This is a genomic window from Stenotrophomonas sp. YJH_SMC_122, from assembly GCF_059369535.1.
This window is the reverse complement of sequence record NZ_JCAFST010000003.1, coordinates 228,752-341,947: the sequence shown is the minus strand read 5'-3', so window position 1 is coordinate 341,947 and position 113,196 is coordinate 228,752. Positions and strand designations below refer to the sequence as shown.

The 113,196-nt window shown below is 67.3% G+C and carries 95 protein-coding genes and 2 riboswitches; of the genes, 39 read left to right on the top strand and 56 right to left on the bottom strand.

What is annotated here, in order from left to right:
• Positions 1-262 precede the first annotated feature (262 nt).
• From AC5P66_RS06860 to AC5P66_RS06850, 3 genes are all read right to left on the bottom strand, one after another.
• The gene (locus AC5P66_RS06860) at positions 263-655 is read right to left on the bottom strand and encodes a hypothetical protein (RefSeq protein ID WP_049411811.1); all 393 of its coding nucleotides are present in this window, start codon (positions 653-655) and stop codon (positions 263-265) included.
• A 68-nt stretch (positions 656-723) separates the two neighbouring features.
• Positions 724-1,620, bottom strand: coding sequence for a siderophore-interacting protein (locus AC5P66_RS06855; RefSeq protein ID WP_099494758.1), 897 nt, complete (start codon positions 1,618-1,620; stop codon positions 724-726).
• 141 nt (positions 1,621-1,761) lie between these two features.
• Complete coding sequence (locus tag AC5P66_RS06850) at positions 1,762-2,988, bottom strand: multidrug effflux MFS transporter (RefSeq protein WP_099487555.1); 1,227 nt, start codon at positions 2,986-2,988, stop codon at positions 1,762-1,764.
• 299 nt (positions 2,989-3,287) lie between these two features.
• Positions 3,288-3,391: riboswitch (glycine riboswitch) on the top strand.
• A 62-nt stretch (positions 3,392-3,453) separates the two neighbouring features.
• Between AC5P66_RS06850 and gcvP the strand changes: the two genes are divergently transcribed.
• On the top strand, positions 3,454-6,321 hold the full coding sequence (gene gcvP, locus AC5P66_RS06845) for an aminomethyl-transferring glycine dehydrogenase (RefSeq protein ID WP_049411804.1): 2,868 nt from the start codon (positions 3,454-3,456) through the stop codon (positions 6,319-6,321).
• Positions 6,322-6,413: 92 nt separating this feature from the next.
• On the opposite strand, the gene AC5P66_RS06840 is transcribed toward gcvP, so the two are convergent.
• The 3 genes from AC5P66_RS06840 to AC5P66_RS06830 form a co-directional block, all read right to left on the bottom strand.
• Positions 6,414-6,824 (bottom strand): VOC family protein, encoded by a 411-nt coding sequence (locus AC5P66_RS06840; protein ID WP_005418291.1) that lies wholly within the window; start codon positions 6,822-6,824, stop codon positions 6,414-6,416.
• A 186-nt stretch (positions 6,825-7,010) separates the two neighbouring features.
• Complete coding sequence (locus tag AC5P66_RS06835) at positions 7,011-8,378, bottom strand: amino acid permease (protein ID WP_049411799.1); 1,368 nt, start codon at positions 8,376-8,378, stop codon at positions 7,011-7,013.
• Positions 8,379-8,460: 82 nt separating this feature from the next.
• Positions 8,461-9,183: an AraC family transcriptional regulator gene (locus AC5P66_RS06830; RefSeq protein ID WP_049411796.1), complete on the bottom strand. Its 723-nt coding sequence runs from the start codon at positions 9,181-9,183 to the stop codon at positions 8,461-8,463.
• Positions 9,184-9,293: 110 nt separating this feature from the next.
• Between AC5P66_RS06830 and AC5P66_RS06825 the strand changes: the two genes are divergently transcribed.
• Entirely contained in the window at positions 9,294-11,375 is a 2,082-nt protein-coding gene (locus AC5P66_RS06825) for a catalase (RefSeq protein ID WP_495216146.1), read from the top strand.
• A gap of 23 nt (positions 11,376-11,398) precedes the next feature.
• Entirely contained in the window at positions 11,399-11,887 is a 489-nt protein-coding gene (locus AC5P66_RS06820; protein ID WP_495216145.1) for a hypothetical protein, read from the top strand.
• Between the two features lie 8 nt (positions 11,888-11,895).
• Here the strand turns inward: AC5P66_RS06820 and AC5P66_RS06815 are convergent, their stop codons facing one another.
• Positions 11,896-12,636: an alpha/beta fold hydrolase gene (locus tag AC5P66_RS06815; protein WP_099494755.1), complete on the bottom strand. Its 741-nt coding sequence runs from the start codon at positions 12,634-12,636 to the stop codon at positions 11,896-11,898.
• 140 nt (positions 12,637-12,776) lie between these two features.
• Here AC5P66_RS06815 and AC5P66_RS06810 point away from each other — a divergent pair, with 140 nt between their 5' ends.
• Both AC5P66_RS06810 and AC5P66_RS06805 read left to right on the top strand, forming a co-directional pair.
• A complete protein-coding gene (locus AC5P66_RS06810) occupies positions 12,777-13,316 on the top strand; it encodes a hypothetical protein (RefSeq protein ID WP_495216144.1) in 540 nt (179 codons plus the stop codon).
• A gap of 8 nt (positions 13,317-13,324) precedes the next feature.
• The gene (locus tag AC5P66_RS06805) at positions 13,325-13,621 is read left to right on the top strand and encodes a hypothetical protein (RefSeq protein WP_414485260.1); all 297 of its coding nucleotides are present in this window, start codon (positions 13,325-13,327) and stop codon (positions 13,619-13,621) included.
• Positions 13,622-13,709: 88 nt separating this feature from the next.
• On the opposite strand, the gene AC5P66_RS06800 is transcribed toward AC5P66_RS06805, so the two are convergent.
• A complete protein-coding gene (locus AC5P66_RS06800) occupies positions 13,710-15,836 on the bottom strand; it encodes a methyl-accepting chemotaxis protein (RefSeq protein WP_495216143.1) in 2,127 nt (708 codons plus the stop codon).
• A gap of 232 nt (positions 15,837-16,068) precedes the next feature.
• Between AC5P66_RS06800 and AC5P66_RS06795 the strand changes: the two genes are divergently transcribed.
• Positions 16,069-17,031: a L,D-transpeptidase family protein gene (locus AC5P66_RS06795; protein WP_495216142.1), complete on the top strand. Its 963-nt coding sequence runs from the start codon at positions 16,069-16,071 to the stop codon at positions 17,029-17,031.
• Between the two features lie 4 nt (positions 17,032-17,035).
• A complete protein-coding gene (locus AC5P66_RS06790) occupies positions 17,036-17,716 on the top strand; it encodes a M23 family metallopeptidase (protein WP_134709677.1) in 681 nt (226 codons plus the stop codon).
• Here the strand turns inward: AC5P66_RS06790 and AC5P66_RS06785 are convergent.
• The 5 genes from AC5P66_RS06785 to hflK form a co-directional block, all read right to left on the bottom strand.
• Entirely contained in the window at positions 17,679-17,954 is a 276-nt protein-coding gene (locus AC5P66_RS06785) for a hypothetical protein (protein ID WP_495216141.1), read from the bottom strand. The two genes, AC5P66_RS06790 and AC5P66_RS06785, sit on opposite strands and share 38 nt — an antisense overlap.
• A gap of 219 nt (positions 17,955-18,173) precedes the next feature.
• Positions 18,174-19,466: an adenylosuccinate synthase gene (locus AC5P66_RS06780; protein ID WP_014648029.1), complete on the bottom strand. Its 1,293-nt coding sequence runs from the start codon at positions 19,464-19,466 to the stop codon at positions 18,174-18,176.
• Between the two features lie 321 nt (positions 19,467-19,787).
• On the bottom strand, positions 19,788-19,973 hold the full coding sequence (locus tag AC5P66_RS06775) for a DUF2065 domain-containing protein (RefSeq protein WP_495216140.1): 186 nt from the start codon (positions 19,971-19,973) through the stop codon (positions 19,788-19,790).
• A gap of 67 nt (positions 19,974-20,040) precedes the next feature.
• Positions 20,041-20,904 carry a protease modulator HflC gene (gene hflC / locus AC5P66_RS06770; protein ID WP_019660037.1) on the bottom strand — a complete coding sequence of 288 codons (864 nt, stop codon included), beginning with the start codon at positions 20,902-20,904 and terminating at the stop codon, positions 20,041-20,043.
• Positions 20,901-22,034, bottom strand: a complete 1,134-nt coding sequence (gene hflK, locus AC5P66_RS06765; RefSeq protein WP_049413452.1) for an FtsH protease activity modulator HflK — start codon at positions 22,032-22,034, stop codon at positions 20,901-20,903. The genes hflC and hflK overlap by 4 nt, the downstream gene beginning before the upstream one ends.
• Positions 22,035-22,187: 153 nt before the next feature.
• Between hflK and AC5P66_RS06760 the strand changes: the two genes are divergently transcribed.
• A complete protein-coding gene (locus AC5P66_RS06760) occupies positions 22,188-23,183 on the top strand; it encodes a YhdH/YhfP family quinone oxidoreductase (protein WP_495216139.1) in 996 nt (331 codons plus the stop codon).
• Between the two features lie 88 nt (positions 23,184-23,271).
• Positions 23,272-23,643 carry a twitching motility response regulator PilH gene (gene pilH, locus AC5P66_RS06755; protein ID WP_005410644.1) on the top strand — a complete coding sequence of 124 codons (372 nt, stop codon included), beginning with the start codon at positions 23,272-23,274 and terminating at the stop codon, positions 23,641-23,643.
• A gap of 80 nt (positions 23,644-23,723) precedes the next feature.
• On the opposite strand, the gene AC5P66_RS06750 is transcribed toward pilH, so the two are convergent.
• Positions 23,724-24,611, bottom strand: coding sequence for a DnaJ C-terminal domain-containing protein (locus AC5P66_RS06750; protein ID WP_111097238.1), 888 nt, complete (start codon positions 24,609-24,611; stop codon positions 23,724-23,726).
• 262 nt (positions 24,612-24,873) lie between these two features.
• On the opposite strand from AC5P66_RS06750, the gene AC5P66_RS06745 reads away from it, so the two are divergent.
• Positions 24,874-25,356 carry a peroxiredoxin gene (locus AC5P66_RS06745; protein WP_049413449.1) on the top strand — a complete coding sequence of 161 codons (483 nt, stop codon included), beginning with the start codon at positions 24,874-24,876 and terminating at the stop codon, positions 25,354-25,356.
• A gap of 29 nt (positions 25,357-25,385) precedes the next feature.
• Complete coding sequence (locus tag AC5P66_RS06740; RefSeq protein ID WP_049437970.1) at positions 25,386-25,961, top strand: ferritin-like domain-containing protein; 576 nt, start codon at positions 25,386-25,388, stop codon at positions 25,959-25,961.
• Between the two features lie 120 nt (positions 25,962-26,081).
• Here AC5P66_RS06740 and pbpC read toward each other — a convergent pair whose 3' ends face one another.
• Positions 26,082-28,463 carry a penicillin-binding protein 1C gene (gene pbpC, locus AC5P66_RS06735; RefSeq protein WP_312549973.1) on the bottom strand — a complete coding sequence of 794 codons (2,382 nt, stop codon included), beginning with the start codon at positions 28,461-28,463 and terminating at the stop codon, positions 26,082-26,084.
• 49 nt (positions 28,464-28,512) lie between these two features.
• Positions 28,513-33,420: an alpha-2-macroglobulin family protein gene (locus tag AC5P66_RS06730; protein WP_495216138.1), complete on the bottom strand. Its 4,908-nt coding sequence runs from the start codon at positions 33,418-33,420 to the stop codon at positions 28,513-28,515.
• A 503-nt stretch (positions 33,421-33,923) separates the two neighbouring features.
• Here AC5P66_RS06730 and AC5P66_RS06725 point away from each other — a divergent pair.
• Positions 33,924-34,946 carry a WD40 repeat domain-containing protein gene (locus AC5P66_RS06725; RefSeq protein WP_143566441.1) on the top strand — a complete coding sequence of 341 codons (1,023 nt, stop codon included), beginning with the start codon at positions 33,924-33,926 and terminating at the stop codon, positions 34,944-34,946.
• Between the two features lie 78 nt (positions 34,947-35,024).
• On the opposite strand, the gene AC5P66_RS06720 is transcribed toward AC5P66_RS06725, so the two are convergent.
• The 5 genes from AC5P66_RS06720 to prpB form a co-directional block, all read right to left on the bottom strand.
• Positions 35,025-36,485 carry a bifunctional 2-methylcitrate dehydratase/aconitate hydratase gene (locus tag AC5P66_RS06720; protein ID WP_495216137.1) on the bottom strand — a complete coding sequence of 487 codons (1,461 nt, stop codon included), beginning with the start codon at positions 36,483-36,485 and terminating at the stop codon, positions 35,025-35,027.
• Positions 36,486-36,587: 102 nt separating this feature from the next.
• The gene (gene prpF, locus AC5P66_RS06715) at positions 36,588-37,766 is read right to left on the bottom strand and encodes a 2-methylaconitate cis-trans isomerase PrpF (protein WP_049413439.1); all 1,179 of its coding nucleotides are present in this window, start codon (positions 37,764-37,766) and stop codon (positions 36,588-36,590) included.
• Between the two features lie 51 nt (positions 37,767-37,817).
• Positions 37,818-40,436, bottom strand: a complete 2,619-nt coding sequence (gene acnD, locus AC5P66_RS06710) for a Fe/S-dependent 2-methylisocitrate dehydratase AcnD (RefSeq protein WP_495216136.1) — start codon at positions 40,434-40,436, stop codon at positions 37,818-37,820.
• A 97-nt stretch (positions 40,437-40,533) separates the two neighbouring features.
• On the bottom strand, positions 40,534-41,691 hold the full coding sequence (gene prpC, locus AC5P66_RS06705; RefSeq protein WP_049413436.1) for a bifunctional 2-methylcitrate synthase/citrate synthase: 1,158 nt from the start codon (positions 41,689-41,691) through the stop codon (positions 40,534-40,536).
• Between the two features lie 35 nt (positions 41,692-41,726).
• Positions 41,727-42,620, bottom strand: a complete 894-nt coding sequence (gene prpB / locus AC5P66_RS06700; protein WP_099494743.1) for a methylisocitrate lyase — start codon at positions 42,618-42,620, stop codon at positions 41,727-41,729.
• Positions 42,621-42,774: 154 nt separating this feature from the next.
• On the opposite strand from prpB, the gene prpR reads away from it, so the two are divergent.
• A complete protein-coding gene (gene prpR / locus AC5P66_RS06695) occupies positions 42,775-44,358 on the top strand; it encodes a propionate catabolism operon regulatory protein PrpR (protein ID WP_099494742.1) in 1,584 nt (527 codons plus the stop codon).
• Positions 44,359-44,384: 26 nt separating this feature from the next.
• On the opposite strand, the gene AC5P66_RS06690 is transcribed toward prpR, so the two are convergent.
• From AC5P66_RS06690 to pdxH, 6 genes are all read right to left on the bottom strand, one after another.
• Positions 44,385-44,696: an SMI1/KNR4 family protein gene (locus AC5P66_RS06690; protein WP_241896238.1), complete on the bottom strand. Its 312-nt coding sequence runs from the start codon at positions 44,694-44,696 to the stop codon at positions 44,385-44,387.
• Positions 44,697-44,853: 157 nt separating this feature from the next.
• Complete coding sequence (locus AC5P66_RS06685) at positions 44,854-45,315, bottom strand: DoxX family protein (RefSeq protein ID WP_099494741.1); 462 nt, start codon at positions 45,313-45,315, stop codon at positions 44,854-44,856.
• Positions 45,316-45,467: 152 nt separating this feature from the next.
• Positions 45,468-45,668, bottom strand: a complete 201-nt coding sequence (locus AC5P66_RS06680; protein WP_241896237.1) for a hypothetical protein — start codon at positions 45,666-45,668, stop codon at positions 45,468-45,470.
• Positions 45,669-45,704: 36 nt separating this feature from the next.
• Positions 45,705-45,827: a hypothetical protein gene (locus AC5P66_RS06675; protein WP_275086426.1), complete on the bottom strand. Its 123-nt coding sequence runs from the start codon at positions 45,825-45,827 to the stop codon at positions 45,705-45,707.
• Positions 45,824-46,285, bottom strand: coding sequence for an aminoglycoside N-acetyltransferase AAC(6')-Iz (gene aac(6')-Iz / locus AC5P66_RS06670; protein ID WP_099494740.1), 462 nt, complete (start codon positions 46,283-46,285; stop codon positions 45,824-45,826). Before aac(6')-Iz ends, AC5P66_RS06675 begins: the two co-directional genes overlap by 4 nt.
• Positions 46,282-46,881, bottom strand: coding sequence for a pyridoxamine 5'-phosphate oxidase (pdxH, locus tag AC5P66_RS06665; protein WP_099494739.1), 600 nt, complete (start codon positions 46,879-46,881; stop codon positions 46,282-46,284). The genes aac(6')-Iz and pdxH overlap by 4 nt, the downstream gene beginning before the upstream one ends.
• Before the next feature lie 40 nt (positions 46,882-46,921).
• On the opposite strand from pdxH, the gene AC5P66_RS06660 reads away from it, so the two are divergent.
• The gene (locus AC5P66_RS06660; protein ID WP_099494738.1) at positions 46,922-47,749 is read left to right on the top strand and encodes a kinase; all 828 of its coding nucleotides are present in this window, start codon (positions 46,922-46,924) and stop codon (positions 47,747-47,749) included.
• Between the two features lie 6 nt (positions 47,750-47,755).
• Here the strand turns inward: AC5P66_RS06660 and AC5P66_RS06655 are convergent, their stop codons facing one another.
• Positions 47,756-47,959: a dodecin family protein gene (locus AC5P66_RS06655; RefSeq protein WP_005410663.1), complete on the bottom strand. Its 204-nt coding sequence runs from the start codon at positions 47,957-47,959 to the stop codon at positions 47,756-47,758.
• Between the two features lie 98 nt (positions 47,960-48,057).
• On the opposite strand from AC5P66_RS06655, the gene AC5P66_RS06650 reads away from it, so the two are divergent.
• From AC5P66_RS06650 to mdtD, 5 genes are all read left to right on the top strand, one after another.
• Positions 48,058-48,600: a shikimate kinase gene (locus tag AC5P66_RS06650; protein WP_049413424.1), complete on the top strand. Its 543-nt coding sequence runs from the start codon at positions 48,058-48,060 to the stop codon at positions 48,598-48,600.
• Positions 48,597-49,709 carry a 3-dehydroquinate synthase gene (aroB, locus tag AC5P66_RS06645; RefSeq protein ID WP_099494737.1) on the top strand — a complete coding sequence of 371 codons (1,113 nt, stop codon included), beginning with the start codon at positions 48,597-48,599 and terminating at the stop codon, positions 49,707-49,709. Before AC5P66_RS06650 ends, aroB begins: the two co-directional genes overlap by 4 nt.
• A gap of 143 nt (positions 49,710-49,852) precedes the next feature.
• Complete coding sequence (locus AC5P66_RS06640) at positions 49,853-50,092, top strand: WGR domain-containing protein (RefSeq protein WP_049413420.1); 240 nt, start codon at positions 49,853-49,855, stop codon at positions 50,090-50,092.
• A gap of 25 nt (positions 50,093-50,117) precedes the next feature.
• On the top strand, positions 50,118-51,200 hold the full coding sequence (hemE, locus tag AC5P66_RS06635) for a uroporphyrinogen decarboxylase (protein WP_049440605.1): 1,083 nt from the start codon (positions 50,118-50,120) through the stop codon (positions 51,198-51,200).
• Between the two features lie 92 nt (positions 51,201-51,292).
• Positions 51,293-52,702, top strand: a complete 1,410-nt coding sequence (gene mdtD / locus AC5P66_RS06630; RefSeq protein ID WP_005418383.1) for a multidrug transporter subunit MdtD — start codon at positions 51,293-51,295, stop codon at positions 52,700-52,702.
• A 516-nt stretch (positions 52,703-53,218) separates the two neighbouring features.
• Here the strand turns inward: mdtD and AC5P66_RS06625 are convergent.
• A complete protein-coding gene (locus AC5P66_RS06625) occupies positions 53,219-56,746 on the bottom strand; it encodes a hybrid sensor histidine kinase/response regulator (RefSeq protein ID WP_049415875.1) in 3,528 nt (1,175 codons plus the stop codon).
• A gap of 96 nt (positions 56,747-56,842) precedes the next feature.
• The gene (locus AC5P66_RS06620) at positions 56,843-60,385 is read right to left on the bottom strand and encodes a hybrid sensor histidine kinase/response regulator (RefSeq protein WP_099494735.1); all 3,543 of its coding nucleotides are present in this window, start codon (positions 60,383-60,385) and stop codon (positions 56,843-56,845) included.
• A 164-nt stretch (positions 60,386-60,549) separates the two neighbouring features.
• Between AC5P66_RS06620 and AC5P66_RS06615 the strand changes: the two genes are divergently transcribed.
• From AC5P66_RS06615 to AC5P66_RS06605, 3 genes are read left to right on the top strand one after another with little or no spacing between them, the layout of a single operon-like run.
• Positions 60,550-61,182 (top strand): YceI family protein, encoded by a 633-nt coding sequence (locus tag AC5P66_RS06615; protein ID WP_049415878.1) that lies wholly within the window; start codon positions 60,550-60,552, stop codon positions 61,180-61,182.
• A 10-nt stretch (positions 61,183-61,192) separates the two neighbouring features.
• Positions 61,193-61,765 (top strand): cytochrome b, encoded by a 573-nt coding sequence (locus AC5P66_RS06610; RefSeq protein ID WP_005410672.1) that lies wholly within the window; start codon positions 61,193-61,195, stop codon positions 61,763-61,765.
• 3 nt (positions 61,766-61,768) lie between these two features.
• Positions 61,769-62,341, top strand: a complete 573-nt coding sequence (locus AC5P66_RS06605) for a YceI family protein (RefSeq protein WP_111097204.1) — start codon at positions 61,769-61,771, stop codon at positions 62,339-62,341.
• 71 nt (positions 62,342-62,412) lie between these two features.
• Here AC5P66_RS06605 and AC5P66_RS06600 read toward each other — a convergent pair whose 3' ends face one another.
• Positions 62,413-62,643, bottom strand: coding sequence for a glutaredoxin family protein (locus AC5P66_RS06600; protein WP_032954410.1), 231 nt, complete (start codon positions 62,641-62,643; stop codon positions 62,413-62,415).
• Between the two features lie 100 nt (positions 62,644-62,743).
• Between AC5P66_RS06600 and AC5P66_RS06595 the strand changes: the two genes are divergently transcribed.
• Together AC5P66_RS06595 and AC5P66_RS06590 are read left to right on the top strand one after the other, a co-directional pair.
• Positions 62,744-64,126 (top strand): L-serine ammonia-lyase, encoded by a 1,383-nt coding sequence (locus AC5P66_RS06595; RefSeq protein ID WP_049415888.1) that lies wholly within the window; start codon positions 62,744-62,746, stop codon positions 64,124-64,126.
• A 127-nt stretch (positions 64,127-64,253) separates the two neighbouring features.
• A complete protein-coding gene (locus AC5P66_RS06590) occupies positions 64,254-65,249 on the top strand; it encodes an alpha/beta fold hydrolase (protein ID WP_049438721.1) in 996 nt (331 codons plus the stop codon).
• 107 nt (positions 65,250-65,356) lie between these two features.
• Here the strand turns inward: AC5P66_RS06590 and AC5P66_RS06585 are convergent, their stop codons facing one another.
• From AC5P66_RS06585 to metX, 3 genes are read right to left on the bottom strand one after another with little or no spacing between them, the layout of a single operon-like run.
• Positions 65,357-66,424: a homoserine dehydrogenase family protein gene (locus tag AC5P66_RS06585; RefSeq protein ID WP_099494734.1), complete on the bottom strand. Its 1,068-nt coding sequence runs from the start codon at positions 66,422-66,424 to the stop codon at positions 65,357-65,359.
• Positions 66,421-67,656, bottom strand: coding sequence for an O-succinylhomoserine (thiol)-lyase (locus AC5P66_RS06580; protein ID WP_099494733.1), 1,236 nt, complete (start codon positions 67,654-67,656; stop codon positions 66,421-66,423). Before AC5P66_RS06580 ends, AC5P66_RS06585 begins: the two co-directional genes overlap by 4 nt.
• The gene (gene metX, locus AC5P66_RS06575) at positions 67,653-68,684 is read right to left on the bottom strand and encodes a homoserine O-succinyltransferase MetX (RefSeq protein ID WP_049415906.1); all 1,032 of its coding nucleotides are present in this window, start codon (positions 68,682-68,684) and stop codon (positions 67,653-67,655) included. The genes AC5P66_RS06580 and metX overlap by 4 nt, the downstream gene beginning before the upstream one ends.
• A gap of 76 nt (positions 68,685-68,760) precedes the next feature.
• Positions 68,761-68,879: riboswitch (SAM riboswitch) on the bottom strand.
• A gap of 147 nt (positions 68,880-69,026) precedes the next feature.
• Here metX and AC5P66_RS06570 point away from each other — a divergent pair.
• The 4 genes from AC5P66_RS06570 (at position 69,027) to AC5P66_RS06555 (ending at position 74,437) form a co-directional block, all read left to right on the top strand.
• Positions 69,027-69,911 (top strand): M23 family metallopeptidase, encoded by an 885-nt coding sequence (locus tag AC5P66_RS06570; RefSeq protein ID WP_049415909.1) that lies wholly within the window; start codon positions 69,027-69,029, stop codon positions 69,909-69,911.
• Positions 69,912-69,977: 66 nt separating this feature from the next.
• Positions 69,978-71,582, top strand: coding sequence for a peptide chain release factor 3 (locus tag AC5P66_RS06565; protein WP_099494732.1), 1,605 nt, complete (start codon positions 69,978-69,980; stop codon positions 71,580-71,582).
• Positions 71,583-71,741: 159 nt separating this feature from the next.
• Positions 71,742-72,380, top strand: coding sequence for a PAQR family membrane homeostasis protein TrhA (gene trhA / locus AC5P66_RS06560; RefSeq protein ID WP_049439695.1), 639 nt, complete (start codon positions 71,742-71,744; stop codon positions 72,378-72,380).
• Positions 72,381-72,463: 83 nt separating this feature from the next.
• Complete coding sequence (locus AC5P66_RS06555; protein ID WP_049415916.1) at positions 72,464-74,437, top strand: AsmA family protein; 1,974 nt, start codon at positions 72,464-72,466, stop codon at positions 74,435-74,437.
• A gap of 264 nt (positions 74,438-74,701) precedes the next feature.
• Here the strand turns inward: AC5P66_RS06555 and AC5P66_RS06550 are convergent, their stop codons facing one another.
• From AC5P66_RS06550 to mtgA, 3 genes are all read right to left on the bottom strand, one after another.
• Positions 74,702-75,133 carry a CBS domain-containing protein gene (locus AC5P66_RS06550; protein WP_005418405.1) on the bottom strand — a complete coding sequence of 144 codons (432 nt, stop codon included), beginning with the start codon at positions 75,131-75,133 and terminating at the stop codon, positions 74,702-74,704.
• Positions 75,093-76,112, bottom strand: a complete 1,020-nt coding sequence (locus AC5P66_RS06545; RefSeq protein WP_049412233.1) for a glycosyltransferase family 2 protein — start codon at positions 76,110-76,112, stop codon at positions 75,093-75,095. The genes AC5P66_RS06550 and AC5P66_RS06545 overlap by 41 nt, the downstream gene beginning before the upstream one ends.
• A 61-nt stretch (positions 76,113-76,173) precedes the next feature.
• The gene (mtgA, locus tag AC5P66_RS06540; RefSeq protein WP_005418407.1) at positions 76,174-76,923 is read right to left on the bottom strand and encodes a monofunctional biosynthetic peptidoglycan transglycosylase; all 750 of its coding nucleotides are present in this window, start codon (positions 76,921-76,923) and stop codon (positions 76,174-76,176) included.
• A gap of 77 nt (positions 76,924-77,000) precedes the next feature.
• Here mtgA and hslO point away from each other — a divergent pair, with 77 nt between their 5' ends.
• From hslO to AC5P66_RS06525, 3 genes are all read left to right on the top strand, one after another.
• Positions 77,001-77,894, top strand: coding sequence for an Hsp33 family molecular chaperone HslO (gene hslO / locus AC5P66_RS06535; protein ID WP_099494731.1), 894 nt, complete (start codon positions 77,001-77,003; stop codon positions 77,892-77,894).
• 116 nt (positions 77,895-78,010) lie between these two features.
• Complete coding sequence (locus AC5P66_RS06530) at positions 78,011-78,859, top strand: XOO1806 family protein (protein ID WP_014648071.1); 849 nt, start codon at positions 78,011-78,013, stop codon at positions 78,857-78,859.
• Positions 78,860-79,232: 373 nt separating this feature from the next.
• Positions 79,233-82,115: a TonB-dependent receptor domain-containing protein gene (locus AC5P66_RS06525; RefSeq protein WP_049412226.1), complete on the top strand. Its 2,883-nt coding sequence runs from the start codon at positions 79,233-79,235 to the stop codon at positions 82,113-82,115.
• A gap of 140 nt (positions 82,116-82,255) precedes the next feature.
• Here AC5P66_RS06525 and AC5P66_RS06520 read toward each other — a convergent pair whose 3' ends face one another.
• On the bottom strand, positions 82,256-82,858 hold the full coding sequence (locus AC5P66_RS06520) for a TetR/AcrR family transcriptional regulator (RefSeq protein WP_005418411.1): 603 nt from the start codon (positions 82,856-82,858) through the stop codon (positions 82,256-82,258).
• 153 nt (positions 82,859-83,011) lie between these two features.
• Here AC5P66_RS06520 and AC5P66_RS06515 point away from each other — a divergent pair, with 153 nt between their 5' ends.
• The 3 genes from AC5P66_RS06515 (at position 83,012) to AC5P66_RS06505 (ending at position 86,947) form a co-directional block, all read left to right on the top strand.
• Positions 83,012-83,929 carry an alpha/beta fold hydrolase gene (locus tag AC5P66_RS06515; RefSeq protein WP_049412221.1) on the top strand — a complete coding sequence of 306 codons (918 nt, stop codon included), beginning with the start codon at positions 83,012-83,014 and terminating at the stop codon, positions 83,927-83,929.
• Entirely contained in the window at positions 83,926-86,403 is a 2,478-nt protein-coding gene (locus AC5P66_RS06510; RefSeq protein ID WP_049439014.1) for an acyl-CoA dehydrogenase, read from the top strand. Before AC5P66_RS06515 ends, AC5P66_RS06510 begins: the two co-directional genes overlap by 4 nt.
• A gap of 76 nt (positions 86,404-86,479) precedes the next feature.
• Positions 86,480-86,947, top strand: a complete 468-nt coding sequence (locus AC5P66_RS06505; protein WP_049412216.1) for a hotdog fold domain-containing protein — start codon at positions 86,480-86,482, stop codon at positions 86,945-86,947.
• A gap of 500 nt (positions 86,948-87,447) precedes the next feature.
• Here AC5P66_RS06505 and AC5P66_RS06500 read toward each other — a convergent pair whose 3' ends face one another.
• Positions 87,448-87,798 (bottom strand): DUF1304 domain-containing protein, encoded by a 351-nt coding sequence (locus AC5P66_RS06500; protein WP_049415604.1) that lies wholly within the window; start codon positions 87,796-87,798, stop codon positions 87,448-87,450.
• A gap of 42 nt (positions 87,799-87,840) precedes the next feature.
• Positions 87,841-89,169, bottom strand: a complete 1,329-nt coding sequence (locus AC5P66_RS06495) for an NTP/NDP exchange transporter (protein WP_099495367.1) — start codon at positions 89,167-89,169, stop codon at positions 87,841-87,843.
• 284 nt (positions 89,170-89,453) lie between these two features.
• On the opposite strand from AC5P66_RS06495, the gene AC5P66_RS06490 reads away from it, so the two are divergent.
• On the top strand, positions 89,454-90,854 hold the full coding sequence (locus AC5P66_RS06490; protein ID WP_099495366.1) for a serine hydrolase domain-containing protein: 1,401 nt from the start codon (positions 89,454-89,456) through the stop codon (positions 90,852-90,854).
• A gap of 93 nt (positions 90,855-90,947) precedes the next feature.
• On the opposite strand, the gene AC5P66_RS06485 is transcribed toward AC5P66_RS06490, so the two are convergent.
• Positions 90,948-91,706, bottom strand: a complete 759-nt coding sequence (locus tag AC5P66_RS06485) for an SDR family NAD(P)-dependent oxidoreductase (RefSeq protein WP_049415599.1) — start codon at positions 91,704-91,706, stop codon at positions 90,948-90,950.
• Between the two features lie 114 nt (positions 91,707-91,820).
• Here AC5P66_RS06485 and AC5P66_RS06480 point away from each other — a divergent pair, with 114 nt between their 5' ends.
• Positions 91,821-92,735, top strand: coding sequence for a LysR family transcriptional regulator (locus AC5P66_RS06480; RefSeq protein ID WP_099495365.1), 915 nt, complete (start codon positions 91,821-91,823; stop codon positions 92,733-92,735).
• 64 nt (positions 92,736-92,799) lie between these two features.
• On the opposite strand, the gene AC5P66_RS06475 is transcribed toward AC5P66_RS06480, so the two are convergent.
• A complete protein-coding gene (locus tag AC5P66_RS06475) occupies positions 92,800-93,306 on the bottom strand; it encodes a hypothetical protein (RefSeq protein ID WP_049415591.1) in 507 nt (168 codons plus the stop codon).
• A 111-nt stretch (positions 93,307-93,417) separates the two neighbouring features.
• On the opposite strand from AC5P66_RS06475, the gene AC5P66_RS06470 reads away from it, so the two are divergent.
• Positions 93,418-93,789 (top strand): hypothetical protein, encoded by a 372-nt coding sequence (locus AC5P66_RS06470; protein ID WP_134709580.1) that lies wholly within the window; start codon positions 93,418-93,420, stop codon positions 93,787-93,789.
• Between the two features lie 292 nt (positions 93,790-94,081).
• Here AC5P66_RS06470 and gcvH read toward each other — a convergent pair whose 3' ends face one another.
• The 7 genes from gcvH to nudE form a co-directional block, all read right to left on the bottom strand.
• Positions 94,082-94,477, bottom strand: coding sequence for a glycine cleavage system protein GcvH (gene gcvH, locus AC5P66_RS06465; protein ID WP_005418426.1), 396 nt, complete (start codon positions 94,475-94,477; stop codon positions 94,082-94,084).
• Between the two features lie 94 nt (positions 94,478-94,571).
• A complete protein-coding gene (gcvT, locus tag AC5P66_RS06460) occupies positions 94,572-95,684 on the bottom strand; it encodes a glycine cleavage system aminomethyltransferase GcvT (RefSeq protein WP_049415587.1) in 1,113 nt (370 codons plus the stop codon).
• 159 nt (positions 95,685-95,843) lie between these two features.
• Complete coding sequence (locus tag AC5P66_RS06455; RefSeq protein ID WP_049415586.1) at positions 95,844-96,146, bottom strand: Mpo1-like protein; 303 nt, start codon at positions 96,144-96,146, stop codon at positions 95,844-95,846.
• A 75-nt stretch (positions 96,147-96,221) separates the two neighbouring features.
• A complete protein-coding gene (locus AC5P66_RS06450) occupies positions 96,222-96,551 on the bottom strand; it encodes a YnfA family protein (protein WP_099495364.1) in 330 nt (109 codons plus the stop codon).
• Entirely contained in the window at positions 96,548-97,387 is an 840-nt protein-coding gene (gene mazG / locus AC5P66_RS06445; protein WP_099495363.1) for a nucleoside triphosphate pyrophosphohydrolase, read from the bottom strand. The genes AC5P66_RS06450 and mazG overlap by 4 nt, the downstream gene beginning before the upstream one ends.
• Before the next feature lie 13 nt (positions 97,388-97,400).
• Positions 97,401-98,204, bottom strand: coding sequence for a 3'(2'),5'-bisphosphate nucleotidase CysQ (gene cysQ, locus AC5P66_RS06440; protein WP_049415579.1), 804 nt, complete (start codon positions 98,202-98,204; stop codon positions 97,401-97,403).
• Positions 98,201-98,764, bottom strand: coding sequence for an ADP compounds hydrolase NudE (gene nudE, locus AC5P66_RS06435; protein WP_005418435.1), 564 nt, complete (start codon positions 98,762-98,764; stop codon positions 98,201-98,203). Before nudE ends, cysQ begins: the two co-directional genes overlap by 4 nt.
• Positions 98,765-98,841: 77 nt before the next feature.
• Between nudE and bioA the strand changes: the two genes are divergently transcribed.
• Positions 98,842-100,233, top strand: a complete 1,392-nt coding sequence (bioA, locus tag AC5P66_RS06430) for an adenosylmethionine--8-amino-7-oxononanoate transaminase (RefSeq protein WP_220075464.1) — start codon at positions 98,842-98,844, stop codon at positions 100,231-100,233.
• Complete coding sequence (locus tag AC5P66_RS06425; protein ID WP_099495361.1) at positions 100,224-100,961, top strand: 16S rRNA (uracil(1498)-N(3))-methyltransferase; 738 nt, start codon at positions 100,224-100,226, stop codon at positions 100,959-100,961. The genes bioA and AC5P66_RS06425 overlap by 10 nt, the downstream gene beginning before the upstream one ends.
• A gap of 101 nt (positions 100,962-101,062) precedes the next feature.
• On the opposite strand, the gene AC5P66_RS06420 is transcribed toward AC5P66_RS06425, so the two are convergent.
• The 7 genes from AC5P66_RS06420 to pilG form a co-directional block, all read right to left on the bottom strand.
• The gene (locus AC5P66_RS06420) at positions 101,063-101,527 is read right to left on the bottom strand and encodes a chemotaxis protein CheW (protein ID WP_005418442.1); all 465 of its coding nucleotides are present in this window, start codon (positions 101,525-101,527) and stop codon (positions 101,063-101,065) included.
• On the bottom strand, positions 101,524-102,861 hold the full coding sequence (locus AC5P66_RS06415) for a chemotaxis protein CheB (protein ID WP_099495360.1): 1,338 nt from the start codon (positions 102,859-102,861) through the stop codon (positions 101,524-101,526). Before AC5P66_RS06415 ends, AC5P66_RS06420 begins: the two co-directional genes overlap by 4 nt.
• A complete protein-coding gene (locus AC5P66_RS06410; protein WP_263467909.1) occupies positions 102,848-109,573 on the bottom strand; it encodes an Hpt domain-containing protein in 6,726 nt (2,241 codons plus the stop codon). The genes AC5P66_RS06415 and AC5P66_RS06410 overlap by 14 nt, the downstream gene beginning before the upstream one ends.
• A 100-nt stretch (positions 109,574-109,673) precedes the next feature.
• Positions 109,674-111,710 (bottom strand): methyl-accepting chemotaxis protein, encoded by a 2,037-nt coding sequence (locus AC5P66_RS06405; protein ID WP_049415562.1) that lies wholly within the window; start codon positions 111,708-111,710, stop codon positions 109,674-109,676.
• 41 nt (positions 111,711-111,751) lie between these two features.
• Positions 111,752-112,282 carry a chemotaxis protein CheW gene (locus tag AC5P66_RS06400; protein ID WP_049415560.1) on the bottom strand — a complete coding sequence of 177 codons (531 nt, stop codon included), beginning with the start codon at positions 112,280-112,282 and terminating at the stop codon, positions 111,752-111,754.
• Positions 112,282-112,644, bottom strand: coding sequence for a response regulator (locus AC5P66_RS06395; protein ID WP_005410717.1), 363 nt, complete (start codon positions 112,642-112,644; stop codon positions 112,282-112,284). Before AC5P66_RS06395 ends, AC5P66_RS06400 begins: the two co-directional genes overlap by 1 nt.
• Positions 112,645-112,662: 18 nt before the next feature.
• Positions 112,663-113,064 carry a twitching motility response regulator PilG gene (gene pilG, locus AC5P66_RS06390; protein ID WP_005418455.1) on the bottom strand — a complete coding sequence of 134 codons (402 nt, stop codon included), beginning with the start codon at positions 113,062-113,064 and terminating at the stop codon, positions 112,663-112,665.
• Between the last annotated feature and the right edge of the window lie 132 nt (positions 113,065-113,196).

The following is a 113,196-nucleotide window of genomic DNA, read 5'->3' as shown; positions in this document are numbered from 1 at the left end:
CCTGGTAGTGCCGGCCGCTGGCCGGCAACTACGCGATGAAGACCCCGCAGGCAGCCGGCCAGCGGCCGGCTCTACCGGAACAGCAATCAAGCAAAGGCCAGATGTGTGGCTGGCAGGCCAACGCCGCCCCGGCGGCGAAATGAAAAAAGGGGCGGGTCCGCAAGGATCCGCCCCTTCCTGGTAGTGCCGGCCGCTGGCCGGCAACCACGCGATGAAGACCCAGCGCGCAGCCGGCCAACGGCCGGCTCTACCGGAATGCCTGTCAGCTGTCCTTTTTCGCCGCCATCGCCGCGGCCAGTTCCGCCTTGAATTCCTCGAAGGTCTGGCCCTTCTCTTTCGCTTCGGCGCGCGCGGCGTCGCGCAGCGCATCGGAGTACATCAGGCGCACCGGCGTACCGTTGCGCTCGTGCAGTTCACCGGCCTGCATGATCAGCGCCAGTACCTGTGCGGCGGAGTCACTGTGGCCGGCGATACGGCCGTCCATGCCCAGCACCCATTCGCCGTCGCGGCGCACGACACCGGCCAGCAGGGTGCGCTGCGCGTCGCGCAGTTCGGCATGCGGCTCCACCGGCGAGGCCTGGGCAGCGGCCTTGTTGGCGGCCTGCTTTTCCTGGCGACGGCGCTGGTCGCGGCGGGTCTTGGAGCTGGTGGACATGGTGCAATACCGCTGCGAGGGGGGCGCAAGGATAACGCACCCCACCCGCCACGCCGCTTCACACCCGCTCAATCCAGCACTTTGCCGTGCCGCCAATAGCCCATGAAGGTGATCGCGCGGCGGTCCAGCCCGCAGTCGCGGACCAGATGGCGACGGATCGCCATCACCGCCCCCGCCTCGCCTGCCACCCAGGCATACAGCGGCCCGGCCACGCTGGCATCGGCCTGTTCCCAGAGGATCTGCGTATCGACGTCGATCTCCTCCGGCGCATCGCCGGCAGCCACGCCCGAGGCGGCTGCCAGCCGCGCCTGCACCGCCTGCAACAGAGGCGCCCCGTACGCCGCGCGCCCGCGCGGCAGCCAGACCAGCTCGGCGGTAGCCGGTGCCTTCAGCGGCACCGCGTCGCCGGCCTGCGCCACTTCCAGCAGGGCCAGCGTACGCGGCGGATCCACCATGGCCGCCAGTTCCTCAAGAATGCCAGCCACCGCCGGTAGCGCGGTTTCATCGGCCACCAGCAGCACCTGGCCGACGCCGGCCGGCGGCCTCCATTCCCAACCTTCGCTGCTGTCGGCGCAGTCGGCATCGGGAGCCAGCAACAACACGCGGTCGCCGGGGCGTGCATGGATGGCCCAGCGCGAGGCCGGCCCGGTCTCGCCATGCAGCACGAAATCAACATCGACCTCGCCCAGCTCTGCACGCAGCTGGCGGATGGTGTAGGTGCGCATCGGCGGGCGCTGATCGTCCGGCAGCGCCCGGTAGCGCGGATACCAGTCCTCGCCGCACGGCACCTGCGGCAGGTCCTGGCCAGGCAAGGGGAAAAACACCTTGATGCGCTGGTCCGGGCCTCCGGTCTTCATCCGTGCCACGTCGGCACCGGTGAACACCATGCGGTCCAGCGAAGGGGAAAGCACGCGGCGCTCCTTCAGCGCCACCTCGAACAGGCGGTAGGTCTGCTGCGCAGCCATGGGGGAACCTCATGCGACGACATCGGATCGGCTGGCTGTCGTGCATCCACGCACCGGCTGGCTGGAAGGCCCAGCCTAGTCCGGTCGTCCCCTGTCGCAAGCATTTCGGGCATCGCGGCCTGCCCTACCCCTGCACGCTGCTCAATGGCCCGTGCAGGCCGCCTGCGCCGCGCGTTCACGCCGGTGTTCCCAGTACCAGAACACGAAGCCGGCGCCGAAGAACGCCGCCTGGCCCAGCGCCAGGTGCAGTGGGCTGCCGCTCAGCAGTGGTGACACCACGCCGGCCACCACGGTGCTGATCATCAGCTGCACGAAGGCCTGCAGCGACGAGGCCAGGCCGCGCTGATGCGGGTACATGTCCAGCACCGCCAGCGCCAGGATCGGGAAGATCAGTGCCATGCCCATGCCACCCAGGAAGATCGGCAGTACCGCCCATGGCAGCACGAACTGTGGCGACAGCACCACGTAGCCGACGTTCAGCAGCACCGACAGCGCGCACAGGCCGAAACCAATGGAGACCTGGCGGGTGGGCGTGGTGTGCCCGGCCATGCGCCCGGACAGGAACGAGCCGGTGGTCATGCCGCCGATGGTGGGGATGAACAGCCACGCAAAGCCGCCCTCGCCCAGGTGCAGGTGCTGCATCACGAACACCGGCGCCGAGGAGATGTACAGGAAGATTCCACCAAAGCCGATGCTGCCGGCCAGCGCCAGGCGCAGGAAGCGCGGGTTGAAGCCGATGCGCACGTAATCACGCATCAGCACGCGCGGCGACAACGGCACGCGCGCTTCGACCGGATGGGTCTCGGGCAGGTAGCGTGCAGTGGCCGCCAGCAGGACCAGCGCGAACACCACCAGGAACCAGAAGATCAGCGGCCACCCCGCGCCGCTGAGCAGGATCCAGCCACCGATGATCGGCGCGATGGCCGGGGCGATGCCGAACAGCATCGACACCTGGCTCATCAGCCGCTGCGCGTCATGGCCGTGGTACAGGTCGCGGATCACCGCGCGGCCGACGATCATGCCGACACCCGCCGACAGGCCCTGCAGCGCACGGAACGCCAGCAGCGTGGTCAGGTCGGTGGACAGTGCGCAGCCCACCGAGGCGCCGACGAACACCACCAGGCCACCGAGGATCACCCGCTTGCGGCCCCAGGCGTCGGACAGCGGACCGTGCGCCAGGCTCATCAGGCCGTAGAACAGCAGGTAGACGCTGATGGTCTGCTGCACCGCCACCTCGTCCACCGCCAGGCGCCGGGCCAGCTGCGGGAAGGCCGGGAAGATGGTGTCGATCGAGAACGGGCCGAACATGGCCAGGCCGGCAAGCAGCAGGGCCATGCGGCGGGTGGAGGGAGCAACAGCGGCGGTCATGGGAAAGGCGTCCGGCAGGGCCATGCGTCGCACGCACGGCGGGCGCCGGTCCCCGTCTGCAGGGAGGGCGCCAGATGAATTCGGGTATCCGGCCATCATAGGTGGGGATTGCGCCCGATGCCATGCAGCGGTGCACAAAACGCATGGCCGGGCCATCGGCCATTCAGGCGCGGCGGCCGGCGCCGGGGGCGGCCGGCGGGCCCGCAACGGGCTATAATCGGCGGGCAACACGGTGGGAGAAGCGGAACACCGCTGCCGAAGGCGCAACGCCCGTAATCGCTCAGGCCCGATACCACCCGTAACAGAACTCTGGAGAGACCGGTTCGATCCGGCGCCGAAGGGGCACGAAGCCGCGGTTTTTCCGCGCTTCCAAACTCTCAGGCAAAAGGACAGAGGGGCGCCCCGCAGACCGCCGACCGGCGGCTTGTGCCCGTGCGTGTGCCCTTTCCTGACGGATCCTTCGCCATGTCCCAGAACACCCCTTCCCTGCGTGAGCTCGAGCACCACAATGCGTTCGTCGAGCGCCACATCGGCCCCAACGATGCCGAGATCGCGCAGATGCTCGACGTCGTCGGCCACGCGTCGCTGGATGCGATGACCGATGCCATCGTGCCGGCCAAGATCAAGTCGCCGGCACCGCTGGCGCTGCCGGAGTCGATGACCGAAGTGCAGGCACTGGCGAAGATCCGCGCGATCGCCGACAAGAACACCGTGCTGCGCAGCTTCATCGGCCAGGGCTACTACGGTACCCATACCCCGAACGTGATCCTGCGCAACATCCTGGAAAACCCGGCCTGGTACACCGCCTACACCCCGTACCAGGCCGAGATCTCGCAGGGCCGCATGGAAGCGCTGATCAACTTCCAGACCCTGTGCGCCGACCTCACCGGCATGGAAATCGCCAACGCCTCGCTGCTGGACGAAGCCACTGCCGCCGCCGAAGCGATGACGCTGGCCAAGCGTTCGGCCAAGTCGAAGTCGGACACCTTCTTCGTGCATGACGCCGTGCACCCGCAGACCCTGGAACTGCTGCGCACGCGCGCAGAACCGATGGGCATCGTGCTGCGCGTCGGCACCCCGGCCGAAGCACTGGAAGCGGAAGCCTTCGGCCTGCTGCTGCAGTACCCGGACACCTTCGGCCAGGTCGGCGACTACAAGGCGCTGGTTGATGCCGTGCACGCGCGCGGCGGCCTGGTGGCCGTGGCCACCGACCTGCTGGCACTGACCCTGCTGGCCGCCCCGGGCGAATGGGGCGCGGACATCGTGGTCGGCAACAGCCAGCGTTTCGGCGTGCCGTTCGGTTTCGGTGGCCCGCACGCCGCGTTCATGGCCTGCCGTGACGCCTACAAGCGCTCGATGCCGGGCCGCCTGATCGGTGTCTCCATCGATGCCCAGGGCAACCCGGCCTATCGCCTGACCCTGCAGACCCGCGAGCAGCACATCCGCCGCGAGAAGGCGACTTCGAACATCTGTACCGCACAGGTGCTGCTGGCGGTGATGGCCTCGATGTATGCGGTCTACCACGGTCCGGAAGGCCTGACCCGCATCGCCCGGCGCACCCACCGTCTGGCCTCGATCCTGGCTGCGGCACTGCGCAACGCCGGCGTGCAGGTCGGTGGCGACTTCTTCGACACCCTGCACATCACCGGCGTGCATGCCGATGAGATCCACGCCAAGGCACGCGCCGCCGGTTACAACCTGCGCGCGATCGACAGCGACTCGGTCGGCATCAGCCTGGACGAGACCGCCACCCGCGCCGACGTGGTCGCACTGGCCGCCGTGTTCGGCGCGCAGGCCGACGTCGACGCACTGGATGCCAGCACCGCCGACGCACTGCCGGCCGGCCTGCTGCGCCAGTCCGCGTTCCTGACCCATCCGGTGTTCAACACCCACCACAGCGAGCACGAACTGCTGCGCTACCTGCGTTCGCTGGCCGACAAGGATCTGGCGATGGACCGCACGATGATCCCGCTGGGCTCGTGCACCATGAAGCTCAACGCCACCGCCGAGATGATCCCGGTGACCTGGCCGGAGTTCTCGCAGATCCACCCGCTGGTGCCGGCCGACCAGGCGCTGGGCTACAAGGAACTGATCGACACGCTGGAAGCGATGCTGGTCGAATGCACCGGCTACGACGCGGTCAGCCTGCAGCCGAACTCCGGCGCGCAGGGCGAGTACGCCGGCCTGCTGGCGATCCGTGCCTACCACCGCTCGCGCGGCGAGGGCCATCGCGACATCTGCCTGATCCCGGATTCGGCGCACGGCACCAACCCGGCCTCGGCGCAGATGTGCGGCATGAAGGTCGTGGTGACCAAGACCGATGCCAACGGCAACGTCGACGTCGAGGACATCCGCCTCAACGCCGAGAAGTACAGCGACCGCCTGGCCGCGATCATGATGACCTACCCGTCCACGCACGGCGTGTTCGAGGAAGAGGTGGTCGAGATCTGCGAGATCATCCACAAGCACGGCGGCCAGGTGTACACCGACGGCGCCAACATGAACGCGCTGGTCGGCGTGGCCAAGCCGGGCAAGTGGGGTTCGGACGTATCGCACCTGAACCTGCACAAGACCTTCTGCATCCCGCACGGCGGTGGCGGCCCGGGCGTCGGCCCGTGCGCGGTCAAGGAGCACCTGGCGCCGTTCCTGCCGGGCAAGCTGGGTGACAACGGCCCGGTCGGCATGGTCAGCGCGGCCAGCTTCGGCAGCGCCTCGATCCTGCCGATCAGCTGGATGTACATCGCGATGATGGGCCGCGAAGGCCTGCGCAAGGCCACCCAGGTCGCGCAGCTCAACGCCAACTACATCGCCAAGCGCCTGGCCCCGCACTTCAAGACCCTGTACACCGGCCGCAACGGCCTGGTGGCGCACGAGTGCATCCTCGACGTGCGCCCGCTGGAGAAGACCAGCGGCATCGGCGCCGAGGACGTCGCCAAGCGCCTGATCGACTTCGGCTTCCACGCCCCGACCCTGAGCTTCCCGGTGGCCGGCACGCTGATGGTCGAGCCGACCGAGAGCGAGTCGCTGCACGAGCTGGACCGCTTCATCAACGCGATGATCCAGATCCGCGAGGAAATCAGCGCGATCGAAGACGGCCGCCTGGACCGCGAGGACAACCCGCTGAAGAACGCGCCGCACACCGCCACCGCGGTGACCGCCAGCGAGTGGACCCACGCCTACCCGCGTGAACTGGCCGCCTTCCCGCTGGCCAGCCTGAAGCAGAGCAAGTACTGGCCGCCGGTGGCGCGCGTGGACAACGTGTACGGCGACAAGAACGTGATGTGCGCCTGCATCCCGGTCGATGCCTACAAGGATGATGAAGTCGAGGCGTAAGCCTTCGATCCATCGAAAGTGAGAACGGCCCGCGCAAGCGGGCCGTTTTTTCAAGGGCGCGTGGACCAGGGTCCACACCCACGACAATCCGATCATGGGTCCGGCATCTGCCCCAGGCTCAGCTGCCACGACACCCCGAAGCGGTCCTGCACCCAGCCATAGCGGTTGCTGAAGTCGTAGTCGCCCACCGGCATCAACCAATGGCCCCCCTCGCCCAGCACGCGTGCCGCACGCTCGAACTGCTCGGCACCGGAACACTCGACGAACAGCGAGATCGACGGGCTGAAGGTGAAGTCGTGCACATCCAGGCTGTCGAAGCACAGGTAGTGGGTGCCACCGAGCAGGAAGATCGCCTGGCGGACCTGGCCGGGCACGCCGGCGCCGGCCCCCTCGGGGTGGCGTTGCAGGGCCAGCAGGCGGAAATCGGCGAAGGCTTCGGCGTACAGGGCCAGCGCGGCCTCGGCCTGGCCGGTGAACATCAGGAAGGGACGGCTGCGCAGCATGCGGTACTCCTGGTCGACGGGCCGCTGGCGGCCCACACGATCAAGATGGCACGGCGGATGTATGCCTGCTGTAGAGCCGAGCCCGCGCTCGGCTGGCGGCCACGCGAACAGCAGCCGACCGTCGGGTCGGCTCTACAGAACATTCGGCGACCGCAGCCGACCGTGGGGTCGGCTCTACAGCAGCAATCAGGCCTCGCGCATGCGCCGGGCGATGGCGCTGCCGGCAGCGATGGTGGCGGTCAGCGCCACCATCGACAGGAACTGCAGGCGGGTATGCGATTCACTCAGCAGCAGGCCGAAGATCAACGCGAGGATCGCCAGTGCGCAGCAGGTCAGCCACGGGAAACCGGCCATGCGGAACGGCAGCCGGGTACCCAGGCGATCGGCGCGGCGGCGCAGTACCAGCTGCGACACCAGCGACAGCGTCCACACCAGCAGGCAGGTGGAACCGACGATGTTCAGCAGCACCGGCAGCACCCGGTCCGGGAACAGCAGTTCCATCACCGTGGCCGCAAAGCCGAACAGCACGCTGGCCAGCACGGCGATGACCGGCACCTGCCGTGGATCGGTCCAGCCCAACACGGCCGGTGCTTCGCGGCGCTGCGCCAGCGAGTACATCATGCGCGAGGCGCCGTAGAGGTTGGCATTGAGCGCCGACAGCAGCGCGATCACCGCGATCAGGGTGATGGCGGTGCCGGCGCCCGGAATGCGCGCGATGTCCAGCACGGCGGCGAACGGCGACTTCAGTGCTTCGCTGGTCCACGGCACCACGGCGATGATCACGCTCAGCGAGCCGATGTAGAACACCAGGATGCGCCAGGCCACGGTACGGATGGCACGGGCGATGCTGCGTTCGGGATCTTCGGTTTCGGCCGCCGCAACGGCAACGATTTCGGTGCCACCGAAGGCAAAAACGACAACCAGCAGCGCCGCACCGATCCCGGCCAGGCCCTTCGGTGCGAAACCACCGTGTCCGGTGAAGTTGCTCAGGCCAGGTGAGGTCACCTGCGGCAGCCAGCCCATCAACAGTGCCACGCCGATGGCAATGAAGGCCAGGATCGCCGCCACTTTCAGGATGGCGAACCAGAATTCGAACTCGCCGAAGTTCTTCACCCCGAGCAGGTTGATCGCAGTGAAGAACAGCATGAAGGCCAATGCAGCCATCGGCACCGGCACCGCCGGCCAGACCGTCGCCAGCAGCCCGGCCGCACCCACCGCTTCGGCGGCGATCACGATCACCAGCTGCACCCACCACAACCAGCCGACCGTGGCGCCAGCGGTGGCGCCCATGGCATCGGCGGCGTACACCGAAAACGCGCCGCTGGTCGGTTTGGCCGCCGCCATCTCGCCCAGTGCGTTCATCACGATGATCACCAGCGCGCCAGCGACCAGATACGAGACCAGAACCGCCGGGCCGGCCGCCTGCACGCCCACGCCCGAACCGAGGAACAGGCCGGCGCCGATGGCACTGCCCAGGCCCATCATGATCAGCTGGCGGGGCTTGAGCGAATGTCCGAGGCGGGACGGCGAAGCGGTCGGAATCGAATTGGGCATCGGCGGGGCTGGCGGCGGGCTACAGGGGCGACACATTACCCTGTCCCATGCCCGCGGGGATAGGCACAGCGCAGCAGGCGGCTCAGGCCAGCGCCGGCTCGCCGACACTGCCACCAATGCGGGCACGGTAGGCGCGCGGCGAGAAACCGGTTTCAGCCTTGAACTTGCGGGTGAAGGCACTCTGGTCGCTGAAACCGCAGGCCTGGCCGATGCAGGCAATGCTGTCGTCGCCATGCAACAGGTGCATGGCCATCTGGATCCGCAGCCGGGTCAGCACCTGCTGCGGGGTCATCTGGAACACCTTGCGGAAACTGCGCTCCAGCTTGGACAGCGAAAAGCCGGTGATGTCCAGCAGGGTCTGCATGCGCACGTTCTCGGCGTAGTGCGCGTTGAGGTGGGCCAGGGCCAGCCGCAGCTGCTCGTACTGGGCGCCCAGGCTGTCCTTCTGGCCCAGGTCGCGGGAAATGCCGATCAGGCCCTCGATGGCGCCATCGACCAGCAGCGGGCGCTTGCAGGTCAGGCACCAGCCCGGTTCGCGGTTGGCGAACAGGTGCAGCTCCATCAGGTTCTCGATCACCTCGCCGGACAGCACGCGGGCGTCCTGGTCGACATAGTCCGCGCTGAGGCCGGTCGGGTAGATCTCGGCCGCCGTGCGCCCGATCACGTCCTTGCGCGCGCGCAGGCCCAGCCTTCGCAGCATGGTCTGGTTGACGTGGGTGTACCGCCCCTGGCGGTCCTTGATGAAGAACAGCACGTCCGGGATGGCGTCGAACAGGGCTTCGATGTCGGCGGGCTCGACTCGCATGGGGCAAGCATACCCGAGCCTGCTTTTGCCCGTGCGTTCACCTTTGCCGGACCTGGGTTTAACGGGTTCGGTTCCAGTGTCGTGGTTCCCTTGATGATCCGGAGCCCCTCATGGCCGCCAGCAAGCCGACCGGCAAGCGCGCAACCGAAAACCACCACCGCGGCAATGGCGATGAACTGCACCAGCGCGCCGACGGCAGCCACCCGGCGATGACCACCGATCAGGGCATCCCGGTGGCAGACAACCAGAACTCCCTGCGGCAGGGACCTCGAGGACCCACGCTGCTGGAAGACTTCATCCTCCGCGAGAAGATCACCCACTTCGATCACGAACGCATTCCCGAGCGCATCGTGCACGCACGTGGCAGCGCGGCACATGGCTACTTCGAGTTGACCCGGTCTCTGGCCGCCCATACCCGGGCGCGCATCCTGACCGAGGTAGGCGTGAAGACGCCCGTGTTCACCCGCTTCTCGACCGTGGCCGGTGGCGCAGGCTCGGTGGATACCCCACGCGACGTGCGCGGCTTTGCGGTCAAGTTCTATACCAAGGAGGGCAACTGGGATCTGGTCGGCAACAACATCCCGGTGTTCTTCATCCAGGACGCCATGAAATTCCCGGACCTGGTGCATGCGGTGAAGATGGAACCAGACCGTGCGTTCCCGCAGGCCGCCACGGCCCATGACACCTTCTGGGACTTCATTTCGCTGATGCCCGAATCGATGCACATGATCATGTGGGCGATGAGCGACCGCGCCATCCCGCGGTCGCTGCGGATGATCGAAGGCTTCGGTGTGCACAGCTTCCGCCTGCTGAACGAGGCGGGCGAGTCGACCTTCGTCAAATTCCACTGGCGACCGAAGCTGGGCATCCAGTCAACGGTCTGGGACGAAGCGTTGAAACTGCAATCGGCTGACAATGACTTCCATCGCCGCGACCTGTTCGAGGCCATCCAGCGCGGCGACTTTCCCGAATGGGAGCTGGCGGTGCAGCTGTTCACCGAAGAAGAAGCGGACGCATTTCCGTTCGATCATCTGGATCCGACCAAGATCATCCCTGAATCGCTGGTACCGCTGCAGGTGATCGGGCGCATGGTACTGGACCGCTGGCCCGACAACTTCTTCGCCGAGACCGAGCAGGTGGCGTTCTGCCCGGCCAACGTGCCGCCGGGCATCGACTTCAGCAACGATCCGCTGCTGCAGGGCCGCCTGTTCTCCTATCTGGACACCCAGCTGCTGCGGCTTGGCGGCCCGAACTTCCACCAGATCCCGGTTAATGCCCCGAAGTGCCCGTTCGCCAATCACCACCGCGACGGCCACATGCAGATGCAGGTGCCCAAGGGTCGCGTCGCCTATGATCCCAGCTCGCTGCAGGCGGACTCCCCGCGCGAGACGCCTGCCGGATTCCGCAGCCACGCCAGCGCGGACGATGGCCGCAAGGGCCGCACCCGCGCCGAGAGCTTCGCCGATCACTACAGCCAGGCGCGCATGTTCTTCCGCAGCCTGGAAAAGCCGGAGCAGGCGCACCTGGCATCGGCGCTGGTCTTCGAGTTGTCCAAGGTGGAAACGCTGAAGGTGCGGGTGCGCACGGTCAGCCACCTGCGCAATATCGACGAGTCACTGGCGCAGCGCGTAGCCGATGGGCTCGCGCTGCCGGCACTGCCCGACCCCGCGCCGACCGCCACGCCGGTGCGGGACATGCCTGCCGCTCCCGAGGTGCGCGTGATCGGGCGCAACAAGCCCACCCTGCAGGGTCGCTGCATCGGCATCCTGTTCGACGAAGGCTCCGACGCGCGCGTGATTGCCAACCTGAGCAAGGCCGCCCGGAAGGCAGGTGCAGACGTGAAGCTGGTCGCACCAAAAGTGGGAGGCGCCACGCTCAGTGACGGCAGCGTACAGGCCGCCGATGGGCAACTGGCCGGCACGCCATCGGCTGTATTCGATGCGGTAGCCGTGGTGCTGAGCGTAGAGGCATCAAAGGCGTTGTCGAAAGAGAGCGCCGCCCTTGAGTTCGTCAGCCAGGCGTGGGCACACCTGAAGGCCATTGCCAGCGACGCGGGCGGCCAGGCGCTGCTGAAGGCGGCGCGGGTCGGCAACGACCCCGGCATCGTCGAAGCAGAAGACGCCAAGGCATTCCTGGCGGCGGCCGCCACCCGCCAATGGGCGCGTGAACCCAAACTGCGACTGCTGGCCTGACCACAACGAAGAGGAGAACCGTCATGCCCCGTGGTGACAAATCCGCATATACCGAGAAGCAGAAGCGCCAGGCCGAGCACATCGAGGAAAGCGAACGTGATCGCGGCGCGAGTGAAGGCACCGCCGAGCGCATTGCCTGGGCCACCGTGAACAAGCAGGACGGCGGCGGCAAGCGCGCCGGCAGTGCCCGCAAGGGCGCGAAGAAGGCGACCAGCAAGAAGGCTGCCAAGAAGGCGCCTGCCAGGAAGTCGGCCACAAAGAAGGCCGCAACCAAGACGACGGCGGCGAAGAAGGCACCTGCGAAGAAGGCGGTGGCGAAGAAGGCACCGGCTCGCAAGACCGCGACAAAGAACGCCACAAAGAAGACGACGAAGAAGGCTGCGGCCAAGAAGGCGGGTACGGCCGCCTCGCGGAGCGCCGCCGCAAAGAAGGCGGCCAGAACGCGGGCCGCGAAGAAGACCGTGCGCAAGGCGGCGGCGAAGAAAGCTGCGCGTACGCGTGCGCGCGGCTGAAGCGTCGGTCAGGAGGGGAGCGTCCTCATCCATGCGGCAACTTCGGCTGCGGCTGCGTCAGCACGGGCCTGCAGCAGCAGATGGGGCCCTTCCAACGACACATGGCGGGCCTCGGGCAACAGGGCCTGCAGTTCGGCCACGCTGGGCGGCCACAGCAGGCGGTCGTGGCACGCGTGCAGGCACAGCGTTGGCACCTGGATTGCCGGCAGCAATGCACGCACGTCGACCCGCAGGGTCGCTGCGGCGCGTTGCCGCAACGTGCTCGTCGGAGCCCGGGCCAACGCATCGCGCAGCATCGACGTGTGCCCGCGGGTGCGCCACCGCCCCAGCAACAGGCGCGCCAGCAATGCCACGGGAGGCAGCGGCCATGCCGGCGACAGCAGGGCTGCGCTGGCTGCAGGCAGTGGCACCGGCCGACGCGCAAAGGTCGCGGCAAGCACCAGTCCGCGCAGCCCGGTGGGTTGGCGCGTGGCCAGTTCAACAGCCAACGGGCCCGAGAAAGACTCGGCGAGCAGGATGAAGGGACGGCTGGGCAGCTGCGGCCACAGCTGTTGGGCAAGCATGGCGTGATCCTGTGGTCCCTGCGCGGGCAGCGTGATCGCCTGCGTCGTCAGACCGTGGGCCTGGAGTGCCGACAGGAACGGGGGCGACAGCCTGCCGGAGCCATCCAGACCGGGCAGCATCAGCACGTGCTGCGGCGCGGCCGACGCAGGGAAACAGATCGGCGTTTCCTCGCTCCCGATTCCCATGCCACCTCCTTTGCTGGCAAGCATCACCCACATCGGCAGGCAACGGAACCTCTGCTCCGGCTGTCCTGCTGCTTTGCCGGCCAAGGTTGGGCAATACTACCCGCTCTGCCGCGGGACGCGGCTACCCGGGAGAGCCGTTGATGCGAGGGACCTGCGCGCTGGTCATGATGGCCCTGATGCTGCCACTGGACAGCTCCGCCAGCGATGGTTGGACAAACGGGGATGGCAAGGCGTTGGCGGAGACCGATGCCATGAAATCCAGCGACGGCTTCGCGGCATCGCTGCTGGTCACTTCCGATGCCGACTGGCGGGCCAAGTGGGCGACCCCGCCGGAGACCACTCCCCGCTTCAACGAGGCCGACGAAGTCCACCCGGGCGGCGAGTTGTTCCTGCTGACATTCCTCTCCAACCCGCAACTGGACGAGAACCGCGTACCCAAGGTGCACTGCGACCTGCGCATGCTGCGCCCGGACGGCAGTGCCAGTATCGACGAACGCGATGTTCCCTGTTTCACCGCCGCCCTGACCGGCCCGCCAAACCTGCTGTACATGACCAACGTGCACCTGAAGTTCGTCGCCGAGGCCGGTGATCCGAAAGGCACGTGGACTGCGCAGGTGGTGGTCCGGGATCTGCTGCGGAAGGTGAGCCTGCCGCTGCAGGCCCGCTTCGACGTCCGTTGAACCGGGGCATGCGGATGAAGATGCGGCGACTCCTGAGCTGGACCGGTCTTGCGCTTTGCGTGGTCTACCTGCTGTTGACTGCATGGCTGGTTCACGGCGCGCAGTCGGAAGCGGACCCGAAGGGCACCTATATCCTGATGGCGCTCCCCATCACCCTGCAGTCTGCCGCACTCGATGCCATCGGCGCAGGCGGCCTGCTGCATGGCAAACCCTGGTCGACCGCATATGCAGTGCTGGTTCCGCCAACACTGCTGTTGCTGTACGCAGCCGGCTGGCTGATCGAACGATCCGCGCAAAGGCGCTAGCCCGCGGCATCGATCCGGTGGGTGCATCGACGCCCTGCATGCGGGACATCGCAGGCAGGGCGCCATCCAGCATCCAGTTACAGGTCGCTTACGCCGCCCGCGCCGGCATGACCGGCATGCGCGGCCCCTGCTCCAGCTGGAACACCGCCACCGACGTGGTCAGCGCATGCGCCTGTTCTTCCAGCGCGCGGCTCGCCGCAGTGGCTTCTTCCACCAGGGCCGCGTTCTGCTGGGTCACCTGATCCATCTGCACCACCACTTGGTTGACCTGCTCGATGCCGGCGGCCTGCTCCTTGCTGGCCGCTGCGATGTCGCTCATCAGCTGGGTGGTACGCGAACTCGCCTGGGCCACGCGTGCGATCGCGGCTTCGGATTCAACAGTCACCGCCAGGCCACTCTTCACCTTGGCAGCAGCGTCTTCGATCAGTTCCTTGATCTCCTTGGCGGCGACACCGGCACGCTGCGCGAGCGTGCGCACTTCGCTGGCGACCACGGCGAAGCCACGACCCTGTTCGCCTGCACGCGCGGCTTCCACTGCAGCATTCAGCGCCAGGATGTTGGTCTGGAACGCGATGCCGTCGATCACCGTGGAGATTTCCGAGATGCGTGCCGAGGACTGATCGATCTCGCCCATCACCGAGGCCATCTGCGCCATCGCCTGCTCGGTCTCGCGTACGGCGGCACCGGCGGCATGCGCTTCGCTGTCAGCCTGACGCGCCAGTTCGGCGTTCTGGCGTACGGTGGAGGTCAGCTCCTCCATCGACGCGGCCGCTTCTTCCAGATTCGCGGCCTGCTGCTCGGTGCGGCGCGACAGATCATTGTTGCCGGCGGCCAGTTCCTGGGCCGCGTTGTTGATGCTGTCGGCAGCCACCTGGATGCCGCGGACAATGCCGGTCAGCTGCGCGGTGGTGGTGTTGGCATCGTCGCGCATGCGCGCAAACACGCCTTCGTACTCGCCATCCATGCGTGCGGTCAGGTCGCCATGCGAGATCGCGCGCAGCACGTCGGAAACATCGGCGATGCTGGCCTGCGAACTGGCCATCATGCCGTTGAGGTGCTCGACCATCGTCTTGAACTGGTACTGGAACGCAGCGGCATCGCCACGCATGCTGAAATCGCCGGCGCGTGCGGCGCGGGCCAGTTCATCGATCTGCGCGTTGATTGCCATCAGGCTCTGCTTCACCGCCGCCAGGGTGCGGGTCAGCGTGCCCTTCTCGCCCGGGTAGTCCGGCAGGTCGCGGCTGAGGTCACCCATGGCGTAGCGCTGCATCACCTCGGCCATCAGCAGTTCCACCTGCACGTGCGATTCGACCAGGCTGTTGGTGGCCTGCACCATGCGACCGAAATCACCGGGGAACGCGCTGGCGTCCATGCGATAGCGGATCGCACCGGCCTCGTGCTGCTCGGCCATCTGCAGCTGCGCGCCGATCGCCGCCTGCACACTCTGGCGGACACTGGCCATCGCCTCACCCAGCTGGGTCAGCTCGTCGCGGCCACCGAGGCGGAACTCCTGGTCCAGCTGTCCCTTGGACAGGCGCTCGGCCAGGTTCACCGCGCGCGCCAGCGGACCGGTCAGGCTGCGGCCGATCATCACCGAGGCACCGATGCCGACCAGCAGTGCAACGCCGCCCAGCACCAGCAGCTGCAGCAGGCTGCGCTCGCCCAGGCGGATGGCCTCGGCGGCAGCCTCACGGCTTTCCTTCTCCTCGAAGTCCACGCCATCGGACAGTGCCTTGTTCCAGCCGTTGGCCGCTTCCTGCACCGGGCCCAGGGTCAGCGCCACGGCACCCGGGTAGTCGCCCTGCTCCATCAGTTCGCTGGTCTGCTTGTTGAGCGGGCGCGCGATGGCACGCTTGGCCGCGATGGTTTCCGCGATGGCCTTGCCCTCCGCATCGCCTGGCAGTGCCTGGTAGGCGGTCCAGCTGGCCTCATAGCGCTTGACCAGATCGGCAATACGCGTCTCATCGCTGCCGCGGTCTTCGCCCTGGCGGATCAGCATCTCGCGCCGCACCACCATCATCTGGTTGTTGGCGTCGAGCATCTGCGACAACAGGCGCACCTTGGCCACGCTGACGTCGACCACCTGCTGCATCGCGCGCTTCTGCACGACACTGGCGGTGGCGCCGGTGGCCACCACGGCGGCAACCAGCAGCAGCAACAGGCCAAAGCCCAGCCCAAGACGCCAGGCAACCCTGACGTTCCTCAAGTAGTTCATGGGGGTATCCAAAACGGGGGGATGTGGCCTTATCGGCGGCACGCCAGGCAATCTTGATCGCCACCGGCCGATGCCGTGGGGCACCATTCACCTTGGCGAGCCCCCGGCCGACGGCACCCGCGCCTGGACGGTGGCGCAACGCCTTGACTGCTCATGCCGGCGTCAGATCGCTTTCACGGCGGCTCGGCGCGGGCTGCAGGCAAGGTAGTGGCGTTATCTGCTGGAGTTCCCAATGCCCTTGCCCGTGTACCGATCCGCCCTGCTCGCTCTCTCGCTGCTGGCATCGCCGGCGTTCGCGCAGGCGCCGCCCCCTGGACTGCCCGCCCCCATTGCCGAGAAGGCCGGGCCGGACACCGCAGCACGCTCCGCCCTGCACGCCCAGGTGCTGCTGGATCGAGCAAATTTCTCGCCCGGACAGATCGACGGCGAAGTGGGCAGCAACCAGCGGCGCGCGGTGTCGGGTTTCCAAGCGGCGCACGGCCTGACCGTCACCGGTGAACTGGACGACGCGACCTGGAAGGCCCTGCAGGCTGATACGGTCCCCCCTCTGGCCAGCTACACGCTGACTGCCGAGGATGTTGCCGGTCCGTTCCAGGCGGTGCCGAAGGGCCCCGCCGCACAGGCCAAACTGAAATCGCTGGGCTTCAACAACGTCGAAGAGTCGCTGGGCGAACGCTTCCACACATCCCCTGAGCTGTTGAAGCTGCTCAATCCGGGCGTGGATCTGAGCAAGGCCGGCAACCGCATCCAGGTGCCCAACATCGCACCATCGGCGCTACCGAAGGCAGCCAAGGTGGTCGTCGACAAATCCGATTCCACCCTGCAACTGCTGGATGCCCAGGGCAAGGTGACCGCGCAGGTGCCTGTCTCATCCGGCAGCCAGCATGATCCACTGCCGATCGGCGAATGGAAGATCCTGGGCGTTTACCGCGACCCGTCGTTCCACTACAACCCCAAGCTGTTCTGGGATGCGCGCAAGGGCGAAAAGAAGGCGACGCTGCCGCCGGGCCCGAACAATCCGGTCGGCCGGGTCTGGATCGACCTGTCCAAGCCACACTACGGCCTGCATGGCACGCCCGAGCCCGGGCATGTCGGCAAGACCGAGTCACATGGCTGCGTACGCATGACCAACTGGGATGCACTGCGCGTGGCTGATGCGGTGGATGAGTCGGTGCCCGTGGTGATGCAGGAGTGAGCCGATGCGTCTTTCGCAGCTGATCGTGCTGGGTGTTCTGCTGGGACTGGGGGCCGGCTGGTGGCTGCACCGCGATGCAGGCGAGCCGGTAGCCGCCTCGCTGCCGGAAGCGCCATCGACGGTGGCCGCCGCGCCGGTGACGGAACCGGTAGCGCCGGGCGCAACAGCCCCACCCGCTTCCAACGCGCCGCCGGCCGCGCAGGCTCCGGATGCACCGCCCGGGTTACTGCTGCCGGTGCAGGGCATCCTGCCCTCGCAGCTGCGCGATACCTTCACCGATGCACGCAGCGAGGGCCGCGTACACGATGCCATCGACATCATGGCCGATGCCGGTACGCCGGTGCTGGCGGCGGCCGATGGCACGGTGGAGAAACTGTTCGACAGTGAGCGCGGCGGGCTGACGATCTACCAGTTCGAGCCCAGCGGGCGCTGGTGCTACTACTACGCGCACCTGCAACGCTACGCCGATGGCCTGGCCGAGAAGCAGGTGATCAGGCGCGGGGATGTGATCGGCTACGTCGGCAGCACCGGCAATGCCAGCGCCGAGGCCCCACACCTGCACTTCGAGGTGCATGTGCTGGGGCCGGAAAAGCAGTGGTGGAAGGGACAGTCGATCAATCCCTATCCGCTGCTGAAGTCGGCGGCACCTATGCCCGGCGCTGCCAGCGCCGCAACGCCAAAGTAATGACAGCCAACGCAGCCCCTGGAATTAGCAGGAACAGGGCCGCCATCTTCCAGAAGAAGAACGGCCACAGCCAGAGGTAATCCAGGTCGGTCAGCTTCAGCAGATCCAGCGGTGGCTGCAGCTCGATGTCTGCCGGATGCCCCGCCAGCGCCGGGCCCACCTTCAGCACGGTTACCCGCAACCATGAGCGGCCGCGTGGCAATGCGTCGCTGCGGCCATAGCCGAAGCAGGACGCCATTCTGCGTCCGCGAGGCAGGGCCAGCACAAGTACCAGGCAGGCGATGCACCACAGGCTCCACGACATACACAGGGTGACCCGCATTACCGTCTCGCCTTTCACGCTGACATCCTGGTCATCGCGTCGCTTCCCCGCTGGCCCTGCCCACACGGCAACGAAAAAGCCCCGCTTTCGCGGGGCCCTTCCTGTCACCTACGCCGGGCAGCGCCCGGCGCTACCTCAGGCAAACGGATCCTGCAGCACCATGGTGTGGTCGCGGTCCGGGCCGGTGGAGACGATGCTGATCGGGCAGCCGGCCAGCTCTTCCAGCGAACGCAGGTAGGCGCGTGCGGCCGGCGGCAGGTCGTCCCACTGGGTGATGCCGTGGGTGTTCTCGCTCCAGCCCGGGAACTCCAGGTATACCGGGGTGCACTCTTCCCAGCCCTGCGCATCCAGCGGCGCATACTCGGTGCGCTTGCCGTTGTATTCGTAGGCGATGCAGACCTTCAGCTTTTCCATGCCATCGAGCACGTCCAGCTTGGTGATGCACAGGCCGCTGATGCCGTTGATGGCCACGGCGCGCTTCAGCGCGACGATGTCCATCCAGCCGCAACGACGCGGACGGCCGGTCGATGCGCCGTATTCGGCGCCGCGGTCACGGATGCCCTGGCCGACTTCGTCGTCCAGTTCGGTCGGGAACGGGCCGCCGCCGACGCGGGTGGCGTAGGCCTTGGCGATGCCCAGCACGTAGTCGATCGAATCGGCGCCGACGCCGGAACCGGCCAGCGCACCACCGACGGTGGTGTTGGAGCTGGTGACATACGGGTAGGTACCATGGTCGATGTCCAGCAACGCACCCTGCGCGCCTTCAAACAGCACGCGCTTACCCTGCTTGCGCAGGTCGTGCAGGATGCCGGCCACGTCGGACTTCATCGGCTGCACGTATTCGCCGAACGCCAGCGCTTCGTCGAAGGTCTTCTGGAAGTCGACCGCATCGGTGTTCAGATACTTGGTCAGTACGAAGTTGTGGTAATCCAGCGCGGTGCGCAGCAGTTCTTCCAGCTGTTTCGGGTAATGCAGGTCGGCGATGCGGATGCCGCGACGCGCCACCTTGTCTTCGTAGGCCGGGCCGATGCCACGACCGGTGGTGCCGATCGCCTTGCCACCGGCAGCGCGCTCGCGCGCCTGGTCCAGGGCGATGTGGTACGGCATGATCAGCGGCGCGGCCGGGGAGATCTTCAGGCGCGAACGCACTTCCACGCCGGAGGCTTCCAGCTCGGCGATTTCCTTCTGCAGCGCGGCCGGCGAGATCACCACGCCGTTGCCGATCAGGCACAGCGCGTCGTCACGCAGGATGCCCGACGGGATCAGGTGCAGGACGGTCTTCTTGCCGTTGATGACCAGGGTGTGGCCGGCGTTGTGGCCGCCCTGGAAGCGCACGACAGCGCCGATTTCCTCAGTGAGCAGATCGACGATCTTGCCCTTGCCTTCATCGCCCCACTGGGCACCCAACACTACGACAGACTGACCCATGACGGGCTCCTCGATTTGTTGCGGCCATCGGGGCCGCGGACGGGTAAACCGTGGCGGGGCTGGCCAGCACCTGGAGGGCGGCTCCAAACGGGGAGCGGCCGGCGATGGAAGGCCCAGACACGGAAAAAGCCGAACGGGGAGGCCCGTCCGGCTTTTGTGCATTATCCGGGTTTCCGGGGTCCGGTGCCACCTTTTCGACCGGCGGCTTCACCGGCCGGTCAGCCGCCTCGCCCGGTGGTGCCGGCCGGTCAGGCCCCGCCCGGTAGTGCCGGCCGCTGGCCGGCAATCCCAGGATGCCGGCCAGCGGCCGGCACTACCCTGCTAGTGGCGGGCCCACCACAGCAGGCTCAGGCCGGCCAGCAGCACCAGCCCGCCGAAGCTGCGCAGGACCGGGCTGGGCAGGTCCAGCAGGCGCTCGGCCATGCGCTTCCAGGCGAACGGCGCCACGAACAGGAACAGGCCTTCCAGCACCGCGACCAGGCAGACGGCGGCGAACAGATCTCTCATGGGGGACTCCGGAAAAAGCACGGGGCCCGGCGTCTGGCCGGGCCCCGTGGGGTAGTGCCCTGCGACCTCAGCGGTCGTTCTTCAGGTACTGCAGGAACGGGTCGTTCTTGTCGAGCACGATCACGCCATTGCCGTCGGTCATGGAGCCACGGTAGGCCTCCAGGCTGCGGTAGAAGGCGTAGAACGACGGATCAGCCGAGCCGGCCTTGCCGTAGATGCGGGCCGCCTCGGCATCGCCTTCACCGCGCAGGCGCTGTGCATCACGCTCGGCCTCGGCGATCAGCACGGTGCTGTCGCGGTCGGCCTGGGCACGGATGGTCAGCGACTGCTCCTCGCCCTCTGCACGCAGCTTGGCCGCTTCCTGCTTGCGCTGGGCGCGCATGCGCTCGTACACATCGTTGATCACCTGGCTGTCGGTCGGCAGGTCCACCTGCTTGATGCGCAGGTCGATCATCTGCATGCCGAGGCCGGCCACCGCCTCGTTGATCCCCTTCAGCTGCTCGGCGATCAGCTCGCTGCGGTCGCCGGACACCAGCTGCTGCAGGGTGCGCGAGTTGATCTGGTTGCGCAGCGAGTCGGTGATGATCGGCGCCAGGCGGGCGTTGGCCACACGCGGGTCGCCGCCGGTGGCACGGAAGTAGTCACCTACGTTGGAGATGTAGCCGATGGCGAAGAAGTCGACGCTGACGTCCTTCTGCTCGGCGGTGAAGTAGCGCGCAGGCGCGGTGTCGAGCACCTGGAAGCGGCGGTCGAAGACCTTCACCGTTTCCACCACCGGCACCTTGAAGTGCAGGCCCGGCTTGATGTCCGAACGCACCACCTTGCCCAGATTCAGCACCATGGCGGTCTGGTCCTCACGGACCACGTACACCGAGCCGAGCAGGCCCAGCACCACCGCCACGATCACGGCGATCCAGATAGGACTCTTCATCGGCTGCCCTCCTCACGGCCGCTCGGTCGCCCGGTCGGGCGGCCCACCGGCCGGCCCGGATCACGGGAAGCTTCCACCGCTGCACCCGGCAGCGATGGCATCACCACGTCCGGGTTGGCCACTGCGGCCGGGGCCGAGGTGGTGGGACGGGTATCGCCGGTCATCGGCACGTAGATCAGCTGGCGGCCATCGCCGCCGATCACCTTGCGGTTCTCGCTCAGCACCTGCTGCACGGTTTCCAGCCACAGGCGCTTGCGGGTCACTTCCGGGGCGTCCTTGTACTGGGCCTGCAACAGGCTGAAGCGCTGCGCGTCACCCTCGGCCTTGGACACCGCGGCCTGCTTGTAGCCTTCGGCGGTGGTACGGGCGCGCGAGGCCTGGCCTCGGGCTTCCGGCACGACCTTGGCAGCGTAGGCCTGGGCTTCGTTGATCAGGCGCTCCTTGACCTGCTGGGCACCGTTGACCTCGTCGAAGGCCGGCTTCACTTCTTCCGGCGGACGGGCGTCCTGCAGGGTCAGGCCGGTCACGGTCAGGCCGGTCTTGAACGCCTTCAGCAGCGCCTGCAGGCGCTCCTCGGCCGCCACGGCCAGCGGGCCACGATTGTTCAGTACAGCGTTGAGGTCGGCACGGCCGACTTCCTCGCGCACCGCGCTCTGCGCCGACTGCTCCAGCACCTGGTCGGCATCGACAGTGCCGAACAGGTACTGCTGCGGGTCGTCGATGCGGTACTGGACGTTCAGCGAGACGTTGACGATGTTCTCGTCGCGGGTCAGCACCGGCACCTGGATCGAGAACGTCTTGATCTCGGTGGCGTTGACCTTGGTGACCGATTCGATCGGCCACGGCAGCTTGAAATTCGGACCGGGCTGCAGGATGCGCGAGAACTGGCCGAAGCGCAGGACCACGCCACGCTGCTGTTCGCCGATCAGCTGGAAGCTGGAGAACAGCACCAGCAGCACCACGGCCGCCACCACCCAACGCACGATGCCGCCGTCGAACAGGTCCTTCAGCGGCCCGGGCAAACCGCCCCAGCCACCACCATTGCCACCGCCGCGCGACCCGAACGGCCCGCGTCGATTGTCCTCGGGGCCTTGTCCGCCCTTGTTGCCGCCGGGTGTATTCCAGGCCATGCACGCTCCATCAAGATGTGGGCTGCGGCGCGGGCCCTTCCCGCGGCGCCAGCCGTGAAACCATTACCGATCATACAAGATGGGGCGGATCGGCAGGATCGAAAGGGGGGCAACGGGGTAAGGTGGCGTTTTCCTCGAAGTCAGGCAATGCCGATGGCCCCCACCACCCCGTTCACCGCCTTCCGCATCGAAAACGACGACGCCGGTTACCGCAGCGGCCTGGCCCAGCTCAAGGTCGAAGACCTCAGCCCCGGCCAGGTTCTGATCCGCGCCAACTGGTCCTCGGTCAACTACAAGGACGCCCTGGCCGGCACCGGCAAGGGAAAGATCCTGCGCCGCTTCCCGCTGGTCGGCGGCATCGACGTGGCCGGCACCGTGGTCGCCAGCACCGATCCGGAATGGCGTGAAGGCGACGCGGTGCTGGCCACCGGCTGCGGCCTCAGCGAGACCCGCGACGGCGGCTACAGCCAGTATGTGCGGCTGGAATCGCGTGCGGTGATCGCCCAGCCGGCCGGGCTGAGCCCACGCGAGGCGATGGTGCTGGGCACCGCCGGATTCACCGCGGCGCTGGCGCTGCTGCGCATGCAGGACAACCGGCAGAGCCCGGAGCTTGGACCGCTGGCGGTCACCGGCGCCAGTGGCGGCGTCGGCGCGCTGGCACTGTCGATCTTCAGCCGCGCCGGCTATACGGTGCATGCGATCAGCGGCAAACCCGACCAGACCGGTTTCCTGCACGCCATCGGCGCCACCGAGGTGCTGCCGCGTGAGGCCCTGGCCGACACCGGCCCACTGCAATCGGCGCGTTTCGGTGGGGGCCTGGACAATGCCGGCGGCGCCATGCTCGCCAGCCTGCTGGCGCAGACCGCGCCCTACGGCAGCGTGGTCAGTGCCGGCCTGGCGGCCAGCCCGACGCTGGACATGACGGTGATGCCGTTCATCCTGCGTGGTGTGTCGCTGCTGGGCGTGTCCTCGGCCAATGCGCCACGCGGGCTGCGCGAGGAAGTCTGGGCGCGGCTGGGCAACGAATGGAAACCACAGCACCTGGACCGCATCTGTACCGCCGAGGTCGGCCTTGATGGCCTGCTGGCCGTGTTCGAGCAGATGCTGGCGGGCGGATCGCTGGGTCGCACCGTGGTGCGGATCGACTGAACGTCGCAGGCAGGCGACGGACGGCAGATGCGCCCCTCCCGCCGGTAATGAGCCCGCACTACACTGCGGGCATTACATGGGGAACAACATGGCACGCATTCTGATCGTCGACGACTCACCGTCGCAGCTGTTGGGGATACAGCGCATCGTCGAGAAGCTCGGGCACCAGATCCTGACCGCCACCGATGGCGCGGCCGGGGTCGAAACCGCCAAGGCCGAGCTGCCCGACCTGGTCCTGATGGACGTGGTGATGCCCAATCTCAACGGCTTCCAGGCCACCCGCACCCTCGCCCGCGACGAGGCAACCCGGCATATTCCAGTGATCCTGGTGACCACCAAGGACCAGGACACCGACCGCATGTGGGGCATGCGCCAGGGCGCCAAGGCCTACATCACCAAGCCGTTCTCGGAAGACGAGCTGTCCGAAGTGCTGGAGCGGGTGTTTGCCGGACAGGGCTGAGACGCACGCGGTAGTGCCGGGCGCTGGCCGGCAATCACAGCTCATTGCCGGCCAGCGGCCGGCACTACCGGAAGGCGTGCTCAGATCGTCTCGCCAAACGCCTTGGCCAGGTTCCGATAGGCCTTCTTCTGCGCCTCGTCGGTCGCGGTCGGGGCCACGATCTCGATCTCGACGATCTGGTCGCCATCCGGATTGCCCGGCAGGCCACGGCCGCGCAGGCGCAGCTTGCGCCCGGCATCGGAGTCGGCCGGGATCTTCAGTTCCACCGCGCCGCCCAGGGTCGGCACGCTGATGCTGGTACCCAGCGCGGCCTGCCACGGCGTGACCGGCAAGGTGTAGAGGATGTTGCGGCCATCGACCTCGAACTGCGGGTGTGCGGCGTACTCCACTTCCAGCAGCAGGTTGCCGCCATGGTTGCCCTGCCCCGCCAGGCGGATCACCTGGCCCGGACGGATGCCCTTGGGCACGCGCACGTCCAGCTGCTTGCCGTTGACGGTGATGCGCAGGCTGTCGCCGCTGTAGGCCGCTTCCAGCGGGACCGACAGCTTGGCGCGGGTGTCGCGGTTGGGGGCATGGCCCTGGCTGCTGAACCCCGGGCCAGGGCCGGCACCGCCGCGCTGGCGCGCGAACAGGCTTTCGAAGAAGTCGCTGAAGCCGCCGTTGGCGCCACCACCGCCGAACACTTCCTCGAAATTGAAACCACCGGCGCCGCCGTAGTTCGGCGGCACGTTGAATTCCTCGCCCGGGCGATAGCCCTGCGCGCGCAGCTGGTCGTAGGCCGCGCGCTTTTCCGGGTCGCGCAGCGCCTCGTAGGCCTCGTTGACCGCCTTGAACTTGTCTTCCGCCCCGGCCTCCTTGCTGACGTCCGGGTGGTACTTGCGTGCCAGCCGGCGGTAGGCGGTCTTGATCTCCGCCTCGCCCGCGCTCGGTTCCACCCCCAGGGTGGCGTAGTAATCCTTGAATTCCATCCAGCTACCTCGATCTGCTTCGGCCGCGCCGGTGGCGCCGCCCCGGGTTCATTCTACGCGCCGGCGATGCTACGCCGCCCCTCGTGCGGCCCCGGTGAGGCCGACTGATCCTGCGCAATGCGGTTGCCATCGCCCTGCCCCAGGCTATGGCTGGAAGCCCGCTCCGCAAAGCCTGAAGATGGGGCCTGCACGCCGGTTTTCCAATGTCTTGACGTCCCTGTCCCATCCGGCCCACTACGCTGCCCCAGCAAGGAGTTCCACCATGACCATCCATGTCGGCGACCGCATTCCGGAAGTGACCCTCAAGCGCATCCGCGAGGGCATTGAAACGCTCGATACGCATTCGCTGTTCGACGCGCGCAAGGTGGTGCTGTTCGCCGTGCCCGGCGCGTTCACGCCGACGTGCTCGGCGCGCCACCTGCCCGGCTACGTCGAGAAATTCGAGGCCTTCCGCCAGCGCGGCATCGATGTCTACTGCATGGCCGTCAACGACCCGTTCGTGATGAAGGCCTGGGCCGCCGACCAGCACGTGCCCGACGGCCTGCTGATGCTGTCCGACGGCAATGCCGAACTGACCCGCGCGCTCGGCCTGGAGCTCGACGCCAGTGCCTCGGGCATGGGCATCCGCTCGCGCCGTTTCGCCCTGTACGTGGTCGACGGCGTGGTCCGCGCCGCCTGGGTTGAACAGCCTGGTCAATTCGAAGTGTCTTCGGCCGACTACGTGCTGGAGCACCTGCCCACCTGATCTCCCACCGCAAGAGGAAACGGCCAGCCATGTCCAGCAAGCCAGCCAATGCCCCCAAGCCCGCCGCGCAGATTCCCGGCATCAGCGAGCGCACGGCCCTGCGCGAGCGCGCCCGGCGCAACATCGAGGATGGTGCGATCACCGACAGCTACAGCGCCGACCGCAAGGTGGTGATCAAGCTGCTCAACGACGCACTGGCCACCGAGTACGTGTGCGTGCTGCGCTACTACCGGCACTACTTCATGGCCAAGGGCATGCTGGCCGACGCGGTGAAAGCCGAATTCCTTGAACATGCACAGCAGGAACAGGCGCATGCCGGCAAGCTGGCCGAGCGCATCGTGCAGCTCGGCGGCGAGCCCGACCTCAACCCGGATACGCTGACCGCGCGCTCGCATGCCGAATACAAGGAAGGCAGCGATCTGCGCGACATGGTCCGCGAGAACCTGGTGGCCGAACGCATCGCCATCGACAGCTACCGCGAGATGATCAACTTCATCGGCGACCGCGATACCACCACCAAGCGCATCCTCGAAGAGATCCTGGCACAGGAAGAGGAACACGCCGACGAGTTCGCCGATCTGCTGGATGGATGGATCGGGGAGTGATTGCGCTGCGGATGCTCCGGTAGATGCCCACCTTGGTGGGCAATCCTTCCTGCCTGTGCCAACCAAGGTTGGCACCCGCCGAAGCGGAGCGATGTCATCCCGCCGCGCATGGCCCGGTACCTACCGGAGGACAGTGAACCGTACCTGCGTCCACGCGCCGTCCGCGGCCAAGGCGGTCAGGGTATGCGCCCCGGGATCAGCGAACTCGCGCTGCATCAACTGCGCGCCGTGGGTCTGCGCGATCCAGCGGCCGTCCAGCAACCAGTCCACCGCCTGCTCGCTGCCCAGCGCGCGCAGCTGCAGGCGCACGCCGTGTTCCGAATTCGGCGCGCGCGCCAGCGTGGCGCCGTCATTGAGCCCATCCACATGCAGCGCGACGCTGGCCTCGCGCCCGTCGTCGCGGCAGTCCGGCGAAAGACCCGGCAACTGCGAGGCCTCGCGCGTGGCCTTGGGCAGCCACGGTGACAGCAACGCCGGCCAGCGCGCGATCTCGCGGGCGACTTCCTCATGCGGCAGGCGGCAGTCGGCAGACACGCGCAGTCCGCTGCGGGCATCGGCCAGGTAACGTTGACGCCCCGGCTGCCAGCGCCGCGCCTCGCGCTCCGGGAAGGTCGGCGGTGCAGCGCCATCGAGCAGGTAGGCTGGCATCCTGCGCTGGCACAGTGCCGCCGGCAGCCCCTCGGCACGTTCGCCAGTGGGCCAGCAGATGTCTTCCTGGCTGACACCGGCCGGCATCGGCGCAGCCGCCGAATCACCACGCTGGCGCGGCAGGCTGTCCACCACTTCGAACATCAGCGGCAGCGCGGTGACCGCGCCGTACTGGCCCGGCAACGGCGTACCGTCCGGCCGGCCCACCCACACGCCCACCGTGTAGTGGCGGGTACTGCCGATCGCCCACGCATCGCGGTACCCGTAACTGGTGCCGGTCTTCCACGCCACGCGCGGGCGGCCACCGACATCGAACGTCCCGGCGCTGTATCCCGGTCGCGGGTTTGATTCGAGCATCTCGCGCACGATCCAGCTGGCGCCCGGCGAGGCCAGGCGCCGCTCGATCATGGGCTCGTCGTCGGTGTAACGCACGCGGCCGGCGATACCGCTCCGGTTGAGCGCGGCGAAGGCGCCGACCAGGTCTTCCAGGCGCGCGCCGGTGCCGCCCAGGATCAGCGACAGGTTGGGCGTACTGCCCGGCGGGAAGCGCAGCTGGATCCCGGCGTGCGACAGCCGGGCAGCGAAGCGCGCGGCGCCGACCCGCTGCAGCAGGTCCACCGACGGTACGTTGAGCGACAGCCGCAATGCGCTGGAGGCACCGATGGGCCCATTGAAGGCCATGTCGAAGTTGCCCGGGCGGTAGCTGCCGAAACTCTGCGGTGCATCGACCAGCAGGCTTTCCGAATGGATCAGGCCATCGTCCAGCGCCATCGCATACAGGAACGGCTTGAGCGTGGAGCCTGGCGAACGCCAGGCCTGCACCATGTCCACGTGACCCAGCCGCTGGCGGTCGCCGAAGGACAATGTGCCGACATAGGCGCGTGCCTGCAGGGTCCGGTTGTCGACCACCAGCAGGGCCGCCGAGGTACGCTCGGGCAGCGTCGAGAAATAGCTGGCCACGCGCTCTTCCAGCGTGCGCTGCAGGCCGATGTCGATGCTGCTCTGGATGCGTGCCTGGCCCGGATGCGCCGCGTGCAGGCGCTGCGCCAGCAGCGCGGCATGCAGGGGCGGCCGCAGCGAGCGCGCCACCACGTTCTCGATGCGCGCATCCTCCACTTCCTCCGGTGTCCACGCGCCCAGCTCGGCCATGCGTGACAGCACCTTGTCGCGCGCCTTCTGCGCAGCTTCCGGATGGCGGTCCGGGCGCAGCCGGCTCGGTGCCTGTGGCAGCACCGCCAGCAGCGCAGCCTCGGCATGCGACAGCTGCGCCGCCGGCTTGCCCAGATAGGCCCAGCTGGCCGCTTCCACGCCTTCGATGGTGCCGCCGTAGGGTGCACGCTCCAGGTACAGGGACAGGATCTGCTGCTTGCTCAGGTGCACCTCAAGCTGCACCGCACGCAGCATCTGTTTCAGCTTGCCCCACGGGGTGCGTGAGTGCGGATCGAGAATGCGCGCGACCTGCATGGTCAGGGTCGAGCCACCGGACACGATGCGGCCGCCGCGCAGCAGCTGGCCGCTGGCACGCAGGATCGCCAGCGGGTTGATGCCCGGGTGGCGCCAGAACCAGCGGTCTTCATAAGTCAGCAACGCCTGCAGGTACAGCGGCGAGACGCTGTCGATCGAGGCCGGATACCGCCACACGCCTTCGGCATCGGCGAACGCACGCAACGGCGTACCGTCGGCAGCCACCACCAGGGTGCTGGTATCACGCTGCTCCGGCAGCGGCGGCGGGAAGGCGAGATCCAGCACCAGCAGCAGCGCCAGCGTAGCGGCCATGCCCCAGCGCAGCCACGGCCACAGCGGCCGCCACCGGCGGCGCAGGGCCGCCAGCCGGGTCGTCATCGTGTTCTTCATCGCAGGTTGCCAGCAGGACGGGCCGCGCCGTCGCGGCCCGTCCGCGCGGTCACGGCTGTACCACCGTGATCGTGGTCGGGCTGCTGCGGCCGACACCGCGCAGCTGCGGCCGGTACATGTCCTCCACCAGCGGCGGCGGCACCGAGTAGGTGCCCGGGGTCACCGCGCGCACCAGGTAGAACACGTTGGCCTTGCTGCCACGCGAGAGCTTCAGCGCGGCCACGTAGCGGTCGTCGCGGAACTCCTCGTGCTTGGTATCGGCGGCCTCGCCCCGGTCGCTGATGGTGATGCCATCGACCACCACGTCGGCCCACTGCTTGGCATCGCCCAGGTTGAAGTTCTCGATCTCCAGGCCCGCCGGCAGCAGGTCGGTCAGCAGTGCATCGGGCATCGTGGTGTCGGCGGTGACGGTGACGCGCACGATCAGTGCTTCGCCTTCCTTCAGCGGGCGCGGCGACCACGGTTTGCCATCGGTACCGAAGTAGCTCCGTTCAATACCCAGCACGCTGTTGTCCGGCGCCGGTGCACTGCGCGGGATGCCGGCCACGTCGATGCTGGCGAACATCGGTGGCTGGCCCTGCGGGGTGAAGCGCACGCCGCTGGCCAGTTCACTGGCGCTGAAGTTGCGTCCGAACAGCTTGCGCTCGCCGATGGCTTCGGTGTTGCCACCGATCACCAGTTCACCGGCCACCAGCGCCTTCTGGTTGGCGGCGAGCGCCTTGCCGAGGCGGGCAATCGCCACCTGTTCCTGCGTGCTCAGCCACATCCAGCCGGCATTGCGGCGCGCATCCAGGCCACGACCGAGGTCGACCGCGCGGGCGTCCCAGGCCGGCTTGGCCAGCTTGTTCTCGTGGGTCAGCGCGATCATCAGCGCGTCATCGCGGATCGCGCTGCCGTAGTCGCCGAAGTACGACGGGCGCTCGCTGCTGGACTTGGCGAAGGCCGCCGCCAGCGCGGCCTGGCCACGCTTGGCATCGCCCTGCAGTGACAGCGCCACGCCCAGGTGGACCAGCGACAGGCCGCCCACCGCCTTGCTGCGCTCGTTGTCGTACAGCGTGCGCAGGGTACCGAGCGGTGCACGGTTGACCCGGGCCAGCACGTAGCCCGAATAGGCCTGGTTGGCGAACTTCAGCTTCTCGCGGTCGTCCTGGCCGTAGAACTGGTTGCCGCCGGACAGCAGATCCTCGCTGAGCCGGTTGAGCGCCTTCTGCAGCACGTTGTCGGGCACCGCAAAACCGGCATCCTTGGCGTCGAGCAGGAACTCGGTGATGTACGGGGTCAGCCACGGGTTCACGTAGCCGTCGTCACCCCACATCGAGAAGTTGCCGTTGGCCACCTGCATCGACGCCAGGCGACCGAACGCACCTTCCATGCGCTCGCGACGGGTCTTGGCATCCAGGCCGTCGGCACCGAGCATCGACGACGTCGCCTGGTCCAGGATCAGCGCCGCGTAACCCTTGCTGGTGGTCTGCTCGGCACAGCCATATGGATAGTTCAGCGCGCCCTGCAGTGCACTGGCGAACGGAATCGGCGGCAGCGGGCTGACCAGCAGGCGGGCATTGACCGACTCGGCCATCAGGCCATCGGTCAGGCTGTTGTCGAGGCTGACCGCCGCCAGTGGATCGAGCGTACGCACCTGCGAACGCAGCACCTGCGGCCACGCCGCACGCACCGGCAGGTCGTAGCGGCGATCGGCCTTGAAGCCGTTGCCGTCCACCCGCACCCTCACCTTGGCCACGCTGTGGCCTTCGCGTGCCGACAACGGGAAGCTCAGCGTGGTCTTGGCGTCGGCATTCAACTGCACGCTGCGGCTGCCCTCGCCCAGGTTCAGCGGGCCTTCGCTCTCCACCTTCACGTTGAACTGCCCCGGCTTGCCGGTGAAGTTCTGCACGTCCAGAGTCACCGTGCTGCGGTCGCCCGGGGCCAGCACGCGCGGCATGCTGGCTTCGGCCAGGATCGGGGCGCGCACAATGGTTTCCACGTCACGCTTGCCGTACTGGTCATCGCTGTAGACCAGCGCCGACACGCGCAGGGTGCCGTTGAAGTCCGGCACCTTCAGGCGGATGCGGGCATTGCCCTTGGCATCGAGCTGCACCGGGCCGGAGAACAGGTCCACGGTCTGCACGCGCGCGGTCGGGCGCTTGGCCTGCGGCAATGCCTGCAGCGCCATGTCGCCGCCGAACTTCAGCTTGCCGCTGCCGCCATCGAAGCTCTCGATCACCCGGCTGTAGATGTCGTAGGCATCGATACCGAGGCGACGCTGGGCGAAGAAGTGTGCACCGGCGTCGGGCACCGGGAAACGGGTGATGTTGAGGATGCCCACGTCCACCGCCGAAACGGTGACGTGCGCGGTCTTGCCGGCCAGCTGCGGCGCACTGACGGTTACCGGCAGGTCCTGCTCGGGCCGCATCTGCTTGGCCGCGACCAGGCCGACGGCCACGGTGCGGCCCTTGCGGTCCATCGGCACATGCACCACGCCCACGGCACGGGCCGGGGTGATCTTGCTCGGCGCACTGCCGCCACGGAACACCAGCGCGGTGATATAGACGTCGTGGCGTTCCCAGTCGGCGGTGACCGGAATCTTGAAGGTCGAACCCGGCTTGGCGTCGATGTCCTGCACGTACAGCATGCGGTCGGTCTCGACCATCAGGATGCCCTTGCCGGCGTGCGGCGGGGTCACCGTCACTTCCAGGGTGTCACCGGCCTTGTAGCCGGTCTTGTCCAGGCCCAGCTTGACCTTGTCCGGGCGTGCATCCAGGCCACGGTTGTCATCGCCCCAGCTCCAGCCGGCACGGAACGGGTAGCGGCTGGTCAGGCCGGTGGACGGATCGAACACGTCCACCCGGTACTCGCCCCACTCCACCGGGAAATCGAAGGCAACCGCACTGCTGCCGGCATCGACGGTGCGGGTTTCCTTGTTCTCGAAACGGCGGGTGAAATCGTAATCCCAGCGGTTGTCGTTGAAGGTCCAGTGGTAGTCGCGCAGTTCGCGCACCAGGGTGATCTTCAGGCCCTTGGCCGGCTGCGACGTGCCCGCGGCGTCCACGCGCATCAGCTCGAAGCGCGCGTTGCCGTTGGCATCGGCACCATCGTCCGGGTTGAACAGCGGGCGCACGCCGACCAGCGCGTTGGCCGGCCACATCACCCGCTTCAGGGTACGGGTGACCGTGCGGCCACCGGTTTCATACAGGCTGCCGGACAGTACCACGGCGATCGGCGCCTTGGCCTTGGCCGCCTCTTCCGGCAGCGCCACATCCTCACGCAGCTGGCCATTGGCCGGCAGCGTGGTATCGATCACGTCCTTGGCCTCGCGCGGCAGCTGCAGGGTCGGGTCACCGAAGAAATAGCCCGGCAGGCCTTCCACGGGCTTCTGTTCGGCGGCAACCCCCATGCGTGCGGTGAAGCGGTTGCCATCGGCCGGTGCGCCATACAGGTAGGCACCATTGGCCTGCAGGCGCAGGTCCTCACCCGGCTTCAGCGTCTTCTGCGCGCTGTCCAGGTCCAGCTTCATGCGTTCGGGCAGGAACTCCTCGATGCGCAGGGTCATGCCCTGGATCGCTTCCTTGCTGGCCGGGTCGGTGCGGAACTCGACCTGCCAGCGGCCGGTCGGCGCCTCGGCGGGGATCACCTGCTCGAAATTGATGTAGCCCTGGTCGCCCGGCTGCAGGCGGGTCTCGCGGAAGGTCTTGCCGTCGGGCTGCTTCAGGCGCAGGAACACCGGTTGTGCCTTGACCGGCTTGCCGTCGTTGTCGCGCAGCAGCGCGGACAGGCGCACGGTCTCGCCCGGGCGGTACAGGTCGCGCCCGGACCAGGCGTAGACGTCGAACCACGCGTTGTCGCGGCCGGCCACAGCGAACTCGCTCAGGTCCAGCGCCGGCTGGTTGAACGGCAGGAAGCTGGTGTCCTTGCCACTGCTGGCGACCAGCACGTGGGTGGCATCCAGGGTGTAGTTCAGCAGCGCGTTGCCGTTGCCGTCGGTGCTGCCCTTCAGCACCACCTCACCCTTGGCGTCGAGCACGCGCAGGTCGATGCCCTTCAGTGGCGCGCCATCCTTGAGGCCGGCGGTATGGACGAACAGCTTGTCCTTGTAGGCGCGGGTATGCAGGCCGATGTCGCTGACCGAGAAGAACGCGGTATCGAACTCGCCTTCGTAGTCACCGGTGCGCTTGAGCAGGGCGAAGTACAGGCCCGGCTCCTGCAGTTCCTTGATGTCCTGGGTCGGCAGGTAGGTCAGCACCCGCTCGTTCTGCTTGCCCCCCAGGATGAAACGGTTGACGTACACCGGCTCGGCCAGCTTGTTGATCGGGCTGCGCTCGTAGTCGCTGCTCAGCTCCCAGCTGCCACGGCGGCCGCCGCGCTGGTACTGGCTGAAGAAGGTCGGCAGGTCCTTCTCGCGCACGCGCAGGAATTCGACGTCGACTTCGGGCACGTTCACCGAGACCACCGGCAGGCCACGGCTGTCCTTGGCAGGCAGCACGCTGCCCTGCGAGGCGAAGCCAACCACCGGCTTCAGCTCGCCGCTGAACACCTTCTGCTTCAGTTCCTTGCCCAGGCGGCTGCCATCGGCGGCCAGCAGGTCCGGCGAGACCACCAGGCTGAACTCCTTGCCGGCCTCGACGAACGGGTAGCGCAGGGTCAGGCCGTCATCGGACAGCGTCCAGCTGCTGTCCTCGGTGCCGACCTTCTCCTCGAAGCGCACCAGCGTGTCGAAATCCTGGGTGCCGACCAGCGGGCGCGAGAACTCCAGCGCCAGCGACAGGCCGTCATTCTTCTGGTCCGGGTAGGCGCGCAGCAGGGTGAATTCCTTCACCTGCTCGGCCTTGGTGGTGATCGCCTCGCCACTGGCCTTGGGCAGCTGCCCGCTGTCGTTGCGGCAGCCGGCCAGGCCCAGCAACAGGCCTCCTGCCAGTACCGCCGCCGCCCATCCCCACCGCTTCCGCCGTGCCGGACCGCTCATGTCGTCACTCCTTGATCGAGGTGGCCATTATAGGCAGGCCGCGTCAAGGCGTTGGCGCAAATCCGGCAATTGCCCGGGGCGGGTAGTGCCGGCCGCTGGCCGGCAGGATCGGTAACCGCCAACCTCGGTTGGCGTCGGCCGTGCCAACCAGGGTTGGCACCTACCTAAGCGCCCCTCCCCCGCCGCGCCAGGCACCGGCCGATGCCGGCAACCTGTCTGGCTTGGGATCGGGCGCTCCCCCAATCGTGGTGCGTAATGTCCCGGCGGAGAGAAGACCGAAGCCGCCCCAAAGTGACGGGTTCAACCCTCGATTGAGCGACTTCCCAATCGGCCTTCAGTCGCCGCTGTAGCATCGGCATCAGGCCTTCTGAACAGCAGTGAACATTGCAATGACACGAGTACGCATGATTCAGGATCCAGCGACCGGTAAGGTCTGGGGTACGCGGTGTGACCGAGGTACTGTCGAAGTCACCTCCGGAAGCCCCGGGAAGCTGAAGTCACAGTTGAAAGACTTCCCGAGTCCCGACGAGGCACTGAAATGGGCCATCAAACAGGAGTGGTCGCGGCTGAAAAAGGGCTTCGTACTGGTAAACCCTGTCGCCGAGGCTGGGCAACCGAGCATGCACAGGTACATCGGCGGTGGCTATACGGGGGCACTGACGATTGCCGGGTGCCATGGCAGGATGGTGACCAACCGTTATCAGGATGAGGATGCGTCTGGTGCAGCGACCGACATGCTGCTGCTCGTTGGGGACGACGCCGGGATCCTCCATGATTGGCGACCCGGCAAAACGGACCTTGCATGGTCGGCACTCCCTGCAGATGACGGCAAAGGGTTCCTGATCCGACTCGACTCCGGCATTTACCTTTGGCCATCCGATGGCCGTACTCCCCAGCGGATCAGCGATGCAACGGTGATGTCATCGCCGTTCCTGACAACCTCAAACGGATACGTCGCGTGGCATGACGGTGATCATGTAACGGTAATGAGACTCACCGATGGACAGCGCTTCCTGCAGTTGGCACGTACCCCAGCGATGGTGGGTGGGCATTCGAGGCAGATGATGGGCGCGCTCTCTCCGGATGCCACGACGCTTGCCTGCTGCGCCACGCCCGGTGAGATCGAGTGCATCGATATTGCTCAAGCGGATACTGTCCGCCGACATCGAAGTGACTTCGAAATGATCACCAAGATGGAGTGGAGTGCCGACGGGCGTTGGCTGCTGGCATTGGAGCAATATGGAAAATGGCGCCTGCTGTGCCTGGATGCGGCAACGGGAGAATGCCGTCCCGGGTGGCCGAAGTTCGCTGACATGACACGAACTGACTTTGCGCTGGATAGCGATAGCAAGCGACTCGCCATCCTGCACCGTGGACATATTGCCCTTCATGACTTCACGGATATGAGGGAAATTCGACGCTTTCCCGTAGATCATGTGGTCCGTACCGCGCATATTGCATGGACGGGAGACAATGCCATTTCGGTGCGCACCGACTATGGATGCCTTTCCACATATGCGATTTGATCCGGCGCACACCCTGGAAGCCGCCAACCTTGGTTGGCGCCCTCCTGCCAACCAAGGTTGGCATCTGCCAGAGCGCCCCTACCCCGGCAGGTACAGGTCCACGTAGTCGGGCACCGGCATTGCCGCCAGCGCCACCGGATCCAGCGATGCGGCCAAGATGCGCTGCTGCTGGGTGGTCGGGAAGCGATGGGCCAGGTGCCGGCGGAACTTGTCCATCAGCAACGGAATGCCCTCCTCGCGTCGGCGCGCGTGGCCCAGCGGGTATTCCACCAGTACCTCGGGCAGCTCAGTGCCGTCGCTGAAGCGCGCGCTCAGGCCGTTGGCGATGCTGCGCTTGTCCGGGTCCAGGTAGTCGGCGCTGAGCTGCGGATCCTCATGACAGGCCATCTTCGCGCGCAGGGCATCGATGCGCGGATCAGTGGCAACGTCGTCCTCGTAATCCTCGGCCACCAGCCGCCCGTGCAGCAGCGCGATGGCGACCATGTACTGCACGCAGTGGTCGCGGTCGGCCGGGTTATGCAGCGGGCCCTGCTTGTCGATGATGCGGATGCAGGCTTCCTGGGTCCGGATCGCGATGTGCGCGATGTCCTCGACCCGCCGCCCCGTCGCACGCAACTGCTGGTGCAGCGTGATGGCCGCCTCCACCGCGGTCTGGCCATGGAACTCGGCCGGGTAGCTGATCTTGAAGAGCACGTTCTCCATCACGTAGCTGCCCAGCGGTCGCCCCAGCGTCAGTGCCTTGCCATGCATCGACACCGCTTCAAAGCCCCAGGTCGGCGCGCTGAGCACGCTGGGGTAGCCCATCTCGCCACTGGCCGCTATCAGCGCCAGCCGCACGCCACGGCTGGTCGCGTCGCCGGCTGCCCAGCTCTTGCGCGAGCCGGTGTTGGGTGCGTGCCGGTAGGTGCGCAGGGCCTGGCCATCGACCCAGGCCAGCGACAACGCATTGAGCATGCGTTCGCGATCCAGGCCGAGCAGCTGCGCAACCACGGCGGTGGTGGCCACTTTGACCAGCACCACGTGGTCCAGCCCGACCCGGTTGAAGGAATTCTCCAGCGCCAGCACGCCCTGAATCTCGTGCGCCTTGATCATCGCCAGCAGCACGTCGCGCACGGTCGGCGGGGGGCGCCGCAGGGCCTGCGCGTTGCGGCCCAACCAATCGCAGACGGCAAGGATGCCACCCAGGTTGTCCGAAGGGTGCCCCCATTCGGCCGCCAGCCAGGTATCGTTGAAATCCAGCCAGCGCACCATCGCGCCGATGTTGAAGGCGGCCTGCACCGGGTCCAGCACGTAGTGCGTACCCGGAACGCGCGCGCCGTTGACCACGCTGATGCCCGGCACCAGTGGACCAAGCAGTTTGCTGCAGGCCGGGAAGGACAGCGCTTCCAGGCCGCAGCCCAGCGTGTCGAGCAGGCAGTGGTGTGCGGTCTGGAACGCCAGGGGTGAGTCGATGCGCGCCTCGCGCACGTAGTCGACGATGCCCACCAGCAGCGCATCCCACGCTGCACGCTCGTTGGATGGGGTGTGGCTGTCGGACATTATCGGTCTCCTCGCCGGAAAGCAGGTCAGGTCGCGCGTCCCGGTAGCCGCCAACCTTGGTTGGCGCTTGCATGCCAACCAAGGTTGGCATCTACCAGAGCACTACTCGGCCGGCACCCGCACCTTGCCTTCCATCAGCACGCGGGCACTGCGGCTCATGATGGCCTTGGTCACCGTCCACTGGCCGTCAACGAGACCGGCCTGCGCACCCACGCGCAAGGTGCCGGAGGGATGGCCGAAGGTCACCGCTTCGCGTTCGCCGCCTCCAGCAGCGCGATTGACCAGCGTGCCCGGAATCGCTGCTGCGGTGCCGATCGCCACGGCGGCAGTCCCCATCATCGCGTGGTGCAGCTTGCCCATCGACAACGCACGCGCATGCAGGTCGATCGCCGACGCCGGAATGGCCTTGCCACTGGACGACACGTAGTCCTGCGCCGGTGCCACGAAGGCCACCTTCGGCGTGTGCTGGCGGGTGGCCGCATCTTCCAGGTTCTTGATCAGACCCATGCGCAAGGCGCCGTAGGCGCGGATGGTCTCGAACTTCTGCAGCGCGGCCTTGTCTTCGTTGATCGCCGGCTGCAGTTCGGTGCCGGTGTAGCCCAGGTCGGCCGCATTGAGGAAGATGGTCGGAATGCCGGCGGTGATCATGGTCACCTCGAAACTGCCAACGCCCGGCACGTCCAGGGTATCGACCAGGTTGCCGGTCGGGAACATCGCGCCCGCATCGCCGTCATCGGACGGATCGATGAACTCCAGCTGGATCTCGGCGGCCGGGAAGGTCACGCCATCCAGCTCGAAATCACCGGTCTCCTGCACTTCGCCATCGCGCATCGGCACGTGGGCGATGATGGTCTTGCCGATGTTGGCCTGCCAGATGCGCACGGTGCACAGGCCATCGCGCGGTACGCGGGCCGGATCGATCAGCCCATTGGCGATCGCGAACGGACCCACCGCGGTGCTGAGATTGCCGCAGTTGCCGCTCCAGTCGACGAAGGCGGTGTCGATCGACACCTGGCCGTACAGGTAGTCCACATCGTGGTCCGGCACAGAAGCAGTGGAGATGATCACGCACTTGCTGGTGCTGGAGGTGGCGCCCCCCATGCCGTCAGTCTGCTTGCCATACGGATCGGGCGAGCCGATCACGCGCATCAGCAGCGCATCGCGTGCGGCGCCCGGCACCCGCGCGGCTTCGGGCAGGTCCTGCAGGCGGAAGAACACGCCCTTGCTGGTGCCACCGCGCATGTAGGTGGCGGGAATACGGAGTTGCGGGAGGAAGGTCATGGATGTGTTCCTTGCAAAGAAAGACGGCCCGTTGCCGGGCCGTCGGATGTCTTACGCCACCTTGGCGCCTTCCAGGAAATCCTGGGCAAAGCGCTGCAGCACGCCACCCGCCTCGTAGATCGCCACTTCCTCGTCGCTGTCCAGGCGGCAGGTGACCGGCACGATCAGGTCCTGGCCGTCGCGGCGGTGGATGACCAGGGTCAGGTCGGCGCGCGGGGTGCGCTCGCCCACCACGTCGAAGGTCTCGGTGCCATCGATGCCCAGGGTCAGGCGAGTGGTGCCCGGCTTGAACTCCAGCGGCAGCACGCCCATGCCGATCAGGTTGGTGCGGTGGATGCGTTCGAAGCCTTCGGCCACGATCGCTTCCACACCGGCCAGGCGCACGCCCTTGGCGGCCCAGTCACGCGAGCTGCCCTGGCCGTAGTCGGCACCGGCAATGATGATCAGCGGCTGCTTGCGCTCCATGTAGGTCTCGATCGCTTCCCACATGCGCATCACCTTGCCTTCCGGCTCCACGCGCGCCAGCGAACCCTGCTTCACGCTGCCATCGTCGTTGCGCACCATTTCGTTGAACAGCTTCGGGTTGGCGAAGGTGGCGCGCTGCGCGGTCAGGTGGTCACCGCGGTGGGTGGCGTAGGAATTGAAGTCTTCTTCCGGCAGGCCCATCTTCGCCAGGTACTCACCGGCGGCACTGGAGGCCAGGATCGCGTTGGACGGCGACAGGTGGTCGGTGGTGATGTTGTCCGGCAGCACCGCCAGCGCGCGCATGCCCGACAGCGTGCGCTCGCCGGCCAGTGCGCCCTCCCAGTACGGCGGACGACGGATGTAGGTGCTCTGCGGGCGCCAGTCGTACAGCGGGCTGACCGCCGCGCCATGCTCCACGCGCACGTTGAACATCGGGTTGTAGACGCGGCGGAACTGCTCCGGCTTCACCGAGGCCTTGACCACGGCGTCGATCTCGGCATCGCTGGGCCAGATGTCCTTCAGGCGCACTTCGTTGCCGTCGGCGTCCACGCCCAGCACGTCCTTCTCGATATCGAAGCGGACGGTGCCGGCGATGGCATAGGCGATCACCAGCGGCGGCGACGCCAGGAAAGCCTGCTTCGCATACGGGTGGATGCGGCCATCGAAGTTGCGGTTGCCCGACAGCACGGCCGTGGCGTACAGGTCGCGATCGATGATCTCCTGCTGGATGGCCGGATCCAGCGCGCCGCTCATGCCGTTGCAGGTGGTGCAGGCGAAGGCGACGATGCCGAAGCCGAGCTTCTCCAGGTCCGGCAGCAGGCCGGATTCTTCCAGGTACAGCTGCACCGCCTTCGAGCCCGGCGCCAGCGACGACTTCACCCACGGCTTGCGCAGCAGGCCACGTTCGTTGGCCTTGCGCGCCAGCAGTGCCGCGGCGATCACGTTGCGCGGGTTGGAGGTGTTGGTGCAGCTGGTGATGGCGGCGATGATCACCGCGCCATCCGGCATCAGCCCCTGCGCCTGCTCGGCCTTGCCCGCTGCCAGCTTGGCCTCGTCGGCGATGCCGCGCTCGGCCAGCTCGGCGGTGGCCACGCGCTTGTGCGGGTTGGATGGACCGGCCATGTTGCGCACCACGCTGGACAGGTCGAAGCGCAGCACGCGCTCGTACTGTGCAGTGACCAGGTCGTCGGCCCACAGGCCGGTGGTGCGCGCATAGTTTTCCACCAGCGCCACCTGCGATTCCTCGCGTCCGGTCAGGCGCAGGTAATCGATGGTCTGCCCGTCGATGTAGAACATCGCGGCGGTCGCGCCGTATTCGGGGCACATGTTGGAAATGGTGGCGCGGTCACCGATGGTCAGTGCCGCAGCCCCCTCGCCGAAGAACTCAAGGTACGCACCGACCACGCGCTCCTTGCGCAGGAATTCGGTCAGCGCCAGCACCACGTCGGTGGCGGTGATGCCCGGCTGCGGCCTGCCGGTCAGCTCGACGCCGATGATGTCCGGCAGCCGCATCCAGGAGGCACGACCGAGCATCACGTTCTCGGCTTCCAGGCCGCCCACACCGATCGCGATCACGCCCAGCGCATCCACGTGCGGGGTGTGGCTGTCGGTGCCCACGCAGGTGTCGGGGAACGCCACGCCGTCCTGCACGTAGACCACCGGCGACATCTTCTCCAGGTTGATCTGGTGCATGATGCCGTTGCCCGGCGGAATCACGTCCACGTTCTGGAACGCCTGCTTGGTCCAGTCGATGAAGTGGAAACGGTCTTCGTTGCGGCGATCCTCGATCGCACGGTTCTTCTCGAACGCCTGCGGGTCGAAACCACCGCACTCCACCGCCAGCGAGTGGTCGACGATCAGCTGCACCGGCACCACCGGATTGACCTTGGCCGGGTCACCGCCCTTGTCGGCAATCGCATCGCGCAGGCCGGCCAGGTCAACCAGTGCGGTCTGGCCGAGGATGTCGTGGCAGACCACGCGCGCGGGGAACCATGGGAAATCGAGGTCGCGGCGGCGCTCGATCAGCTGCTTCAGCGAGTCGACGAGCGTGGCCGGATCGCAGCGGCGCACCAGGTTCTCGGCCAGCACGCGCGAGGTGTACGGCAGAGTGGCATAGGCGCCGGGCTGGATCGCATCGACGGCGGCGCGCGCGTCGAAATAGTCCAGCGCGCTGCCGGGGAGGTTCTTGCGGTAATCGGTATTCATGGGCTGGCGGAATGCTTGGGGCGGGCCGGGTGCCGGCGGTGCGGCGGCGAAAGCATCCGGCCGGCACGCGGCCGGCCGGATGAGTACAGCAGGTGGATCAGACGCGCTTGTCGATGGCGACGAAGTCGCGGTCTTCCGGACCGATGTAATTGGCGCTCGGGCGGATGATCTTGCCGTCGATGCGCTGCTCGATGATGTGCGCGCTCCAGCCGGCGGTGCGGGCGATTACGAACAGCGGAGTGAACATCGCGGTCGGCACGCCCATCATGTGGTAGCTGACGGCGCTGAACCAGTCCAGGTTCGGGAACATCTTCTTGATGTCCCACATCACCGATTCCAGGCGCTCGGCGATGTCGTACATCTTCATGCTCGACTGCTCTTCGGACAGCTCCCGGGCCACGTCCTTGATCACCTTGTTGCGCGGATCGGAGACGGTATAGACCGGGTGGCCGAAGCCGATCACCACTTCCTTGCGCTCGACGCGGGCCTTGATGTCTTCCTCGGCTTCATCCGGGTTGTCGTAGCGCTTCTGCACTTCGAACGCCACTTCGTTGGCGCCGCCATGCTTGGGACCGCGCAGCGCGCCGATGCCACCGCAGATCGCGCTGTACATGTCGCTGCCGGTGCCGGCGATGACGCGGCAGGTGAAGGTCGAGGCGTTGAACTCGTGCTCCGCGTACAGGATCAGCGAGGTGTGCATCGCCTTCACCCACGACTCCTGCGGCTTCTCGCCGTGCAGCAGGTGCAGGAAGTGGCCACCGATCGAGTCGTCATCGGTTTCCACGTCGATGGCGCGGCCGTTGTGGCTCCAGTGGTACCAGTACAGCAGCATCGAACCGAGGCAGGCCATCAGCTTGTCGGCAATGTCGCGCGCGCCTGGATGGTTGTGGTCATCCTTCTCCGGCGCCACGCAGCCGAGCACGGACACGCCGGTGCGCATCACGTCCATCGGATGCGCCGACGGCGGCAGCTCTTCCAGCGCGGCCTTCACCGCGGCGGGGATGCCACGCAGCGACTTCAGCTTGGCCTTGTACGAAACCAGCTCGGCGCGGGTCGGCAGCTTGCCGTGCACCAGCAGGTAGGCGATTTCCTCGAACTCGCTGGTGTTGGCCAGGTCCAGGATGTCGTACCCGCGGTAGTGCAGGTCGTTGCCGCTGCGGCCCACGCTGCACAGCGCGGTGTTGCCGGCCGCGGTGCCGGACAGGGCGACGGACTTCTTCGGCTTGAAGGTCGGGGTTGCGGTCGTATCGTTCATGTTTCCCTCCGAAACTTGATGGTGCAGGGTACTGCTTATTTCTTGGCGGCGAACAGCGCATCGAGCTGCTGCTCGAAGGCGTGGTAGCCGATGCGGTCGTACAGCTCTTCGCGGGTCTGCATGGTCTCCACCACGTTGCGCTGGTGGCCATCGCGGCGCACCGCCTGGTACACGTTCTCGGCCGCCTTGTTGGCCGCGCGGAACGCCGACAGCGGGAACAGCTGGATGGCAACGCCGGCCGAGGCCAGTTCATCGCTACTGAACAGCGGGGTGGCGCCGAATTCGGTGATGTTGGCCAGCACCGGCACCTTCACCGCGTCGACGAAGCGACGGTAGGTGTCCAGGTCGTAGGCCGCCTCGGCGAAGATGCCGTCGGCACCGGCCTCGACACAGGCGATGGCACGCTCGATGGCCTTGTCCACGCCGTCCACCTGGATGGCGTCGGTACGCGCGATCAGGAAGAAGTCCGGGTCGGTCTTGGCATCGGCGGCAGCCTTCACGCGGTCGACCATTTCACCCTGCGAGACGATCTCCTTGCCCGGGCGGTGACCGCAGCGCTTGGCGCCAACCTGGTCTTCGATGTGGCAGGCAGCCGCGCCGGCCTTGATCAGCGACTTCACGGTGCGCGCGATGTTGAACGCGCTCGGGCCGAAGCCGGTATCGATGTCCACCATCAACGGCAGGTCGCAGACATCGGTGATGCGGCGCACGTCCACCAGCACGTCTTCCAGGGTGTTGATGCCCAGGTCCGGCAGGCCCAGCGAGCCTGCGGCAACACCACCGCCGGACAGATAGATGGCGCGGAAGCCGGCGCGCTTGGCCAGCAGGGCGTGGTTGGCGTTGATGGCGCCGATCACCTGCAGCGGCGATTCGGCAGCCAGCGCCTCACGGAAGCGGGCACCGGCGGAGAAAGGGGCGGAAGCGGTCATGCGGCGATCCAGGTTGAAGTACGGGACAGAGGGCGCAAGCCCCATGCCAAGCTGCAAGCCGTTGATTTCACAGGCATGACCACCCCGCAACAGTGAAACATATGAAACATTGAAACAGATGTATCATGAAACACTGCTACCAATCGCTGCCCTCATGTACCTGCCCCGCTCCCCGCTGCGCCACGCCGATGCCGACCCCGGCCGCCCGGTGATCTGGACCGTCAGCGTCTCGCGCCTGACCGGCCTGCTCGGCGACGTCATTCCCGAGTTCGACCGCCGCGCGCGCATCGAGCAGATCAACCTCGGCTTCGAGGAAGCGGTGGACGTGATCGGCCAGCGTCTGCGCCGCGAGCACTGCGACGTAGTGATCGCCGGCGGCTCCAATGCGGCCTGGCTGCGCGGCAGGCTGGAGTTGCCACTGGTGCCGATCCAGGCCAACGGCTTCGACCTGATGGAAGCGCTGGCCCGTGCCCGCCGCATCGCCAGCCGCATCGGCCTGGTCACCCACGCCAGCGACGTACCCGTGTTCAGCAACTTCCAGCAGAGTTTCGGCCTGGATATCGAGCATCGCCGCTTCGTCACCCGCGAGGACGCGCGCGACTGCATTGCTGACCTGCGCGCCAACGGCATTGAGGTGATCGTCGGCACCGGTATGGCCATCGACCACGCCGAACAGGCCGGCCTGCCCGGCGTGCTGCTGTACTCGGCAGATTCGGTACGGCAAGCGTTCGAACACGCCCTCGAACTGACCCAGACCCTGGCCCGCTCCAGTGGCAACCGATCCACCCCGCGCCGGCGCCCTGCAACGCGTGCCGATACGCACGAACTGCTCGGCGACAGCGACGCGATGGCGCAGGTGCGCGCACAGATCGCGCTCTACGCACCGCACGACAGCACCGTGCTGGTCACCGGCGAAACCGGCACCGGCAAGGAACTGGTAGCGCGCCAACTGCACGCCGCCACCGGCCGTCGTGGCCGCTTCGTGGCACTGAACTGCGGCGCCATCAGCGAATCACTGCTGGAAGCGGAACTGTTCGGCTACAGCGACGGCGCCTTCACGGGTGCACGGCGCGGTGGTCGCGTCGGCCTGGTCGAGGCCGCCGATGGCGGTACGTTGTTCCTGGATGAGATCGGCGAACTGCCGCTGCCGTTGCAGACCCGCCTGCTGCGCGTGCTGGAAGAACGCGAGGTGCTGCGTGTCGGCGCTACCGAACCGACCGCAGTCGACCTGCGCGTGGTGGCCGCCACCCTGCAGTCGCTGGAGCAGCGCGCGGCGACCGGCAGCTTCCGTCGCGACCTGTATTACCGGCTGGCCGCACTACGCATCGCCCTGCCCCCGCTGCGTGCGCGGCGCAGTGACATCCCGCTGCTGGCACAGCACTTCTTCCGCCAGCTGCGCGGCATCGACGCGCCACTGGATGAGGCGGCGCTGGCGCTACTGTGCGCGGCCGAGTGGCCGGGAAACGTGCGCGAGCTGCGCAATCTGGTCGATCGCCTGCGCATCCACTGGCAGCCCGGTGAAGGGCTGATTGATGCCGCGCGACTGCTGCAGCTGGCACCCGAGCTGGTGAATGAGGGCGCCGCTGCGCTACCAGTGGAAAGCAACGGCAAGCGGCCGCCGCGTGCGCAGCTGGAAACGCTGTTGCAGGATCACCGCAATGACCGCGAGGGGATGGCACACGCGTTGGGGGTATCCCGCACCACGCTGTGGCGCTGGCTGCGCGCAGAAGGGTTGTAGAAGTCGAGCTTGCTCGACTGCTTCATCTAAGCCGCCCGATCATCATCGTTGATGTACCAAACAATGAAATCCACGAAATTCTTCCAACGGGCAGGAGTTTCACCTGAAAGAAACTGATCATGCCGAGCCAGGCAATAGTCATGCACATCTTCCTTTCGCACATCGTATAAATACATCCCCTCACCTTCGTCAGATGACAACGGAAGAAAATCCGCTGGGAGCTCGTAACGATCCCAAACGTACTCAGCCTGGTCTGGAATCTTCGGAATTCCAGGACCAACGATACGCAACAATTCAAGCCTACCGCTCGCAGCAGGCAGCGCGCCATTGACCGCCATGTAAAAAATCCACATATCGCAGTGAGGAGCAACGCCCAAGCGACAATGACGTCGGCCGCCGAAGCGCAATCAGGATTCCGACGATCCGGGTACGCGCGAACCACGCGCTGGATCAGATCATTCATCCGCATTCAATTGCCTCCGCATCACTCAATGTTCAACGCGCCCAGCGCGCTTCGATCGCGAACCGTCCACTCCCCACTGCGGCAATCCATAGCAGCAGTACGCCCAGCGGCACTTCGCTCAGGTAGAAGAACCAGCTCAGCCAATCCGGCACGCTCAGTCCCGCAGGAATGCGCGCGATACCATCGGTCAGCGCCGCCACTGCGCAGATCGCCGCCAACAGCAGGGCCGAAGGGCGGCTCACCAGCCCCAGCACAAGCAGGCCGCCGGCGATCCATTCAATCGCACCGAGCACCGGCGCACTGAATACCGGGAACGGGATACCCGCATCGACCAGCGTATGCACCATGCGCTCGCGCCCGGCGTCAGTGAACACCTTGTTCCAACCGGAGACGCAGAACATCACCCCGGCCACGATGCGGGCGAGCAACAGCAGGAGCGCTTCCACGCCGCGACGCGGGGGAGGTACGGCGAACAGGCATCGCCAGGAAGGCATGGCAACTCCGGAAGTCGAGATCATCCGTCGGAGTGTGCCGGTTGGTTGCCTGCCCGCAGATGAAGCAAGCCGGTCCATTTGCGACAGCCTGCTCTTGTAGAGTCGAGCCCTGCGCCTCATGCGTCGGGGCAGCAGCCGAGCATGGCACGGCTCTACAACCGCCGTGCGTCGGCCAGCAGAAGCTCAATTTCCTCCACCTGCACCACCGGCGCCTGCCACGGGTGATGCGGCGCGATGCCCTGTTCGAAGATGCGCTGCAGCCGCTGCGGATCGCGCGGCAGGCAGAATTCCAGGCGTACGCTGTCGACCACTTCGGTGCGCCCCGCCTCACCCTGTACGGGCGACGCACCCACGCGCGGGCGGAACTGTTCGAACCCCGGCGCCGACCATCACATCCCGTGCTCGTAGTCGCCGGCCGCCAGCGCGTCCACCGCCAGGATGCCCTGCTTCACTGCGCCCAGTGCTGCCGACGGCACGAACACCACCACGCGGTACAGCGCCACGCGATTCACGCCGATGGTTCCAGCTGCATGCGAAAATAGACGACCCGTTCGGTCTCTTCGAAGCCGCAGGCCCGATGCGCGGCGTGAGCCTGCACGTCTTCCACGCGACTGTCCGAAGCCAGTTCGCGGCAGCCCGCATCGCGCGTCCACGCCTGCACCGCCGCCAGCAGGGCGCGGCCGACGCCGCGGCCTTGCCACTGCGGCTGCACGTACCAGCCCTCCAGGAACCCCACCGGCGAAGACTCGGTGCCGTTCACGTAGTCATGGCGCAGGCGCACTTCAGCGAAACCAACCGCCTCGCCATCCGCCGCACAGGCCACGAACACAGCACCTTCGGCATCTGCCAGCGACTGCGTCAGTTCCTCCAGCGGATCATCGGCATCAGGCCACAGGCCGAGACGCAACTGCGCCCACGCGGCCGCATCGGCCGGCGTGGCCTGGCGGATCGTGGGCGCGCTGTCGATCACGGATACAGCAGGCGCTTGCTCCAGCGCCCTTCAGCACCGGCTTCATAGCACCAGCGCTCGTGCAGGCGGAACTGCGCGCCGTACCAGAACTCGATGCGGTCGGGCACCACGCGCAGGCCGCTCCAGCCGTCCGGGCGCGGCACGTCCTTGCCCTCGAAGCGGGCTTCGACCTCGGCCACGCGCGCGTCGAACTCCTCGCGCGTGGCCAGCGTCTTCGACTGCTGCGAGGCCCACGCGCCGATCTGGCTCATGCGCGGACGGCTGGCGAAATAGGCGTCGGCCTCGGCAGCGGCAACCTGCTCGACGCGACCCTCGATGCGCACCTGGATACCGGCCTCGCGCAGGCTGCGCCACAGGAACAACAGCGCGGCCTGCGGATTGGCCTGCAGCTCCCGGCCCTTGTGGCTGTCCAGGTGGGTGTAGAACACGAAACCACGCTCGTCGAACGCCTTCAGCAGCACGGTACGTGCCGAGGGACGGCCGTGCGTATCGGCAGTGGCCACGGTCATCGCGTTCGGCTCGACCTCGCGGCTCTGTTTGGCTTCTTCGAACAGGCCGGTAAACGTGGACAGGGCTTCGGCGTACAGGTCGCTCATGATTGCGTTCTTCTCACACGGATTGGGCTATTGTGGCTGCATGGCCGCTGCTGCGTATATGCCCCAGGTGAAAGGATTCCCCGAAACATTGGCCGAACAGGTGCTGGACGATGCACTGGGCAGTGGTGCAGCGGTTCCAGTATTGGCGATCAGCGGCCTGCAGGGGAGCGGCAAATCGACGCTGGCCGCGCAGGTCGTGGCCCGCGCCCAGGCACGCGGCCTGAACGCAGCCACGCTGTCGATCGACGACGTCTACCTGACCCGCGCACAGCGCCAACGGCTGGCCCGCCAGGTGCACCCACTGCTGATCACCCGCGGCCCACCCGGCACCCATGACCTGCCGCTGGCCCATGCAGTGCTGGATGCGGTGGCCGCGCGCCAGCCCTTCGCGATGCCGCGTTTCGACAAGCTGGCCGACGAACGCCTTCCCGAAGCGCAATGGCCGCGTCTGCAACAACCGCTGGACCTGCTGGTGTTCGAAGGCTGGTTCCTTGGCACGCCCGCGCAGGATGACGACGCGCTGGACAGCCCGTTGAACGCACTGGAACGCGAGGCCGACGCCGATGGCCGCTGGCGGCGCTGGTGCAACCAGGCGCTGGCCCGCGACTACCCCGCGCTGTGGCAGCGCTGCGACCGCCTGTGGTTCCTGCAGCCGCCGGATTTCGCGGTGGTACCGCGCTGGCGCTGGCAGCAGGAGCAGAACCTGCAGGCCGCGCAGCCGGGCCGGCACGGCATGAGCCGGCCGCAGCTGGAGCGTTTCGTGCAGTACTACGAGCGGGTCAGCCGGCAGGCACTGCGCACGCTTCCCACGCTCGCCGACCACGTCGTGGTCCTGGACGGCCAGCGGCAGGTGCAGGCCGTGCGCTGAGCGCGGCTATTCCACCAGGAAGGTCACCCGCAGGTTGACCCGCCATTCGGTGATCTCGCCGCTGCCGTTGGTGACCACCTTGGTCTCGTTCACCCAGGCGCCCTGGATGCCCTTGACCGTCTCGGAGACCTTCTTCAGCCCGCTGCGCACGGCGTCCTCCACGCTTTTCGGCGAGGAGGCGGTGATTTCGATGACCTTGGCGACCGTCATGGCCTGTACTCCGGCTGGCGCGGGAGACCCCGCTGGAACGCCTACCCTGACGTGAAGAACGTAAAGGCCAGGGCACGGAGGTGTTAGCATCAGAGGGCATGAATCCTGCTCCGAACCTGATCCTGATCGGCCCGATGGGCGCCGGCAAAACCTGCATCGGCCGCCGCCTGGCCGAGCGCTTCACGCTGGACTTCGTCGATGTCGACCAGGCCATCGTCGATGCCGCCGGTGCCAGCATCCCGACCATCTTCGAGCACGCTGGCGAAGCCGGTTTCCGCAACCATGAACGCGAGGCCCTGGCCCGCGTGCTGGAAGGCCGCGGCCAGCTGGTCTCCACCGGCGGCGGCGCGGTGCTGGACCCCGGCAACCGTGCACTGATTGCCCGGCGCGGCTTCGTGGTCTACCTGCGGGTCAGCGTGGCCGCGCAGCTGGAACGCTTGGCCCGCGACAAGGGCAGGCCGCTGCTGCAGCGCCCGGACCGCGAGCAGGTACTGCAGGATCTGGCCGCACAGCGCGACCCGCTGTACCGCGAACTGGCCGACCTCACCCTCGATACCGACCCGTATACCGCTGCCGACGCGACTGCCCAACTGGTAGTCAGGCTGGCCACGCAATGGCAGCGCCAGGACATGACCGCATGACTTCCCCCGCCCTGCTGCAGGTCGCCGTTGGCGGCGATCGCCCCTACTCCATCACCATCGGCGCCGGTGCCCTGGCCGATGGCGCTGCACTGGTTTCACACGTGCGCGGCCGCCATGTGCTGCTGCTCAGCGATAGCGAAGTGGCTCCGCGCTATCTGGCGTCGGTCAAGCAGACGCTGCTCGCCGCTCGCCCCGACCTGATCATCGGCGAGCACGTGCTGGCCGCGGGCGAAGCCTCCAAGACGCTGGCCGAATTCGGCCGCGCGATCGAAGCACTGGCCGCGCTCGGCGCCACCCGCGACGCCTGTGTGTTCGCCCTCGGCGGCGGCGTGGTCGGTGACCTTGCCGGTTTTGCCGCCGCCTGCTGGATGCGCGGCGTGGACTGCGTGCAGCTGCCGACCACCCTGTTGGCGATGGTCGATTCGTCGGTGGGCGGCAAGACCGCGGTCGACATCCCTGCCGGCAAGAACCTGGTCGGCGCGTTCCATCCACCGCGTGCGGTGATCGCTGATACCCGCGTGCTGGCCACCCTGCCGCCGCGCGAACTGCGCGCGGGCCTGGCCGAAGTGGTGAAGTACGGCGCGCTGGGCGATGCGGTGTTCTTCGAATGGCTGCAGCAGCATGCCGATGCGCTGCTGGCCGGCGAGGATGCCGCGCTGGCCGAAGCCATCGCGCGCAGCTGCCGGCACAAGGCCGCCATCGTCGAGCGCGATCCGTTCGAGAAGGGCGAACGTGCCCTGCTCAACCTCGGGCATACCTTCGGCCATGCCATCGAGACCGAACAGGGCTACTCGGCTCCGGGCCGCGATGCGCTGAACCATGGCGAGGCGGTGGCGGTGGGCATGGTGCTGGCGGCAAAGCTGTCCACCGACCTGGGCCTGGCCGACGATGCCGACCGCGCACGCCTGCAGGCGCTGCTGGAACGCCTCGGCCTGCCGGTGGCAATCCCGGCCGGCCTCGACCCGCAGGCCCTGCTCGGCCGCATGCGCCTGGACAAGAAGAACGTGGCCGGCCGCCTGCGCCTGGTGCTGTGGCGCGGCATGGGCCGCGCCGAAGTGATGCCGGACGTCGATGAGGCGGCGGTACTGAAGGTGCTGTCAGCCAGGTAGAGCCGGCCGCTGGCCGGCAACGTCAGCAACGGGGAAGCCGGCCAGCGGCCGGCACGACCAGGCTGCACGGCAGGATTGCCGGCCAGCAGCCGGCACTACCACGTTGCGGCAGGGGTCACCCCTGCCCCGCTACAATCGGCGCCATGCACGTCTACCTGCAACATCCCGACGCCGGTGCGCAGGCACCGCGCTTCCTGCGCCTGAGCCTGCTGCCGGACCTGTTCGGCGGCTGGGAGCTGCTGCGCGAGAGCGGTCGCGTCGGTGGCCGCTCGCAGCTGCGGCGCGAGCTGTTCCTGCAGGCCGACGACGCCCGCCACGCCTTTGAGAAGGCCCGCGATGCCGAACTGCATCGCGGCTTCCAGATCCTTTCGCACGGCGACTGACGCCGCTGCTCCTCCCGTCCAAGGAATGCCCATCGTGACCAGCCCTCTCCGCAACGATCGCCTGCTGCGCGCCCTGCGCCGCGAACCGGTGGACTGCACCCCCGTCTGGCTGATGCGCCAGGCCGGCCGCTACCTGCCGGAATACCGCGCGACCCGGGCCAAGGCCGGCAGCTTCCTGGCCATGGCCAAGACCCCGGAGATCGCCTGCGAAGTCACCCTGCAGCCGCTGCGCCGGTTCCCGCTGGACGCAGCCATCCTGTTCTCGGACATCCTCACCATTCCCGATGCGATGGGCCTGGAGCTGTACTTCGTCGAAGGCGAAGGCCCGAAGTTCCGCCATCCGGTGCGTGATGAAGCGGCCATCGCCAAGCTGGCGGTGCCGGACATGGAGCAGGACCTGGGCTACGTGATGGATGCGGTACGCCTGATCCGCCGCGAGCTGGACGGCCAGGTGCCGCTGATCGGCTTCTCCGGCAGCCCCTGGACGCTGGCCTGCTACATGGTGGAAGGCGGCGGCAGCAAGGATTTCGCACGCATCAAGGCGATGGCGCTGAACCATCCGCAGGCGCTGCACCGCCTGCTGGAAGTCACCACCGACGCGGTGATCGCCTACCTCGGTGCGCAACGCGCGGCCGGTGCGCAGGCGCTGCAGGTGTTCGACACCTGGGGTGGCGTGCTGTCCCCGGCGATGTACCGCGAGTTCTCGCTGCGTTACCTGCAGCGGATTGCACAGGGCCTGGATCGCGGCGAAGGCAGCGAGCGCACGCCGCTGATCCTGTTCGGCAAGGGCACCGGCCTGCACCTGGAAGCACTGTCGCAGACCGGCGCCGATGCCCTTGGCCTGGACTGGACGCTGGACCTGGACGAGGCAATGCGCCGCACCGGTGGTCGCGTCGCCCTGCAGGGCAACCTCGACCCGACCACGCTGTACGCCTCGCCGGATGCGATCGCCACGGCGGCAGCGCGCGTGCTCGACACCTATGCCGCCGGCAACGGCGGCTCGCGCGAAGGCCATGTGTTCAATCTCGGCCACGGCATGTCGCCGGACATGGACCCGGCGCACGTGCAGGTCCTGGTCGACGCGGTGCACGCGCACAGCCAACGCTGAGCATTCCGTATGCCATCACGGCGCGATGTTGATCGCGCCGTGACCCGCAGTGCGCGATCATGGCGGCCCCCACGCTGCACCGGCCACACTCCATGTCCACATCGCCATCGACCTACAACCGCCAGCGTCCCCTGCTATGGCTGGTGTCCCTGGCGATCTTCATGCAGATGCTGGACTCGACCATCGTCAACACGGCGTTGCCGGCGATGGCGGCCAGCCTGGGCGAGAGCCCGCTGCAGATGCAGTCGGTGGTGTTCAGCTATGCGCTGGCGGTCGCCACCTTCATTCCCGCCTCGGGCTGGATCGCCGACCGCTATGGCACCCGGCGCACCTTCCTGGTGGCGATCATCCTGTTCACCCTCGGCTCGCTGGCCTGCGCGTTGGCCCAGCACCTGCACCAGCTGGTCGGCGCGCGCGTGCTGCAGGGCATCGGCGGTGCGATGCTGCTGCCGGTCGGTCGGCTGGCGGTGATGCGCTCGGTGCCGCGCGAGGATTTCCTGCGTGCGATGAGCTTCATCGCCATCCCCGCGCTGGTCGGCCCGCTGATCGGGCCGACGCTGGGCGGCTGGCTGGTCGAGATCGCCTCATGGCACTGGGTGTTCCTGATCAACCTGCCGATCGGCGTGATCGGTTTCATCGCCGCGATGAAGATCATGCCCGACCACTACGCCAGCCATCGCACCCGTTTCGACCTGCGCGGCTACATCATGCTGGCCTTTGCGATGGTGGTGCTGTCGCTGGCATTGGACGGCATCTCCGGACTCGGCACCCCGCACGCGCTGGTGATGTTGATGACGGTCGCGGGCCTGGCTGCGCTGGTGGGCTACTGGCTGCATGCCGCCAATTCCACCGCGCCCTTGTTCTCGCTGGCCCTGTTCCGCGTACCCAGCTACCGCATCGGAATCCTCGGCAACCTGTTCTCGCGCATCGGCAGCAGCGCCATGCCGATGCTGATCCCGCTGCTGCTGCAGGTCGGCCTCGGTCTGGGCCCGATGAACGCCGGCCTGATGATGGTACCGGTGGCGGCCGCCGGCATGGTCTCAAAGAAACTGGCAGTGAAGCTGGTCGAACGGTACGGCTATCGCCGCGTGCTGATGACCAACACCGTGCTGGTGGGGCTGGCAATGGCCAGCTTCATCCTGATGACACCTGGCCAGCACCTGGCCTGGCGCCTGGTGCAGCTTGCGTTCTTCGGCGCGGTCAATTCATTGCAGTTCACCGTGATGAACACCGTGACGCTGCGCGACCTTGATCGCGAATTCGCCAGTTCCGGCAACAGCCTGCTGTCGATGGTGATGATGCTGGCCGCCGGTTTCGGCGCCGCGGCGGCCGGCAGCCTGCTGGCCGCATTCGGCAATCACCTGGACAGCAACAGCGCGACCGCCGCGCTGCATGCCACATTCCTGTGCGTGGGCGCGATCACCCTGACCTCAACGATGATCTTCTGGCAGCTGCCTGACACCAAGCCCGAACCGCGGCAGGTCGAGCACGTCGCGGAGTAAGCGGGTCCGGCAGGGCCTGCGGCCCTGCACCCGCGGTAGTGCCGGCCGTTGGCCGGCAACAGCAACAGCCAAAGCGGCATTCCGTGGGTTGGCGGGGCGGTGTCGCAGTGCGGGGACGCCGCAAGTACGTCCCTGTAGGCTTGGCAGCCGCATCCATGCGGCTGACACCCCGCACTGCGACACCCCCCACCTCTGACAGATGGTCGCTGCTGTTGGTGGGTGTCGACCTTGGTCGACACATCTGTCAGATATCGAAATACATCTGGGGTCAGATCCGTTTTCCTTCGGAAAACGGATCTGACTCCGAGCGTCGTTCCGACAGATCGCGGAAAACTATCGAAGGCGGGGTGGGTCCGGTTGCGGGAGTGTCCGCGGCATGGATGCCGCGGCCAAGCCCCCATGGATGGGTTTACGGCGTCTCCCGCAACCGGATCCACCCCGCCATCCCAAGGAATGCAGGCTTTTGACGTTGACGTTGATTCTGCAGGTGCAGGGCTGCAAGCCCTGCAATAAACCCTACCTGCCCATCGCCCTGGCGATCGCCTCCACCAGCAGCTCACCGGTTACTGGCTTGCGCAGGAACCCGCCAATGCCGGCTGCTTCCACCTGCTGCTGCAGGTCCGGATCGGTGCGTGCGGTCACCGCCAGCAACGGCAGCATGTAGCCCTGGTTACGCAGGTGCTGGGCCAGTTCGAAACCGCTCAGGCCCGGCAGGTCCAGATCCAGCAGGCCGACGTCGAAATCGCCGGCACTGATCTCGCGCAGCGCCGCCAGCGCATGGCCGGCATGCACCACCTCGTGGCCGCGTGCGCTCAACAGGCCACGCACCACGTCGGCCACGGTGGCATCGTCCTCGACCAGCAGCACCCGCAGCGGAGGCATGTTCGCCGTTTCGTCGCGATGCCCCTCGGCCGATGCCTCGGCATCGCTGTTCACCACCAGCGGCAATGGCAAGGTCACGCCGAAACAGGTGCCCCGGCCCAGCTGGCTCTCCACCTGGATCCGCCCCTGCATCGCATGCGCCAGCTCGCGGCAGATCGCCAGACCGAGGCCACTGCCACCGTACTGCGCCGCGGTACGTGCACCATCGGCCTGCTCGAAGCGACGGAACAGGCGCTGCTGTTGTTCCTGGCTGATGCCCGGGCCGGTATCGCGCACCTCGAAGTGCAGCGCACGCAGCTCGCCATCGCAACGTGCGTGCAGGGTGATAGTGCCGCGGCTGGTGAATTTCACTGCGTTCGACAGCAGGTTGAGCAGGATCTGCCGCACGCGCATGGCATCACCGGTCGCCTGCAGGCCCGGCGGCAGCTGGTTGTCGAGGACGAAGCGCAGGCCCTTCTGTGCAGCCAGCGGGCCCATCAGCGCCGCCAGATCCTGCAACAGGCCATTCAACGCAAACGACTGCGACTGCAGTTCCAGGCGCCCCGACTCGATCCGCGCCAGGTCCAGCGCATCGTTGACCAGGTGCAGCAGGTGCTCGCCAGCATGCCGGATCGACTGCGTGTAGCCACGCTGCTGCGGGTCCAGTGGCGAGGCCAGCAGCAGCTCGCTCATGCCCAGCACGCCGGTCATCGGCGTACGGATCTCATGGCCAAGGTTGGCCAGGAAGCGGGTCTTGGCCGCCGACGCCTGCTCGGCCAGTTCCTGCTTGTGCAGCGCCAGCTGGTAGGCGTGGCGCCGCTGCAGGCGGCGTCGGTACAACCAGGCAAACCAGCTGGTCAGCAGCAACCCCACCGACGCCAGCACCAGCAGGCCGGACAGGCTGCGCCACCACGGCGGCTGCACGCGGAATTCCAGGCTCTGCACCCGCGACCACACATGGTCGGCCGACCGGGCCTGTACTTCCAGCCGGTAGCTGCCCGGCGCCAGGCGCGAGAACAGGCGCTCGCCGGCCGGGCCGACTTCGACCCAATCGGGGTCGTAGCCGGCCAGGCGGTAGCGGTACGTATTGGACGCGGAGTCGGCGAAGGACAGCAATCGCGCGACGATGCGCAGGTCGCGGTCGCCATCGGCGATCTGCAACGGCGCATCGTGGGTCATGTCCAGCACCTGCTCGTTGCGGCGCACTTCCACCCGCTCGATCACCAGCGGGGCGCGACGGACCGAAGGCCGTACCTGCTCCGGGTCGAACACCACCGCGCCCGCCGCCGTTCCGGCCACCAGGTGGCCATCGGCCGCTGCGATCAAGGTGTGCTCGCGGAATTCCTGGCTTGGCAGGCCGTCGTGCACGCCGTACAGGCGCACGCTCTGCCCATCGGCACTGACGCGTACCAGGCCGCGTGCGCTGGTCGCCCAGGCCACGCCCTGCGCATCCACCACCAGGCCGGAGGCGGAGATCGCCGGATAGCCCTGTTCGGCACCGACCACCGCCTGCCGTTCCAGCCGCCCCTGGCTCCAGCGGTAACGGGACAGGCGACCATCCTCGGACAACCAGACCTGGCCGTCACGGCCCACATGCAACGCATGGATCGCCGTTGCCGGCGCACCCGGCACCGGCTGGAAGCGCTCGCTTTCCGGCAGCCACTGCAGCAGGCCACGGCTGCTGGCCAGCCAGATGTGGTCCTGCGGACCGCATTCCACATCGAGGTTGAGCTGGCCCTGCTGCAGGCCGCGCTGGCCATTGTCCAGCTGGCGCCGAACGTGGCCGTCGAGGTCGCGCTGCTGCAGGCCTGCGGGCAGCATCAACCAGAGGCTGTCGCCGTCGCAGGTCATCATCGCTTCGACGACCCCTTCCATCGCCGCATCTGCACCGGCATCACGGCCCCAACGACGCAGTTCGCGCCGTTGCGGGTCGTAGCGCACCAGCGCATCGGTCGATCCAATCCAGACCTGGCCGCGCCGGTCCTCACGCACCGAGGTCAACCAGTGCATGCCATTGACCCAGGTGCGATGCTGCTCGATCCTGCCGGTCTTCGGATCGAAGCGGTCCAGCGCGCCATGGCTGCCCACCGTCCAGACGCCGCCGTTGCTGGAGGGGCTGGTACCCAGCACGAGCGCATTGCGCAGCGAGCTGGGGTCGTCCTCCAGGCGCGACAGCACCGAGAACTGCCACCAGCGTGGCAGCAGGTGCCACAGCCCGGCATTGGTGCTGGCCAACCAGATGCCACCTTCGCGGTCCTCGTAGGCCCCGGTCCAGTTCGGCCGTACCGGACCGCGCGCGATCGCGCTGTACAGCGGCACGGTCTGGTACTGGCCATCGACCGCACGCCCCAGCCCGGTGCGCGTATCCAGCCAGTGCCCGCCCTGCTCGTCGCGCAGCATCATGCCCAGCACCTGCTCGCCCGGCGGCAGCTTCCACGGGGGGGCTTCGAAGCGGCCATCCGGGCGGCGCACGGTGGCGCCGGCCATCGTGCTGATCCAAAGGCTGCCATCCGGTTCGGCGGTCAGCCCGTTGATCAGCAGGCTGGGGATGATGTCCGTGCCGACACGCTCGAAGTCGGTCCCGGTCCAGCGCGCCACGCCATGCTTGGTGCCGATCCACAGGCTGCCATCGGCCAGCGTGGCCAGGTAGGGCACCGACGACGAAGGCAGGCTGCGCGGATTGTTCGGCTCGGGCAGGAAGCGCTGCAGGCGATCCTGGCTGTCCAGGCGGTACAGGCCGCCTTCGTGGGTACCGAACCAGATCGAGCCATCAGGTGTACTGGCCAGGCTCCAGACCGTGTTGGTACCCATCAACGGCTGGCTGCTGCGGTCGTAGAAGTGCAGCTGGCGGCGGTCGGCCGACATGCGCACCAGGCCGGCGTTCTCGGTGCCTATCCACAACTGGTTGCGGGCATCGACCAGCACCGTCCAGATGCGGTTGTCACGCAGTCCATCCTCGGAACGCCACACGCGGTAGGTGCGGCCGTCATAGCGGGCCAGGCCATCGTTGGTGGCGATCCACAGGTAGCCGTAACGGTCCTCGGCCATGCGGTTGACGGTATTGGATGGCAGGCCATCGAACACCGTCACCTGCCGCGGGCTCGGAGGCACCGGCTGTGCCGCAGCGGGCAACGCGCAGCACAGGAGGACCAGCAGCAGCATCGCCGCCCGCAGATACACCACCGATTGCCTCCTCACGCTGGTCCTGATGATTCCCGCGCTGCGGGCGTCGGCATGGTAAACCGAAAGTCGCGCCGTTCACGCCCGGCGTCGGCGTCGTCACGCAGTCGCCTGTCGTTTCGCGCGCGCCTGGACGATGGCCGTCACCAGCAGGTCGCCGGTCACCGGCTTGCGCAGGAAGCCATCGAAGCCCGCGGCCAGCACCTGGGTTTCGGCATAGGCATCGGAACGCGCGGTCACCGCCACCAGCGGCAGTTCATAGCCCATGGTACGCAGCTGGCGGGCGATGGCCGTACCGTCCAGCGCGGGCAGATCGAGATCGAGCAGGCCGACGTCGAAACCATCGGTGGCGATCTCCGACAGCGCGCCCAGGCCATGCAGCACGTGGACCACCTCATGCCCGCGCACGCGCAGCAGACCGGCGATGACCTCGGCCACCGTGGCATCGTCCTCGACCAGCAGGATGCGCAGCGGCGGCAGTTCCGGCAGGGCCGCCACGTCGCCCGCACTGTTGGCGGCCTGGCGCGTCCAGGGCAGGGGCAGGCGCACGCGGAACCGCGCGCCCTTGCCAGGCTGGCTGTCCACTTCGATGCGCCCCCCCATCGCCACCGCCAGTTCCTGGCAGATCGCCAGCCCCAGCCCACTGCCGCCGTAGCGCGACGCGGTACGCGGGCCGTCGGCCTGTTCGAAACGATGGAACAGGCGCTGCTGCTGCTCGGCGTTGATGCCCGGGCCGCTGTCATGGACTTCGAAGCACAGGCCGCCCTTTTCTTCCAGGCGTACGGCCAGGCCGACGTGGCCGCGCTCGGTGAATTTGATCGCGTTGCCGAGCAGGTTCAGCAGGATCTGGCGCACGCGCATCTCGTCGCCACTGACACTGATCGGCCCGGGCGGGTCATCGCCGCGCTGGAACACCAGCTGGCGTTGCTGCGCCATCGGCTGCATCAGGCCCTGCACCTGGTCCAGCAGGTCCCCCAGATCGAACGGGCGCAGGTCCAGCTCCAGCCGCCCGGCTTCGATCCGGGCCAGGTCCAGGGCATCGTTGACCAGCCGCAGCAGATGGCTGCCGGCCTGCTGGATGGACCCGGCGTAGCCGCGCTGCACCGGATCCAGCGGGGTCGCCAGCAGCAGTTCGCTCATGCCCAGCACGCCGGTCATCGGCGTGCGGACTTCGTGGCCCAGCGTGGCCAGGAAACGGCTCTTGGCCTGCGAGGCCTGCTCGGCCAGCTGCTGCTTGTGCACCGTCAGCTGCCATTGCTGGCGGCGGCGCAGCCGCGCGCGGATCGACCAGACCAGAACCACCAGCAGCAACGACCCCAGCAGGATGTAGCCGAATATCGCCATGCCGCTGCGCCACCACGGCGGCAGCACCTTCACCTGCAACTGCTGCGAAGGTGTCCACGCGCCCCGGGCGGTCGCGGCCTGCACCTCGATGACATAGCGGCCGGTCGGCAGCCGCGACAGGGTGCGCTGGCCATCGCCCCCCTGCTCCACCCAGTCCTGGTCGTAACCCTGCACGCGGAAACGGTACCGGTTGCCCTGCGGGCTGGCATAGGACAGCAGCCGCGCATCGATCTGCAGATCGCGGTCGTCCGGTCCCAGCAGCAGGGTGCCGGTGAGCGGCAGCGGTTGCCAGCCGCGTGCGTCGTCGCGGCGCACCCGTACTTCGGCGATCACCAGCGATGAAGGCGGCAGCACCGTGTCGTCGGCATTCACATCAAAGGCGACCAGGCCGGTCTGGGTAACCGCCAACACGCGGCCATCGGCATTGACCGCAGGTGGCCGACCGGTGAACTCGGCATCGGACAGCCCATCGCGTTCATTGAACTGTTGCAGGCGCCGCGTCTTCGGGTCCCACCGCAGCAGGCCGCGCGGCGTCGTGGCCCACAGCTGGCCATTGTCGGCCAGCGCCAGCCCCCCCATGGTCACCGGCGGCACGCCCGCACTGCCGTCGATGCGCTGGATCAGGCGCAGGCTCATGCCATCCCACTGGTAGCGCTCGAAGGCGCCTTGGCGCGCCAGCCACAACTGCTGCGGATCGATCCATACCAGATCGTAGATCGGACCGCGCGAAACACCGGGCACTGCCTCGAAGCGTCCGGCCTGCTCACGCCAGATGCCCATGTCGCCCATCACCCAGGGCCGGCCGTGGGCGTCGAAGCGGATCTGCTCGATCGGCGCATCGGCCGTCCCGCGGAAATGTTCCAGCGGATGGCTGTGCAGCAGCCGGCCCTCTGCATCGCGCTGCTGCAGGTCCAGGCCCATCACCGACACCCACACCGTGCCATCAGGGGCCTGCCGCATCAGGTCGATGCGCTGGCGCAGGTCGGCACTGCCATCGATCCGCAGATCACGCAATGCGCCGGTGGCCGGATCGTAGACGGTGATGCGGCCGCCGCGTCCCAGCCACAGGCGACCATCCGGGCGCGGCAGCACCGACCACACCACGCCGTTGCCGAGCTGCCGGTCGCTGGCCAGCAGACGCAGGGTGCCCTGCGCATCGAGCTGGTACACCCCTCGCGCCGAGCCGACGTAGTAGTTCTTCCCGTCGCTGGCCGCGCTCAACAGGTACTGGCTGTCCAGCGGCTTGCCGTCGAGCTGGTTCCAGATCGAGAAGCGCCGCCAGTCCGGTGGCAGATAGGCCAGGCCCTGGGTCAGCAACGCCACCCACAGTCCGCCCTCGTGGTCCTGCAGCAGGTCAAGCACACCGCTGTGCGCGGTCAGGAAGCCGCTGCCGCGGTCCCCTTCCAGCCGGCGCAACGCCGCCGCATCCCCTCGCAACAGGCCATCGGAGGTACCCGCCCAGTAGCCCCCCTGGCGATCGGCCAGGACCAGGGCCGACCGCAGCTGGGCACTGTCGGCCCATCGCGGGCGACTGACCCGGTCCTGCCCATCGATGCGATAGAGGCCATCGTTCTGGCTGCCTACCCAGATCGAACCGTCTGCATCACGGCTCAACCGGAGCACGCTCAGCCTACCCAGTTCCCGCGCGGCCACCGGCTCGAAGCCGCTGCCGTTCCAACGCGCCACACCGGCTTCGGTGCCGACCCACAGGCGGCCCCGCGCGTCGACCAGGCTGGTGAAGATGCTGTTGCTGGGCAGGCCACCCGGGTGCGCGGGATCACGGGTGTAGAGGCGCACGCTACCGTCTTCGCCGAAACGGCAGACGCCATGGTTGTTGGTCCCGATCCACAAGGCGTCGTCGACATAGGCCAGTGCCCAGAACTGCCCCTGGCAGGTGGAATTGACCGTATCGAAGGTCTGGAAGCGCTCGCGGTCGGCATCCAGGCGTGCCACGCCCTTGCCGTTGATGCCCACCCAGACCCGGTCCAGCGGGTCGATCAGCAGGGTCTCGATCTCGTTGCCAGGCAACGAGCCCGGCTGTTCCGGGTCGTGCTCCCAGACCCGCAGGCTGTTGCCGTCATAGCGGGCGAGTCCACCATCGGTGGCAGCCCACACGTGGCCCTGGCGATCCTCGGCCAGCGCCACCACCATGCGAGACGGCAAGCCTTCGGCGGCACCGAAGCGGCGCAGGCGTGGTGTTTCTGCCATGTCCAGGGTCGCAGCCGCCGTGGCCATCGCCATCAGCAGCAGTCCCATACCTGCGATGCCACGGCACCACAGGCGCCAGCCGCTCGTCATCCTGAACCCCCTGTCCTGCGCCGATTGTCACACAGGGCCGGGTTCATGGCTGCAACAGCCTGTTTCCAGCGGCGGCACCACCACGAACTGTTGCACCCATGCACGCAACGTTGGCAGGGGGCTGTGCGTATGATCGCAGCGTCCCCTTCCGGAGCCCGCCATCGATGCGTCCCTGCCTGGCCCTGTTGCCGATGCTGCTCGCCACCGCCCCCGCCTGGGCGGCCGCTGACACCTATCGCCTCGATCCGGTGCACACGCGGGTGCTGTTCTCGATCGACCACGCAGGCTACTCGCAGGCCATGGGCACGGTATCGGGCAGCGAGGGGCGCGTGCGGTTCGATCCCGACAACTGGCGCGACGCCACCGTGGAAGTGGATATTCCGGTGTCGCGACTGGACCTTGGTGATGCCAAGTGGAACCAGGCCACGTTGGCCCGCAGCCTGCTCGACGGCGAGCGTTTCCCGACCGCGCGATTCGTCTCCACCAAGGTCGAGCCGATCGATGCCAGGCGCGCGCACGTGACCGGCACGCTGACCCTGCGCGGGGTCAGCCAGGAAATCACGCTGGATGTCACCCTCAACGCCATCAAGCGCTACCCGCTTCCCCCGTTCCGACGCACCGCCGGTTTTTCCGCCAGCACCACGCTGAGCCGGCGCGCGTTCGGCATCACCGCCTGGCCGGGCGTCATCGGTGATGCAGTACAGCTGAGGATCGAGGCTGAAGCCACCCTCGACCGCAGCGACGCCCCGGGAACTCCCGCTCCCGTTCCGCACTCCGACCCCAAGACGGCCCCCTAGAGGACCCCTCATGACCGCCAAGAACACCCCCGCCGCCTGGGGGAGTGTCAGCCAGATCCTGCATTGGTTGATCGCACTGCTGATCCTCGCCCTGGGCGTGGTCGGCCTGACCATGGGTGAACTGCCCAAGACCCCGAAGTACTTCTGGGTCTACACCGCGCACAAGTCGATCGGCATCACCGTGCTGGCGCTGGTGCTGTTCCGCCTGGGCTGGCGCCTGTACGCCGGTGCACCGAAGCCGGTGCCGGGCGTGCCCAGCTGGCAGGAGCGCATCGCCAGCGCCACCCACGTGCTGCTGTACGTGCTGATGTTCGCCATCCCGCTGTCGGGCTGGCTGTACGACTCGGCCAGCGGCCTGCGCCCGTTCCGCTGGTTCGGCCTGGTCGACGTGCCCAAGCTGAGCGGCCCCGACCCGCAGGTTGTCGCGGTATCGCATGCCATCCACGAATACGGCTTCTGGCTGTTGATCGCGGTGGTGCTGGCCCATGCCGGCGCTGCCTTCTACCACCACCTGTTCCAGCGCGATGCAACGCTGTCCCGCATGTTGCCGCGCGGCTGGCTTGCCTCCCCTCAGAAGGACTGACCGATGAACCTGAAACTGACCACTCCGGCCGCCGTGGCCGCCGCCCTGGCCGGCATGCTGGCCACCGCCCCGGCACTCGCCGCGGACTATGCACAGGCCCCGGGTGCCGGCTCGATCCTGGTGTTCGCCACCAAGTACGACGGTGAAGTGTTCACCGGCAGCTTCCCGGGCTTCGCCACCAAGGCCAGCTTCGACCCGGCCAACCCGGCCGCCGGCTCGCTGGATGTGGTGATCCCGCTCGCCGCTGCCAAGAGCGGCAACAGCGACCGCGATTCGACCCTGCAGGGTGCCGACTTCTTCAATGTCGGCAAGTTCGCCACCGCGCGTTACACCGCCAAGGGTTTCCGCGCGGTGGGCAACGACCAGTTCGCCGCCGATGGCACGCTGGAACTGCGCGGCGTCAGCAAGCCGGTCACGCTGACCTTCACCTGGAAGCCAGGCACCCAGCCGGTACTGACCGGCAAGGCCACGGTCAAGCGACTGGACTTCGGCGTCGGCGGCGGTGACTGGGCCGACACCAAGACCATCCCGGACGAAACCGCGATCAGCACGATCGTGAAGTTCGACGCGAAATGAACCGCATCTGGTAGTGCCGGCCGCTGGCCGGCATCACCGGGAACAGAGGGGGTGCCGGCCAGCGGCCGGCACTACCGATCGACGGCCAACCACGCCTGCACCGTGGCTGCGTCGAACGGCCAGTCCAGCTCGCGGTCGCCGCGCTCGTCACGCAGCACCGGCACCCGCGTGCCGTAGCGCGCTTCCAGCGCCGGCTGGTCATCCAGGAACACCGATTCGAACTCCGGCGCCCGTGCCCTGGCCAGCTCGGCCAGGGCCATGTCGCACAGGTGGCAATCGTCACGTTGGATAAGGGTCAACACCGGCCGGGCTCCCGTGGCGGAAATGCTGCGCCGCAGCCATGGAAGTGCGGCGTGAACCGCTAGAATAGCGATCTCTTCCGGTACCCGCAGTACGGCAACCATGGCTGTCAGCACGTTCGACGTTTTCAAGATCGGCATTGGCCCGAGTTCCTCGCACACCGTCGGGCCGATGAAGGCCGCCGAGCGATTCATCCATCGCTGGCTGCTCGACCCGGGCCGCCTGCACGAGGTCGCGCGCATCCGCGCCGATGTCTATGGCTCGCTGGCACTGACCGGCCGCGGCCACGGCACCGACAAGGCGATCCTGCTGGGCCTGGAAGGCCAGCGGCCGAACCTGATCGACCCGGACATCATTCCGGCCACGCTGGAGCGCATCCGCAGCAGCAAGCGCATCCAGCTGATGGGCCAGCACGAGATCGCCTTCGACGAGAAGCGCGACCTCGGCATGAACAAGCGCCAGAAGCTGCCCTACCACACCAACGGCATGCGCTTCACTGCCTACAACGCCGACGACGAAGTGATCGCCACCCGCGACTACTACTCGGTCGGCGGTGGCTTCGTGGTCAACCAGGACGACGCGGCCGATGATCGCATCGTGCCCGACGAGACCCCGCTGCCCTACCCGTTCAAGAGCGGCGATGAGCTGCTGGCGCAGACCGCGCGCAGCGGCCTGAGCATTGCCCAGCTGATGTTCGAGAACGAGAAGTGCTGGCGCAGCGAAGACGAGATCCGCGCGCAGCTGCGCGAGATCTGGAGTGCGATGCAGTCGTGCGTGGCGCGCGGCATCCGCGAGGAAGGCGTGCTGCCGGGCGGCCTGAAGGTGGGCCGTCGTGCGCCGGCGTTGTACCGCGAGCTGTCGTCGAAGCCGGAAGCGGCGATGCGCGACCCGCTGACGACGCTGGACTGGGTCAATCTGTACGCACTGGCAGTGAACGAAGAAAACGCGGCCGGTGGTCGCGTGGTGACCGCGCCGACCAACGGTGCGGCCGGTGTGCTGCCGGCGGTGCTGCACTACTTCGATCGCTTCTGCCCGGGCGCGAACGAACAGCGCGTGTTCGACTTCCTTCTGACCTCGGCGGCGATCGGCATCCTCTACAAGGAAAACGCCTCGATTTCCGGCGCCGAAGTGGGCTGCCAGGGCGAGGTTGGCGTGGCCTGCTCGATGGCGGCCGGTGGCCTGGTCGCGGCACTGGGTGGCAACCCCAGCCAGATCGAGAACGCCGCGGAAATCGGCATGGAACACAACCTGGGCCTGACCTGCGACCCGATCGGTGGCCTGGTGCAGATCCCCTGCATCGAACGCAACGCGATGGGTGCGGTGAAGGCGATCAATGCCTCGCGCATGGCGATGCGCGGTGACGGCAAGCACAAGGTATCGCTGGACAAGGTGATCAAGACCATGCGCGATACCGGCCGCGACATGCAGGACAAGTACAAGGAAACCAGCCGCGGTGGCCTGGCGGTGAACGTCATCGAGTGCTGAGATCTAGAGCCGGGCACCTGCCCGGCTGATGGGGCAGGAGCAGCCGGGCGTGGCCCCGGCTCTACATCGGACGACACCATCACCGCGTTCCGGTTAGGCTCGGGGCTCCCCCACTCCGGATTGCCCCATGCGCGTGATCGCTGCCGCCCTGCTTGCCTGCCTTCCGCTGACCGCGCTGGCCGCCCCCACCTACGGGCCGCGGCTGGAAGGTTTCGACTACGGCTATCCGGTGAAGACCTTCGCGCTGGAATCGCAGCGGCAGCCGCTGGAGATGGCCTACCTGGACATCGCGCCGAAGAAGGCCCCCATCGGCGTGGTGGTGCTGCTGCACGGCAAGAATTTCTGCGCGGCCACCTGGAAGGAATCGATCAAGCCGCTGGTTGCCGCCGGCTATCGGGTGATCGCTCCGGACCAGGTCGGCTTCTGCAAATCCAGCAAGCCCGAGCGCTACCAGTACACGTTCGCACAGCTGGCAGCCAACACCCATGCCCTGCTGCAGCAGCTGCAACTGGGCGACGTGCCGGTGCACCTGGTCGGTCATTCGATGGGTGGCATGCTGGCAGTGCGCTACGCGCTGATGTACCCGCAGGACCTGCGCAGCCTGTCGCTGGTCAACCCGATCGGTCTGGAAGACTGGAAGGCGCTGGGCGTCCCCTGGCGCAGCGTCGATGCGTGGTATGCCGGTGAAATGAACATCAGCTACGACAGCATCCGCCGCTACCAGCTGGATGTGTACTACGACGGCAAATGGAAGCCGGCCTACGAACCCTGGGCGCGGATGCAGTCAGGCATGTACGAAGGGCCCGGCAAGCAGGCCGTTGCATGGAGCCAGGCGCTGGCCTCGGACATGGTGTTCAACCAGCCGGTGGTCTACGAACTGAAGAACCTGCAGGTGCCGACCACGCTGTTCATCGGCCAGAAGGACCGCACCGCGATCGGCCGCGACCTGGCGCCGCCTGCGGTGAAGGCGACGCTGGGCAACTATCCAGCGCTCGGCAAGGCGGCGGCCGCAGCGATTCCCAGCGCGACGCTGGTCGAGTTCGCCGAACTGGGCCATTCGCCGCAGGTGCAGGACCCGAAGCAGTTCAACGCCGCGTTGCTGAAGGCATTGAAGGCGCATTGAACGGCAGCCCTCCCCTGTAGAGCCGAGCCCATGCTCGGCTTATCCAGCAGGAGGGGATTTTGCCAGCAGCAGCCGAGCATGGGCTCGGCTCTACAGAAGCAGTGCGATCAGCCGACGATCCGCAGCACGTCATCCAGCAACGCGGCGGCGGTGACTTCCGCGCCCGCACCCGGGCCCTGGATCAACAGCGGCTGGCGACGGTAGCGATCACTGTGGATGGCGACGCGGTTGTCGGTGCCCGCGCCCTGCGCCAAGGGATGGTCGGCCGGAAGCTCGCGCAGGCCCACCTGCGCACCGTCACCGTCAACACGGCCAACGAAACGCAACACGCGGCCGTTTTCGCGTGCCTGCTGCCAACGCGCCTGCAGCGGCGCATCCAGCTGCTCCAGCGCAGCCACTGCGCCCTCCAGCGGCAACGCGGCCAGCGTGTCAGGTACCAGTGAATCCACCTGCACCTGCGAAGCATCCAGCGCCAGCCCGCTGCTGCGGGCCAGGATCAGCAGCTTGCGGCGCACGTCCTCGCCGGACAGGTCAAGCCGCGGATCCGGCTCGGTGTAGCCGGCCGCCAGCGCCTCGCGCACCGCCGCCGAGAACGGCGACTTGCCGTCATAGCGATGGAACAGCCACGCCAGCGAACCGGACAGCACGCCCTCGATGGCATGGATGTGATCACCACCGGCCACCAGTGCGCGCAGGCTGCTCAGCAGCGGCAGCCCGGCGCCGACGGTTGCGCTGTCGCCATAGCGCGCACCACTGTCGGCACAGCTCTCCGCAATGGCCTGCGCGCGTGCCAGCTGCGCACCACGGCCCAGCTTGTTGGCGGTCACCACATGCACGCCCCTCGCCAGCCACTGCACGTGGCACGCGGCCACGTCTTCGCTGGCGGTGGCATCGACCACCACATCGCCACGCTCCAGCCCTTCGGTGCTGGCCCACGCCGGCGAACTCTGGCCATCGCGTGGCGCACGTCGCGCCAGTTCCAGCGGCAACGCCAGGTCACGATCGATCTCCAGCGCAGTGCGCGAGTTGGCCAGCCATTGCACGCTCGGCAGTTCCAGCCCACGAGCCTGCAGCGTCTGGTAGCGCTGCACGAAGGCCGAGCCGACCGTGCCGGTACCGAGCAGCGCCAGGCGTCCCGCGCCCAGCGCCGGAATTTCAGCAGCGAGTGCGCTCATGCATCCACCACCTGTTTGCGGCGTGCGGCCGCATCGATCACGACTTCGGCGCGCTGCAGCGCGGCACCGAGATCGGCCAGCAGGTCGCGCTCGGCCTCGATGCCGACCGACAGGCGCAGCAGCCCTTCGCTGATGCCAGCGGCGGCACGTGCTTCTGCGGTCATCGCCGCATGGGTCATGGTCGCCGGATGCGCGATCAGGCTTTCGACGCCGCCCAGCGATTCGGCCAGGGTGAAGCAGCGCAGGCCATCCACGAATGCGCGCACTGCCGCGTGCGGATCTTCACCAGCGCAGTGCGCAAGCTCGAACGACAGCATCGCACCGAAGCCGTTCTGCTGGCGTGCGGCGATGGCATGGCCGGGATGTTCGGCCAGGCCAGGGTAGTACACCGTGCCGACCGCCGGATGCTGATCCAGCAGGGCGACGATCGAGGCGGTATTTTCCTGGTGCACGCGCAGGCGCGCATCCAGCGTGCGCAGGCCGCGCAGGGTCAGGAAGGCATCGAACGGGGAACCGGTCAGGCCCAGCGCGTTGCCCCACCACACCAGCTGCTCGTGCAGCGCCGGATCGCGCGCGACCACCGCCCCACCCACCACATCGCTGTGGCCATTGATGTACTTGGTGGTGGAATGCAGCACCAGGTCCGCACCAAACGACAGCGGCTGCTGCAGCGCCGGTGACAGGAAGGTGTTGTCGACCACCACGAGGGCACCGGCCTTGTGCGCGGCATCGATGACGAAGCGCAGGTCGGTGATGCGCAGCAGCGGGTTGGACGGCGTTTCCACCAGCACCAGCTTCGGCTGGGTGGCCAACGCCTGCGCCAGTGCACGCGGATCGGTCAGGTCGGCGGTGACCAGTTCAAAGTGGCCCTTCCTGGCCAGCGCATTGAACAGGCGCCAGCTGCCGCCGTACGCATCGTGCGGCACCACCAGGGCATCGCCCGGCTGCAGCAGTGCGTTCAGCACCAGGTTGATCGCGCCCATGCCGGTGGCGGTGACTACACCACCGACGCCGCCTTCCAGTTCGGCCAGCGCCTCACCCAGCAGGTCGCGGGTCGGGTTGCCACTGCGCGTGTAGTCGTACTGGCGCTTGTTGCCGAAGCCTTCGAAGCTGAAGTTCGACGACAGCACGATCGGCGGCGTGACCGCGCCATGCGCGGTGTCCCGATCGATGCCGGCACGGACGGCGGCAGTGGTGCGACTACAGGACGGCTCGTTGGCGTGCAGGCTCATGCGGACTCTCCAGAGGTGCGGAAGGCAGTGGCGAGGATCGCATCGATGCGATCGGTTTCTTTGAGGAAGGCGTCGTGGCCATAGGGCGAACGCAGCACGCGCAGGCTGCCCCGCGGGCCCAGCCCTTCGACCAGGCCGACCAGGTCGGCCAGCGGCACCAGGCGGTCGCCCTCCACGGCCACCACCACGGTCGGCGGCAGGATCGCGGCGGGGTCGACACGGTGCAGGTCGATCGATTCGGACAGCCGCAGGTAGGCGGTCACCGGCGTGCGCGCGACGTACTGTGCGCCGGCGGCGTCGAGGTAGTCTTCGGCGGCCACGCGCACGCGGCCATTGATGACCTCCGGGGCAGCGTCGAAGCGCTCGCCGAATTCTTCCGGGGTGCGGTAGCTGAGCATGGCGAACTGCCGCGCCAGGGCCAGGCCGTGGTCTTCGCCGCACTGCAGCTGGCCGAGGGCGACGGCGCGGCGCTGCAGCGCGCGCCACGCGGCGGCATAGGGATGCGGGCGGTGCGCGCCGCTGGCCAGCACCAGCTGGCGCACGCGGGCGCGGTGGCGGATCGCGAACTGCTGGCCGACCAGCGCGCCATACGAATAGCCGACGAAGGCCTTCAGCGTGCGGATGCCGAGATGGTCCAGCAGCAGCGCCAGCGCATCGGCCTGGTCGGCGGTATCGATCGGCACATCCAGCGCACCGTCGGCACCGATGAAGTCGAAGGCCAGCACGCGCAGTTGCTGCGGATCCAGCGCGCGGCCACTACCCACAAGCGCTTCGGCCCAGCCCTTCTCGCTGAACTGTGCGTTGGACGCCACGTGGCGATGCGCGGAAATGCCACCGGCCAGCACCACCACCGGCGCGTTGGCCGGGCCGACCCACTCATAGCGCAGGCGCACCGGGCTGGGGCCTGCATGACGCATCGACAGCACCGCGGCGAACTCACCGCGCTCGGCGTGCACGCGGTCTGCGACCGGCACGCTGACGGGGACAAAGGGTTCGGGGCGAATGGCGGTACTGGCAGCGAAGCTCATGGCGGGATCCGGTTGGGGAATCGGCCATCGAGCCTTCGCGGGCCCGCGTTCGAGATGCACGTGGGGTGCATGGTTCGAACCATCTTTCGGTGGACGCCACGGTCCCCGCAGGATTTGGCACCTACGCAGACGCTTGCGCGCCTGCGGGCTGCCCCGGCTTCAAAGGGCCTGTCCCTCTGCCGGTCTCGATGGTGGAGCCACGATGCCAGCCCTTTCCGGCACTGTCAATCCCTTCATGCGGATAAAGCGATAGATATTTTCAGGATCACTCTGCGAGGGCCGTCCCGGTCGCCCCGTTCAGGATCGGGTACAGTCCCGGCGGTCCTCTCGCTGGAAACGCCGATGCCGCGCCTGCCCCTGTCCTGCCTGCTGTTGCCTCTGCTGGCGAGCGCGACCGCACACGCCAGCGACTGGCGCCAGGGCTGGGGACTGGCTCCCCCTTCCGCCCGTGCCACCCGCGCAGGCAGTGCCGAGAGCGCCGCCCCCATGGCCCAGTTGCGCCTGCAGCCGGTCGGTACGCAATGGCAGGCGCGGATCGACAACGGGCTGGCAGGGCCGCTGCAGATCCAGCTGCGCGCCGCGCCCGGACACCCGGTCGAAGGCCTCCCGGTCGAGTCGCTGATCCAGGGCGACAGCAGCCTGGTGGTCGGCCACCTGCCCGCCCCGATCGATGGCCGCATGCTGGATCTGCGACTGCAGTCGGTGCCGGGCAACCCGGCCGCGCAGGCCGAAGATGTCGCCTATCGCCTGCCGTTCGATGCGGCCCGCCTGCGTGTGGACCAGGCGCCGCAGGGGCGATTCAGCCATGACGACGAGGAGAACCGCGACGCGGTCGACTTCGCACTGCCGGAGGGCACCCTGGTGCTGGCCGCGCGCGAGGGCACGGTGATGCAGATCCAGGATGGCTTCCGTGGCAACGGCCAGGACCGCGAGCGCGATGGTGCCCGTGCCAATTTCATCCGCGTGCTGCACAGCGACGGCAGCATGGCCCTGTACGGCCACCTCCAGGCCGGCGGCATGCGTGTGCGCCGCGGCCAGGCGGTGGGAGCCGGGCAACCGATCGGCCTGTCCGGCAACAGCGGCTACAGCACTGCGCCGCACCTGCACTTCGTGGTGCAGGTCAACCGCGGCATGGGCCTGCGCTCGGTGCCGGTGCGCATCTTCGCCGGGCAGGGCCAGCTGCAGTTCGCCCGCCACGGCGAGGCCGACGGCGGTATCGGGCGCTGACCGGCCCCGGCCGGTATAATCGGGCGCTTATCTCTTTGAAAAGCGCCCCGGGCGGGCGCCACTGCCATGTCCGAAGTCGCCAACGAAGCGTCGCGTCGCCGCACCTTCGCCATCATCTCCCACCCTGACGCCGGCAAGACCACGCTGACCGAAAAGCTGCTGCTGTTCGGAGGCGCGATCCAGATGGCCGGTTCGGTCAAGGGCCGCAAGGCCGCCCGCCACGCCACCTCCGACTGGATGGCGCTGGAAAAGGAGCGCGGCATCTCCGTCACCTCCTCGGTGATGCAGTTCCCGTACGAAGGCAAGATCGTCAACCTGCTCGACACCCCTGGCCACGCCGACTTCGGCGAGGACACCTACCGCGTGCTGACCGCAGTGGACTCGGCGCTGATGGTGATCGACGTGGCCAAGGGCGTGGAAGAGCGCACCATCAAGCTGATGGAGGTGTGCCGCCTGCGCGACACCCCGATCATGACCTTCATCAACAAGCTCGACCGCGAGGGCAAGGACCCGATCGAGCTGCTGGATGAAGTGGAGACCGTGCTCGGCATCCAGTGCGCGCCGGTGACCTGGCCGATCGGCATGGGCCAGCGCCTGAAGGGCGTGGTCCACCTGCTGACCGGCGAAGTGCACCTGTACGAACCGGGTCGCAACTTCACCCGCCAGGACTCGACCATCTTCCCGTCCATCGATGCGCCCGGCCTGGCCGAGAAGATCGGTGCGCAGATGCTGGCCGACCTGCGCGACGAACTGGAACTGGTGCAGGGCGCCAGCCATCCGTTCGATCTGGACGCTTACCGCGCCGGCAAGCAGACTCCGGTGTTCTTCGGCTCGGGCGTGAACAACTTCGGCGTGCAGCCGCTGCTGGACTTCTTCGTCGAGCATGCGCCGTCGCCGCAGGCGCGAACCACTACCGGCCGCGAAATCGCACCGGAAGAGAACAGGCTGACCGGCTTCGTGTTCAAGATCCAGGCCAACATGGACCCGCAGCACCGTGACCGCGTGGCATTCATGCGGGTCTGTTCGGGCCGTTTCAGCGCCGGCATGAAGACCTTCCACGTGCGCACCGGCAAGGAAATGAAGCTGGCCAACGCGCTGACCTTCATGGCCAGCGACCGCGAGATCGCGGCCGAAGCGTGGCCCGGCGATGTGATCGGCATCCACAACCACGGCACCATCTCCATCGGCGATACCTTCACCGAAGGCGAAGCGGTGACCTTCACCGGCATTCCCAACTTCGCCCCGGAACTGTTCCGCCGCGCACGCCTGCGTGATCCGCTCAAGCTCAAGCAGCTGCAGAAGGGCCTGGCCCAGCTGTCCGAGGAAGGCGCGACCCAGTTCTTCCGCCCGCTGACCAGCAACGACCTGATCCTGGGTGCGGTCGGCGTGCTGCAGTTCGACGTGGCGGCCTATCGCCTGAAGGACGAGTACGGCGTGGAAGCCACCTTCGAGCCGGTCAGCGTGACCACCGCGCGTTGGGTCCACTGCAGCAACGAGAAGAAGCTGGAAGAATTCCGCGAGAAGAATGCCTTGAACCTGGCCCTGGATGCGGCCGGTCACCTGGTCTACCTCGCTCCGACCCGGGTCAACCTGCAGCTGGCCCAGGAACGCTCGCCGGATGTGCGTTTCTCCGCCACACGCGAAGCGGCGCACACCGTTTCGGCAGGCTGATGCCACGGGGTCGGATCCCTTTCCGCAAGGAAAGGGCTCTGACCCCGCCGTCGCAACGCAGGGATTCACGCACCATACGGTGACGGGCGTGCACGCATCGCCCATCGCGGCGATGATAGGTGGGTGCGGGTCCCCCTCCCCGCGAACAATGCCTACGCCATGTCCACGACGTCCATTGCTTCGATCCGTGAAGAAATCGCCAGCGCCCTGACCCATGGCCTGGGCGCGGTATTCGCCCTGGCCGCCAGCGCGGTGTTGATCACCCTGGCTGCGATCTACGGCGACGGCTGGCAGCTGGCCAGCGCGATCGTATTCGGCATCGCGCTGTTGCTGCTGTACACCGCTTCCACCCTGTACCACGCCATCCAGCATCCGGTCGCCAAGGGCCGGTTGAAGGTGTTCGACCACTGCGCGATCTATGTGCTGATCGCGGGCACCTATACCCCGTTCACCCTGATCGGCCTGCGCGGCCCGTGGGGCTGGGGCCTGTTCAGCGCGATCTGGGCGCTCGCGCTGGGCGGTGTGGTGTTCAAGCTGTTCTACACCGGCCGCTTCAAGGTGCTCTCGACGGTGATCTACATCGCCATGGGCTGGCTGGTGGTCGTGGCGATCAAGCCGATGTGGGCCTCGATCGATGGCGGCACCCTCGCCTGGCTGTTCGCCGGCGGCCTGTCATACACGCTGGGGACCTACTTCTACCACCGTGAATCGATCCCGTACTCGCATGCCATCTGGCACCTGTTCGTGATCGGCGGCAGCGTCTGCCACTTCGTCGCGGTCACCATGCAGGTACTGTAAACGGCCGCTCGCGGGCGGCGCGTGCACGCCATGCACATGGACGCTTCGCGCCCTGTCCACGAAGACGGGGCAACCATGGCAGCGTGAATGCTGCCACCTCCCCTGCCGCAAAGCGCACGACCCGCTGGCGCGTCCGCCGCCCCGGCCCACGAGGCCGGCGCTGGCTCACGATCCTGATTTTCCTGCTGGCGGCGGTCCTGGTACTGATCGCGTTGTGGGACTGGAACTGGTTCAAGGGGCCGGTCGAGCGCGCGGTGCAGGCGCGTACCGGCCGTGTACTGCACATCGGGAACCTGGATGTCGACCTCGGCCGCACCAGCACGATCCGCGCCGATGCGATCACCTTCGCCAATGCCGGTTGGGCGAAGCAGCCGAACATGGCCACGGCCGACCGCGTCGAGATCGACGTGCGCGTGTGGCCCCTGCTGCGCGGCAGCGTGCAGCTGCCGGAAGTGCGCCTGACCCGGCCGGACGTGCTGCTGGAAACCGCCCCACGCAAGGGCGAGCCGGGCAACTGGGACTTCCTCGGTGACAGCGCCGGCGGCACCAGCCCGCAGCTCAAGCGCCTGCGCATCGACGACGGCCGACTGCAGTTCCTTGACGCGCCGGGCCGTACCGACATCCGCGTGGGCGTGCGCAGCGGCCAGCCGAAGCAGGCCGATGCCTCGCCGCCGCTGCTGGTGCAGGGCAAGGGCCACTGGCAGGGCAACCCGTTCACCCTGCAGGGCGGAACCGAATCACCGCTGGAACTGACCAACAGCGACCACCCGTTCCGCATCCACCTCGACGGCCGCGCCGGCGCCACCCACGCGGTGGCCAGCGGCACGCTGACCAATCCGTTCCAGCTGCGCGTGTTCGACCTGCAGTTCGCGCTCAGTGGCCAGGACCTGGCCGATCTCTACCCATTGCTCGGCATCGCCATTCCGCCGTCCCCGCCCTACGCGTTGAACGGACGCCTGAAGCGCGACCACGACGTCTGGCGTTACGACGGCTTCACCGGCAAGGTGGGCGACAGCGACCTCGGTGGCAGTCTTCAGTTCGAGGTGGGCCGCGACCGTCCGCGGCTGACCGCGACGCTGGAATCCAAGCGCCTGGACTTCGATGACCTGGCCGGCTTCGTCGGCGCGCCGCCGAAGACCGGCGGCGGCGAAACCGCCAATGCGGAGCAGAAGGCCGAGGCCGCACGGGTGGCCGCGCGCGCGCGCGTGCTTCCGGACACGCCCTACAACCTCGGCAAGCTGCGTGCGATGGATGCCGATGTGCGCTGGAAGGCCCACCGCATCAACGCACCGTCATTGCCATTGGACGACATGGACGCCCATCTGCTGCTGGATGACGGGGTGCTGCGGTTGGCCCCGCTGAACTTCGGCGTCGCCGGCGGCGATATCCGCAGCACCATCCGCATGGACGCACGCCAGCCGCAGATCAACACCGCGCTGAAGGCAAGCGTACGCGGCGTTCAGCTGGGCCAGCTGTTCCCCGATGCCAAGCTGGCCGAACAGGCCAAGGGCGGCATCGGCGGTGAGGTGGACCTGAATGGCCGCGGCAATTCGATCGCCGCGATGCTCGGCAGCAGCAGCGGCAAGGTCGGCCTGGCGATGGGCCGTGGCCATGTCGGCAACCTGGTGATGGAGCTGGCCGGCCTGGACATCACCGAATCGCTGAAATTCCTGGTGACCGGCGACAAGCAGATTCCCCTGCGCTGCGCCTTCGCCGACTTCGGTGTGCGCGACGGCCTGATGACCAGCCAGGCGCTGGCGGTGGACACCACCGACACGATCCTCATCGGCGAAGGCACCGTCAGCCTGCGCGACGAAACCCTGGACCTGCTGTTGAAGCCGCGCCCGAAGGACAGGAGCATCCTGGTACTGCGCTCGCCGCTGCACATTGCCGGCACGTTCAAGGACCCGTCGTTCCGCCCGGACTTCAAGGCGCTGGGCATCCGCGGTGCGGTGGCCCTGGCGCTGGGCAGCATTGCCCCGCCAGCGGCGTTGCTGGCAACCATCGAACTGGGGCCGGGCAAGGATGCCGACTGCGGGGGGCAGTATGCGAAGTAGGGTTACAGCGTTGTTCGCGGCGCCTGCATTGATCGCGGCCTGAGGGGGACGGGTGACGCAGGCAGGACACGCCGCAAGTACGTCCCTGTAGGCTCGATGGCGCCATCCATGGCGCCATCGAGCCCCCATGGATGGGTTTACGGCGTGTCCTGCCCAGCCGCACCCTCCGCCTCCCAACGTATCAGGAAGGCGCTGCTGTGGCTTTGGCTGTGGCTCTGGCTTCGAAAAGCGGGCCGGCGGGCCGCAGGCCCGCCAGCGACACCCTCACCCGGCAACGATGTACTGCTGCAGCTGGTCCAGCTCCCGCCGCTGCGCATCGATCACCGACTTCACCAGGTCGCCGATGGAGATCACCCCCAGCACCTGCGCGCCCTCCACGACCGGCAGGTGGCGGATGCGGTAATCGGTCACCAACTGCAGGCAATGCTCCACCTGCTCACCCGGCGACACCGTCACCACCTGCGACGTCATGATCTCTGCCACCGCCGTATCACGCGAAGAGCGATCACGCAACACGATCTTGCGCGCGTAATCACGCTCGGACAGGATTCCCACCAGCCGCGGGCCGTCCATCACCAGCACCGCACCGATGCCCTTTTCCGCCATCAACCGGATCGCATCGATCACCGCCGCATCCGGCGCGACCGCATGTACTTCAGGAGACTTGCCGTCCAACAGTTGCCGTACCGTGGTCATCTGCCTGCCCTCCCAGGGTGGGTTGCGGGACCGAGTCTGCCACGGACGATGCTAGCCAGGCGTCAACCAGGTACAACGGCCGCTGCTTGGACTCCTCGTACAGCCGCCCCAGGTACTCGCCGATCAGGCCAAGCGCGATCAGCTGCACGCCGCCCAGGAACAGGATCACCGCCATCATCGTCGGCCAGCCCGCCACCCGGTCGCCATACAGGGCCGCCTTCACGATCACCCACAGGCCGAACACGAAAGCGACGGCCGCGGTTGCCAGCCCGAGGTAGGTCGCCGCCCGCAACGGCACGGTCGAGAACCCGGTGATGCCTTCGAGGGCGAAATTCCACAGCCGCCACAGGCTGAACTTGCTGGTGCCGGCCACACGCGCGTGGCGGTGGTAGGGCACGGCGATCCGCTTGAATCCCACCCAGCTGAAAAGTCCCTTCATGAAGCGGTGGCGCTCGCGCATCCCGCGCAGGGCGTTCAGCGCGCGCGGTGACAGCAGGCGGAAGTCCCCGGTATCGGCCGGAATCGGTGTCCGCGACAGGCGGCCCATCACCCGATAGAACATCGCTGCCGTGGCGCGCTTGATCCAGGCCTCGCCATCGCGGGCCATGCGCGTGCCGTAGACGTTGTCATGCCCTTCGCGCCAGCGCGCGACGAACTGCGGCACCAGCTCCGGCGGGTCCTGGCCGTCGGCATCGAGGATCATCGCCGCACCCTCGTGCACCAGATCCAGGCCGGCGGTCAGCGCGGCTTCCTTGCCGAAGTTGCGCGACAGCTTCAGCGCCGATACGCGTGCATCGGCCTGGGCCAGCCCGGCGATCACTTCCCAGGTGCGGTCATGGCTGCCGTCGTCCACGTAGAGGATGTGACCGTCGATGTCGGGCATGCCGTCGAGCACCGCGCACAGCCGTGGATGCAGCAGCGGCAGTGCCAGGGCCTCGTTGTAGGCGGCGATGACGAAGGTAAGCCGTTCGCGGGTCATGGCCGGATTGTACGTTGCCGGCACGCGCCCGGCCCGTCGCCTGCCAATTGCAGGGCCAGGCTCAGTCCTCCGACAGATAGGACGCACCACCCAGCTGGCGCGCCTGGCGTTGGATCCACGCGGCCCGCCGCTGCACATACGGCCCAGGCTTTGCCGCATTGTAGCGACGCGGTGCCGGCAACACCGCGGCCAGGCGCGCGCTCTCGGCCGGGCTCAGCCGGGCAGCATCCTTGCCCCAGAATTTCTGCGCTGCCGCTTGCGCGCCATACACACCATCACCGAATTCGGCAATGTTGGCGTACATCTCCAGGATCCGCTCCTTTGGCCACAGCGCCTCGATCAGCACCGTGTACCAGACTTCCAGGCCCTTGCGGATCCAGCTTCGGCCCTGCCACAGGAACAGGTTCTTGGCCACCTGCTGGCTGATCGTGCTGGCGCCGCGCAGGCGCCCGCCCCTGGCGTTGTGGTCGCGCGCCTTTTCGATGGCCTGCAGGTCGAAGCCGTTGTGGTCGGGGAAGCGCTGGTCCTCGGCCGCCACCAGCGAGATCGGTAGGCTCGGCGCCATCTGGTCGAGGTCGCGCCACTGGTAATGCAGCCGATAGGACCAGTCGGCCTCGCCCAGCGCCTCGCCATAGCGCCACAGCATCACCATGGACACCGGCGGGTCGATGAACCGCAGCACCAGCACCTGCAGACAGCTGAAGGCGGCCAGCAGCACCGGCAGCCACAGCAGCCGCTTCCAGCGCCAGCGTCGCCGGCGCGGCGCGGCGACCACCGCCTCTACCTTGTGCTGCTCTCCCGCTGCCCCCATTACTGGTGCATCCTTCTTCTGTCTGGTTGTCGGCGCATTATCCGGCAACCGCCCCCGTTTACGCGCGATGTGAGCCGATGACCGCCAACCCCGATTCCCTGATCCGTTTCCTGCTCCCCGACGCCGGCGTGCGTGGCGTGCACGTGCACCTGCAGGCCACCTGGCAGGAAATCCTGTCCCATGCCGCCTACCCGGACGCCGCTGCCGAACTGCTTGGCGAGGCCTGCGTCGCCTCGGCGCTGTTCACCGGCCACACCAAGATCGACGGGCGCCTGTCGGTGCAGCTGCGCAGCAGCACCGCGCTGCGCACCCTGTTCGCCGAATGCACCGCCGCCGGCACCCTGCGCGGTATCGCCCAGCTCAGCGAGGGTGGCGACGCACCGCGTGACCTGTCCCGCCTCGGTGATGACGCAATCCTCGCCATCACCATCGAGAACCCCGGCCTGGACCCGCGCGAGCCGCAGCGCTACCAGAGCCTGGTCGCACTGACTGCGCCGGAACTGGACGAGGCCTTCGAGGACTATTTCCGCCAGTCGGAGCAGCTGCCGACCCGCCTGCTGCTGGCGGCCGACCGCAACGGTGCCGCCGGCCTGCTGCTGCAGAAGCTGCCGGGCGACGAAGGCGACGAGGATGGCTGGGCCCGCGCCAGCGCCCTGTTCGAAACCCTGGGCAAGGCCGAACTGCTGGCGACCCCGGCCGAGCAGCTGCTGCACCGCCTGTTCCACGAGGAGCGGCCGGAACTGCTGGGCGACAAGCCGCTGTCCTTCGCCTGCTCCTGCTCGCGCGAGCGGGTGGCCGGCATGCTGCAGTCATTGGGCGAGGGCGAAGCCCGCGCGGCCGCCGAGGCCACTGGCGCCGTCGAGGTGCGTTGCGAATTCTGCGGGCGTGAGTATCACTTTCCATTGACGGAGTTCGGCATACTGTTCCACGGCGCCCAGGGGGCTGTAGCGGCGCCTGAACGACTTCAGTAAACGGCAGTCTTGTACCTGGGGAGGATCAAGGCTTGTTAAGAATTCATAAACACCCTAGGATCGAGTTCCCGTCCCCGCGGGAACTTCCGTTGTCCGTCCCTGTCTGAACTGGTCCGATGCGTACCTTCCTGCGTCTACCGCTGGCCCTGCTGATCGCCCTTGGCGCGATCACGGGCGTGCATGCGCAGAGCAAGGACACCCGCACCGTGCTGCCGGTATGGAACAAGGGCAGCGGCAAGGTCGAGGCGCTGCTGTACCTGGAGCCGACCGGCGAACAGGCAGCCGGCGCCCGCTGGCATTTCGGCCGCAATTCGCTGGACGCGGCCTTTGGCCTGTCCTCCGGCGATTCGCTGGGCCTGCTCTGCAACAGCAGCAGCGGTACCAGCATCAGTGGCCTGGCCAGCCATTGCATGCTGGCCAGCCTGGGCGACGAGGATGATCTGAACAGCCGTCGTTTCAGTGGTACCGCCGCGTTGAACCGGGGCAACAGCCGCCTGGGCATCACCGCCGGCACCGGCCGTGAAACCCTGCCCGCCTGGTTGTCGGGACCGAACAAGACGCCCTCGCTGCGCGCCGAGCAGAACGATCTGACTGTGTTCGCGCAGAAGAACATCGGTCGCGAAGGCTTCGTCTCCATTGCCGGCACCTACGCCAAGGCACGCCTGGTACCGCTGGCCGACGCTTCGCCGGCCATCGTCGATCGCTGGGACAGCAAGAGCCTGAGCATCGGTGCCGGTTACGGCAACTTCACCGGCAGCATCATCGGCCGCGTGGTCGACGTGCCGGGCAAGCCCGGCAAGTGGGAAGGCCTGGGCATCGGCCTGACCTGGCGCACCCCGTGGTCCGGCCAGCTGACCGTCGGCGCCGAGAACGTGATCAGCCGCGGCAAGAATCCATTCTCCCCGCGCAACGAAAGCAACGACGACGGCACCGTGCCGTACGTGCGTTACGAACAGGATCTTTGATCCCCCTATCAGGTTCAGCAACGCTATTTCCGAAGGCGCCGAAAGGCGCCTTTTTGCATGTGCGTGCCTGCCTCGCACTCGCATGATCGGTATCGATCGCAGAGCGCATCGACATATTGGGATACATATCAGTCGAAACTTTTTTCATCATTCTGCGTTAACAAACGAGGCAGACCGGCATAGCCCTACCAGCAACCCGTTGATTGGACTGGAAAAAGCGCTTTTTTACCAAAATCACAGGCTTCATTAACACAGCTTTAATTCTTGGCGAACGCCCGTTACTATCGGGTCAGCCTCGCGATTTGGGAGCGCTTTTTCGCTCCCCCGCCGGGCACTAACCCCAGCCAAGATTTCTTGGAGAGAGAGAGAGCCAATGAAACTCAAGTCCAGCCAGCTGCGTGACGCAGTTGTGATCGCGCTTGTCGCCGGTGCCACCACCGCGACGGCCCACGCCCAGGAAGCCACCAACCTCGACCGTATCGAGGTCACCGGTTCGCGCATCCGCCAGGTCGATACCGAGACGGCACAGCCGGTGTTGAGCCTGAGCCGCGCCACCATCGAAAAGAGCGGCTTCAAGACGGTTGCTGACGTGCTGCAGAACATTTCTGCCGCCGGCAGCCCGGCCATCAGCCGTTCCGAACCGCTGTCCTCCGGTGAAATGGTCGGCGGCTACTACATCGACCTGCGCAACCTGGGTGCACAGCGCACCCTGATCCTGGTCGACGGCAAGCGCCTCGGCGCCAGCGTCAGCGGCTATCAGGACGTGTCGCAGATCCCGTCGGCCATCGTCGAGCGCATCGACGTGCTGAAGGACGGTGCTTCCTCGGTGTACGGTTCCGATGCCATGGCCGGCGTGATCAACATCATCACCCGCAAGAACTTCGAAGGCCTGGAAGTCAACGCCTACACCGGGCAGTACAGTGAAGGCGACGGCCAGAAGCAGAGCGCCGATTTCGTTGCCGGCTTCACCGGCGATCGCGGCTCGATCACCATCGGTGCCGAGTACTCCAACGAAAAGGCGGTGTGGGCAAAGGACCGCTGGTTCTCCGAATCGTCGCGCACCAATCGCCATCCGACCGCCGGCTGGACCTCGGTCAGCCAGTGGGGCTCGGTGTTCGACCCGACCGATCCGGACGCACCGTCGCTCACCCTCAACCGCGGCGGCAATCCTTACAACGCGGCGGACTTCCACGAAACCGACCTGACCCCGATCACCGGTGACGTAAGCAACTCCAACCAGCAGATGCAGCTGCTGACCCCGACAAAGCGTCGCAGCGTATTCGCCAACCTGCAGTACGACCTTACCGACAATGTCCGTTTCAGCGGTGACCTGCTGTACACCCGCCGCGAATCGGAAGCGCAGGTGGCCGGTTACCCGCTGCAGTCCGAAGCCTACGCCAACCTCGGTTCCATCTGGTCGGCCGACAGCTACTACAACCCGTTCGGCCAGGATATGGCGTATGTCCGCCGTGGCTGGGAAGTGCCGCGCGTTTCCAACAACAAGCTGACGACGTTCCGCTTCAGCGGCGCGCTGCAGGGCTCGTTCCAGTTCAATGACAAGTACTTCGACTGGGAAGCCGGCTACCTCTACCAGAACTCCGAAAACAACCAGAGCCAGACCGGCAACTACAACGTCCTGGCTGCCAACGCCGCCACCGGGGCCTCGTTCTACAACCCGGCAACCGGCCGCGTGGAGTGCGGAACCGCAGCGGGCCTGGCTGCGGGCACCAACCCGGCCTACGGCCCCGGCGCCGGCGGCTGCATCCCGTGGAACCCGGCCATTCCGTTCGGCCGCACCGGTGATGGCGGCTTGACCGGCAATCCGGACCTGCAGCAGTTCCTGTTCCCGACGACGCACAACGTCGGCGAAACCACGATGACGTCCTACTACGCCAACATTGCGGGCAGCATCCTGACCCTGCCGGCAGGCGACCTGGGCTTCGCATTGGGTTACGAGTACCGCGAGGAGAAGGGCAACTTCAATCCGGACGCGCTGTCGCAGTCGGGTTACTCCACCGACCTGGCGGCTGGCCCGACCGGCGGCAAGTACGACGTCAATGAAGTGTACCTGGAGCTGAACGTACCGATCCTGGCCGACCTGCCCGGTGCCAAGGAACTGAGCCTGAGCGCAGCCACCCGCTTCTCCGACTTCAGCACCTTCGGCAACACGACCAACAGCAAGTTCGGCCTGAAGTGGCGCCCGATCGATCAGCTGCTGGTTCGTGCGACCTACTCCGAGGGCTTCCGCGCGCCGACCATCGCCGACCTGTACGGCGGCAGCTCGCAGTCCTTCGAGTACTTCACCGATCCGTGCGATACCTCGTTCGGTCTGGCCGCAACCGACGCCGCCACGGCCCAGCGATGCGCTGCCGCCCTGGGTGCCCTGGCCCCGAACTTCCGCCAGCTGAAGCAGGGTTACGTCCCGGCGGAAGGCCCGGATGAGCAGAGCCCGGTGCCGTTCACCTCCGGCTCCAATCCGAACCTGACTCCGGAAACGTCCAAGTCCAAGACCGTTGGCCTGGTCTGGAGCCCGACCTTCGCCCCGGGCCTGAACCTGAGCCTGGACTGGTTCAACATCAAGATCGAGAACACGATCGTTTCCGATACCCCGACGGATCAGCTGAACGACTGCTACGTTCTGGGCATTGCTGAGCGCTGCAGCACCTTCACCCGTGACGCCACGCTCGGCTACGTCAACAACCTGACCTACGGCAGCCGCAATGCCGGCTTCATCGAAACCGAAGGCTTCGACTTCGATGCAAGCTACCGCTATGCGACCGACACCTGGGGCAGCTTCAACTTCAACCTGCAGAACACCTACGTCACCAAGAACGTTCTGAAGACGGCCAATGATGACTCCCCGGTGCAGATCTACAATGGCTTCGGCAGCAACTTCCGCCTGCGTTCGAACCTGACCGTTGGCTGGGAATTCGGCGACTTCGGCATCACCTGGGGCACCCGCTACTTCTCCAGCGTGAAGGAGCGTTGCTACTACGCCACCGAGTGCTCGCTGCCTGACTACGGCTCGCCGGATCCGGCTCGCAACCAGGCGCAGAACAAGCGCGGCGCCACCACCTTCCACGACGTCCAGTTCTCCTGGAACGCGCCGTGGAATGCGACCATCGCGGTCGGTGCACGCAATGTGTTCGACCACTACGGCCCGCAGATGTACTCGGCGCCGAACTCGCAGTACTCCTACTACGGCGGCTACGACATCGGTCGCCTGATCTACATGCAGTACAAGCAGAAGTTCTGATCGGGAACCTGATCAGCGGATGCAGCAACGGCCCCGAAAGGGGCCGTTGTTCTTTGTGTGCCATTGACGGGCGCTGGCCAGCGCACAACAAAAAGGCCGCAGCATCGCTGCGGCCTTCCTTCGAGATCACTTCCGGGCGCTCATCCGTTCGGAATCAGCGTCTCGATCAGATGCTCGACGTACGCTTCGAAATCCTCGCGCGCCTGCTTGGGCTGCTGCAGCTGCAGCGACAACTGCAGGAAGCCGACATAAGCGGCGTACGCAAGGCGTGCGCGATGACGCGCGTCGGTCGAGCTGAGGCCGGCCTGGCGGAACGAGGCGACCAGGTAGTCGAGGCGACGCTGCGAGACCCGGTCGATCACCGGCCGCACCATCGGATGATCCAGTGCCTTCAGCAGCTCGCTGTAGATGATGTGCGGCTGCACTTCATGCGCCACCATCTGGAACAGCTGGCGCAGGCGCACGCGCGGGTCCGGTACGTCTTCCAGGCTGCCGAACACCTGTTCCTGTTCGAACAGTTCCCAGCGTTCCAGCGCCGCCTGCAGCAATGCATCGCGCGAAGGGAAATGCCAGTAGAAACTGCCCTTGGTAACGCCGAGCCGCCGTGCCAGCGGCTCTACCGCGACGGCGCCGACACCTTGTTCAGCAATCAGATCGAGGGCCGCCTGGGCCCAGTCTTCGGCACTCAGGCGGCTGTTGCGGCCGGCGCGCGGTTCGCCGGCGGAAGCGTCAGGTTGATTCATGGACTGATTTAACCATACGCCGGGGTTCGTTGCAGTACGCGGTTGCGGTCGAAACCGTCGCAGGCCCCTCGGAAGGGTCCCTCCACACGCATTCTGCAACGCACCATACCGTGCAGTATTGACTTCCCCTCGAAGCCCTCCATACTAGCAAGTATGGTTATGTCCCCAACTCCCGCTGCGTTCCATGACCTGCGCCTGGACGCCGCCCATGGCGCCCGCCTGGCGGCGACCGTCAGCGACCATGGCCGGCGCGGCCGGGTCCTGTTTGCCCATGGCTTCGGCCAGACCCGCCACGCCTGGAATGCCACTGCCCGCGCACTGAACGCGGCCGGCCTGCAGACGCTGGCCTACGACGCCCGCGGCCATGGCGATTCGGACTGGAATGGCGCCGACCTGCCCTATCACGGCGAACAGTTCGCCGACGACCTGATCGTGCTGGCCGGCGAACAGCCGCGCCCGCCGGTACTGGTTGCCGCTTCGATGGGTGGCCTGTTCGGCCTGCTGGCCGAGTCGCGCTGGCCGGGCCTGTTTTCGGCGATGGTACTGGTCGACATCACCCCGCGCTGGGATACCGCCGGTGTCGAGCGCATCCTCGCCTTCATGACCGCCCATCCCGACGGCTTCGCCTCGCTGCCCCAGGCCGCCGACGTGATCTCGGCGTACATGCCGCACCGTCCGCGCAAATCCGAGCAGTCGCTGCGTGCGCTGCTTCGCGAGGACGGCCACGGGCGCTGGCGCTGGCATTGGGACCCACGCCTGGTGGCCGAGCTGGCCCGCGACAGCGAGCAGCACCAGGACGCACTGGCCGAAGCCGCTCGCCAGGTGAAGTGCCCGCTGCTGCTGGTCAGCGGCGGCCGCAGCGACCTGGTCACGCCGCAGACCGTGGCCGAATTCCTGGCGCTGGCGCCGCATGCGCGCCATGTACAGCTGCCGCAAGCGACCCACATGGTCGCCGGCGATGACAACGACGCCTTTACCGCTACTGTGTTGGACTATCTGGACGTGTTGCCTGCAGCGGACGCTGCGGCTTCGTCCGCCACAAACGAGCACGTCACCGGAGCACGCTCATGAGCATCGTTCTTCCCTTCCTCGCCTTGCTGCTGGCAGGCGCCTTCGTCGCCTACCACCGCATGCGGCTGGTTACCTGGACGCTGATCAGCGTGGCCCTGCTGGCCGCCTGCTGGTTCATTCCCTACATCAACCAGACCGCCACGATCGTCGCGGCCGCCGTGTTGGCCGTCATCGCCGTGCCGCTGCTGCTGCCGTTCATCCGCAAGCCGCTGCTCACCGGCCCGATGATGAAGGTGTTCCGCAAGGTGCTGCCGCCGCTGTCGCAGACCGAGCGCATCGCGCTGGAAACCGGCTCGGTCGGTTTCGAGGGCGAGCTGTTCACCGGTGATCCGGACTGGAACATCCTGCTCAACTATCCCAAGCCGCAGCTGACCGCTGAAGAACAGGCCTTCCTCGATGGCCCGGTGGAAGAGCTGTGCACGATGGTCAACGACTGGGAAATCACCCACGTCCACGCCGACCTGCCGCCGGAGCTGTGGGCCTTCATCAAGAAGAACAAGTTCTTCGGCATGATCATCCCGAAGGAATATGGCGGCCTGGGCTTCTCCGCGCTGGCCCACCACAAGGTGATCCAGAAGCTGGCGTCGGTGTCTTCGGTGGTCAGCTCCACCGTCGGCGTGCCCAACTCGCTGGGCCCGGGTGAGCTGCTGGTGCACTACGGCACCCAGGAACAGAAGGACCAGTACCTGCCGCGCCTGGCCGATGGCCGCGAAGTGCCCTGCTTCGGCCTGACCGGTCCGTTCGCCGGCTCCGACGCCACCTCGATTCCGGACTACGGCATCGTCTGCAGGGGCGAGTGGAACGGTGAGCAGGTGCTCGGCGTCAAGCTGACCTTCGACAAGCGCTACATCACCCTGGCCCCGGTCGCTTCGCTGATCGGCCTGGCCTTCCGCATGTACGACCCGGATGGCCTGATCGGCGATACCCGCGACATCGGCATCACCCTGGGCCTGCTGCCGCGTGATACCGCCGGCGTCGAAATCGGCCGTCGCCACTTCCCGCTGAACTCGACGTTCCAGAACGGTCCGATCCGCGGCAAGGACGTGTTCATTCCGCTGACCCAGCTGATCGGTGGCGCAGCCATGGCCGGCAAGGGCTGGAACATGCTCAACGAGTGCCTGGCCGTGGGCCGCTCGATCACCCTGCCGTCCACCGCCAGCGGCGGTGCCAAGGCTGGTGCCGCCGTGACCGGCGCCTATGCGCGCATCCGCAAGCAGTTCGGCCTGTCGGTCGGCCGCTTCGAAGGCGTGGAAGAAGCGCTGGCCCGCATCGGCGGCAAGGCCTACAAGATCAGCGCGCTGTCGCAGGCTACCGCCGCGGCGGTCGATCGTGGTGACGTGCCGTCGGTGCCGTCGGCGATCGCCAAGTACCACTGCACCACCATGAGCCGTGAAGTGATCTCGGACATGATGGACGTGATCGGCGGCAAGGGCATCATCCTGGGGCCGCGCAACTTCGCCGGCCGCAGCTGGCAGGCCGCGCCGATCGCGATCACCGTGGAAGGCGCCAACATCATGACCCGCAGCCTGCTGATCTTCGGCCAGGGTGCGATCCTCTGCCACCCGTGGGTGCTGAAGGAAATGAAGGCCGCGCAGGATCCGGATACCCGTGCCGGCCTGCAGGAGTTCGACCGCAGCCTGTTCGGCCACATCCGCTTCGGCATCTCCAATGCCGTGCGTTCGTTCTGGTTCGGCCTGACCGGCGCGCGCTTCGGCGCCGCCCCGGGCGACGCCTACACCCGCCGCTACTTCCGCAAGCTGGACCGTTACTCGGCCAACCTGGCGCTGATGGCCGACATCTCGATGATGACCCTGGGCGGCAAGCTGAAGTTCAAGGAATCGCTGTCCGGTCGCCTGGGCGACGTGCTGAGCCATGTCTACATGACCAGCGCCATGCTCAAGCGCTACCACGACGAAGGTGCACCGCAGGCCGACCAGCCGCTGCTGGCCTGGGCCTTCCATGACAGCGTGCACAAGATCGAAGAGTCGCTGTCGGCCGCGCTGCGCAACTTCCCGATCCGTCCGATCGGCTGGCTGATGTGGGCGCTGATCTTCCCGCTGGGCCGTCGTGCCGAGGCTCCGGGTGATCGCCTGAGCCGCCGCGTCGCCGCCCTGCTGATGGCGCCGAACGAGGCCCGCGACCGCCTGGCCAATGGCGTGTTCCTGACCCCGTGCGAGAACAACCCGGGCGGCCGCATCAACAGCTACCTGAGCAAGGCGATCATGGCCGAGCCGGTGGAGCGCAAGTTCCTGAAGGCGCTGAAGAGCAAGGGCATCGAAGCGCTGGACTTCAAGAGCCAGCTGGACGAGGCCGTGGCCGAGGGCGTGATCACCCAGGACGAGCGCAGCCTGCTGGAAGAGCTGCGTACGCTGACCCTGGACACGATCACCGTGGACGACTTCGACACCCACGAACTGCGCGCGGCCAGCTACTACGACCGCCAGCACAAGGACCCGCATTCGCAGGCGGCCTGATCGCCCGCGACACGCGTTGCCTTCGACGGCGGGCCTCGGCCCGCCGTCGCTTTATCCGCCGACCGGAATACCCCTCATGTCCACGCCCCTGCTCTCGCTTTACCAACGCCTGCAGCGCTGGCCCGCCGGCACCTGGCTGTTCTCGCGCGCGGTGTGCTTCAAGGCCCCCTACTTCGCCAGCATTGCGCCACGCATCACCCGCCTGGAACACGGCCGCTGCGAAGGCACGCTGGCCGACCGCCGCAGGGTGCGCAACCACATCGGCACGGTGCACGCGATCGCGATGTGCAACCTGGCCGAACTGACCGCCGGGTTGATGGTCGACGCCTCGCTGCCGAAGGGCATGCGCTGGATCCCGAAGGGGATGCAGGTGCGGTACCTGGCCAAGGCGCGTGGCACGCTGCAGGCGGTGGCGTTGCCGGCACAGCCGATTGTCGTCGCGGCCGAGGGCTATGCGCTGCCGGTGACGGTCAGCGTGCGCGACCGTGCCGGCACGGAGGTGTTCAGCGCGGTGATCGACATGTGGTTGTCGCCGGCGAAGTAAGTTCCCGCGAACGGCGCAGCCCCTCGTGGGTGGACGCGGGATGCGGTTTATCGGTTGGGCCGGAGGGGTGGGGCCAGGCGGGGACGCCGCAAGTACGTCCGTGTAGCCTTAGCCGCGCCATCCATGGCACGGATACCCCGCCCGCCCCCCCCTCCGGCCTCGGACGGATCTCTGCGGCGTCCACCCACGCAAGATAAAAAGAAGAGCAGAAGCAGAAGCAAAAGCGGCCCGATGGCCGCTGTTTTCATGCGCGCAGAACCCACGAGCGCAGCAACCCGCTGTTGCCCTTGATCTTCTTTTTCTTCTCCGTGGGCTGGCCGCACACGGAACCTGTCAGGGGTGGGGCGGGTGGGCCGTGCAGGGGCGTTGGCGCCATGGATGGCGCCATCGAGCTTACAGGGACGTACTTGCAGCGTCCCCTGTACGGCCCACCCGCCCCACCCAACACATGACCTGCTCTAAACGGCCAACCCACGAGGGGCTGCGCCGTTGGCTGGAAACTACACCAGCGCGCGAAACACCAACGCCAAGATCGCCGGCACCGCCTGGATCATGAAGATGCGGCGGCTCACGCTGTACGCCCCATAGCACCCCGCCACCACCACGCAGGCCAGCGAGAACGTCACCAGCACCGGCTGCCCGATCACCAGCCCCACCACGATGCCTGCTGCCAGGAAGCCGTTGTACAAGCCCTGGTTGGCCGCCAGCACGCGCGTGGTCTCCGCCTTCTCCGGCGTGTTGCGGAAGGTCTTCAGGCCCAGCGGGCGGGTCCACAGGAACATCTCCAACACCAGGAAATAGACGTGCAGCAGGGCGACGAGCAACGTCAGGATGAGCGCGATCCAGTACATGGGCAGTTCCTTGGACAGGGATGGGGGTCGGGCCCCGGGAAATCAGCGGTCGCGCGGTAGTTTCTTTTCTTCGCGCAGTACACCGAACGCGGCTGCGGTCATGCACGCGGCCACCAGCATGCCGCCGATGAACACCACGTGCGAGCCGAACAATGACAGGCCCTTGTGCACCCAGGCAAAGCTCAGGTCCGCACCGCGGTAGACCACGGTGTCGATCGCTGCGCCGGCCTTGTAGCGCCACTGCCGGTCCACGCGCGTGTAGATGGTCTCGCGCGCCGGCTTGGCCAGTGCGAATTCGCTGGCGCGGGTCATCACCTGCACCATCGCCACCAGCAAGGGCATCGGCGAGGCCGCCAGCACCGAGAAGCCGATCAGGATCGCGAAACCGGGAATCAGCAGCGCCGGCGCGATGCCGTGGCGCGAAAGCAGCCAGCGGGTCAGGCCCAGCTGCATCAACAGCGCCAGCGCATTCACTGCCAGGTCGATGCGCGAGAAGAACGCGGTGCTGGCTGCGGGGTCGGTGAACGCCGCACGCACGATCGCAGCCTGCTGGTTGTAGAGCAGCGTCCCCACGCCCACGCCGAACACCACCATGATCGCCAGCCAGCGCAGCAGCGGCTCGCGCACGATCAGTTTCAGGCCATCCAGCACACGACCGCCCATCGGCTTTTCGCCCGATATCAACTGCTGCTCCTGCTCGCGGAGCACCGCCCAGTGCCGCAAGCGCCAGATGCAGAACAAGCAGATCGCCAGGAAACCGGCCGACACCAGCATCAGGTTGGCGATGCCCACGCGCTGCACCAGCGCACTGGTGATGATCGGACCAAGGAAGGCACCGACGGTGCCCGCCGCGCCAAGGTATCCATAGAAGGCCCGTGCCTGCACATTGGAGAACACATCGGCCATGAAGCTCCAGAACACCGCCACCGCGAACAGGTTGAAGACGGTGATCCAGAAGAAGAAGGCCATGCCGCGGCCAGGCACGCCGCTGTCGAACATCATGTAGAAGCCAAGCAGGGTCACGATGAAGAACCCATACACCGCCGGCAGGAACACCCGTCGCGGGAAGCGGCTGACCAGCCAGCCGTACACCGGCTGCAGCACCAGCATGATCACGAACACGCAGGAGAACAGGAACTGCAGGACGAAGTCCTTCAACGCGATGCCATGGCTGGCGAACCAGGTGATCAGCACGGGCGGGAACACCGTTTCCAGGTCCGCCGAGGCGGCCATGGCCTCACGCACCGGGCGCAGCACGTAGTAGCCGCTGAGCAGGCAGAAGAAGTACAGGAACGACCACCACAGCGCCGGCGACTCGCGCAGCGCCGCCGCCAGGCCCTGCAGCGGCCCCTTGCCCGATGCAGCGCTCATGCAGCGCCCCTCGCCCACAGACGGCGGTTGGACAGCAGCATGGCAGGCTCCGGGGCGGTGAAGCGCGTACGTTAGCCAATGCACTGCAACATCGCCAGCGTGACGCGCCCTCGCGCCTGCGGACGGACGCGACGACCGGCCTGGACGACACGTTCCGATACACACTTTCGGGGCGTCAAAATTCCAACTTTTTCAACAAGATGCGCATTCATCCTCGCTCTGTTTGTGCACAGGGGAAAAGCGGCGCTAGAATCGCCATCAGCAGTCGCGCACGGGTCCAACCGATGAAAAAGAACAGCCTGCGTCGTCCGATCCGTTCGGCGGCCACCGGTTTGCTGGGCATGTTGATGCCCGTTGCCTTGTCCACCACCGCGCAGACACCGCCGGCGTTGCCGCCGATGCCGACCAACATCGAATCCGCGACGGCTGCCACCGTCGCCCATACCCAGCCTGCGGCCTACCGCACCGGTCTGGTGCCGCGCGTCCAGGCGCCGGCGGCTGGCTTCAACGTCGCCAACATCGAATCGATGGCGCAGCAGCTGACCTATGGCGAGCGCGTGCCAGGCATGGCGGTGGCGATCGTGCAGGGCGGCCGCATTCTCAGCGCGCGTGGCTATGGCGTCACCGACGTCAACAACCCGCTGCCGGTCGATGCGCACACCGTGTTCCGCCTGGCCTCGCTGTCCAAGGCCTTCGCCGGCACCATGGCCGGCCTGCTGGTCAACGACGGCACGCTGCGCTGGGACAGCAAGGTCACCGACTACGTGCCGGGCTTCCGCCTCAATTCGCCCGAAGCCACCGACCGCCTGACCGTGGCCGACGTGCTCAGCCATCGCGTCGGCCTGCCGTACAACGCCTACGACCGCGACATCGAAGGCAACGCCGAGTACTACGCGCTGACCCAGAAGCTGGCCAACACCAGCCTGAAATGCCTGCCGGGCGACTGCTACGCCTACCAGAACGTGGCCTTCAGCCTGATCGGCGACGTGGTCTATGCGGCCTCGGGCAGCTTCTACGAGCAGTCGGTCGAGCGCCGCATCTTCAAGCCGCTGGGCATGAATGATGCCAGTCTCGGCCTGGCCGGCATCCAGGCCAGCTCGCGCTGGGCGCGTCCGCACGTGCGCAGCCGCAACGGCTGGGTCTCGCTGACGCCCAAGCCCACCTATTACCGCGTCGCTCCGGCGGCTGGCGTCAACGCCAGCGCCAGCGACATGGCGCAGTGGCTGCTGGCCCACACCGGCCATCGCCCCGACGTGCTGCCGGCACCGCTGCTGGCCACCCTGCATTCGAGCCTGATCAACACGCCGGGCGAGATGCGTTCAGGCTGGCGCCGTGAGCGCCTGCACTCGGCGGGCTACGCATTGGGTTGGCGTACCTTCGACTACGCCGGCCACGACGTGGTGTTCCATGCAGGTGCCGTGCAGGGCTATCGCGGCCTGGTCGCGCTGGTGCCGGAACGCGACCTCGGCATCGCCATCCTCTGGAATGGCGAAAGCGGCCTGCCCAGCGGCCTGCTGCCGACCGTGCTCGACTCCGCGCTCGGCCTGCCGGCGCAGCGCTGGCTGGACGTGGACACCGACTTCGGCAGCGACAACCTGATGGCCGAGGGGGCCAGCCCGGCGCAGCAGGACAAGCGCAAGGGCAAGGGCGCCTCGGCCAATCGTGCGGTGGCGTCGCCGCGCTGATCAGGCGGGCTCGATCGTGTGTGCGAAGGGCGGCCTGCGGGTCGCCCTTTTTGTTGGCTCGACTCTACAGATGCAAAGAGCAGTTCCGCGGCGCTAGTGCGCGAAGTAGTGCATGCCGCCATCCACCGGAATCACCGCGCCTGTGATGTAGCCGGCCAGCGGCGAGGACAGGAACGCCACCAGTGGCGCCACTTCCTCGGGTTCACCGAAGCGTCCGATCGGGATGTTGCCGGCGATGAACGCACGCCGGCTTTCCTCGGTGGGATGCAGGCGTTCCAGGATCTGCGCGCTGTTGATGCGCCCCGGTGCAATCGCATTCACCGTAATGCCCTGCCCGGCCACCTCCGACGACAGCCCCTTGCTCCACAGATGCAGCGCCGCCTTCGCCGCAGTGGCCGCGTTCACCGCACGCGGTTCCATCGAGCCGCTGAAATTGATCACCCGCCCCCATGCCTGCGCCTGCATGCCAGGCAACAGCGCCTGGGTCATCCGCCGCGCGGCGGAAAAGTTCAGGGCGATCGCTTCCTCCCAGACATCATCATCGGCGTCGACGCTGGTCGGCCGGGAGCCCCCGGCGGCGTTGACCAGGATGTCGACGCGCTGCAATGCCTCCCGGGATGCCTGCGCGATGTACCGGACGTCACCGGCCACGGTGACATCGCCGGCCACGACGACCGGTGCCGCGCCGCCTTCGGCTTCGATCCGCGCCGCCAGCGCCTGCAGGGGTGCCCGCTGCCGTGACGTGATGGCAACGCGCACGCCCTGGGCCGCCAGCTGCCTGGCGACGGCGGCACCGATGCCACTGGCCGCGCCCGTCACCAACGCGGTACGGCCAGCAAGATTCAAGTCCATGGTGTTCTCCTGTCAGCGTGGCCGGCGAATCCGGTCCGTGCACGACATGCTGTTTGATCACCCCTGATTGATAAACTCCACGCAGGTTTCAGCATTCAACACCCGGGGTGTCAGATGAACCTGCTGGAGAGCATGCAGGTCTACGTGCTGATCGTGGACAAGGGCAGCCTCAGTGCGGCAGCTGCGGCGATGGACATCTCCGCGACGATGGCCGGCAAGCATCTGCGTGCATTGGAAGCACGGCTGGGCATGCAGCTGTTGAGCCGAACCACCCGGCGCCAGCACACGACGCCGTTCGGCCAGGACTACTACACGCGCTGCCGGGAGATCCTGCGCCTGGTGGACGAAACCGATGCGCAGGCGCAGCACCAGCACCTGGCACCGGCGGGCACGCTGCGAATCAGTGCACCCGTGATCTTTGGTACGCATGCACTGGTACCGGCACTGGCCGAGTACATGGCGCGCCATCCGGATGTCCGGGTCGAAGCGACGCTGACTGATCGCGTGGTCGACCTTGCCGAAGAGGGCTTCGAGGCGGCACTGCGGATCGGCACGCTGGCCGACAGCAGCGTGCTGGTGGCGCGAGCCCTGGCCCCTTATCGCCTGATGATGTGCGCCTCGCCGGCGTATCTGGCCAGGCATGGCACGCCACGCAGCGTGCATGCACTTGCCGGCCATCAATGCCTGTCGTTCGAACCGAGTGCGCTTGCACAGTGGCTGCAGGACGACGCTGGCGAGCTCGACCACGTGCCCGACGGCCGACTGCAGATCAACAATGGCGAAGCGCTGCGTTCGGCGGCGCTGCATGGCCTGGGCATCGTCCTGCAGTCGACGCTGCTGCTGGCCGCCGATGTCGAGGCGGGGCGTCTGGTGCAGCTGCTCCCAGGGCACGGCCAGGCCGGTCGGCCGATGCACGTGGTCTATGCGCACGACCGTTACCACTCCACCCGCCTGCGCAGCTTCCTCGACTTCCTGGTGGAACGATTCCCGCCGGTAGTCACCCCACCAGGCGATCGAAGCGGCCCATAAAAAAACCCCCTCCCCGCTGGGCAGCCAGGGAAGGGGGTTTCAGGATGCGGCTATCGGGAAGTACTTAGATCAGCGGCGCCGGGGTTGCCGGCAGAGCGACCGGAGCGGCCTTCTTCTTGCGGGCGGCCGGCTTGCGCTTGGCAACCTTCTTCGCTGCCTTCTTCGGGGCAGCCTTCTTGGTGGCCTTCTTCGCGGTCTTCTTTACTGCCTTCTTGGCGGTCTTCTTGACGGCCTTCTTGGCAGTCGCCTTCTTTGCGACCTTCTTGGCCGGCTTGCGGGCCGCAGCCTTCTTGGCAGTCTTCTTGGTGGCCTTCTTGGCCGCCTTCTTCGCGGTCTTCTTGACGGCCTTCTTGGCAGTGGACTTCTTGGCGACCTTCTTCGCCGCCTTCTTCACTGCCTTCTTCGCAGTGGTCTTCTTGGCGACCTTCTTCGCAGCCTTCTTCACTGCCTTCTTGGCAGTCGCCTTCTTCGCGACCTTCTTCACTGCCTTCTTGGCAGCGGCCTTCTTCGCGACCTTCTTCACCGCTTTCTTGGCGGCGGGCTTCTTCTTCGCAGCTTTCTTGGTTGCCATGGGATGGCTCCTCGTCAGTGATAGGGAGTTGAAACGCCCAGTTGGATCAAACCCGCGGATGCTGCGTGCGGGGACCGCCGGCGCGTCAGGCGCGCCGTTACGGATGCGGCGATGCCCGCCTCGATCGGCGGAGCGGACATCGGAACGGGAGGTGCCTTGCATTTCTCCGGGGGAAGCGGGGCCGTGTCCACCGTCATCAGGGTCGCGGTGGTCTTGAAGGGGCTGCTTCGCATCGGACGATTGATTCTGCGCACTCGGTTGGGCAGGCAAGGTCTGCTGAGGCGAAACCTAATCACGGTTTTTTTTACTGTCAACAACCCCCGCGAAAAATTTTCACATCCGCGCCTTTCCGAGCGCCGTCGGCGCCACTGCTCTACGCGGCCCGCCATGGCGGTTGAAACGTCGCGCAAGCGCGCTGCATGCACCGGCATCGATGCATACGTTGAACAAAAAACACTTGAAATAAGCACTCCGCGCATATAGACGCAGACTCGCAACGGCATCGCGCGTGCGACGTCGATGGTCACCGGCAACGCCACCAACGCCAGCACAACGGCGCCGCAACAGGGGGCGAAAACTTTTCACATCCGAGTGCGTCGGCGCGGGGCTGAAACGCGGATTTGCGCAAAACTGCGCACGCCCATCGGCACCGTTCGCCTGTCGGCTGATGCCACGCCGAGGGTGCGCAGCGAACCCCGCGTCATGAGTCCGGTGCAGTCGCCAAAACAAGAACGGCCACCCGAAGGTGGCCGTTCCAGAATCCGGAAACGACGACTCAGTGGTCTTCGTTCTCCAGGGCTTCGGCGTACGCGTCCGGGTCCAGCAGCTCGTTGACCTCATCGGCGTTGGTCAGTTCGACCACGAACATCCAGCCTTCGCCGTAGGCATCTTCGTTGATGGTTTCCGGCTTGTCGGACAGGGCCGAGTTGACCTCGACGACCTTGCCGCTGATCGGGCTGTAGACGTCCGAGGCGGCCTTCACCGACTCGACGACGGCGATCTGCTCGCCGGCCTTGGCGTCGGCGCCGACTTCCGGCAGTTCGACGTAGACCAGGTCACCCAGCAGGCCCTGGGCGTGGTCGGAAATACCGACGGTGACGCGGCCATTGCCTTCGACACGGGCCCACTCATGGGACTTGAGGAACTTGAGGTCGCCGGGGATCTCGCTCATGGGACTGCTCCAGAGATATGCAGGGGGTGGAAAAAACGGGGCTAGTGTAACCAACCGGCCGCCACTGCTGTCAGTGACGACCGGCACGTAAGGATCAGGCGTCGGCCAGCACGCCGGGCTGCGCCTGGCCTTCCCGAACGAACGGGAACTTGACCACCCGCACCGGCACCTGACGGCCGCGGATGTCGACGGTGACCTCGCCGAGTTCACCGGCCGGCACGCGGGCGAAGGCGATGCCCTTGGCCAGCGTCGGCGAGAAGGTGCCGGACAGGATCTCGCCCTGGCCGCTGGCCGTGGTGACCGTCTGGCCGTGGCGCAGCACGCCCTTCTCGTCCATCACCAGGCCGATCATCTGGCGCGCGGTGCCGGCGCTCTTCTGCGCCTCCAGCACGTCGCGGCCGATGAAGTCGCGGCCTTCGTCCAGCGACACGGTCCAGGCCAGCGCCGCTTCGTACGGGCTGGTCTCTTCGTCCATGTCCTGGCCGTACAGGTTCATGCCCGCTTCCAGGCGCAGGGTGTCGCGCGCGCCAAGGCCGGCCGGCTTCACGCCCGCCGCCAGCAGGCGGTTCCAGAAGGCGACCACGGCGTCCTGCGGAAGCAGGATCTCGAAACCATCTTCACCGGTGTAGCCGGTGCGCGCGACGAACAGCTCGACGCCGTCATCGGACTGCACCTGCAGGGCGGCGAAGCGGCCCAGCTTGGTCAACGCTGCGCGGTCGGCTTCGCGGGCCAGGCCGATCACGATGTCGCGCGCCTGCGGGCCCTGCACGGCGAGGATGGCCAGGTCCGGGCGCTGCTCGACGGCGACGCCGAACGGCGCAGCCTGCTCGCGCAGCCAGGCCAGGTCCTTCTCGCGGGTAGAGGCGTTGACCACCATGCGGAAGAAGTCGTCGCCCAGGTAGTAGACGATCAGGTCGTCGATGACGCCGCCGCGCGGATTCAGCATGCACGAGTACAGTGCCTTGCCGGTCACCTTCAGCTTGTCGACCGAGTTGGCCAGCAGGCGGCGCAGGAACGGCTTGACCTGGTCACCACGCAGGTCGACCACCGTCATGTGGCTGACGTCGAACACGCCGGACTCACGGCGCACCAGATGGTGCTCGTCCAGCTGCGAGCCGTAGTGGATGGGCATGTCCCAACCCCCGAAATCGACCATCTTGGCGCCAAGGGCGCGGTGGGTATCGTTGAGCAGCGTCTTCTGGGTCATGACCGGGTCCGGCAGCAGAGGAAACAAGAAACCCCATTATCCCAGATCGGCCGCCCGCAGGCGTGCCGCAGCGCAGCGGTTCGTGGAAGCGGAAGCGCGGCCCGCCGGGCCCTTTCCTCTGCCGGCGAGGCAATGCCCGCAAAGCACCGGGGCCGCCCGCTACAGGCGCACCCGCCCACGCAGGATGTCGAGGAACATCACCCAGTCACCCATGAACGAGTACAGCGGATGGCGGAACGTCGCCGGTCTGTTCTTCTCGAAGAAAAAATGGCCGACCCAGGCGAACCCGTAGCCGCAGAACAGGGCGCCGAGCAGGAACAGCGGCTGGCCGCGCAACAAGGCAGTGGCGACCAGCAGCAGGACCCCGCAACTGCCGATGAAGTGCAGCCGCCGCGATACCGGGTGGCGGTGCTCGCTGAGATAGAACGGATAGAACTCGCGGAAGCTGGCGAAGCGGGACATGTGCGTGCTCCGGGGGCCAGGGGCGCCCCCATCATGCGCCATCGCTGACCTTGTTGCGCCGAGCCATGCCCGGCCCTACACCGAAGGCGTGCGCGGCCCGAACATGATCACCGCCATGCCGGCCAGGCACAGCGCTGCGCCCAGCAGGTCCCAGCGGCTGGGACGAATGCCTTCGACCAGCCACAGCCAGAACAGCGCGGTGCCGATGTACACGCCACCGTAGGCGGCATAGACCCGTCCGCTGGCCGTCGGGTGCAGGGTCAGCAGCCAGGCGAACAGGGCCAGACTGGCCGCCGTCGGCAGCAGCAGCCAGACGCTGCCTCCCTTGCGCAGCCACAACCATGGCAGGTAGCAGCCGACGATCTCGGCCAGCGCGGTCAGCAGGAACAGGCCGAGCGTTTTCACGCCTTCTCTGCTGCCTTGGCCTGCTGCCACAGTGCTTCCTGCGCATCCAGGTCCAATGCGGCCAACGCCTCACCCTGTGCGTCGGCCTGCGCTTCCATCGCGCGGAAGCGACGCTCGAACTTGTGGTTGGCACCGCGCAGTGCAGCGCCCAGATCGATATCGGCATGACGCGCCAGGTTCGCGCAGACGAACAGCAGGTCGCCCAGTTCTTCCTGCAGGCGCGCCTTGTTGCCCGCGACATCGCCGCGTTCGAACTCCTCGCGCAGCTCCTGCAGCTCCTCGGCTGCCTTGTCCAGCACCGGCAGCGGACCCGGCCAGTCGAAACCGACCTTGGCCGCGCGCGACTGCAGCTTCACCGCCCGCTGCCATTCCGGCAGGCCGCGCGAGATACCGGCCAGTGCGGAGGTGTCCTGCTCGCCCTTGGCGGCACGCTCGGTGCGCTTGATCGCCTCCCAGTTGCGCGTCACCCCGTCCGCATCGTCCACGCTGACATCGGCGAACACGTGCGGGTGACGGCGCTGCATCTTGTCGCTGATCGCACGGGCGACCTCGGCGAAGGCAAACGCCCCCTGCTCCTCGGCCATGCGCGCGTGGAACACCACCTGCAGCAGCAGGTCGCCAAGCTCGTCGCAGAGATCGTCCAGGTCGCCGCGGTCGATCGCATCGGCGACCTCATAGGCTTCTTCGATGGTGTAGGGGGCGATGGTCGCGAAGTTCTGCTCCAGATCCCACGGGCAGCCGCCCTGCGGGTCGCGCAGCCGCGCCATGATCGCCAGCAGGCGCTCCAGTTCGTTGCTTGCGGCGCTGCCGGTGGCGGGGGTGTCGTGCGCGCTCATGCGGCCTCCAGGATCAGTCGGACAACCAGTCGCGCCATGGCAGGCTGGTATCACCAAGGGCAATGAAATCGCCGTTCAACAGGGTCTCGCGGCGGTTGTAGCGGAACGGCTTGCCGGTCGCCGCCGACAGCACCGCGCCGCCGGCGGCATGCAGCACGCACTGGCCGGCGGCCGTATCCCATTCAGAGGTCGGGCCCAGCCGCGGATAGACATCCAGGCCGCCTTCGGCGATCCGGCAGAATTTCAGCGACGAGCCCTGCGCGATGGTCTCGATGCGGCCCATGCGCGCCAGCAGCGCCTCGGTTTCCGGCGAACGGTGCGAGCGGCTGGCGGCGACGCGCAACGGGGCGGAGGCCGGCGTGCGGGTGCGCAGCACGGTGTCATGCAGGCCCTGCCGCCGATAGGCCAGTTCGCCGCGCATGGCATGCCAGACAATGCCGGTGACCGGCGCCAGCACCACGCCGAATGCCGGCGCCCCCTGGTAGATCAAGGCGATGTTGACGCTGAATTCGCCGTTGCGCTTGACGAACTCGCGGGTACCGTCGAGCGGATCCACCAGCCAGTAAGCGCCCCAATGGCGACGCTGCTCCCAGCCCACCTGCGCCGATTCCTCGGACAGGATCGGCAGGTCCGGTGTCAGCTGCCGCAGGCCCAGCTCAATGACCTGGTTGGCCGCCAGGTCGGCCGCGGTGACCGGGCTGTTGTCGTCCTTGATCTGGACCTCGAAGCCATCGGCATACACCTGCATGATGGCTTGGCCGGCCTGCTGGGCGATGGCGATGGCGGTCTCGCGCAGGTCCGTCGTCAGCTTGATCATCGCGTTCCCTGCAGCCACTGGCGGGCAATGAACAGCGCCGCCAGCGAGCGTCCCTCGGAGAAGTCCTCGCGCAACATCAGCTGGTCCAGTTCGGCCAGCTTCCACGGCACCACTTCCAGTTCTTCCGGCTCGTCGCCGGCCAGCTTTTCCGGGTACAGGTCGCGCGCCACCACCAGCCACGACTGGTGGCTCATGTAGGTCGGGGCCAGGGTCATCGCGCGCAGCACGTCGACCCGGCGCGCACCATAACCGGCCTCTTCCTTCAGTTCGCGGTCGGCCGCCTGCTCGGGGGTCTCGCCGGCGTCGATCCTGCCCTTCACCAGCCCCAGTTCGTAACGATGCATGCCGGCGGCGTATTCACGCACCAGCAGCACGGTTTCATCGTCGAGCATCGGCACCACCACCACTGCACCGTGACCACGGCTGACCAGGCGCTCGAAACGGCGACGTTCACCGTTGGAGAATTCCAGGTCCAGATGCTGGCGCTGGAAGGGGCCGTTCTCCTCATCGGTGATCCGATGGATGATCGGCAAGCGACGGCCGGCACGGTCATCGTTCATGCGGAATCTCCGCGGCGACCGGCGGCTGCGCCGGGGCCGATAGAATGTGCAGGCAGCAACATGTTCATGAGCCCGAAATGCTAGCAGACCCGACCCCCTCCCCGCTGGCCCGCCACTGGCGGCAGCGCGACCTGCAGGTGCTGTGGCACCCGTGCACGCAGATGCGTGAGCATCCGGACACCCTGCCGCTGGTGCCGATCGCCCGTGGCGAAGGCGCGTGGCTGATCGACCACGACGGCCACCGCTATCTGGACGCCGTCAGCAGCTGGTGGACCAACCTGTTCGGTCATGCCGAACCGCGCATCGGCGGTGCCATTGCCACCCAGGCCACGCAGCTGGAACAGGTGATGCTGGCCGGCTTCAGCCATGAGCCGGCCATCACGCTGGCCGAACGCCTGCTGGCATTGGCACCACGCCAGCCCGGCCGCGAGCCGCTGGCCAAGGTGTTCTACGCCGACAACGGCTCGGCCGGCGTGGAAGTGGCGCTGAAGATGGCCTTCCAGTATTTCCAGAACCGTGGGGAGCCGCGGCGCACGCGTTTCATTGCACTGGAAAACGGCTACCACGGCGAGACCCTGGGCGCGTTGGCGCTGGGTGACATCCCGCTGTATCGCCGCGTCTATGCGCCGCTGCTGGCCGAAGGGCTGTTCGCGCCGTCGCCCGATGCCTACCTGGCCGAACCCGGCCAGAGCGCGGCCGACCGCGCGCGGCAGGCTGCCGACGGCCTGGCCACGCTGTTCGACCAGCATCCGGGCGAGATCTGCGCGGTGATCCTGGAACCGCGCCTGCAGTGTGCCGGCGGCATGCGCATGCATGACCCGGTCTATCTGCAGCGCGTGCGCGAACTGTGCGATGCCCATGGCGCGTTCATGATCGCCGACGAGATCGCCACCGGCTTCGGCCGCACCGGCACCCTGTTCGCCTGCGAGCAGGCAGGGGTGATGCCGGACCTGATGTGCCTGTCCAAAGGCCTGACCGGCGGCTTCCTGCCACTGGCCGCCGTGCTGGCGACGCAGGCGCTGTATGACGCCTTCCTCGACGACTCGCGCGAGCGCGCCTTCCTGCATTCGCACAGTTACACCGGCAATCCGCTGGCCTGCGCGGCGGCACTGGCGACGCTGGACATCTTCCGCGACGACGATGTGATTGCGCGCAACCGGGGCATCGCCTCGGTGATGGGCACGCTGGCGGCACCGTTTGCCGACCATCCACACGTGGCCGACGTGCGCCAGGCCGGCATGGTGGTGGCCTTCGAGCTGTCGCGCGACGGCAACAGGCGCACGCCGTTCGACCCGGGCCTGCGGCTGGGCCTGCACGCCTACAAGGCCGCCCTCAAGCGCGGCGTGGTGCTGCGCCCGCTGGGCGACGTGCTGTACTGGATGCCACCCTACTGCGTGGATGACGAACAACTGGAGCTGCTGGCACACACCACGCTGGCGGCCATCGACGAGGCGATTGCATGCGCGTGACCCGCTGCCCCATCGACCTGGCGCTGCACAGCGGCCAGACCGTGACCCTGCCGGAAGAGACGGCCAACCACCTGGTGCGGGTGATGCGCCTGCGCGAGGGAGACACCTGCGTGCTGTTCAACGGCGACGGCCATGACTACAGCGCGACGCTGACCGTGGCCGGCAAGCGCGAGGTGCAGGTGCGCATCGACGCCATGCAGGCCATTGACAATGAATCACCGCTGGCGATCACCCTGCTGCAGGGCATCGCCCGTGGCGAGAAGATGGACCTGATCCTGCAGAAGGCCACCGAACTGGGCGTGGCGGCGATCATTCCGGTCAACGCCGAGCGCACCGAGGTGAAACTCGATCCAGCACGGGCCGAGAAGCGCGTGGCGCACTGGAACAACGTGGTGACCTCGGCCTGCGGCCAGTCCGGGCGCGCGCGCATTCCGCCGGTAGGATCCCCGCTGTCGCTGGCACAGGCTGCGGCGGCGCTGCCAGCCGATTCGCTGCGGCTGACCCTGGATCCGCAGGGAGCACATCGCCTGTCGACGCTGGGAGCCGCTCCCGCTGGCGGTATCGTGATTGCAATCGGCCCGGAAGGGGGCTGGTCGCCGCGCGACCGCGACCAGCTGGCAGCGGCAGGGTTCCAGGGACTGCAGCTGGGCCCGCGGATCCTGCGCACGGAAACGGCCGGGCTGGCCGCTGTCGCGGCGTTGCAGGCGCGGTTGGGCGACCTGGGGTAAGGCTGCTTCGTGGTAGTGCCGGCCGCTGGCCGGCATCCACGGGATCATGGGGTTGCCGGCCAGCGGCCGGCACTACCGGGATCCGACCGGCGGAATCGCGATCAAGCCGCCAGCGAATCCAGCGCCGCTTCCAACGCGTCCAGGTTCGGCAGCAGCGCACTCTGCTCACCCAGCAGCACGCGCATGTGCACGGTCTGCGGCAGGGTTTCTTCGGAGGCGTCGGCCAGCAGGCCATCGCGTGGCACCGAGATCAGCTGCGGGAAGTTCTGCGTCAGCAGCGCGTAGTACGGGCGCTGCGCGTTGCCGCTGAGGGACTTCAGCACCACCACCTTGTTGTGGCCGGCCACCGTCTCTTCGCCCAGCCCCGAAAGGCGTGCGAACGACACCAGCGGCACCTGCCAGCCGTGCCAGCCGATCTCGCCAACCAGCCAGCGCGGCGCATCGGAGACCGGCTGCACCGGCACGCGCGACATCATTTCGGCCACGGTGGCATTGGGCAGCAGTACGCGCTCGTTGCCGGCCTGGATCAGGACGCCGCGGATTTCGTCATTGCTGGCGTAGCTCATGGTGCCTCTCCGTTGTCGTCCTGCTCACCCCAGCGCGCGGCAATTGCCTGCGCCAGTTCCTGCGGTTCACCGGCCACCATGCCGGCAGCCACCACGGCGGTGGCCGCCGCCGGGTCATAGCAGCCCTCGCCCACCTGCCCGGCCACCCACGCACCGGCGGCCGCCAGGTCCAGCGCCGGGCCTACGTGGGCCAGGTCGGCACCGCTGAGCAGCACCAGCGCGGTGTGTTCGGCCGGCAGCGAAGCGAGCGAAATACCATTGGCATCGCTCTGGAAATGCAGGCCATCGCTGGCCGCGCGCACGCCGATATCATCGGCCAGCACGTGCACCTCGCCCGGCACCGCGTGCTGGCCGGCCTCGGCCAGCTGCACCGGCAACGGCGAAACACGGGACATCTGCTTGACCAGGTTGCCGTAGCGGCCACCATCCAGACGCATGTGCACCAGGACCGGCACGCTCAACGACGCGGGCAGTGCGCCGAGCAGGCGACGCAACGCATCCGGGCCACCGATGCCGGCCAGCACCAGCAGCGATGCGGCACGCGCACCGGCCGGGGCGGCGGCATCCAGATCGACCAGGCTCAAATGATCGGTATCGAACGAGGGCTGCGGCGCGACGACCGACGCCACGGCTTCTGCCGATACTGGTGCTTCGATCGATTCTTCGACCAGCGACCAGGCGGTGTGATCGAAGGAGACCGGCGGTGTCCCGGGCGCCGCCGGTTCGGCCAGTGCCTGCGGCGCCGAAGGCGGATCGAGAGGCTCGGGCACGACCGGCTGCAGCGCCGCCAGGGCCTGCTCCAGCGCGATCGGTTCGTGCAGGTCTGCCGGTGGCGAATACAGGCCGTCGGCCGGAACGTCATCGGCCCAGCTCAGCGCCTGTTCCAGATGCGGCCGCAGGGCTTCTTCCTGCGGCGCCGGCGCGGGCGCCGGATGGCCAGGCTCCAACTGCAGGCTGGGCTCTTCTTCGGCGCCCGGCGGCAACACCTGCTGGTGGCCGTGCAGCTTGGCGGCCAGGTGGCGCCCCCAACGTTGCGCCTCCCAGCCGTCGCGGCGGGCGGCCAGCTCAGCCTCATCGAACACCAGGGTCAGCCCCGGTGCCGAGAGCACGGCTTCCAACCGTTCCAGTGCGTCCTCGATGGCCGCTTCCAGCGCGATCACCACGAACTGCGGATCCGCGGCCTGCAGGGCCTGCGGCTCCAGGCCGTTCGGATCATCTTCCAGGACCAGTTGTACATCGGCATGCGCCAGCGCCTCGCGCAGGCGTTCACGCGCCGCACCGGGGCGGGCCAGCAGGGCGACGGCCGGGGCCGGATGGGTTTCACTCACGGACACGGGCGATCCCCAGCAGGTCGTACACGTTACGCATCAGGTCCAGTTCCTGGTACGGCTTGCCCAGATAACGCTGGACACCGATCTCGAAGGCACGCTGGCGGTGCTTGTCGCCGCTGCGCGAGGTGATCATCACGATCGGCACATCCCTGTAGCGAGGATCGGCACGCATCACGGTGGCCAGCTCGTAGCCGTCCATGCGCGGCATCTCGATGTCCAGCAACATCAGGTCCGGCACGCGCTCTTCCAACCGCTCCAGTGCTTCCACGCCATCGCGGGCGACACTGACTTCGAAGTTGTGGCGTTCGAGGATGCGGCCGGTCACCTTGCGCATGGTCAGCGAGTCATCGACCACCATCACCAGCGGCACCTGGCGTTCGTCGCGCGGCGCATTGGCCAGCACCGGTGCGGTCGGATTGGCCAGGAAGCGGCGCACCAGCGGCGCGACGTCCAGGATCACCACCACGCGGCCATCGCCGGTGATGGTGGCACCGTAGATGCCCGGTACCGATGCGATCTGCAGGCCGACCGGCTTGACCACGATTTCGCGGTTGCCCAGCACCTGGTCGATCGCCACGGCTGCACGCAGGTCACCGGCACGCACCAGCAGCAGCGGCACCTGGTCCTGGCCATCGGCACGCGCCGGAGCCTGCCCGACCAGGCTGCCGAGGTCATACAACGGATAGTCTTCGCCGCTGTAGCGGTAGCTGCTGTCGGCGGCCTCGAAACGTTCGCGCGACAGGCGGCCGATACCGCTGACCGAGGCCACCGGCACGGCGAAGGTGGTCTCGCCGATCTGCACGAACACCGCTTGGGTGACGGCCAGCGTCTGCGGCAGGCGCAGGGTGAAGCGCACGCCTTGGCCGCGCACCGACTGGATGTCGACCGAGCCGCCCAGCTGGCGCACTTCGTTGCGCACGACGTCCATGCCCACGCCACGACCGGCCAGCTGGCTGACCTGGTCGGCGGTGGAGAAACCGGAGGCGAAGATCAGGTTGTCCAGTTCCTGCTCGCTGGGCTGCGCATCGGCGGCCAACAGGCCACGGTCGATGGCGCGGCGGCGGATCGCTTCGCGATCGAGGCCGGCACCGTCATCGGCCACTTCCAGCACGATTTCCGAGCCTTCACGGTGCAGGCGGATGGCGACTTCGCCCTCTTCCGGCTTGCCGGCGGCGCGACGCTGTTCCGGCGCTTCCAGGCCGTGGGCCACGGAGTTGCGCAGCATGTGTTCGAGCGGCGCGACCATGCGATCGAGGACATTGCGGTCCAGTTCGCCGTGGGTGCCCTCCAGGGTCAGGTGCACCTGCTTGCCGGTATCCATGCCGGACTGGCGGACCACGCGGCGCAGGCGCGGCACCAGGCCATCGAACGGCACCATGCGCGCGCGCATCAGGCCGTCCTGCAGCTCGGAGCTGACGCGCGACTGCTGTTGCAGCAGCGAATCGTACTGGCGTGACAGATCGTCGAGCACGCCCTGCAGGCCCCCGAGATCGGCCGCCGATTCGTTCAGCGCACGGCTGAGCTGTTGCAGCGTGGAGAAGCGGTCCAGTTCCAGCGGATCGAACTTCTGATCGGCCTGGTCCTGCTCACGCTGGTAGCGGGCGACGATCTGCGCTTCGGTTTCCAGGTCGAGCCGGCGCAGCTGGTCGCGCAGACGCGCGTTGGTGCGCTCCAGTTCGCCCATCGCGCCTCGGAAGGCACCGAGCTGCTGCTCCAGGCGCGAGCGGTAGATCGCCACCTCACCGGCATGGTTGACCAGGCGGTCGAGCAGATCCGCGCGCACGCGCACCTGTTCCTGCTGCGGGCGTGCCAGCGGATCTTCATCGACCACGCCTTCGGCCGGCAGCGGTGCCGACAACGGCGCATCAAGCAGCGGCGGTGCCGGGCTGGCAACCGGTGCCGAAGTGGCTTCTGCGACGCTCGCCACGTTGGCTGCGGCTGCAGCAGCCGCCGCAGCGATATCGGTGGTGGTACGCACTTCGAACGCGTCGACCAGGTCCTGCGCCGGTTCCACCACGCGGTGGTTGCCGGTGCGGGTGAGCAGCTGGTGCAGGCGATCGAATCCGCGCTCCAGCAACTGCACATCGCGGCGTTCGATCTCGGTGCGACCAGCGGCGACGGCTTCCAGCAACGATTCGATGCTGTGGCCAAGATCGCCGATGGCGTTGATGCCGGCCATGCGTGCGCCACCCTTCAGGGTATGCAGGTCACGCTGCAGGCCGGCCAGCACCTCGCGGTCCTGCGGCGCATCGCGCAGCTCGCTGATCAGGCCATCGCAGTGGTCGAGCAGGTCCTTGCCTTCCTCGACGAAGATGTCGACCAGCTCGCGATCGTAGACGCTGAAGTCGAGCGTATCAGCGCTGTCTTCCGGCGCCGGGATGTCAAGGACGTCGGGTGCCACGACATCAGCCACGTCGGCGCCAGGCGCGCCAACGGCCGGGGCATCCGACACGGTATCGGTATCGGCACCTTCGGCGTGGACTTGCACCTGGCCCGGCGCGTCTTCCAGTTCGAAGAACCGCACCGGCCCGGCGGTGGCCGGCGCCGCGGCCTCCGCGATCACCTCATTCACCGTCGCCGGGGACGGCTGATCGGCGCTCTCTCCTTCACCGATCGCCGCCTCCCCGCCGACGTCCGCATCCTCGGCAAAGGCTTCCGCCTCGCCCGGCGCGAGTTCGCTGGCCTGCAGGCCGAGCACGGACCATTGCCCGTCGTCGGCCAGGGGCTGCTCTTCGTCGATCACGTGCAGGCCGGCCTCGAGCGCGGCGTCCAGCGAGACCGGTTCTGCAAACCCCGGCGCAGCCATTTCATCCTGCAGGCTCGACAGCTCGCTGTCGAGTGGCAGTGCAGCAGGCGTCTCGAATGCCTCAGCGTCTGCGACGTGCACGTGATCGAACGAGGACGCATTCAGGTCAGATGCGACGGTTTCGACAGCATCAGGAATCTCTTCGGCATCGCGGTCGTCGACCGGCAGCGCACTGGCATCCAGGTACGGCGACAGATCGTCCACGACGGTCAAACCGGCATCGTCGGACAACAGCGGCGCGCTTTCGGCCTCCGCCTCGACACCGTCTACCTCAACGCCCGGAGCATCGTCGGCCACCCGGATCGATTCGACCACCGGTAGCGACGCCGCTCCCTCACCCGGTACCGACGGCCATCCGGCATCGAAGTAGCGCGAAAGATCGTCGCTGGCGGTCAGCTCACCGACCTCCAGCCCGCCCTCGCCCTCGATCGCCGCATCCTCGACCGGGGCTTCGGCGGCATCGACAACTGCCTGTGGTTCCTGCTCCGGCACGACGAACGAAGGCGGTACCGCATCGGTTTCAGGCGCGACGGCTGCGAAGGCGTCCGCATCCCGTTCCGCCGCCGGTTCGTCATCCAGCGCCAGCTCGGCTTCGTCGTCCTCCAGGCCCACCATCGGCCAGCGCGCTTCCGGCAACTCGCTGGCCAGCGCCTGCAGGCGCTGTGCCAGTACCTGTAGCGGTGCGATGCGCGGCTGTTCGGCCTGCAGCGCTTCCATGGTGGCGGTGATCGCCTGCGCGGTCGCATCCAGCGCGGCCACGCCTTCATCACCCGGCACCACCTCGGCGGCCAGTGCACGCTTGATGTAGGACTCGGCACCGCCGGTTACAGCCGTGATCTCGGGCACTTCGGTCATCGCGAAGGCGCCGTTCATGGTGTGCACTGCGCGCAGGAGGGCGTCGCTGACCGGCTGCGGTGCCTGCTGCGCCGAACGCAGCCAGTCCTGCAGGGTGGCCTGGTGGACTTCCACCTCGGCCTCGAGAATCTCGCGCAGCACGCTGTCGATGTTGGCCGGCGTGCCGGTGGCTTCGGCCTCCTCGGCGGTATCGGCCAGCGCCGAAGCGACCATCTCCGCGTCGAGAATGCGGCTGATCTCGTCTTCGCCTTCGGCTTCGGCCACCGGTGCAACCGGTGCAGTGGCACCAGGCAGGGGTACGTAGTAGGTTTCCTCGCCTGCACCGACACGATCGGCGATGGCCTGCATGGCCTGCAGGTCGACGCTGATGCGCTGGCCATGGCGCAGCGCCGCGTTCAGCTGGGGCAGCGCCGCATGCGCGTTGTCGACCATCGCCAGCACGGCGGGGGACGCGGCGCGGCTGCCATCCAGCACGCGGTTGAGCATGCCTTCGATCTTCCACGCGAACTCACCCAAGGTGCGTGCGCCGACCAGGCGGCCGCTACCCTTGAGGGTATGGAAGATGCGGCGGATCGGGCGCAGCCGGTCCATGTTGTCCGGCTGCATCCGCCATGCCGGCAGTAGCGTGCCGAGATTGGCCAGCTCATCATCGAACTCTTCCAGGAACACCTCGCGGATGTCCTCGTCGATGTTCTCGGCATCGTCGTCAAAGCCGGCGTCGAAGCCCGCATTGGTGTCGGCGTCGGTCCCGGCAACGGCCGAATCCACTGCCTCCGGCGCTGCCGCAGCGGCCATCGCCTGTGGATTGAAGCCGGCAGCGGCCGCACTCAGCTCGGCGAAGAACTGGGCATCGGCTTCGCTGAAATCGATCGGCGCGATGGTGTCGATATCGATCACCGACACGGCCGGAGCGGAGGTTTCCGCTGCCGGGATGAGCGCTTCGATCGACGGCGACGTGATCGACGGTACCGGCAGCTCATCCGGCGCCTGATCCACCTCGACCAGCGCGCCGGGCGATGCATCGGCCAGCGGCGGCGCCACGGCATCGACGATCTCCAGCGACGGCTGCAAGCGGGCATCATCATCCAGCGACAGCGTTTCCATTGCATGCAGCGACAGCACGTCGTCAGCGTTGTCCAGCGCGTCGGCATCGAAGCGGAACACCACGTCGTCGGCGACGGCAGCCGCATCCTGTTCGGCTGCCACCGGGTCGAACACCGGTGCAGCATCGAAAGCGGTCCCGGATGAAGCCACCGCGTCCGTCGTCTCACTGATCGACGGCGCTGCGGTCTCCTCAAGCATCTGCGGCGCCTCGGACAGCGACCACTGCGGTGCACCGGAGTGATCACCGTCGGCCAGTTCGAAGCTGACCGGATCGAAACTGGCGAAGGTCGGGCTGCGCTCGTCATCGGCAGGCGCGATGGCGTCGGCCTCCGGATGGAACGGCGCCAGCTCCCACTGTGGGACATCCGGGGCAGGTGCGCTGGACGCCGCGAAGACCAGCGATGCCTCCGCATCGTCGTGCGTCGGCAACGGCGAAGCATCGGTATCAGCCGTGCTGGCGGCCACGGCTGCCACGGTGCCCAGTGCGCCGAACATCAGGCGGTTGTCGGACACCATCGGCGCCGGCGAGGCCGGCGGCGGATCGAAGGTGAAGTCCGGCAGTGGCACCGGCACGTCGCCGGCAGTGGGCGCCGCAGGCTGCACTGGAACCTCGATGCGCTCCGGCTGCAGCGGCTCAGCCTGCAACGCAACCGGCTCACGTTCGACCGGCAGCAGTGCCGGCGCTTCCGGCGCGACGGCATTGTGCTCCGGCAGCGGCCAGTAGCGCAGAGCCTCGAGGCTGCTGCGGGTGATTTCGAGGATGTCCTCGCGGCCCGGGCGGCGGTCGCGCAGCGCTTCCAGGTAGTACTCCAGGCTGGCCATGGCATCGGCCAGGGTGTCCAGCTGGCGGCCGCTGGGCACGCGCTGGCGGCCGATCAGTTCGGCCTCGATGTACTGCTGCACGCCACGCAGGTAATCGGCGGCGGTACCCAGGTCGAGCATGCGCAGCGCGCCGGACACATCGCCCAGCAGGCGTGGCACATCCTGCAGCTCGGCATGGTTCCAGCTGGTTTCGATGAAGGCGACGAAATGCTCGCGGGCAGCGGCGAAGTTGGCGATGGCTTCGTGCGCCAGCACCTCCACCGTGCGCCGGTTCTCGACCGCGCTCGGGTCGTCCTCGCCACTGCCGCCGGCGCCCAGATGGGCAACCTGGTCGTCCAGCGAGGCATCGACGTACAACAATGCACCGGCAATATCCAGCAGCAGGTTCTCGTCGATCTGCTGGCGACCTTCGACCACGCCGCGCAGCGCATCGCGCTGCTGCACGACCACGCCGCGGGCCACGCCCAGGCCCATCATGCCCAGCGTATCGGCCACGGCGCCAAGCTCGTTGGCCTGGGTCTGCAGCTGTTCCGGCGCACCGCCGGTACGCAGGTGCAGGTCCAGCGCATCCTTGATGCGCAGCAGCTCTTCCTTCACCGCGCTGCCGACCGTGTCGAGCAGTTCGCGATTGCGCCCGCTCAGGCTGCCACGGGCATGGTCCAGCTCGGCCTCGGTGGCGGTGACGCTGTCCGGCGCAAAGGCCAGCAGCACACTGTCAGTGACGCCTTCTTCGCCGCGCGACGCACGGATCTCGTTGAGCAGCGGCATCAGCACGATCGGAATGTCGCGATGGCCGTTCTGCAGGCGTTCCAGGTAGTCGGGCAGCAGCACGCTGCCACGCATCAGGGTCGCGCAGGCTTCATCGCGGTCGGCCACGCGGCCGGCGCCGATGGCATTGGCCAGCTGCTCCAGTTCTTCGGCCACCATCGCCGGGGCATACAGCTCGACCATGCGCAGGGTGCCCTGCACCTGGTGCAGGTAGCCGGCGCAGATGCGCATGCGGCTGGCGTCGGTCGGGTCTTCCGCGTAGTACTCGACTTCGTTGCGCACCTGGCGCAGGGTCTCGTCCAGCTCGGGCTTGACCCAGCCCAGCGCTGCGTGGCTCATCGCATCGCGCAGACTGCTCATGGACGCGCTCCGTTCGCCGCCGCGCGGAAGCCGCGCGAGTTCTGGCGTGGGGAATGGAAATGCTTCATCGACTGGTTCCTTGCTCGCCGCCCTGCCCGCGTCACGCCGGCAGCTTGAAGTCGGCGACCGAACGGCGCAGGTCCGCCGCCAGCTGCGCGAGGTGGCCGATCGACTCTGCGGTCTGTCCGGCACCCTGCGAGGTCTGGCCGGTGATCTGCCGGATCACGCCCATGGTGCGGGTGATGTCCGAGGCGGCGGCCGACTGCTGCTGGGCGGCGATGGAGATGTTCTTGATGAGGGTGTTCAGTGCATTGGACACGCGCTCGATCTCGGTCAGCGCGGTGCCGGCATCCTCGGCCAGGCGTGCACCGGACACCACTTCGGCGGTGGTCTGCTCCATCGAGGTGACCGCTTCGTTGGTGTCGGCCTGAATGGCCTGGACCAGGTTTTCGATGCGTCGGGTCGCACCCGAGGTGCGTTCTGCCAGGCGCTGCACTTCGTCGGCCACGACCGCGAAACCGCGGCCCGCTTCACCGGCCGACGCGGCCTGCACCGCCGCGTTCAACGCCAGGATGTTGGTCTGCTCGGAAATGTCGTTGATCAGTTCCACGATCGAGCCGATTTCCTGCGACGACTCGCCCAGGCGCTTGATGCGCTTGGAGGTTTCCTGGATCTGGTCACGGATCTGGTCCATGCCCTGGATGGTCTCGCGCACCACGCCGGCACCTTCGGCAGCGATCACCACCGAGCGCTGTGCCACGTCGGCCGACTCGGCCGAGTTGCGCGACACCTGCTCGATGCTCGCCGCGATCTCTCCGATGCGGTCCGAAGCCGAGGTGATCTGGTTGGCCTGGTGCCCCGCGGCCTCTGCCAGCTGCATGGCGGTGGCCTGCGTTTCCTGGGTGGACATCGCGACCTTGGCCGAGGTGTCATTGATGGTGGTCACCAGGTGGCGCAGCTCGTCGACCGCGTAGTTGATCGCGTCGGCGATCGCGCCGGTCATGTCCTCGGTCACCGAGGCCTTCACCGTCAGGTCGCCCTCGCCGAGCGAGGAGATTTCGTCCAGCAGCCGCATGATCGCCTGCTGGTTGCGGCTGTTGAATTCCACCTGGGTCTGGTAGCGCAGTTCCTGCTCGCGCGAGCGGCTGCGCACGTTGGTGGAGACGAAGCCGATGATCGCGATCAGCGAAAGCGCACCGGACACCACGCCGATCCAGAAGTTCGGGAACAGGCGGGTGTCGGATACCGAGCCGAACGAGGAGAACGCATCGAACAACTTGCGGCTGTCATCCAGCATGTGGGCCGAACCCTGGCCCAGCGCGGTGGCAGCGGACTGCGCCGCGAACAGCTGGCGCGAGCTGGCCAGGATCGCGTCGGCGTCCTGCTTCATCGCTTCCCACTTCTGCTGCGACTGTTCCAACGCGGCCACGGCGGCGGCACCGCGCACGGCGGTGATGCCCAGTTCCTCGTTGCCGTTGCGCAGGCCGTCGAGCACCTGCGAGAACACGGTGATGTCGCGTGCCAGCGCATCGCCGGAGGTCGCCGCGGCGCTGCCACCGGCACGCATTTCGGTCACGCGGCGGGCCATCGAACCGGCCACCACGACCTGCTGCAGCGCGCTGTACACCTGCGACGACGGCGCGCCGGAAGCGGACATCGCACGCACCAGCTCGTTCAGCTGGGCCTGCAGGCCCGGCACCGCGCCGGTGAAGTTGTTCGCGTTGCCGGCCAGCGCCAGCACGGCCGGTTCGCTGGCCACCAGCTGCCCGGCCTGCTTGCCCAGCGGCGCCCAGGTCTCGCCCAGGGTGGCGATGGCACCGGCGACGCCCGGCTCCTTGCCGTAGCGTCCCTGCAGGGTCGACACGTTCTGCTCGATCGCGTTGCGGGTGGCCTTGAAGGCGGTGAAGGCCTGGGCGTTGCCGCCGACCGCGTCACGTCCCTGGTTGGCCAGCTGCTGCGACAGCACCTGCAGGTCGGCGGCCTTGGAGCCGGCGTCGGCAAGGCGGCTGCCCTGCCAGGTGGCGACGCCGGTATTGACGCCGAACAGGATCATCGATGCCAGCAGCAGGAACAGCCACAGGTTGCTGCCGCCCAGCCGCAGCTTGCCGGTCTTGGTGGCGTCCGAAGCAGTACTCATCGTTCAACCTCGATCTTCAATGCAGGGGGCGATGCCCGGCCTCAGGCCGCGGCTTGCCGGAATTCAGGGGTGCGCGACAGCAGCGAGAGCGAGAACACGCCCCAGTCGTGGCCGTCGGCATGGAAGGCACGGTCAACGAAATGGCCGTAGCGACCTTCGGCCAGCGTGCCCGCTTCGATCTGCTGGTCCAGCTCGAAGCTGCGCTGGCCGAACAGTTCATCGATGGTCAGTGCGACGTCGCCGCCGGCCTGGCGCATGATCAGCACGCGCTGGCCTTCCTGCTGCACGGTGCGCGTGCCTTCCAGGAAGTACTTCAGGTCGACCACCGGGAACAGGTTGCCGCGCAGGTTGCCCACGCCCAGTAGCCAGGGCTGCGCGCAGGGTACCGGGGTCACCGGCGGCATCGGCACGATTTCCACCACTTCACGGAAATCGGACACCAGCCGGCGCTGGCCGACGCGGTAACCCACGCCACGCCACAGGTCCTGAGCAAACTGCTTTCCGGGCAGCTGCACCGCATGGGCCAGGCTGCGCCGTTCATAGGCTTCAAGGATGTCGAAGGGCGAGCGCATCAGGCCACCAGTTCGTTGATCCGCGCGATCAGTTCATCCTCGCGCGGCGGCTTGACGATGTAATCGGCGGCGCCCTGGCGCAGGCCCCAGGCCTTGTCGGTTTCCATCGCCTTGGTGCTGACGATGATCACCGGGATGTGCTTGATCGCCGCATCACGGGCCATCGCACGGGTCGCCTGGAAGCCGCTCATGCCAGGCAGGACCACGTCCATCAGCACCAGCTGCGGCACCTGGTCGCGGACCAGCTGCAGGCCATCCTCGGCATTGTCCGCTTCCAGCACTTCGTGGCCGGCACGGCGCAGCCACTGGGTGAACACCGCGCGGTCGGTCGGTGAATCCTCGATCAGGACGATACGAGCCATTGTGCCTTTCCCCCCTGGTCAGGCGTTGACGTATGTGCGGATGGCACCCAGCAGTTCTTCACGCGTAAAAGGCTTCGTCAGGTACTGCTCCGAGCCGACGATGCGTCCCCGCGCCTTGTCGAACAGGCCATCCTTGGACGACAGCATGATGACCGGGGTCGCCTTGAACAGCTGGTTGCCCTTGATCAGCGCGCAGGTCTGGTACCCGTCCAGGCGCGGCATCATGATGTCGACGAAGATGATCTGCGGTTGCTGGTCTGCGATCTTGGCAAGCGCTTCGAAGCCGTCGGTGGCGGTGACCACCTCGCAGCCTTCGCGCTTGAGCAGCGTTTCCGCAGTCCTGCGGATGGTCTTCGAATCATCGATGACCATCACCCGGAGTCCTGCGAGTTCCCCGCCCGCAGTCGTGTTTTCAGTCATTGCCTATCCCCAAGCGCACGGCCCGATCTCTGGCGGGGGCCGCTGCGAAAGCGTATCTATATCGCACTTTCCGCGCCCGCTTCAAGGCCGCCCCACGGCGCGGGGCATGGCGCCCTCCTGAACGTGACGGGT

Excerpts from the sequence above, each read along its gene's own strand:
- AC5P66_RS06860 (WP_049411811.1), bottom strand. The coding sequence starts at position 655 with ATGTCCACCAGCTCCAAGACCCGCCGCGACCAGCGCCGTCGCCAGGAA.
- AC5P66_RS06760 (WP_495216139.1), top strand. The coding sequence starts at position 22,188 with ATGGCCCCCACCACCCCGTTCACCGCCTTCCGCATCGAAAACGACGAC.
- hemE (WP_049440605.1), top strand. The coding sequence starts at position 50,118 with ATGCCCATCGTGACCAGCCCTCTCCGCAACGATCGCCTGCTGCGCGCC.
- AC5P66_RS06510 (WP_049439014.1), top strand. The coding sequence starts at position 83,926 with ATGAGCATCGTTCTTCCCTTCCTCGCCTTGCTGCTGGCAGGCGCCTTC.
- mdtD (WP_005418383.1), top strand. The coding sequence starts at position 51,293 with ATGTCCACATCGCCATCGACCTACAACCGCCAGCGTCCCCTGCTATGG.
- AC5P66_RS06655 (WP_005410663.1), bottom strand. The coding sequence starts at position 47,959 with ATGACGGTCGCCAAGGTCATCGAAATCACCGCCTCCTCGCCGAAAAGC.
- AC5P66_RS06660 (WP_099494738.1), top strand. The coding sequence starts at position 46,922 with ATGGCCGCTGCTGCGTATATGCCCCAGGTGAAAGGATTCCCCGAAACA.
- AC5P66_RS06800 (WP_495216143.1), bottom strand. The coding sequence starts at position 15,836 with ATGAACTACTTGAGGAACGTCAGGGTTGCCTGGCGTCTTGGGCTGGGC.
- acnD (WP_495216136.1), bottom strand. The coding sequence starts at position 40,436 with ATGAATACCGATTACCGCAAGAACCTCCCCGGCAGCGCGCTGGACTAT.
- mtgA (WP_005418407.1), bottom strand. The coding sequence starts at position 76,923 with ATGGGGGCAGCGGGAGAGCAGCACAAGGTAGAGGCGGTGGTCGCCGCG.
- AC5P66_RS06815 (WP_099494755.1), bottom strand. The coding sequence starts at position 12,636 with ATGGGAATCGGGAGCGAGGAAACGCCGATCTGTTTCCCTGCGTCGGCC.
- AC5P66_RS06610 (WP_005410672.1), top strand. The coding sequence starts at position 61,193 with ATGACCGCCAAGAACACCCCCGCCGCCTGGGGGAGTGTCAGCCAGATC.
- AC5P66_RS06850 (WP_099487555.1), bottom strand. The coding sequence starts at position 2,988 with ATGACCGCCGCTGTTGCTCCCTCCACCCGCCGCATGGCCCTGCTGCTT.
- hflK (WP_049413452.1), bottom strand. The coding sequence starts at position 22,034 with ATGGCCTGGAATACACCCGGCGGCAACAAGGGCGGACAAGGCCCCGAG.
- AC5P66_RS06825 (WP_495216146.1), top strand. The coding sequence starts at position 9,294 with ATGGCCGCCAGCAAGCCGACCGGCAAGCGCGCAACCGAAAACCACCAC.
- AC5P66_RS06830 (WP_049411796.1), bottom strand. The coding sequence starts at position 9,183 with ATGCGAGTCGAGCCCGCCGACATCGAAGCCCTGTTCGACGCCATCCCG.
- gcvT (WP_049415587.1), bottom strand. The coding sequence starts at position 95,684 with ATGACCCAGAAGACGCTGCTCAACGATACCCACCGCGCCCTTGGCGCC.
- AC5P66_RS06525 (WP_049412226.1), top strand. The coding sequence starts at position 79,233 with ATGAAACTCAAGTCCAGCCAGCTGCGTGACGCAGTTGTGATCGCGCTT.
- AC5P66_RS06470 (WP_134709580.1), top strand. The coding sequence starts at position 93,418 with ATGCCCGCCTCGATCGGCGGAGCGGACATCGGAACGGGAGGTGCCTTG.
- hslO (WP_099494731.1), top strand. The coding sequence starts at position 77,001 with ATGACCGCCAACCCCGATTCCCTGATCCGTTTCCTGCTCCCCGACGCC.
- pbpC (WP_312549973.1), bottom strand. The coding sequence starts at position 28,463 with ATGAAGAACACGATGACGACCCGGCTGGCGGCCCTGCGCCGCCGGTGG.
- prpB (WP_099494743.1), bottom strand. The coding sequence starts at position 42,620 with ATGACCGCTTCCGCCCCTTTCTCCGCCGGTGCCCGCTTCCGTGAGGCG.
- AC5P66_RS06585 (WP_099494734.1), bottom strand. The coding sequence starts at position 66,424 with ATGAGCGCACTCGCTGCTGAAATTCCGGCGCTGGGCGCGGGACGCCTG.
- AC5P66_RS06640 (WP_049413420.1), top strand. The coding sequence starts at position 49,853 with ATGCACGTCTACCTGCAACATCCCGACGCCGGTGCGCAGGCACCGCGC.
- AC5P66_RS06720 (WP_495216137.1), bottom strand. The coding sequence starts at position 36,485 with ATGTCCGACAGCCACACCCCATCCAACGAGCGTGCAGCGTGGGATGCG.
- AC5P66_RS06530 (WP_014648071.1), top strand. The coding sequence starts at position 78,011 with ATGCGTACCTTCCTGCGTCTACCGCTGGCCCTGCTGATCGCCCTTGGC.
- AC5P66_RS06775 (WP_495216140.1), bottom strand. The coding sequence starts at position 19,973 with ATGAGAGATCTGTTCGCCGCCGTCTGCCTGGTCGCGGTGCTGGAAGGC.
- AC5P66_RS06410 (WP_263467909.1), bottom strand. The coding sequence starts at position 109,573 with ATGAGCAGTCTGCGCGATGCGATGAGCCACGCAGCGCTGGGCTGGGTC.
- AC5P66_RS06515 (WP_049412221.1), top strand. The coding sequence starts at position 83,012 with ATGGTTATGTCCCCAACTCCCGCTGCGTTCCATGACCTGCGCCTGGAC.
- AC5P66_RS06425 (WP_099495361.1), top strand. The coding sequence starts at position 100,224 with ATGCGCGTGACCCGCTGCCCCATCGACCTGGCGCTGCACAGCGGCCAG.
- AC5P66_RS06500 (WP_049415604.1), bottom strand. The coding sequence starts at position 87,798 with ATGTACTGGATCGCGCTCATCCTGACGTTGCTCGTCGCCCTGCTGCAC.
- AC5P66_RS06580 (WP_099494733.1), bottom strand. The coding sequence starts at position 67,656 with ATGAGCCTGCACGCCAACGAGCCGTCCTGTAGTCGCACCACTGCCGCC.
- AC5P66_RS06520 (WP_005418411.1), bottom strand. The coding sequence starts at position 82,858 with ATGAATCAACCTGACGCTTCCGCCGGCGAACCGCGCGCCGGCCGCAAC.
- AC5P66_RS06855 (WP_099494758.1), bottom strand. The coding sequence starts at position 1,620 with ATGGCTGCGCAGCAGACCTACCGCCTGTTCGAGGTGGCGCTGAAGGAG.
- AC5P66_RS06490 (WP_099495366.1), top strand. The coding sequence starts at position 89,454 with ATGAAAAAGAACAGCCTGCGTCGTCCGATCCGTTCGGCGGCCACCGGT.
- AC5P66_RS06405 (WP_049415562.1), bottom strand. The coding sequence starts at position 111,710 with ATGAGTACTGCTTCGGACGCCACCAAGACCGGCAAGCTGCGGCTGGGC.
- pdxH (WP_099494739.1), bottom strand. The coding sequence starts at position 46,881 with ATGAGCGACCTGTACGCCGAAGCCCTGTCCACGTTTACCGGCCTGTTC.
- AC5P66_RS06745 (WP_049413449.1), top strand. The coding sequence starts at position 24,874 with ATGACCATCCATGTCGGCGACCGCATTCCGGAAGTGACCCTCAAGCGC.
- prpF (WP_049413439.1), bottom strand. The coding sequence starts at position 37,766 with ATGACCTTCCTCCCGCAACTCCGTATTCCCGCCACCTACATGCGCGGT.
- bioA (WP_220075464.1), top strand. The coding sequence starts at position 98,842 with ATGCTAGCAGACCCGACCCCCTCCCCGCTGGCCCGCCACTGGCGGCAG.
- AC5P66_RS06835 (WP_049411799.1), bottom strand. The coding sequence starts at position 8,378 with ATGCCCAATTCGATTCCGACCGCTTCGCCGTCCCGCCTCGGACATTCG.
- AC5P66_RS06480 (WP_099495365.1), top strand. The coding sequence starts at position 91,821 with ATGAACCTGCTGGAGAGCATGCAGGTCTACGTGCTGATCGTGGACAAG.
- AC5P66_RS06730 (WP_495216138.1), bottom strand. The coding sequence starts at position 33,420 with ATGAGCGGTCCGGCACGGCGGAAGCGGTGGGGATGGGCGGCGGCGGTA.
- AC5P66_RS06685 (WP_099494741.1), bottom strand. The coding sequence starts at position 45,315 with ATGCCTTCCTGGCGATGCCTGTTCGCCGTACCTCCCCCGCGTCGCGGC.
- AC5P66_RS06650 (WP_049413424.1), top strand. The coding sequence starts at position 48,058 with ATGAATCCTGCTCCGAACCTGATCCTGATCGGCCCGATGGGCGCCGGC.
- AC5P66_RS06690 (WP_241896238.1), bottom strand. The coding sequence starts at position 44,696 with ATGGCGGTCAATGGCGCGCTGCCTGCTGCGAGCGGTAGGCTTGAATTG.
- gcvH (WP_005418426.1), bottom strand. The coding sequence starts at position 94,477 with ATGAGCGAGATCCCCGGCGACCTCAAGTTCCTCAAGTCCCATGAGTGG.
- trhA (WP_049439695.1), top strand. The coding sequence starts at position 71,742 with ATGTCCACGACGTCCATTGCTTCGATCCGTGAAGAAATCGCCAGCGCC.
- AC5P66_RS06740 (WP_049437970.1), top strand. The coding sequence starts at position 25,386 with ATGTCCAGCAAGCCAGCCAATGCCCCCAAGCCCGCCGCGCAGATTCCC.
- AC5P66_RS06485 (WP_049415599.1), bottom strand. The coding sequence starts at position 91,706 with ATGGACTTGAATCTTGCTGGCCGTACCGCGTTGGTGACGGGCGCGGCC.
- AC5P66_RS06750 (WP_111097238.1), bottom strand. The coding sequence starts at position 24,611 with ATGGAATTCAAGGATTACTACGCCACCCTGGGGGTGGAACCGAGCGCG.
- nudE (WP_005418435.1), bottom strand. The coding sequence starts at position 98,764 with ATGAACGATGACCGTGCCGGCCGTCGCTTGCCGATCATCCATCGGATC.
- gcvP (WP_049411804.1), top strand. The coding sequence starts at position 3,454 with ATGTCCCAGAACACCCCTTCCCTGCGTGAGCTCGAGCACCACAATGCG.
- AC5P66_RS06805 (WP_414485260.1), top strand. The coding sequence starts at position 13,325 with ATGCGGATGAAGATGCGGCGACTCCTGAGCTGGACCGGTCTTGCGCTT.
- AC5P66_RS06820 (WP_495216145.1), top strand. The coding sequence starts at position 11,399 with ATGCCCCGTGGTGACAAATCCGCATATACCGAGAAGCAGAAGCGCCAG.
- AC5P66_RS06565 (WP_099494732.1), top strand. The coding sequence starts at position 69,978 with ATGTCCGAAGTCGCCAACGAAGCGTCGCGTCGCCGCACCTTCGCCATC.
- AC5P66_RS06810 (WP_495216144.1), top strand. The coding sequence starts at position 12,777 with ATGCGAGGGACCTGCGCGCTGGTCATGATGGCCCTGATGCTGCCACTG.
- AC5P66_RS06795 (WP_495216142.1), top strand. The coding sequence starts at position 16,069 with ATGCCCTTGCCCGTGTACCGATCCGCCCTGCTCGCTCTCTCGCTGCTG.
- AC5P66_RS06400 (WP_049415560.1), bottom strand. The coding sequence starts at position 112,282 with ATGCGCTCGCCCTTCGACATCCTTGAAGCCTATGAACGGCGCAGCCTG.
- AC5P66_RS06475 (WP_049415591.1), bottom strand. The coding sequence starts at position 93,306 with ATGGCAACCAAGAAAGCTGCGAAGAAGAAGCCCGCCGCCAAGAAAGCG.
- AC5P66_RS06840 (WP_005418291.1), bottom strand. The coding sequence starts at position 6,824 with ATGCTGCGCAGCCGTCCCTTCCTGATGTTCACCGGCCAGGCCGAGGCC.
- AC5P66_RS06505 (WP_049412216.1), top strand. The coding sequence starts at position 86,480 with ATGTCCACGCCCCTGCTCTCGCTTTACCAACGCCTGCAGCGCTGGCCC.
- AC5P66_RS06620 (WP_099494735.1), bottom strand. The coding sequence starts at position 60,385 with ATGACGAGCGGCTGGCGCCTGTGGTGCCGTGGCATCGCAGGTATGGGA.
- cysQ (WP_049415579.1), bottom strand. The coding sequence starts at position 98,204 with ATGATCAAGCTGACGACGGACCTGCGCGAGACCGCCATCGCCATCGCC.
- AC5P66_RS06455 (WP_049415586.1), bottom strand. The coding sequence starts at position 96,146 with ATGTCCCGCTTCGCCAGCTTCCGCGAGTTCTATCCGTTCTATCTCAGC.
- metX (WP_049415906.1), bottom strand. The coding sequence starts at position 68,684 with ATGAGCTTCGCTGCCAGTACCGCCATTCGCCCCGAACCCTTTGTCCCC.
- prpR (WP_099494742.1), top strand. The coding sequence starts at position 42,775 with ATGTACCTGCCCCGCTCCCCGCTGCGCCACGCCGATGCCGACCCCGGC.
- prpC (WP_049413436.1), bottom strand. The coding sequence starts at position 41,691 with ATGAACGATACGACCGCAACCCCGACCTTCAAGCCGAAGAAGTCCGTC.
- AC5P66_RS06595 (WP_049415888.1), top strand. The coding sequence starts at position 62,744 with ATGGCTGTCAGCACGTTCGACGTTTTCAAGATCGGCATTGGCCCGAGT.
- AC5P66_RS06495 (WP_099495367.1), bottom strand. The coding sequence starts at position 89,169 with ATGAGCGCTGCATCGGGCAAGGGGCCGCTGCAGGGCCTGGCGGCGGCG.
- AC5P66_RS06785 (WP_495216141.1), bottom strand. The coding sequence starts at position 17,954 with ATGGCGTCCTGCTTCGGCTATGGCCGCAGCGACGCATTGCCACGCGGC.
- AC5P66_RS06605 (WP_111097204.1), top strand. The coding sequence starts at position 61,769 with ATGAACCTGAAACTGACCACTCCGGCCGCCGTGGCCGCCGCCCTGGCC.
- mazG (WP_099495363.1), bottom strand. The coding sequence starts at position 97,387 with ATGAGCGCGCACGACACCCCCGCCACCGGCAGCGCCGCAAGCAACGAA.
- AC5P66_RS06780 (WP_014648029.1), bottom strand. The coding sequence starts at position 19,466 with ATGGGTCAGTCTGTCGTAGTGTTGGGTGCCCAGTGGGGCGATGAAGGC.
- AC5P66_RS06395 (WP_005410717.1), bottom strand. The coding sequence starts at position 112,644 with ATGGCTCGTATCGTCCTGATCGAGGATTCACCGACCGACCGCGCGGTG.
- AC5P66_RS06550 (WP_005418405.1), bottom strand. The coding sequence starts at position 75,133 with ATGACCACGGTACGGCAACTGTTGGACGGCAAGTCTCCTGAAGTACAT.
- AC5P66_RS06590 (WP_049438721.1), top strand. The coding sequence starts at position 64,254 with ATGCGCGTGATCGCTGCCGCCCTGCTTGCCTGCCTTCCGCTGACCGCG.
- AC5P66_RS06545 (WP_049412233.1), bottom strand. The coding sequence starts at position 76,112 with ATGACCCGCGAACGGCTTACCTTCGTCATCGCCGCCTACAACGAGGCC.
- hflC (WP_019660037.1), bottom strand. The coding sequence starts at position 20,904 with ATGAAGAGTCCTATCTGGATCGCCGTGATCGTGGCGGTGGTGCTGGGC.
- pilH (WP_005410644.1), top strand. The coding sequence starts at position 23,272 with ATGGCACGCATTCTGATCGTCGACGACTCACCGTCGCAGCTGTTGGGG.
- pilG (WP_005418455.1), bottom strand. The coding sequence starts at position 113,064 with ATGACTGAAAACACGACTGCGGGCGGGGAACTCGCAGGACTCCGGGTG.
- aroB (WP_099494737.1), top strand. The coding sequence starts at position 48,597 with ATGACTTCCCCCGCCCTGCTGCAGGTCGCCGTTGGCGGCGATCGCCCC.
- AC5P66_RS06790 (WP_134709677.1), top strand. The coding sequence starts at position 17,036 with ATGCGTCTTTCGCAGCTGATCGTGCTGGGTGTTCTGCTGGGACTGGGG.
- AC5P66_RS06615 (WP_049415878.1), top strand. The coding sequence starts at position 60,550 with ATGCGTCCCTGCCTGGCCCTGTTGCCGATGCTGCTCGCCACCGCCCCC.
- AC5P66_RS06420 (WP_005418442.1), bottom strand. The coding sequence starts at position 101,527 with ATGAGCTACGCCAGCAATGACGAAATCCGCGGCGTCCTGATCCAGGCC.
- AC5P66_RS06570 (WP_049415909.1), top strand. The coding sequence starts at position 69,027 with ATGCCGCGCCTGCCCCTGTCCTGCCTGCTGTTGCCTCTGCTGGCGAGC.